The sequence below is a fragment of the Rhodobium gokarnense genome (assembly GCF_025961475.1).
GTDB lineage: Bacteria > Pseudomonadota > Alphaproteobacteria > Rhizobiales > Rhodobiaceae > Rhodobium > Rhodobium gokarnense.
In genome coordinates this window covers 227,525-342,867 of record NZ_JAOQNS010000005.1, presented here as the reverse complement: position 1 = coordinate 342,867, position 115,343 = coordinate 227,525, and the positions used below count along the sequence as shown (strand labels likewise).

Sequence of the window (115,343 nt, the reverse complement as noted above, 5' to 3'; positions counted from 1 at the left end):
CTTCAGGTAGAGGAAGATGATCCCGACGATCGTCGAAACCGCAAGAACGATGGCGATACCTGTGAGTTCGGCGACGTGACCTTCCAATCGGCCCTCCGGGGATGATGCGCTGGCGTCAGAATCAAAAAGCTAGCGCATCTCCCGGAAAGTTACGAGACGAAGGCGAGATGCCGGCCGGTCTGAAGGTCAGCTTGCAGGCTCGCGGGACGGCTGGCAGGCCTTCAGGTCGGCAAGCACCGCCGCCATCATCCGGAAATAAAGGTCCGGACCCGCGACCTCGCCGAACGCTTCGACCTTTGCCGCTGCGGCCGGGCAGTTCGGCGCGGCGAGATTGAACCGCCAGGTGAGGTAAAGGACGTCGGAGGCTGGCATGTGCAGCGGCACGCCGTCCGGCGAGCCCAGCGCCTCGCGCATGGAAGCCTCCAGTTCCTTCAGCCGCTCCTTGAGCAGGATCTCGTTGTCGAGGATGCGGTTCGCGTCGTCCGGATAGACGCGCACCAGATTGGACGCGATGCGGCCGACGGCGGTCCCGGCAAGGCGCGGGTCGAGCCAGAAGCGCATGTCGTGGCGTCCGCTCGGCCGGTCGGCATTGTCCGGCAGCGATATGCTCATCAAGGGCGTCGTCGCTCCGAGCGTCAGGCTCTTGAAGCTGACGGACGGATCGAGGGTCCTGAGGCCGGAAAGCACGGTCTCGTATTCCCTGCCGGCCCAGACGACCATGTCGGCGCCGTCGATGGCGGCCATGGCACCAGCGGACGGAACGGGAGCGGCAATGTCCTCGCCGGACGAAAACAGGAGGCCCGGGCTGTCGACGCCTTCAAGTAGTGTGGCGACGAGGGAGTGGAGCGGCGGGGTGGAGACGACGACCTTTTCGCCGACCGCGGCAATACCGAAACCGGAAAAAAGGGTGAGAAGGGCGATGGCCACGGGACGGCCGGCCGAAAACAGGCGGTGCATGGTGAAAAATCCTCATATGACACGCGTTCCCCTTGGGCGCGTTGGCGCAAGGGCTGTGGGTCTCTGTCGGGAAAAAGCCGTGTCAGGCGAGGGGAGGGCCGCGGGTGGTGCCGACGCGCCGCCAGGGCGTTGCCAGCCGGAAATCGGACACTTCTGGAACGACGGCAGCGACGACGACCGCTGCCGGGGTGCCCAGAACCGGAGCGACGGCCGCGACGGCGCCGCCGACCGCGGCGATGCCGCACAAAAGGCAGGACGTGCCGTCATTGCTGCGTGGTATCGGCTTGCCATCGGCGCCGATGGTGACGATGCCGTCCGCAGTGCAGATCTGCAAAAAGCCGAGGGACGTGCCGTCCGGACCGCCGATTGCGGCGGCAACGGCCATGGCGGAAGCGTGCTCTGCCGCAAACGCCGCCTGAAGCAGCATCGCCCACAGGGCGAGCCACGCCGACATGCGCCTCCGCTTCAGATTGCGGCTGTGTCGCTGAAACAAGAGCCCCGCCCCCCGGTGCCGGCGTTCTTTAGACGCCTTCTCGAGTGGCAGAATAAGCGGTTTTCCGCCGTGGTCAAGCAGGTGCTAATCTACCTTGCCGGTAACTTTCAGCGCGAAAGAATAGTTGAGGGCGACCTCTTCCAGCCGGGCAAAGCGCCCGCTCGCCCCGCCATGTCCGGCCTCCATGTTGGTCTTGAGGAGGAGCAGGTTGTCGTCGGTCTTGGTCGCGCGCAGCCGCGCCACCCATTTCGCCGGCTCCCAATAGGTCACCCGCGGGTCGGTGAGGCCGCCGACGGCAAGGATCGGCGGATAGGCCTTGGCCTCCACATTGTCGTAGGGGCTGTAGGAGCGGATTGTCTCGAACGCCTTGATGTCGCGGATCGGATCGCCCCATTCCGGCCATTCCGGCGGCGTCAGCGGTAGCGTGTCGTCGAGGATGGTGTTGAGGACGTCGACGAAGGGCACCTCGGCGAGGATACCGGCAAAGAGGTCGGGTGCCATGTTGACGACGGCGCCCATCAGGAGCCCGCCGGCCGAGCCGCCATGGCCGACGATCTTGCCCTTGGAGGTGATCTTTTCAGAAACCAGGAACCTTCCGGCCGCGATGTAGTCGGTGAAGGTGTTGGTCTTGTGCTCGCGTCGGCCGAGCTTGTACCAGCGATAGCCCTTGTCCTTGCCGCCGCGGATATGGGCGATGGCATAGACGAAGCCGCGGTCGACCAGCGACAGGGCAGTCGTGCTGAAGGAGGCCGGGATCGAGATGCCGTAGGAGCCGTAGCCGTAGAGCAGGCATGGCGCGGAGCCGTCGAGCGGCGTGTCCTTGCGGTAGAGGAGGGTGACCGGCACGGTCTCGCCGTCGCCCGCCGGCGCCATCAGCCGGCGCGTCACATAGGCGTCCGGGTCGTGGCCGCTCGGCACCTCCTGCTCCTTGCGCAGGACCCGCTCGCGGCTCTCCATGTCGTAGTCGTAGACCCGCGACGGCGTCGTCATCGACGAATAGGAAAATCGCAGACTTGTCGTGTCGAATTCGAAGCTGCCGGCAAGCCCCAGCGAATAGGCCTCCTCGTCGAAGGCGATCTCATGTTCCGTGCCGTCCGACAGTCTGCGGACGACGATCCGCGGCAGTCCGTTGGCGCGTTCCAGGCGGACGAGGTGATCCTTGTAGGGCGTCAGCGACAGGATCAGCCGGCCTTCCTCGTAGGGCACCAGATCCTGCCAGTTTTCCCGGCCCGGAGACGAGACCGGCGCGGTGACGACCTTAAAATCCTCCGCGCCGTCGCAATTGGTGAGGATGAAGAGCGTGTCGCCGCCATGGTCGAGATTGTATTCGTGGTCGACCTCGCGCGCCGCCACCATCACCGGCGCGCTTTCGGGATGATCGGCGTCAATCAGCCGGATCTCCGAGGTCTGGTGGTCGCTGGCATTGATGACGATGAACCTGTCCGACTGGGTCTTTTCCAGACCCATGTAGAACCCGGTGTCCTTCTCCTCGTAGACGAGGACGTCGCCGGCGGGATCGGTGCCGACCACATGCCGGAACACCTTGCTCGGCCGGTGGTTGGCGTCCAGCCGGATATAGAAAAGGGTTTTTCCGTCATTGGCCCAGACGGCCGAGCCGCCGGTATCTTCCATGACGTCGGCAAGGTCCGTTGCCGTTTCCGCGTCGCGGACCTTCAGCGTGTAGTACTCCGAGCCGTTGCCGTCGAAGGCCCAGGCCAGCAGCTTGTGGTCCGGGCTGTGGCTGACGCCGCCGAGGTGGAAATAGGCGATCCCCTCGGCCTCCCTGTTGCCGTCAAGGAGGGTCGTCTCGGCGCCGCCGTCCCGGGGCGTGCGCACATAGATCGGGTGCTCGGCCCCCTCGACATATTTCACCGCATAGGCGAACGGCCCGTCCGGTGCCGGCACGGTGGAATCGTCCTCCTTGATGCGCCCCTTCATCTCGGCGAAGAGGGTCTTCTGCAGCGCCTCCGTGTCGGCCATCATCTCGGCCGTATAGGCGTTCTCCGCCTCCAGATAGGTGCGGATGTCGCCGGCCAGCACCGACGGGTCGCGCATCACCTCCTGCCAATTGTCGGCCCTCAGCCAGCCATAGTCGTCGGTGAGGGCAACGTCGTGGACGGTGGTCGTGACGGGACGCTTTTCGGCAACGGGTGGCTGCATGGGAGGACCTGGATGTGTTGGGAGCGCGGGGAGGGCGGTGTCAGTAGCAAAGGCTTCAGCCGATCTACTCCTCCGCGCCCTCCGTGTCGAGTTTCAGCGCCGTGCCGTTCATGCAGTAGCGCTGGCCGGTCGGCTCGGGTCCGTCCGGAAAGACATGGCCGAGATGGGCGTCGCAACTGGCGCAGCGCACCTCCGTGCGGCGCATAAACAGGGCGCGGTCCTCATGCTCGCTGACGGCGCCATCTTCCACAGGCGCATAAAAGCTCGGCCAGCCGGTGCCGGAATCGTATTTGGTGTCCGAGGAGAACAGCGGCGCGCCACAGCACACGCAGGCATAGACGCCGTCGCGCTTTTCGGCGTGATAGGGGTGGCTGAAGGCGCGTTCCGTGCCGTGCTTGCGGGTGACGCGGTACTCTTCGGGCGTCAGTTCCGTCTTCCAGTCGGCGTCGGATTTCGTGACCTTGGGCGGTGCGGATGCGGTGCTCATGGAGGGAACCTCGTTGTGCTGCTTGGACCGGTTCTGAAATAGGGCCGAACCCGCGTTGCAGCAACCGCGCGCGTATACGTTGAAGAATTGGCTTAACAACCGCCAATCGGCAGATGGTGTGCCTTGCCCTTCACCTAATCGCAAGATATGTCACAGATATTCGCCCCTCGCGAATCGGCAGCGTTTTCGCCGCTATTCGTTCTTCCTCCTTCGGGCCGTTACCGGGATCGCGCATGGGACTGAGTGAACACGACCTGTTTCTTCTGGCAGTCCTATCGCCGTTTGCGGCGGCGGCGGTGGCCCCGTTCTTCACCCGTTTTCTCGGCCACCGGGCCGGCTGGCTGCTGGCGCTCGTCCCCCTCGGCATCTTCGCGCTGATTGCCTCCCATATCGGCGAGGTGGCCCACGGCACCAACCGGGTCATCGCCTATGACTGGGTGCCGAGCTACGGCATCAAGCTGTCCTACTATCTCGACGGCCTGTCGTCGCTGTTCGCCATGCTGGTCTCCGGCATCGGCGTCTTCATCGTCATCTATTCGGGCGGATACCTGAAGGGCCACCGCTATCTCGGGCGGTTCCTGTCCTTCATGCTGCTGTTCATGGGGTCCATGCTCGGCGTCGTCCTCGCCGATAACCTCATCACCCTGTTCATCTATTGGGAACTGACCTCGATCACGTCGTTCCTTCTGATCGGCTTCGACAACAACCGCGAGGCCTCGCGCCGGGCGGCGCTCCAGGCGCTCCTGGTGACCGGCGCCGGCGGCCTGTCGCTGCTGGCCGCGTTCCTGCTGATTTCCTCCTCCACCGGCATCACCGAGATGTCGGTGCTGAACGCCTCCGGAGACATCCTGCGCGACAGCGCGCTCTACCTGCCGATCTTCATCCTGGTGCTCGGCGGCGCCTTTACGAAGTCGGCCCAATTCCCGATGCATTTCTGGTTGCCGAACGCCATGGAGGCCCCGACGCCGGTCTCCGCCTACCTGCATTCGGCCACCATGGTGAAGGCGGGCGTCTATCTCCTGATGCGCATGCACCCGTCCCTCGGCGGCACGGAGCTGTGGACGACGGTGCTGCCGATCTTTGGCGGCATCACGCTGATTTCCGGCACCCTGCTGGCCGTGCGCCAGACCGACCTGAAGCTGATGCTGGCCTATACGACGGTCGCCTCGCTCGGTCTCCTGGTCATGCTGACCGGCACCAGCATCGATGCCGCCATCACCGGCGCGGTGCTCTATCTCTTTGCCCATTCGCTCTTCAAGGGCGGCCTCTTCATGGTCGCCGGCACCATCGACCACGAGGCCGGCACCCGCGACATCACAAGGCTCGGCGGCCTCGGCCGGGCTATGCCGATAACCTTCTTTGCCGCCGCGCTCGCGGGCCTCTCCATGTCCGGCCTGCCGCCCTTCATCGGCTTCATCGCCAAGGAAGTGCTCTATGACGGCACCTTCGGCGCCACCACCTACAACTGGGTCGTGACCGCCACCGCGGTCGCCGGCAACGCATTGATGCTGGTGATCGCCGCCGCCGTCGCCTTGAAACCGTTCACCGGCGAAAAGGTGGAAACGCCCAAACACGCCCATGAGGGCCCGGCCTCGCTCTGGCTCGGACCGGTCACGCTCTCGCTCATCGGCCTTGGCACTGCGCTGTTCGCCCACACCACCGGCGAATACCTCATCGGGCCCATGGCCGCGGCCATTTCCGGCGGCACCGCGGAGGTCAACCTGCACCTGATCCCGGCCCATTTCGGCGCCCCGCTGGTGCTCTCCATCATTACCGTCGCCCTCGGCATCGCCATCTTCCTGGTGCTCGATACCGCCCGCGGCATCGTCGCCGCGACCCTGAAGGCGATCGGCTGGGGCCCGGACCGCGGCTTCGACCAGGTCGTCCGCCTCATCGTGCGCAGCGCCATCGTCATCACACGGGTGATCCAGCCGGGCCGCATGCAGACCTACATGTTCGTGGTCTTCCTGTTCACGGCCCTTGCCCTGTTCGTGCCGCTATTCGCCTATGGCGAGATGCCGGAATGGCCGGAATGGCCGGCCCTTTCCGGCTCCAATTTCTACGAATGGGCGATCATCGCCATTGCCGTCCTCGGCGTCGGCGCGGTGCTGATTGCCCGCACCCGCCTCAACGCCATCGTCTCCCTCGGCATCCAGGGCTTCGCCGTGGCGCTGATCTTCATGCTGTTCGGCGCGCCGGACCTGTCCTTCACCCAGTTCATGGTGGAGACGCTGTCGGTCGTCATCCTCGCCCTCGTCATGACCCGCCTCGACCTAGGCCACCACGGCCACCGGCCGATGCCGGCGATGATCCGCGACGGCACGGTGGCGGTCGCCGTCGGCGTCGGCCTCGGCCTGCTGCTGCTGTCGGTCACCCAATGGCCATTCGATGCGCGCCTGTCGGAATTCTTTACCGCCAACAGCCGGGTCATTGCCCACGGCCGCAACATCGTCAACGTCATCATCGTCGACTTCCGCGGCCTGGATACGCTCGGCGAGATCGCCGTCGTCATGACCACGGGCCTGGCGATCCTGGCGCTGATCCGCATCCGCACCCGCAAGGTCGAGCAATATGACGGCACCAAGCGGGAGGTGCGCATCGCCCGCACCTATAGCGGCGAGAGATGGGGAGGGGACGTGTCGTGAGGACCGTTATTTTCCGCACGATCGCGCCGTTCCTGGCGGCGATCATGGTGTTGTTCTCGATCTTCGTGCTATTGCGCGGCCATAACGAGCCGGGCGGCGGCTTCATCGGCGGCCTGATCGCGGCCTCCGCCTTCGCCATCTACGGCATCGCCTCCGGCGTCGCGCCGGTGCGCCGGGCGATCTATTTCCATCCCATGGGCATTGCTGGCTTCGGCCTCTTCATCGCCGCCATCGCCGGCCTGCCGTCGATGCTGAGCGGCGTGCCGTTCCTCACCGGCCTGTGGACGGCCATCGAGGTGTTCCAGGTCAAGGTCGACCTGTCGACGCCGATGCTGTTCGACATCGGCGTCTATTTCGTCGTCGTCGGCGCCATCACCTCGATCGCGCTGGCGCTCGAAGAACGGGAGTTCGATTGATGGAACCCGTTCTCTGCGTGCTGATCACGGTGCTGTTCTCGGCCAGCTTCTACCTGATGCTGTCGACCCACATCATCCGCGTCCTGCTCGGCGTGGCGCTGCTGTCGAACGGGGTCAACCTCCTGATCTTCACCGCCGGGCGGCTCCTGCGCGAAGTACCGCCGATCATCGCCGAAGGCCAGATGGTGCCGACCATGGCGACCGCCAATCCGCTGCCCCAGGCCCTCATCCTGACGGCGATCGTGATCTCCTTTTCCTTCTTCGCCTTCCTGCTCGTGCTCGGCTTTCGCGCCTACCAGGCGCTCGGCACCGACGACGTGAACGAAATGCGCGTCGCCGAACCGGAGCGGGAACCCGAACCGCCGATGGGATACTGACATGGCCGGAGAAAGCCACGCCGTAGACCTGTCCCATGCCATGTTCACCCAGCCGGTGGCCTTTGCCGACTGGCTGGTGATCGCGCCGGTCGTCACCACCATCATCGGCGGTGCCATCTGCCTGATGACCCGCAAGCAGACGACCCTGCAGCCCTGGATCGGCACCTTCGTGATGGCGCTCCTGGTCGCCATCGACGCCGCCCTGCTGGCGCGCGTCATGACCGACGGCCCGGTCACCATGGTGATGGGCAACTGGCTGCCGCCCTTCGGCATCGCCTTCACGGTCGACGCCTTCGGCGCGCTGATGGCGCTGGTTGGCGCGGTGGTCGCGCTGACGGGCTCGGTCTATGCCCTCGTCGACGTGCGCACCCTGTCCCGGCGCTACGGCTTCTATCCGCTCCTGATGCTGCTGATGACCGGCGTCTCCGGCGCCTTCCTCACCGGCGACATCTTCAACCTCTATGTCTGGTTCGAGGTGACGCTGATCTCGTCCTTCGGCCTTTTGATCCTCGGCTCCTCCAGGCCGCAGCTCGACGGCGCCGTCAAATACGCCTTCCTCAACCTGATCGCGACGACGCTGTTCCTCGTCGCCGTCGGCTATCTCTACGGCGTCCTCGGCACCCTCAACATGGCCGACATCGTGCGCACCGTGCGCGAGCTGCCCGACGCCGCGCCGATCGGCACCATCGCCGCCCTGTTCCTGCTCGCCTTTGCCATGAAGGCGGCCGCCTTCCCGATCAATTTCTGGCTGCCTGCCTCCTACCACACGCCGCGCATCGTCGTCGGCGCGGTCTTTGCCGGGCTCCTGACCAAGGTCGGCGTCTATTCGCTGATCCGCATCCTGGTCATGCTGATGCCGGAGAACCGTGCGGTGATGGCGGACATCATCGTCTGGCTGGCGATCGGCACCATGCTGTCGGGCGTCCTCGGCGCGCTTGCCCAGAACGATATCCGCCGCATGCTCGGCTATCTGGTGGTCTCCGGCATCGGCTCCATGCTGGTCGGCCTTGCGCTCGGTACCGCGGATGCGGTCGGCGGCGCGCTGCTCTATGCCGTCCATTCCATGCTGGTGATGACCGCGCTCTACTATGTCGCCGGCATCATGCGCCGCACCGGCGGCGCCTTCGACCTTGCCGGCCTCGGCGGCCTTTACGGCGCCAATCCGCTGCTCGCAGGGCTCTTCCTGGTGCTCGGCCTTGCCGTTTCCGGCCTGCCGCCGTTCTCCGGCTTCTGGCCCAAGGTCGTGCTGGTCGAGGCCTCGCTGAAGGCGGGCCAGGGCCTGCTCGCCGCCGCCATCCTCCTGACCGGGTTCCTGACCACCCTTGCCGTCGGCCGGGTCTGGCTGTTTGCCTTCTGGCGCGGTGGCCCGCTCGGCACCCCGGACGGCGCGGAGCACCTGCCGACGGCGCGGGTGCCCCATGAGACGCGGCTTGCCGCCTATCTGCCGGTGTTCTTCCTCGTTGCGCTAATCGTCTGGCTCGGCGTCTGGCCGGAACCGGTCTTTGCCGTTGCCAACCAGAGTGCGCTCGGTATGGTCGATCCGGGCGCCTATCTCGACTCCGTCTTCGGAGGCTCCGAATGATCGCGCTCTATCTGATCAACATCCTCCTGGCCATCATGTGGGCCGCCGTCGGCGGCAGCTTCACACTGGTCAACATCCTGTTCGGCTTTGCCCTCGGCTCGCTCGCGCTCCTCATCATCCGCGAGCAGGCCGGCACGGTCGCCTACGTCAAGCGCTCCTACAAGGTCGTCGCCCTGGCGCTGCTGTTCCTCTACGAACTGGTGCTGTCTGCGCTGAAGGTCGCCCGTGTGGTGCTGTCGCCGAAGATGCGGCTGAGCCCCGGCATCTTCGCCTATCCGCTGACCATCGACCGGGATTTCGAGATCACGCTGCTCGCCAACCTGATCACGCTGACGCCCGGCACCCTCAGCGTCGACGTCTCCGACGACCGCAAGGTGCTCTACGTCCACGCCCTCGATATCCCCGACGTCGATGCTGCCATCGCCGACATCCGCAACGGGTTCGAGCGCAAGATCATGGAGGCATTCCGATGATGTCGTCGTCCGCCGCCTTCCTGCAATGGTGCGTATTGCTGTCGCTGGCCGTGCTTGCCGTGTCCTTTGTCCTGATCGTCGTCCGGATCATCATCGGGCCGACCCTGCCGGACCGCATTCTCGCCCTCGATATGCTGGTCGCCGTCGGCATCGGCTTCATCGCCGTCATCGGGGTGAAGACGTCCTACTATCTCTATCTCGACATCGCGATTGCCCTCGGCCTCGTCGGGTTCCTCGCCACCGTCGCATTCGCGCGATTCGTGCTCAATCGCGGCCGCATGGAGCTCGCCCAGGAAGAGTCGGCCCGTTCCGCGGAGGACCCGGCATGAGCGACATCCAGAACATTGCCGTCGGCCTTATTCTTCTCACCGGCTCTTTCTTTGCCTTTGTCGCGTCCATCGGCCTGCTGCGCCTGCGCGACATCTATATGCGCATGCATGCGGCCAGTAAGGCCGGCACCCTCGGCTCCGGCCTGATGATGGTCGGCCTTGCCGTCTATGCCGCCGAGATCGACGTCATCTCGCGCGCCCTTGCCGGCGTCGTCTTCTTTCTGCTGACGACCCCGGTCTCGACACATCTTCTGGCCCGCGCCGCCTATCTGGTCGGCCACAAGCCGGCCGAAGAAACGCGAATCGATGACTATGCCGACGCCGTGAAGTTCGACCGCGACGGCTGAGTCGCTGATTCGCCGTCTTTGAGTCGCTATTTTCCCAGCGATAAACCACTAGTAGTGGTCTTCAGGTTTTTACCTGCCGGCGCAATATGATTAATGGTATCCGAACTCTATCTAAAAAACGCAATAAATCGGCAGGTTGAACGTTAGTCTTTTCCGGCTCTTGTTTTTTGGAGAAAATGATTTATACCTCTCTTTCATCCAATGTCGGATATTTGAAAACTTCACATCAGTGCCGGGCATCAAACGAGAACTTGGCGGTAAGTTTATCCGGCACACCAGCGGGGAATTTCGAGGTAAAGTGGCGCGTTTCTGCGCCTGAATGGGTGAAATGATGAACGAAGAAGCGATGGATTCCAACTTGATCGATCTCACGGCGGATATCGTGTCCGCCTATGTGAGTAATAACGCCGTTGCCTCGGCCGATTTGCCGGGTCTGATCTCCGAGGTGTATTCCGCACTCCAGAAAACCACCGGTGAGGCCGCCGAGCCGGAGCCGGAGCCGTTGAAGCCGGCCGTCCCCTACAAGAAGTCGGTGACGCCCGATTACATCATCTGCCTGGAAGACGGCAAGAAGTTCAAGTCGCTGAAGCGCCATCTGCGGACGCACTACGATATGACGCCGGAAGAATACCGCGAGAAGTGGAATCTGCCGCCGGATTATCCGATGGTGGCCCCGAACTATGCTGCCGCCCGCTCGGCTCTTGCCAAGAAGATGGGTCTCGGCCAGCAGCGTCGGCGTTCCAAGTAAGTCCGACCGGATACCGATCCGGTCTTCGAAATGCCGCGGCCGCGACGGCGGGCCGCGGCATTTTCCGTTGTGCCCGCCCGTCCCGGGCAAAGACTTTTGTGCGCGCGCAGCCTGGTTATCCTCGCCTTGGCGCGGTGCACGATTGAAGAAATACACGTTTTACTTGTAATTCCTGCTGCCTGCCGGTGCGGCCGTTGCGCAAAATACCTTCTTAAAAACAACATATTGCGATAAGCGTAGATTGCCTGCATCAGGTCTTTTCCCGAGCGCTTCCACGAAAGACAACTTGAGATAAACAGATCGGCAGCCGGGAAAGTTATCCCCGAGCGGTCTGTCCGGCCCCATCCTGTCCGAGGCATTTATTCCTAATTGCGTGCCGTAGGAGCGTGTTTTCGGAAGGACGGACCCCAATGATTCATTCCTGCCCACCCGCCGTGGCTTCGTGCCCACCCTTTCCCCTGCGCCGGGATTTCGGCACCGCCGAGGCCTGCCGTTTTCTGGAGCTCACGGTGGCCATGGCCTTTCGCATGCCGGTCGAGGAGCTGCGGGCCCGCACGCGCCGCCGCGCACCCGTCGCCTTCGCCCGCCAGGTCGCCATGTATGTCGCCCATGTCCGCCTCGGCCTGTCGCTGACCGAAGTGGGCCGCCAGTTCGGCCGCGACCGCACCACCGCCGCCCATGCCTGCCGGGTCATCGAGGACCAGCGCGAGGATCCGCGCCTCGACCGGCTCCTCGACGGCATCGAGCAGGCCGTCGGATCGTGGAAGGACATGATCGCCGCCAATTTCTGGGAAGCGGCGTAGGCGCCATGGCGCGAACCCGCCCCGCGCGCGGCAACGGCGCCGAAAGGACACGGCTCCTGAAGCGCATCGCCGGCGGCCGCTGCTGCCTCAGGCAAGAAAACGGGGCCAAGGGCCCGGGACCGAAGGCGCTCGACCCGAACATCTGGCAACCGCTCGTCAGCGACGGCCTTATCGTGCGCGGCGAAGATGGTACGGCTGCGCTGACGGATGCCGGCAGGGCGGCGCTCCGCCGCGCCCTCAGCGGCGGCGAGGGCTTCGGCGACCAGCACCGGGCGCTGCGTGCGACAACGGTCCTGGAGGAGGGCGGCCGCAGGCTCCGCGTCACCGTCAACGATGCCGAGAGCCCGCTCGCCTGGCTCGCCCGCCGGCGCGGCCGCGACGGCAAGCCCTATCTGAGCGAGGCCCAGGTCGCCGCCGGCGAACGGCTGCGCGTCGACTTCGAGCGCGGCCGGATGGCGCCACGTGTGACCGCCAACTGGAGCGCCATGGATCTTCCGGCAGACCGGCGCAGCGGCGAGCGCGGCGGCATCGCGGACCTGACGGAATCGGCCCTTTCCGCCCGCGGTCGTGTCGGGAAAGCCCTTGACGCCGTTGGGCCGGAACTCTCCGGCATCCTCATCGACGTCTGCTGTTTTCTGAAAGGGCTGGAGAAGGTGGAACGGGCGCGCGGCTGGCCGGCCCGCGCCGGCAAGGTCATCCTGGCGATCGCGCTTTCGCGCCTCGACGCCTACTACGCGCACGGCCGGTCTGCCCGGCAAAACCAGGCAAAGCAGCAACAAATCGTGGCGATTGCGGAAGAGTGAGGCTGGCGTTGCCCGTCAGGCGGCGGCCGCTGCCGCGTCCTTGCGGATGCGGGCGATCATGGCGTTGAGGCCATTGGCGCGCTGCGGCGTCAGGTGGTCGCTGAGGCCGATGCGCTGGAAGGTCGCCGCCGGATCGGCATCCAGAATCTCCGGCGCCGTCTGCCCGGAAAGCTGGGCGAACAGGATGGCGATCAGCCCGCGCACGATATGGGCGTCGCTGTCGCCGCGGAAGGTGAGCCGCGCCGTGCCGTCGCCATTCTCAAGATGGGTCGCGAGCCAGACCTGGCTGGTGCAGCCATGCACCTTGTTGGCCTCGGTACGCTCGTCGTCCGGCAGCGGCTCCAACTCCTTGCCGAGTTCGATCACATAGCGATAGCGATCTTCCCAGTCGTCGAGGAGTTCGAAATTTTCGACAATGTCGTCGATCTGCATAGCGCGGCCGCTGGCTGGAGGTGTCCTTTGCGCCCGCAGATATAGGGCATCGTCGCGGCCGTTGGAACCCGCCGGACCAATGCAGCCGGCCCGGAAAAAAGCGCCGCAAGCGCGGACGGCTTGCGGCGCAGGGATGATCGACCGCGGACGGAAAGGCGATCGATGGCAGCTCGTCAGGGAGAAATTTCTCTCGGGGGGCCGGCGCCCTTGCCGCCGCGCGGTCCCGGCGGGTGCCGGGCGACGACGAAGGTGCCGGCTGGTCTTGGGAGCGGTTTGCCCGTTCCTCCCCCTTGAATCCTGTGAGTCTTCGCGCTCAGGCCGAGGGTTCGGCCTTCGCGGTCCGCCAGGCCGGCTGGCGGTCGGAAGCGGTCAGCGTGTCGCCGGCAGCCCCATCGGGCGCGGCGTTCGCGTCGGGCGTCTCATCGAGATTGCCGTCAAGATATTCGTAGACCATGCGCGCGCCGGCCTTCGCCTTCTGACCGACATGCTTGATGGCCGCGCCGCCGGTGGCGCAGGCTGCCTCGTTGCGGTCGCAGAAATGCGAGAAGTCGTTGATCACCGAGGAGGCGGCGCCGATCGCCTCGAAGGTGCTGATCTGGGGCTGCTGCCCGGCGTCGTTGGTCTCCACGTCGATCGGGAGAATCACCAGAAGCAAGGTGAGCCAGAAAGCGGTACGGATCAAAAACATGGGGTCTGCCCTTTCCCTGTTTTGAAAACTCGTTCCGGCTTGTTTTTGTTCTGCCGGATACGCTCACACCCTAGCAATGACGTATAAAACTTGAATTGAATGCGCCGCCTACATTTGATCGAAATACGAGATAAACTTGAGAAATATTTGATTCAAATTTTCGCAAAGGCCTTTACCGGCTATTTACCATAAGCCGAATGGCGGAAATCCGCGGTTTTTGCACATCGGCGCGGTCCCGGACACGCAACGACCATGGTTTGCCGCCCGTAAAGGCGGCGGGGAAACGGCCCCGAAAGCCGGAAAGCATCGATTAACCACGTCGCGCAAAACCCCCTCTCGCGGGTGCGATCCCGGCTTGATTTGGGCGTTTCACCGGGTGTGGCGGGCGTTCATTTCAACGTTCCTTAAGGCCCCGCTGGCAGCATCGGAATCGAATTCAAGAGGAGCGGCGCGCTTTTCGTGCGTTGAGTACCGAGTTGTCGCACACCGACGTTTTTGCCTCTCTGTCCCGGTTTGCCGACGGCCTCGTTCATCCGAGCGTTGCCGAAGACCCGATCCATGCCGCGCGTCACAAGACGTTCATCTCCGCCAACCTGATCGGCGGCGTCGCGGCTTTGGCACTTCTGCCGCTCTATATCGCGCTCTGGGGCAAGACCGACGTCTATGTGGTTGCCGCCTTCGCCTGGATCGCCGCCCAGGCGCCGGTCGCCCTTTACCTGTCGCGCACGGGACGCTTCGAAAGCGCCCACCTGCTCCTTGCCGTCGCCTTCTCGGCGCTCGTCGGCATCGTGTCCGGCGTCACCGGCGGCGTCGGCTCCGTCTTTCTGTTCTGGCTGATTCTGGTGCCGGGCGAGGCCGCACTGTCGGGCTCGCGCCGGGTGGTCGCCGTTGCCGCGGCCATTGCCGGGGCGACCCTTGCCGCCGTCATCGGGCTCGACGCGGCGTCCGCGCTGCCGGCGCCGCACGCCACGGGTATTTCCGACTGGGCCCTCAACGTCGTCGGCCTCGTCGGCGGCATCGGCTACGGCGCCCTCATTGCGCTGCGCGCCCAGTTCTACCAGCGCCACACCGAAAACATGGCGGTGCTGCGCGACAACCGCTATCGGCTGGTCGCAGAGAACATGAGCGACATCGTCAGCCTGCACACCCAGGACGGCGACGTCGTCTTCATTACCCCGGCGGTGCGCCGTGTGCTCGGTGTCGACACCAGGAGCGCACTCGGCCGCGGCTTCTTCGACCATGTCCATGTCGCCGACCGGCCGGCCTTCCTGAAGGCGATCTCCGACGTCATCGCCCATCGCGGCGCCCAGTCGATCGAGTTCCGCGCCTCGCGCAAGGATGTCGACGGCGGCGTGCCCGGCTATGTCTGGATGGAGATGCGCTGCCAGGCTCTGGCCGAGCCCGATCCGATCACCGGCGCGGCGGAGATTCTCGCCGTGACCCGCGACATCAGCCGGCGCAAGCGCCAGGAGGACGAGCTGAAGCAGGCGCGCGAGGCCGCCGAAGCGGCAAGCCACGCCAAGACCCGCTTCCTCGCCAATATCAGCCACGAGTTGCGCACGCCGCTGAACGCGATCATCGGCTTTTCGGAGATCCTCTCGCAGCCGGATGTGCGCGAGAACTTCGATGCCGAGCAGCACGTCCAGTACGCCCAGCTCATCCACGATTCCGGGCATCACCTCTTGCAGGTCGTCAACGACATCCTCGACATGTCGAAGATCGAATCCGGCAATTTCGAAATCGTCGCCGAGCCCTTCGAGGTCGGCTGCCTGATCGAGAACTGCCGTCAGCTCATCGGCCCGGCCGCCAACGAAAAGCAGGTCAGCCTCAGCAGCGAGACGGCGGAAAACCTGCCGGAGCTGGTCGCCGACCGCCGCGCCTGCAAGCAGATCCTGCTGAACCTGTTGTCCAATGCGGTCAAGTTCAGCGATCCGGGCGACGAGGTGCGGATCGGCGCGCGGCGCGAAGGGACACGCATCGTGCTCTTCGTCCATGACGACGGCATCGGCATTGCCGAGGCGGATATCGTCAAGCTGGGCAATCCCTTCTTCCAGGCCGATTCCGGCTACGACCGGCGCCACGAGGGAACGGGCCTCGGCCTGTCGGTGGTCAAGGGCCTGATTTCGCTGCATGGCGGCAGCATCGACATCCGAAGCGTTCTCGGCGAGGGAACCAGGGTCGAGGTCCGCCTGCCGATCAACTGCGAGGCCGCGGCCGAACCGCTGCCGGCCCGCAACGCCCCGGCTCCGCGCGCGGCGATTGCGCCGCAGCCGGTGGAAAAGCTCAGCGCCTGAACGGGGGAGAGACATGGCGCGACGAGAAGACACGATAGATCGACGCTTGCCCGGAAGCTGGCCGCTGAGGATGCTTGCCCGCGCCGCCAACGATCCGTTGACGGCGGGCGGCCTCATCATCATCGCCCTGACGGCCGGGACGATCGTCTCCAATGCCCTGCTCCTGCAGGAGGGCCGCCATCCGGCTCCGTTGTTCTACACCCGCTCCGGCGCCGAGCCGGACGCGGCAGGGACCGGCTCGATCCGGCTGGTGCCGACCGATGCCGCGCGCCCGGCGCCGCGCCCGACGGCTGTCGGAGAGAGTGCTTCCTCCGGCACTGCTGCGCCCGAGCCTTCCGAGCTCGTTGCCGATATCCAGAAGGCGCTCGCCGAGCGCGACCTCTATGATGGTCCGATCGACGGCCTTGCCGGCACCATGACCCATGGCGCGATCCGCGCCTTTGAGGAAAAGCGCGGCCTCAGCCCTACGGGCGAGCCGAGCCCGCGTATCCTCGCCGCCCTGCAGCTTTCCGGCATGACGACGCGGAAGGTGCAGGTCACCACAATCAAGGCGCCGCCCGTGCCCCGCGCCGCGCCGGCGCCGGAGGCCGGACGCACGCCGACGGCGACCCCGACGCCGCCGGCGCCGGTCGGCGATGACCGCATCGCCAAGGCGCAGAAGGCCCTCAACAATCTCGGCTACGGGCCGCTCGACGTCGACGGCCTGATGGGCTCGGCGACGGCCGGCGCGATCCGCCGCTTCGAGCTCGACCGCGGCCTGCCGATCACCGGCACCATCGGCGACAAGCTGTTCCTGGAACTGATCGCCATCGGCGCTATCCCCGCCGGATAGTCGCGGCGTATGCTGCACCCATGAGAGTGACATCGTCCCTGTGGGTCGGCGCCTATGTGCGCCGCTGCTTTGCCGGCGGCGCCATGGCCGCCATCTGCCGTCGCGGCGCCGAGGCGGCCGGCGCCATCTACCTGAAGATCAACCGGCTCGACGGCTCCTTCGACCTTTACGGGCCGGCGCCGCAGGCGATGTTCGACGAGGAGCGTCCGCGCGACCGGCGCTTCGAGGCGCTGAAGACCGGCGTGGCGGAGCCCGAGGTCGACGGCCTGCTCGACCGCGAGCAGGACTTCGATCCGGATATCTGGGTGGTGGAAGTGGAAGACCGCCAGGGTCGGGCATTCCTGGACGACGGGTAGAGCAGGGGGGCTCGCCGGTCCCGGATCCCACGAACTTTTCGAAATTCGCGAGTTGAGAAATCAGTCGTCGCCGTTGCCGGCCTTCCGGGGTGGGGTGCCGGGCTTCGGCATCTTGTCGGCGAGCCTCAGCAGGATGCGCGGCTGGCCGGGCCGGCGCTGTGCGCTCGGCGGCGCCGCGGTCGCGACCCGCTTGGCCGGACCGTCACCGCGCCAGCGCGCGATCAGGAGATTGGCGTTCTCCGGCGTCAGCGAGCGGTGGTAGAGCGTCAGCTCGGTGAACCGCTCGACCGACGTTGCCGCCGCCGCCACGGCGTGGAGATAAATGTTGAAGGCCGGCTTTTCCGGAACGCCGATGGCGACCAGCGCGACGGCGAGCGCCTCGCCGTCGGTATCGTCGAGGATGCGGGCGGCGAGGTCGCCGCGGATCTGCAGCCGCTCGGTGAGTTCGCCGACAAGCTCCCGCCGGTCCTTGGCATAGGCCGCCGCCATCAGCCGTTCGCCGGCCTCCGCCGCCGCCTTGTCGGCGTCGGCCTTGTTGCCGTTCTGGGCCTGTTGGCCGCCGGACTTGCGCTTTACCTGCCGGCCGATGGCGGCATTGGTGGCGGCCGTGATCGCCGCCTTGCGCTCGGCCTGGGTGAGGTCGAAGAAATGGTCCGCGAGATCCTCGAACGAGGTGAAGCGCAGCGGCGGCTGCTCTTCCGCCAGGTCCTCTGCCGTGGCCAAAGGCGTGTCCTCGTCGTCCGATGCCTTGGTCCCGGTATCGACGGTGTCGTCGTTCTTCTCTTCCGGATCTTCCGCCGCCTCCGGCGCAATGTCCGCCGTGTTTTCGCCGGCCGCCGCCTTCGGGGCAATCGGCCCGAGGAGGTCCCGGATCGTCTCCGGCAGGTCTTCGCGACCCGCGAGAGTATCGGCCCAGGCGCCGCCCTTTTCGGCGATTTCGGCAAGCTCTGCCTCGCCGAGCGCATGGGAGCCGAGGATGACCGGCCGGGCGATGTCCGGCTCGTCGAGCGCCAGCGCCCGCATCAGGTCGCGCGGCGCATCCCGGCACGGCGTCAGCCGCTCGGCCACATAGCGCCGCGTCTCGGCCGGGCACTCGGCGATGAGATGGATGCAGAGTTCGCCCAGTTGCCGGACCTCGCCCTCGCTGTGGGTGTCGAGTGCGGCGAACAGGTCGACGGCGATGCGCAGCAGCGCGGCGGCGCGTTCCGAATCCTTCGCGCTGACGAGCAGGTCGAAACCGTCGGGGGGAGGGGTCATGGCACTGGGCTCATTTGGCTTGAAAATGTATCAAATCGCGGTGGCGCCGATGGTCGGTCAAAAGCGTTAGCAACCTGTTAACCTTGCCGGGTGATTAATGCCCCAAGCGCTTCGCGTCCCGTCCGCCGGGCCCCGGAAAAGGCCGGCTCGGGCGAGAAACGCTGCATACGGACCGATCGTGGACATTTCGTTCGGGTCCCCCAACCGGTTCCCGGGCGAAACAACCGCCAAGGAGGTCGGAATGGGCACGATCCTGCAGTTTGTGGCATCGCCGCAGTACCGGCACCGGCCGCCGAGGACGGTTCCGGGCGAGAGCGGGAGCGTCTTGATCTTTCCGGGCGTGCGTATCGAACGCTGGGAGAAGAAAACATCGGCCCCCTGCCGCAAATGCGCGGCAAAGCCGAAGACGGACGCCGATCCCGCGACGTGGCGCTGAGCCGCGGCCGCCAGTTCCGAAAGTACGACAAGGAGTTCCCGGTGCCGCAGGTGTTGGCCCCGCGCGGCAGGACGTGTGCCGTTCTCGCCGCCGCGATCGTAGCGATCGCACTTGCCGGCTGCGCCCGGCCGAAAGGTGATTTCGGCCGTGCCGAACGCACGGTCGTACACGACCAGATGATGCCCGCCGTCGGCAAGGTGATGGCGCGCGGCCGCGAGGAACCGGTCTCCGACTTCAACTACACCGACGACGAGCGCGAATTCCGCGACCGCACCTGGTCCATCGTCCGCCCGATGCACGCCCGCGACTGGCTCGCCGCCAACAAGGCCGAACTGCAGCGCACCCGGATCGTCGGCGAGGTCGACCGCACGCTCGATCCGGAAACCTATTACAAGCTCCTGCGCTCCGACCGCTACCAGTCGAGCGAGGCCCGCTACGAGCGCGTGATCCTCGACATCCGGTCCGACCAGGACCTGCTCGATCCGTTCTACGCACTGTTGCTGAAGGTCCAGGCCGCCGACGCCGAGCGCATCCGCGTCGCCCGCGCCTCAATGTCAGCGACGCCGAAGGAGCGCCACGACGCCCGCGCGCGGGTGGCCGAAAACCGGCAGCTCCAGGAGTGGGCCTGCCGATCCCTGCGCTTCCGGCTGATTGCCTATCGCAACGCCATCGACCGGCTGGAGATCGAGACCCCGTCGAAGCGCCTGTTCGAGGCCAACACCGCCTGGCGCCGCCTTGCCAGCGCCGTCAAGGCCTGCGCCACCGCCGGCACGGCCTCGGCCCAGCGCGTCGCCGCCGAAGAGCGCCCCTCGCGCTTTGCCACCGGCGGCTGGGGCACGATGACAAAGCCGCAGCAGAAATAGGGCGGATCAGAACGGCCGGATCTCGCAGCGCGCGGCATCGAGGCCGGCGCGGATCTCCGGCGTCAGCGTGGTGTCGCCGTTGAAGACGTGCAAGAGCGCGAAGCCCTGCATGTCATCGGTCTCGATGATCAGGATGTCCTGCAGTTCTTCCGGCGGGTTCTCGCGAATGATCGCGAGCTGGTCCGGCGTCAGCACCAGCATGTCGAGATCCTTGGTGGCGACGGACCGGTCGTTGATCGAGAAGATGTTTTCCCCGCGCCTGTTGTAGAGCGCCACCGACCAGTAGGTGTCGGGCAGTGCGGCGCGCATGCGCACGGCGCCCGTTTCCAGCGAATAGCGGCACACCGCGTGCTCCATCATCGGATCGAGCATCGGGATGTGCACCGCGTCGTCCTCGGCGTCGGCCCTGATCCTCAGGAACCGGTCGAGCGGCGCGATGTCGGCGATCCGGCTCCAGGTGTCCTGCGGCGCGAAGGCCGGCACCTGCAGGACGCTGACGATGTGGATGATGCCGGCCAGCATGATGCCGCCGACGGCGAACAGCAGGGTGCGGATCACAGGCAGGCCCCCCGTTCGATCTTCGGCATTTCCAGCTCGATCATCGTCGAGCCGCTGGTCACCGGCGTGTCGTAGAGCCTCATCACCATGCGCAGCCGTTCGGTGTCGCGGATCGGAAACCAGTTGCCGCTCTTGGCCGAGGTCGAGACGGTGATCCGGAACGAGCCGTCGGCCTCGCGCAGGACGTCCTTGCTGTGAAAGCCGATGCGGCCGCGCGGGTTGGCGGCCGAGCGCCAGCCGTCCTCCAGGATGGAGAGCGTCCACAGCCGCGCCGGCGGCGTGTTGCCGGCGATCACATAGTCGCATTTGCCGGTCAGGAGGTTACCGGCGCTGTCCCGGTCGGCGATCAGCGCCAGGCCCTCGCCGCTGCCGAGCGCGACCTCGCCGGTGCGCGCGAATGCGGCGGCGGAGTAGGGGTCGGCCTCAGGCGTTCCGGCATTGGGCGAGGCGATCCAGCCGCCGATGGCAACGGAATCCACCAGATGGCCGTTCTCCACGGCCAGATAGGCCGAGCCGAGGCCGAGGCCGACGCCGAGGACGATCGCGCCGAACAGTTCGAGCACGAACCGCACGGGTCGGATCCTGAAGGAGCGGATCCGGAAGGAGGGCAGGGACGGCATCTTCAGCTTCACGGCTGCGAACGCTCCGCGAAATGGACCGATGAAGAAACGGGTAACGGCATGCCCATCGGCCGGCGTCTCATTGCGTCTGTCTCGTTGCCGCCGAGCCGTCCTCGTGGCCGGCGATCACGGTCATGCCGGGGCCGGTCACCCGCATCGGCTTCAGCACCGCCTGGCGGCTGTCGGCCCGGGTGATGTTTGCCCGCATCAGCCGCTCGATCTCGGCGAGCACGTCGCGCGACTTCTGCGGCAGGCTGAAATTGCGCAGGCCCCCGCCCTCGGCCCCGTCGCCGCCGCTGGCGACCAGAGCCGGTTCCTGGCCCGGCTCGTCGATGTTGTCGCCGAAGCCGGGCATCGACTTCAGCTTCACATTGGCGTGGGCGACCTTCATGAAGGCGTTCCAGGTCATCGCCGGCAGGCTGCCGCCGGTCAGCCGCCGCGTCGAAGTGTAGTCGTCATTGCCGAACCAGACCGAGGCGACGTAGTTGCCGGTGAAGCCGATGAACCAGGCATCGCGATAGGCCTGGGTAGTGCCGGTCTTGCCGCCGGCAAGGATGCCCTCCAGCCGGGCCCGCCGGCCGGTGCCGCGCTCCACCACCTGGGTCAGGATCTCGGCGAGTTCATGCACCTTGTCGGGCGGCATCACCTGTTCGCGCCGCGGCCCGTCGCGCTCGCGTTCCCAGACCACGTCGCCGCTGGAATTGAGGATGGTCTGGATCGCGTAGGGCGTGGCCTTGCGCCCGCCATTGGCGATCACCGCATAGGCCCCGGCCATGTCGAGGGCGGTCACCTCCGAAGTGCCGATCGGCAGCGAGGCGTCGTTGCGCAGTTCGGAGCGGATGCCCATGCGCCTGGCCGTCTCGATGATGTTCTTGCGGCCGATCTTCAGCGACAGGCGCACCGGAATGGTGTTGATCGAGCGCACCAGCGCATTGGTCAGCGTCACCGGTCCGGAATAGGAGCGGCCATAGTTGCGCGGCGACCAGCGGCCGATGGTGATCGGACCGTCGCGGACCACGCTCTTGGGCGAAAAGCCGTGCATGAAGGCGGTCAGATAGACGAACGGCTTGAACGAGGAGCCCGGCTGGCGCAGGGCGTCCGTCGCCCGGTTGAACTGGCTGGAATCGTAGTCGCGGCCGCCGACGATCGCCCTCAGCGCCCCGTCCGGCTCCACCACCACCATCGCCGCCTGCTTGACGCCATAGGGCCGGCCGTACTGGCGCAGCGACGATTCCACCGCCTCGTCCGCCGTCTTCTGCAGGTCGACGTCGAGGGTCGATCTCACCGTCAGGACATGGTCCGGCCCCGGCGCGATGCGCTTGATCTCGTCGAACACGAAATCCAGGAAATAGTCCGGCAGTTCCTGCTTGGAGCGGTCGACGACGCTGGCCGGATTGCGCCGGGCGCCGATCACCTGGCCCTCCGTCATGAAGCCGGCCTCGACCATGTTGGACAGCACCTCGTTGGCGCGGGCCCGCGCCGCCGGCAGGTCGATATGCGGCGCATAGCGCGTCGGCGCCTTGAACAGGCCCGCCAGCATGGCCGCTTCGGGAAGGCTTATGTCCTTAACGGATTTGTTGAAATAGAACTTGGAGGCGGCCCCGACGCCGAACGCGCCGCCGCCCATATAGGCGCGGTCGAGATAGAGCTTCAGGATCTCGCGCTTGGTCAGGTTCGCTTCCAGCCACATGGCAAGGAAGGCTTCCTTGATCTTGCGCTGCAGGGTCCGCTCGTTGGACAGGAACAGGTTCTTGGCGAGCTGCTGGGTGATCGACGAGCCACCCTGGACGACGGTGCGGGCCCTGACGTTTTCCAGAAGCGCGCGGAAGGTGCCGATGACGTCGATGCCGAAATGGTCGAAGAACCGCCGGTCCTCGGTCGCCAGTGCCGCCTTGACCAGATAGTCGGGCAGCTCTTCCAGCGGCACCGAATCGTCGAGCAGCATGCCGCGCTTGCCGACCTCCTTGCCGTAGCGGTCGAGGATGGTGATCGAGTAATCCGCGGTCGCCCGCCAGTCCTCGCGCGTCTCCTCGAAGGCCGGCAGCGCGAAGGCGAGCATGACGACGGAGCCGGCCATGCCGAGCGTGAAGGCTTCAGACAAAAGTTCGTTGGCGCCGCGGGCCGGGCCGCGCAGCCGGAACCGGCGCATGAAGCGCGCGTAGCCGGAAAAGGTGCGCGACAGCCAGTCGCCGATCCGCCACACCGTCGTGTCGATGAAGGCGTCGGCGGCCAAAAGCCGCGCGGAAAAGCGCTTGCGCGGACGTTTCGCGGGGGCGTTGTCTGGTTCGGACACGATGCTGTTCCGTTTTCGTGCGCCAATTCCTGAAGATGGCCGATGGCCGAACAGGGTCGGCTGGACTATGTAACCGTCTTGTCGCCGCGAGCAAAGACCGTGCCGTGACGGTTTCGGAGCCGTGCCTCGGATGAAAGAAAAAGCGATTGGAGCGTTAAGGTCAATGGCCGTATCCGATGTTTCTTATCCCCGCCCTCTTCCATTCTGGGAGGAGAAGGCGCTGGAGGAGATGAGCCGGGCCGAGTGGGAATCGCTCTGCGACGGCTGCGGCCGCTGCTGCCTCAACAAGCTGGAGGACTACGATACCGGCGAGATCGCCTGGACCGACGTCGCCTGCACGCTCTTGGACGACAAGACGTGTCGGTGCCGGGACTACGAGAATCGCACCAGGGTGATCCCCGACTGCGTACCGCTCGATGCCGCGACGGTCCGCACCATCGCCTGGCTACCCCCGACCTGCGCCTACCGCCTCATCGCCGAGGACCGGGACCTCTACTGGTGGCACCCGCTCCTCTCCGGCGACCCGGAAACCGTCAAGCTCGCCGGTATCTCCGTCGAAGGCAAGGTGATCTCGGAGGACGAAATCCCCGTCGAGGAATACGAGGACCGCGTCGTCACCTGGCCGGAGGAGGAGGGGTAGGGGACGCGTAGCGCCCGATCCGTTCGCTGCGGTCGTCCCCCCCTATCGGATGGCGGGAAACGCCAGATATCCCAATTATTTCCCTGCTTCCTCCGCCTTTGCCCCCCGCATCGGCGCCCGGCTGAGGTCGTTGACGGCCTCCACCGCCTTCGCCAGGAGGCGCATGAACTCGGCGGCCTCGTCCTCGCTCAATCCCCGCAGCATGATCTTTTGCGCCGCCTCCACCGCCGGCGCGATTTTCTCCAGCACCGCTTCCCCCTCGGCGGTGACGTGCAGCTCGTGCGCCCGCCGGTCCTTCGCGCTCGCCCGGCGCTCCAAAAACCCCTTATGCACCAGCCGGTCGACGACGCCGGTGATCGTCGTGCGGTCATAGGCAATGAGCCCGGCCAGCGTCTTCTGGTCGATGCCGGGCGCGGATCGGGCGGCCGCCAGCGCGGCGAACTGCACCGGCGTCAGGTCGGAGCCGGCCGCCCCCACCTCGGCCTGGAACACGGCGACGGCCACCTGCTGGAACCGGCGCACCAGATGTCCCGGCATTTCATCGACGTCTCTCACCGCTTTCCTCCGATTTCGCGCATCAGCTTAGAATCGTTTTGACAAGTGTACTGATAATCAGCATACTGAGTAAATATTTCGCCGCCGGAGACGTTTTGCGCCCGGCGGCCCGATCGACAAACCGACCGGGGACATCCCGGCGACAGCAAAAACCATCGGGCGGGGATAACCCCAAGGTTCGGGAAAATTTCGGAGGAGACCACCATGCAATTCCATCTTAACGGGTTCAAAGCCGGCGATCCGACCGTTTCCGCGCCCGCAGAGGGCGCCCTTGAGGGCGATGACGTCGCCGCCGCCGCGACCGCGGCGTCTCCCGCCGTGCCGGAAGAGGTCGACGTCCTCGTCGTCGGCTCCGGGCCCGCGGGCCTGGCGCTCGCCGCCCAGCTCTCCCGCTTCCCCGACATTAGGACCTCGCTCGTCGAACAGAAAGCCGCGCCGATGGAGCTCGGCCAGGCCGACGGCGTCGGCTGCCGCACAGTCGAGATGTTCCAGGCCTTCGGCTTCGCCGAAAAGCTCCTCAAAGAAGCCTACTGGGTCAACGAGACCACCTTCTGGAAGCCGGACGGCGCGAACGGCAACGCCATTTCCCGCAGCGACCGCATCCAGGACGTTGAGGACGGGCTCTCCGAATTCCCCCATGTGGTCCTCAACCAGGCCCGCATCCACGATTTCTATCTGGAGGTCATGAAGAATTCGGCGAACCGCATGGAGCCCTACTATTCGCGCCGCCTCGTCGACCTGACCGTCGACCCGGCCGGCGGCGACTTCCCGGTCACCGTCCAGCTCGAGCGCCTCGACGCCGGCCATGAGGGGCGCGTCGAGACCGTCCGCGCCCGCTACGTCGTCGGCTGCGACGGCGCCCGCTCGGCGGTCCGCAAGTCCCTCGGCCGAGAGCTGAAGGGCGATGCCGCCAACCAGGCCTGGGGCGTCATGGACGTGCTCGCCGTCACCGACTTCCCCGACATCCGCATGAAGTCGCTGGTCCAGTCGGCCGAAGAGGGCAGCATCCTGATCATCCCGCGCGAGGGCGGCTACCTGGTCCGCATCTATGTGGAGCTGGACGAGCTCAACGAAAACGAGCGGGTCGCCAACCGCAACCTCACCGTCGACCACCTGATCGCCGCCGCCAACCGGATCCTCCGCCCCTATACCCTCGACGTGAAGGAGGTTGCGTGGTGGTCCGTCTACGAGATCGGCCACCGCACCACCGACAAGTTCGACGACGTAAAGGACGGCGAGGACCGGCTGCCCCATGTCTTCATTGCGGGCGACGCCTGCCACACCCACAGCCCGAAGGCCGGCCAGGGCATGAACGTCTCCATGCAGGACACCTTCAACCTCGGCTGGAAGCTGGCGGCGGTGCTCCAGGGCCGGATGGCGCCGACAATCCTGCACACCTATTCGGCCGAGAGGAAGGCCATCGCCCAGGACCTCATCGACTTCGACAGCGCCTGGGCCCGCATGCTGAGCGCGCCGGTGAAGTCGCCGGAAAACCCGGACGGCGTCGACCCGGCCGAGATCCAGAAATATTTCCAGAAGGGCGGCCGCTACACCGCCGGCGTCGCGACCCGCTACAAGCCATCCGTGTTGACGGGCGAGGGAACCCACCAGCACCTCGCCGAAGGCTTCCAGATCGGCATGCGCTTCCACTCCGCCCCGGTCATCCGCCTCGCCGACGCCAAGCCGATGCATCTCGGCCACGTCATCGAAGCCGACGGCCGCTGGCGCCTCTTCGCCTTTTCGGACGCCGGCGACCCGGCCGCCGAGACCTCAAAAATCCGCACCCTCTGCGACTTTTTGGAAAACAACCCGGCCTCCCCGGTCGTCAAATACACGCCGAAGGGCGCCGACCTCGACGCCGCCCTCGACGTCCGCGCCATCTTCCAGCAGGGGTTCCGCGACCTCGCCATCGACGCCATGCCGTCCTTCCTGAAGCCGATCAAGGGCCGCTACGGCCTCACCGACTACGAAAAGTGTTTCTCACCGGACCTGAAGTCCGGCGCCGACATCTTCGACATGCGCGGCATCGATCGGGCCGAGGGCGCCCTCGTCATTGTGCGGCCGGACCAGTACGTGGCGCATGTGCTGCCGCTGGATGGGGTCGAGGAACTGGCGGCGTTTTTTGATGGGGTTTTGTTGGCGGAGTGAGGCGCGCGCAATGTTGAACGCGGCAGCGAAACGGGACTACCGCCGAGAACACTGCTTTTGTTGAGTTCTCTCTGGATCCGCCCATCCTCGCGAAGGCAGAAAATTCGATGTAGACTCTTTCAACTCGCGATGAACGCTGAGTATCTTAGATACTCTTTGTGAGGGTGTCAGTTTTGTCGGGCTGCGGAACGCCTCATCTGGTTTTGGAACTGTATTATCCTCAACCAGAAATGTAAGATTGTGCAACTTTCCATTTTCAAGGATTGGAGTTCGTAGACATGCGAAAGCGCATTTTCTTCAATGTTGGCTGGATGGAAAAATACCAAGGATTGAAAAACTGCGATGATGAATTGAAGGGTGGGGGGCGTTATCCAGAGGAATTCGGAGAAGGCGGCGAGGTGAACAATTTTGGTTCTGCCCGCGACAAAAATGTGTATGGGCATGTGGAAACTAGTATTCCCGGTAGAGACCGCAGGATAAACATTGAAGAGCTTCTTGGTGCGGAAAAAGATTCTCAAAAAATAGATGGAGTTGATGTTTTTTGGACGGCGACGCATCCAACGGAGCGACGGCGCCGAGTAGTCGGATGGTATAGAAATGCCACTGTATATCGAGAGCGCCAAATTTTAAAGGAAGTAATCCAATCGAAACAGCATGTATTGGATGGTCGAGATAGCTTTATAACCGTTGCCTCTGCCGAAAATGCATTTGTTTTACCTCCAGCGCTTCGGACGCTTCGCCTCGGAACAAGAAAGGGTTGGATGGGGCACACACCATGGTGGGCGCCGGACCGAAAAAAGAATTTATCTAATAATGTAAAAATATTTTTGTCAAAATTGGATGGGTTGGTGGAGTTTTGGGAAAATACAGGGCTTATTCCCCCGGTTGAATCGCCATCACCGGCCCGCGACCCCGTGTGGAGGTACATTACTGAACAAGAAATTTTGATATCTCCAAAGCATAGCGAATTACAAAAGAAATTTACTAATTGGACTGCAGAGAAGGGAAATTTATCGATAGAAGAAGATGTTGATTTTGTGGACGTTCGTTACATTGACAAAAATAAGAATCTATTTTTATGTGAGATTAAACCTTGTGAAATTGGTCAAGTGCGATTTGCGATCAGGACCGCGATGGGTCAGCTTCTAGATTATTGTCAAAGAGAAATGGCAAAAGTGAAGAGGATAAAAAGTGCTACAAAGCCAAAGTTACTTATCGTATTAGAGCGGAAGCCTAACGAAGAAGACGAAAAGCTAGCGCTTTCGAATGGGTTTGGGCTAGCCTATCCCAAACAGCAGGGGTTCAAGATATCGTTTGCAAAGAATTAGTGCTGCACGGAAGTCAACCAAACGGCAGCTAGGCCATCTGGGAAAAGGAAAAAATTCCTTGACAGCGTGACGCTTCTTCGCTAGGGTTGTGCCATCGTCCGGCAGTTGCGGCTGCGGCGGCCTTTCCTAAGAATCCAGACAGGAACGCGGTGCCGGCCCTTGCCAGCGCAGCGCTCGCTTGCGTCCTCGGCGCCATCGACGGCATACCGCGCGGTGAGGGGCAATAGGCCCCGGCTCGCGGGCCGGGGTGACGACGGAGGGTTTGGCGGGCCGGTGTGTTTCAGTCGCGAGGGCGCTTAGGCTCCCGCGCTCCGCGCGCCGCCCTCTCGGCATCCTCGGTGTTCCACTCGCCAGTTGGTTTGCGATGTCGGCGCTGGAAAGCGCGGCGCCAAGCTTGTGCGTTTGCGCTGGAGCGGGCGAGGGGCTTTTGGGAATAAAGGCGGGTGACCCGCTGCGCATGAGGCACGTATGGCCTGCTGAGCTTTGGGTTCGGGCGCTCCGCGCGCCCTTCGCTCTCCCGTCACCCCGGGCGGAGCGAAGCGCAGACCCGGGGCCTATTGCCCGCCTCGGCACGGTATGCCATCGCGGTCTGGCTTCCGCTTTCGCCAATGCTCTTCTCCGCCACTGACGGCATACCGGATGGTGAGGTGCAATAGGCCCCAGTCCAAGAACCGTCATGTGGCCGGGGTGACGACGGAGGTTTGGGCGAGCCGGAGTGTTTCGGTCGCTAGGCGCCTTGCGGCGCCGGCACCGATTGGTGCGGCGCCATACTTGCGTGGGAGATGGAGCAGGTGAGGGGCTTCTAGGAATAAATGCGGGCGACCCGCTCCGTTGAGGCCTCGATGCCCTGCGACGCTTGCGGCCCATGCGCCCCGTTCGCCCTTCGCTCTCCCGTCACCCCGGGCGGAGCGAAGCGCAGACCCGGGGCCTATTGCCCGCCTCGGCACGGTATGCCGTCTAGGATTGGGCGTGACGGTCGCGAATGCCCTGCGCCGCACCAACGACATACCGCGGGGTGAGGGGCATTAGGCCCCGGATCAAATCCGGGGTGACAACGGAGGTTGGGTTGGCGGGAGAGACCAACCACTAGCAGTCGAGCGCGCTGGGCTCAGCATGGATTGCCGCGTCGGCCTGCCCAGGCTCGCGTCACGCGCCGCTCCCCGTCCTTTGGACCCTCGCAATGACGTTGAAAACATAAGCGAATTCGTCATTGCGAGCGGAGCGAAGCAATCCAGAAGCGGCGCTTCGGCAGATCGCGGCCTCTGCGGCCAGACGACAGACAAAACAACCAAGGGCGGGTCGCGGAAACGCGGCCCTTTTTTGATGACCGACACGCCCGAAAAAGATCCGCCCGACGACGGCGCGCAGGAGCCGCCCGGCGCCGACCCGCCCGACGCCGACGCGCTCCGGCACCAGGCGCGAAAGCTCTATGAGGCCGGGACGCTCTCCATCGCGGAGACGTGCGAGACCTTAAAGATTTCCCGCAGCCGGCTCTACCGCTGGGTCAGGGCCGGCAACTGGAAGCGGCGCTATGACGAGCCGCGCCGGGCGGGAGCCAAGGTGGAGGCGGGCGACCAGGAGCGCCGCATCGCCGCCCTTTACCGCGCCTATGAGCGCGAGGTGGAGGAGATCGAGCGCCGCTTCGCCGAGCCGTCCACGACCCGCACGACCGGCAAGGCCGACGACGCCTCCGCCCGCAAGATCGCCGCCCTGGTCCAGACCCTTGCCAAGCTGAACGAGCTCGATGCCGCCACAAAGAACGCCTCCGGCACCGACGACGCCTCCGGCGACATTGAGGGCCTTCGCAAGGAGCTTGCGCGCCGACTGGCTCGCATGCGCGGCGGCGGGAAAGAGTGACGCCAGCGCTGCCGAGCTGCTGGCCGGGCTCGCGCCCGCCTTCCTGGAGCTGTTCAACCACGACTGGGATTTCTGGGCCCGCGACGACCAACTCGCGCCCGAAGGCGACTGGCTGACCTGGCTGATCCTCGGCGGCCGGGGCTCCGGCAAGACGCGGGCGGGGTCGGAGTGGGTCCGCACGCTGGCGCTCGGCACGCCCGAAAACCCGGGCCCCCGCGCCGGCCGCATCGCGCTCGTCGGCGACACCTTTGCGGACGTGCGCGAGGTGATGATCGAGGGAGATTCCGGGCTGCTGGCGGTGCATGGCAATGCCGAGCGGCCCGAATGGTTCCCCTCCCGGCGCCGGCTGGAATGGCCGAACGGGGTCATCGCCCACGCCTTTTCCTCCGACGATCCGGAGGCGTTGCGCGGGCCGCAATTCGATGCGGCCTGGTCCGACGAACTCGCCAAATGGCGCTATGCCGAAAGGGCCTGGGACATGCTGCAATTCGCGCTGCGGCTCGGCGAGCGGCCGCGCCAGGTCGTGACGACGACGCCAAGGCCGATCCCGCTGGTCAAGCAGTTGCTGGCCTCGCAGGGAACCGTCGTCTCCCGGGCGGCGACGCGCGAGAACCTCGCCAATCTGGCCCCGGGGTTCCTGGAGCGCGTCGTCGGCCGCTACAAGGGCTCGCGCCTCGGCCGTCAGGAGCTCGACGGCGAGATGATCGAGGACCGGCCGGACGCCCTCTGGCGCCGGGAGATGTTCGATGCCTCAAGGGTCGAGCGCCCGCCCGATCTCGGCCGCATCGTCGTCGCCATCGACCCGCCGGCCTCCTCCGGCGCGCGCGCCGACGCCTGCGGCATCGTCGTCGCCGGCCGGGCCGCGGACGGCGCCGCCTATGTGCTGCAGGACGCCAGCGAGCAGGGCCTGAGGCCCGCTCAATGGGCCTCGCGGGCGATCGAGCTCTACCACCGCTTTGCCGCCGACAGCCTCGTTGCCGAGGTCAACCAGGGCGGCGAGATGGTCACCCAGGTGCTGCGCGAGGTCGACGCGACGATCCCGGTCATCGCCGTGCGGGCCACGCGCGGCAAGTGGATCCGCGCCGAGCCCGTCGCCGCCCTCTACGAGCAGGGGAGGGTCCGCCATGTCGGCGCGCTGCCGAAGCTTGAGGACGAGATGTGCGATTTCGGCGTGGAGGGGAGGGCGAAAGGCCGCTCGCCGGACCGGGTCGATGCCCTCGTCTGGGCGCTGACGGCCCTGATGCTCGATACGTCCGGCGCCCCGCGTCTCCGGTCCTTCTGAATTTCGCAAAATCCGATAAAGGGACTCTCCCGATGGCCCTCTTTTCCCGCCTGCGCCCGAAAAACAGGGGCGCGGACGCCGCCGCCATATCCCCTCAGGTGCCCGAGGCGAAGGCGTCCCGCACCGGCCCGCTGATCGCCCTGTCGAGTGCCGGCCGCCCGGTCTGGACGCCCCGCGACTACGCGGCCCTTGCCCGCGAGGGGTTCTCGCGCAACGCCGTCGTCTATCGCTCGGTCCGGATGATCGCCGAGGCCGCCGGCTCGGTCTCCTGGCTGTTGCACGACGGCGCCCGCGAGTTCGACGCCCATCCGCTCCTCGACCTTCTCGCCCGCCCCAATCCGCGCCAGTCCGGCAATGCGTTCCTGGAAGAGGTCATCGGCGCGCTGATGATCGCCGGCAACGCCTATGTGGAGGCCGTCGGCCTCGACGGCGACGTGCGCGAACTCCATGCGCTCCGCCCCGACCGCATGAAGGTGGTGCCGGGAACCGACGGCTGGCCGGCGGCCTATGAATACACCGTTGCGGGCCGCACCGTGCGCTTCGACCAGGTGGGGTCGACGCCGCCGATCCTGCACCTTTCCCTGCACAATCCGACGAACGATCATTACGGCTTTCCGCCCATCGAGGCGGCCCAGGTCGCCATCGACATCCACAACGCGGCCGGAAGCTGGGCCAAGGCGCTCCTCGACAATTCCGCCCGGCCCTCCGGCGCCCTCGTCTACCAGGCTCGCGAGGGCGGCAACCTGACGGAGGAACAGTTCGAGCGCCTGAAGAAAGAGCTGGAGGAGGGCTTCGCCGGGGCCGGCAATGCCGGCCGGCCGCTGCTGCTGGAAGGCGGGCTCGACTGGAAGCAGATGGGCCTGTCTCCCCAGGACATGGATTTCATCGAGGCCAAGAACCTCGCCGCCCGGGAGATTGCGCTCGCCTTCGGCGTGCCGCCGATGCTGCTCGGCATTCCCGGCGACAACACCTACGCCAACTACCGTGAGGCGAGCCGCGCCTTCTGGCGCCAGACCGTGCTGCCGCTCGTCCGCCGCACCGCGTCCTCCCTCAGCGCCTGGCTGGCCCCGACCTTCGGCGAGCGGCTGAGGCTCTCCGCCGACCTCGACGCCATCGAGGCGCTGTCGGGCGAGCGCGAGGCCCTGTGGCGCCGGGTCTCCGCCGCCGACTTCCTCACCGACGACGAAAAGCGCGAGGCCCTCGGCTACGGCGCGCGCAAGGCGGACTGAGCGAAACTCCGATCCTTCGAAAAACGGATAGAAAAATGACGAGCGCGGATCCTTTCGGGCGCGAGGTGAAGTTCGCCCGCGCCGACCTCACCTCGGTTGAGGCCGACGGCAGCTTTTCCGGCTATGCCAGCCTCTTCGGCCTCATCGACCTCAACCGCGACCTCGTCGAGCCCGGCGCCTTCGCCGCCAGCCTTCGCGCCCGCGGGGCCGCCGGCATCAAGATGCTCTACCAGCACGACCCGGCCGAGCCGATCGGGGTGTGGACCGAGGTCGCCGAGGACGGCACCGGCCTGTTCGTGCGCGGCCAGCTCATGACCTCGGTCGCCCGTGGCGCGGAGGTGCTTGAGCTGATGCGCGCCGGCGCGCTCGATGGCCTTTCCATCGGCTTTCGCACGGTCAAGGGCCGCAGCGAGGCCCGCACCGGCATCCGCCGGCTCATCGAAATCGACCTTTGGGAGATCTCCGTCGTCACCTTCCCGATGCTGCCCGGCGCCCGCGTCGCTTCGGTGAAGACGGCGACAGGGACGCTCCCGACGAGACGCGAACTGGAACGCTGGCTCACGCAGGACGCTGGGCTGACGCGAAAGGCCGCCCGCGCGCTCCTCACCGGGGGCTACCGGGCGCTCACCGGCACGCCGGACGCTGCCGACACCGCCGAAGACCGGCTCCGGAGCGCGCTGCTCCGGGCGACCCGACACCTGCAAACCACGAGGTAATCCGAAATGCCGACCCCCACCGTTCCGGCGACGGCGCGCCCGTCCGCCCCCGCAAGTGCCCTCGAAATGGCCGAGGCCTTCGAGGACTTCATGGCCGCCTTCGAGGCCTTCAAGGAGACCAACGACCGGCGCCTTTCCGACCTGGAGCGCCAGCGCGGCAGCGACCCGCTGACGGAAGAAAAGCTCGACCGGCTGAACCGCTCCCTCGACGACCAGAAGCGGCTCATCGACGGCTATCTGATCAAGTCCCAGCGTCCGCGCCTCGGCTTCGAGCGCGGCCGCACCAGCATCGCCGGCCTGGAGCACAAGGCCGCGTTCGACGCCTATGTCCGCTCCGGCCGCGACGACGGCCTGCACCGTCTTGAGGAAAAGGCGCTCTCCGTCGGCTCCGACCCGGATGGCGGCTATCTGGTGCCCGACGAGACGGAAACGGAGATCATGCGGCGCCTTGCCGAGGTCTCGCCGATCCGCGCCATCGCCGATGTGCGCCAGGTCTCGTCCTCCGTCTACAAGAAGCCGTTCTCGATCTCCGGCCCGGCCGTCGGCTGGGTCGGCGAGACGACGGACCGCACGCCGACCGCCGCGCCGACGCTCGACGAGCTGAGCTTCCCGACCATGGAGCTCTACGCCATGCCGGCGGCGACCGCGACGCTCCTCGACGACACCGCCGTCAACATCGACGAGTGGCTGGCGGCCGAGGTCGAGACGGCCTTCGCCGAACAGGAGGGCAGCGCCTTCGTCTCCGGCGACGGCGATGCCAAGCCGCGCGGCTTCCTCGACTACGACACGATTGCCGAGTCCAGTTGGGCCTGGAAGAAGCTCGGCTATGTGGCGACCGGCGTCGACGCCGATTTCCCGGCCGACACCCCGTCCGACATCCTCATCGACCTCGTCTACACGCTGAAGTCCGGCTATCGCCAGAATGCGCGCTGGGTCATGAACCGCAGCACGCAAGGGGAGCTGCGCAAGCTGAAGGACGCCGACGACAACTACATCTGGCAGCCGCCGGCGACGGCCGACGGCATGGCGACGCTGATGAACTTCCCCATCACCGAGGCCGAGGACATGCCGGACATCGCCAGCGACAAGATGGCGATCGCCTTCGGCGACTTCCGCCGCGGCTATCTCATCGTCGACCGCCTGGGCGTGCGCGTCCTGCGCGATCCCTATTCCGCCAAGCCCTACGTGCTCTTCTACACCACCAAGCGCGTCGGCGGCGGGGTGCAGGACTTCGATGCGATCAAGCTGCTGAAGTTCGGAACCAGCTAGGGCTTTGGTTTTTTGCGCTCACGGCTGAGCGCGGGCTTCGCCCGCTAGCCTCCGCGGGGGCGGCGCATCGGCGCCGGCGGCCGTTCGGCCTTGCGAGCCCGTTGGGCTCGACTTCTCGCTCACGCCAGGCTCGCTCCGCTCGCGGCTCCGCGGCGGCGGCCTGACCGGCCGGCGCCCGTTCGGCCTTGCGAGCCCTTTGGGCTCGATTTGTCGCTCACGGCCGAGCGCTCGCTTCGCTCGCTGGCCTCCGCGGGGCGGCGCATCGGCGCCGGCGGCCGTTCGGCCTTGCGACGCCTCGCGGCTTCGATCGGTGCTCCTTCTGCACGACACCCTCTGCCGTCACCCCGGGCGGAGCGAAGCGGAGACCCGGGGCCTAATGCCCACCTCGACACGGTATGCCGTTACGGGTCCGGACAGGGTCGAGAACCGCGCCATGGCTTCGTTCCACCAACCGACGACATACCGCGCGGTGATGGGCAATAGGCCCCGGGTCAAGCCCGGGGTGACGGCAGGGTGTTGGGTTGGTGGGAGAGGCAAATGCGTCAGCGACGGACCATGCCGAAATGCAAAATGGATTGCCGCGTCGGCCTGCCCTGGCTCGCGTCACGCGCCGCTCCCCGTCCTGCGGACCCTCGCAATGACATTGAAACTACTGAGAAAATCGTCATTGCGAGCGCAGCGAAGCAATCCAGGCGGCGGCTCGGCATGCGAATGCCCCAAGGCCATGCCGGAAACTATGCGGCGGGCGCCAACGGACCTCCCACCCACCGATCAGACCAACAACCGAACCAAACATCTCTCCCGTCCGGTCTCCTCCTCCCCGTGACCGCGACCGACTGGCGGCCCCTTTCCGGGGCCGCCGCCTTTTCCGGGAACCCTTTTAAATGCCGCAGACACTGATTTCCCCGCCGGCGGACGAGCCGGTGAGCCTTTCCGAGGTGAAGGACCATCTCCGCCTCGACGAGGATGCCGACGACGCGCTGGTCGAGAGCCTGATCGCGGCGGCACGCGCCCATGTGGAGCGGGTGACGAACCGCCGGCTGATGACCCAGGAATGGCGCCTGCAGTTCGACGCGGTCCGCGACGACGGCCGGCTCGACCTTGCCGTCTCCCCCGTCCTCAGCGTCGATGCGGTCCGCGTCTACGACCGCGACGGCACGCCCTCCGTCATCGACGAAGACGCCTATGAGGCCGACATCGTCTCGGTGCCCGCGCGCATCGCCTTTGCCGAGGGACTGCCGCGCCCCGGCCGCCGCCTCGGCGGCATCGAGGTCGACGTCACCGCCGGCTATGGCGCTGCGGCAACGGAGGTCCCGGCGCCGCTGCGCCATGCGGTCAAAATGCTCGTCGCCCACTGGTACGAACAGCGCCAGGCGGCGACCGACGATGCCGCCATGGTGATGGTGCCGCTCGGCTTTTCCGCGCTCGTCGCGCCCTACCGGGTCCGGCTCCTGTGACCCGGCCCCCGACCATCGGCGAGCTGCGCCACCGCCTGACCCTAGAGCGGCCGGAGCGCACGCCCGACGGCGCCGGCGGGGCGACGGTCTCCTGGGTGACGGTCGCCGACGTCTGGGCGGCGATCGCCCCGGCAAGCGCCAGCGAGACGGAGATCGCCGGCCGCCTCGACGGTGTCGTCACCCACCGCGTGACCCTGCGCCGCCGCGCCGACCTTGCCGGCGGCATGCGGCTCAAAGCCGGCACGCGAGTCCTGAAAATCCTCGTCGCCCACGACCCGGACGAACGCGGCCGCTGGACCGAATGCCTCGCCGAGGAGGAGCACCGATGACCCACGCCGCCTTCGCCCTGCAAAAGGCCGTCTATACGCTGCTTTCCGGCGATGCGGAGCTGACGTCGCTGACCGGCGGGTCCCGCGTCCATGACGGCCCGCCGCGCGACGCGGCCGTGCCGTTCGTGGCGCTCGATCCGGTCGTCACCCGCAACGCCGACGGCGACATCGCCCCGATCGAGGAGCACAGCCTGACGCTCGCCGTCCTCTCGCGCGGCGGCGGCAAGAAGGAGGTGTTCGCGATTGCCGAGCGCGTCGTCGCGCTGCTGCACGATGCGGACCTTTCCCTCGACGACCACCGGCTGGTCTCGCTGCGGTGCGAGCGCCAGGAGGTCCGCCAGCTCGCCGACAAAAAAAGCTTTCGCGGCGACCTGCGCTTTCGCGCCGTCACCGAACCGCTCACCTAATCATTCACGGAGACAATCATGGGCGCTCAAAAGGGCAAGGACCTTCTGTTGAAGGTCGACACCACGGGCGGCGGGTCCTTTGCCACCGTCGCCGGGCTCCGCACCCGGACCATCGCCTTCAACGCGGCAACGGTGGAGATCACCGATTCCGAATCCGCCGGCCGCTGGCGGGAGTTGCTCGCCGGCGCCGGCGTGCGCCGGGCCTCCATCACCGGCACCGGCATCTTCAAGGACGCATCGTCCGACGCGGCCGTCCGGAGCATCTTCTTTGCCGGCGACATCCGCGACTGGCAGGTGATCGTGCCGGACTTCGGCACCATCGAGGCGCCGTTCCAGGTGACGGCCCTGGAATATGCCGGCGAGCATGCCGGCGAGGTGACATACAGCATGGCGCTGGAATCCGCCGGCGCACTTAGCTTCACCGGGGCATAGGGGAAAAAAGATGGTCAACCGCCACCGCGGCGAGATCGAGGCTTTGCTCGACGGCCGCCCGCGCGTCCTGTGCCTGACCCTCGGCGCCCTTGCCGAGCTGGAAGCCGCCTTTGCCGTCGACGATCTCGCCGGCCTCGCCGAGCGCTTTGCGACCGGGCGCCTGTCGGCCATGGACCTCGTCAAGGTCATCGGCGCGGGGCTAAGGGGTGCCGGCGAGACGGTCAGCGATGCCGACGTCGCCAGGATGACCGCCGACGGCAGCGCCACCGGCTTTGCCCGCATCGCCGCCGACTTGTTGAAGGCCACCTTCGGCACCCGCGAGACGCCGGCGGGTGAGGGGGCATCTGATGGGTCGCCGGACGAAAACCCTCCGCCGCCGCGGCCGTAACGCCATCGGTCGCGGCGTTTCCCTGGGAAGCCGCGATGCGCGCCGGCCTCGGCCGCCTGAAGCTTGCCCCCGACGCCTTCTGGCGCCTCACCCTGCCGGAGCTTGCTGCCGCGCTGGAAGGCGCGTTCGGCACGGCGCCCGAGGGCCTTGCGCCGCCCGGCCGCGCCCGGCTGCAACGCCTGATGACGCTCTTTCCCGATACGCCCGCACAAGAACCTGCCCCGAAGGATGACTGACCATGGCCGGCCTCGACGACGACAAGGACCTGGACGACATGCGTGCGACCGCCGACGACCTCGCCCGCACCTTCCGTGAGCTGAAGACCCTTTCCAGTGGCTTTTCCTCGGCCCTGTCATCGGGCCTCAAGGCGGCGGTCGTGGAGGGCAAGAAGCTCGACACGGTGATGCGCGAGGTCGCGGTCGCCATTTCCGGCAAGCTCCTCGATCAGGCGCTGAAGCCGCTGACGGCAACGCTGGCCTCCGGCCTTGCCTCCGGCGTCACCGGCATCCTGTCCCCGACCGCCGGAACGATCACCCCCTTTGCCCGCGGCGGCGTCGTCGCAGCGCCCACATATTTTCCGATGGGGGAGGGCGGCACCGGCCTTGCCGGCGAGGCGGGGGCGGAGGCGATCCTGCCGCTGGCGCGCTCCCCCGACGGGCGCCTCGGCGTGCGCGCCGGGTCCGGCAACGGCGTCAATGTCACCTTCAACGTGACGACGCCGGACGTCGACGGCTTCAGGCGCTCCAAGGGGCAGATGGCGACAATGCTAGCCCGCGCCGTCGGACGGGGACGGCGCGGGCTCTGACACCAGGGCCGACGAGGAGGGGCTCGGGACCTGATGTTTCTGGGCCGCGGCAGCAAGTGCCGCTTTTTTGCCCGGTCGGCACGTCTGCCCATACCGGGTGCATTGCAATGCCAGAATGCGCTCTCCGATGTGCCGTTTCCTTGCGTTACATCAAAATTGACGAGGTTTTTGGATGTCCGTACCGGCCTTCCACGAGGTCCGTTTTCCGACCGATCTCGCCTTCAATTCCACCGGCGGCCCGGAGCGCCAGACCGAAGTCGTGCGCCTCGGTTCCGGCCGCGAGGAGCGCAACACGCGCTGGGCCGAATCGCGCCGCCGCTTCGACGCCGGTTACGGCATCCGCACCCTCAACGACCTGCACGAGGTGATCGTCTTCTTCGAGGAGAGGCGCGGCCGGCTGCATGGGTTCCGGTTCCGCGACCCGCTCGACTGGAAGTCCTGCGCGCCGGGTGGGGCGCCCGCCCCGACCGATTGCTACGTCGCCACCGGCGACGGCGCGACCCGCACCTTCCAGCTCGTCAAGGTCTACGGCGCCTCGTCGACCAGATACACCCGCACCATCGCCAAGCCGGTCGCCGGCACGGTGCGCGTTGCCGTCGACGGCGCGGAAAAGGACGACGGCGCCGATTTCACCCTCGATGCGTCGACCGGCATCGCCACCTTCACCTCCGCGGCAACGCCGGCGAACGGGGCCGTCGTCAGGGCCGGCTTCGAGTTCGACGTGCCGGTGCGCTTCGACACGGATCGGCTGGAAATCAACCTGGCCGCCTTCGAGGCCGGCGAGCTGCCGAGCGTGCCGCTCCTGGAGATCCTGCCGTGAAGACCGTTCCAACAGACCTCATCGACCACCTCGCCGGCGGCGTCACCACGCTCTGCCATTGCTGGAAGGCGGAGCGGCACGACGGCGTCACGGTCGGCTTCACCGACCACGACCGCCCGCTTGCCTTCGGCGGCACGACCTACGACCCGGCGGCGGGCCTTGCCGCCAGCGAGCTCACGGCCGGGCCGGGCCTTGCCGTCGCCGGTGGCGAGGTCGACGGCGCGCTGGCGCTGGACGGTCTCGATGCGGGCGATCTCAGCGCCGGCCTCTGGGACGACGCAAGGGTGGAAATCTGGCTGGTCAATTGGGAGGCCGTCGGCCAGCGGCTTCATGTGGCGACCGGCCATATCGGCGAGGTGGAGACCGCCGACGGCGCGTTCCGGGCCGAGCTGCGCAGCCTTGCCTCCAGGCTCGACCAGCCGCGCGGCCGCATCTTTGCCAGCCATTGCGACGCCGTTCTCGGCGATGAGCGCTGCGGCGTCAATCTCGCCACTGCGACCTACAGGGCCACCGGCACGGTCATCGACACCGACGGCCGCCGCACGCTCACCGCGAGCGGCCTTGCCGGCTTCGACGATGCCTGGTTCAGCCGCGGCACGCTGACCTGGACTTCCGGCGCCAACAAGTCGTTTTCCGTCGAGGTCAAGCGCCACACGGTCGGCGCCGGCCATCTCCTGACCCTGTGGCAGGCGGCGGGGCGCACCATCGAGGAGGGCGATACCTTCACCATCCGGGCCGGCTGCGACAAGCGCTTCGCCACCTGCCGGGAGAAATTCGCCAATGCCGAGGCGTTTCGCGGTTTCCCGCATATGCCCGGCAACGACTTCGCGCTCTCCTATCCCTCGCCGGAGGGCGAGAACGAGGGCAGGAGGCGCGACAAGGCATGACCACGTCGACCGTCACCCGCGCCGCGATCGTCGCCGAGGCCCGTGCCTGGATCGGCACGCCCTATCGCCACCAGGCCTCCAGGAAAGGCGTCGGCTGCGACTGCCTCGGGCTCGTCCGCGGCGTCTGGCGGGCGCTCTATGGCTCCGAGCCGGAAGATGTCCCGGCCTATACCGCCGACTGGGCCGAGGCCGGCGGCACCGACACGCTTCTCGCCGCCGCCGAACGCCACCTTGTCACCATCGACGTCGCGGCAGCCGGTGCCGGCGATGTCGTGCTGTTTCGCTGGCGCCCGCACCTGCCGGCAAAGCACGCCGCGATCCTCGTTGGCCCCGGCCGCATCGTCCATGCCCATGAGGGCCGGTCCGTCGCCGAGGCAGCGCTCGTCCCGTCCTGGGCGCGCCGGCTCGCCCACGCCTTTTCCTTCCCCGATCTGACCGACTGAAAGGGACCGACAGATGTCGACCCTCGTCCTGCAAGTGGCCGGCCAGGCCGTCGGCGGCGCCCTGTTCGGCAGCTTAGGTGCCGTCATCGGCGGTGCCGTCGGCGCGCTCGCCGGCAACGTCATCGACCGCAGCCTCTTTGCGCCGAACACGGAAAGGACCATCGGCGCGCCGCTTTCAGATCTCTCCGTCCAGTCTTCGACCGAGGGCCGGCCGATCCCCAAGGTCTACGGCCGCGCGCGCATCGCCGGCCAGGTGATCTGGGCGACCGACTACGAGGAGGTGGTCGAGGTCGAGGAAAGCGGCGGCGGCAAGGGCGGGGGCGGCACCACGACCACCACCACCTACAGCTACTACGCCAATTTCGCCGTTGCCCTGTGCGAGGGGCCGGTTACCCGCATCGCCCGCATCTGGGCCGACGGCAAGCCGCTCGACCAGTCGCTCTACGACTTCCGCATCCACAAGGGCACGTCGGGCGCCGACCCCGATCCGCTGATCGAGGAGGTCGAGGGGACGGGCGCCGCCCCCGGCTATCGCGGCACCGCCTATGTGGTGTTCGAGCGCATGCCCCTGGAGGCCTTCGGCAACCGCCTGCCGCAGCTCACCTTCGAGGTCGTCCACGTCATCGACCGGCTGGAGAAGATGGTGAAGGCGGTGACCGTCATCCCGTCCTCCACCGAGTTCGGCTATTACGACCGGCTGGTGACGCGCCGCGGCGGCGACGGCGAGACGATCAGCGACAACCGCCACACCGGCGTTGCCGAGACCGACTGGCTGGCCTCGATCGACGAGCTGGAAGAGCTCTGCCCGAACCTTGCGAGCGTCGCCCTCGTCGTCGCCTGGTTCGGCGACGATCTGCGCTGCGGCGTCTGCGATCTGAAGCCGGGCGTGGAAGATCGCAATCGCAAGATGAGGGGCGCCACCTGGGGCGTCGCCACCCTCAGCCGCGCCAACGCCCATCTGGTCTCGCAGATCAACGGCCGCCCGGCCTATGGCGGCACGCCGTCCGACGAGACGGTGGAGGCGGCGATCCGCGACCTGAGGAGCCGCGGGCTCCGCGTCGTCTTCTATCCCTTCATCTTGATGGACGTTGAGGCCTCAAGCGGCCTGCCGGACCCCTATGGCCGCAGCGAGCAGCCGCCCTATCCCTGGCGCGGCCGCATCACCTGCCATCCGGCGCCGGGAGAGGGGAGCTCGCCCGACAAGACCTCTGCCGCCCGCAGCCAGGTGGAGAACTTCGTCGGCACCTGCCACCGCAACGATTTCACCATTGCCGGCGGCGAGGTCGCCTATACAGGGCCGAGCGAGTGGAGCTATCGGCGGATGATCCTCCACTACGCGCATCTTTGCGAAAAGGCCGGCGGCGTCGACGCCTTCCTGATCGGCGCGGAAATGCGCGGCATGACCCAGGTGCGCTCGGGCGCGGCGATCTTTCCCTTCGTCGAGGCGCTCACCGATCTCGCCGGCGATGTCCGCGCGGTGCTGCGGTCGTCGACCAAGATCACCTACGGTGCCGACTGGTCGGAGTATTTCGGCTACCAGCCGACCGACGGCAGCGGCGATGTCTATTTCCACCTCGACCCGCTCTGGGCGAGCAGCGCCGTCGACATGGTCGGCATCGACAATTACATGCCGCTCGCCGACTGGCGCGATGGCGACCACGACGATACGGCAGACGCCTGCTCGGTCTACGACCTTGACTATCTGCGCGCCAACGTCGCGGGCGGCGAGGGCTTCGACTGGTATTACGCCTCGACGAGCGACCGCAACAAGCAGGTCCGCTCGCCGATCACCGACGGCGCCCACGGCAAGCCCTGGGTGTTCCGCTACAAGGACCTGATCGCCTGGTGGTCGCACCGCCATTACGACCGGCCGGGCGGCAGCGAGGCCGCCTCGCACACGGCCTGGGTGCCGGAATCCAAGCCGATCTGGTTCACCGAGCTCGGCTGTCCGGCGATCGACCGCGGCGCCAACCAGCCGAACGTCTTCTACGACCCGAAGTCCTCGGAATCCTTCTTTCCCTATTTCTCCAGCGGTCGCCGCGACGACTTCATGCAGCGCCGCTTCCTGGAAGCGACGATGTCCTACTGGGAGCCGTCCGATCCCGACTATGTGGCGGGCTCCAACCCGATCTCGTCCGTCTATGGCGGGCGCATGCTGAACCCGGACAACATCCATTTCTGGACCTGGGACGCGCGGCCCTATCCGGCCTTTCCCGCGCTCATCGACGTCTGGTCGGACGGAGACAACTGGCATCTCGGCCACTGGCTGACCGGCCGCCTCGGCGGCGTCACGCTCGCCGCCCTCATCGAGGCGGTGCTGGACGAGCACGAGGTCGACGATTTCGAGATCGCCGGTGTGTCCGGCGTCCTTGACGGCTATGTCGTCGACAGTCCGCAGAGCGCCCGTGACATCCTGGAGCCGCTCGCCGCCACCTTCCATTTCTCCGCCGTCGACAGCGGCCGGGCTCTGCGCTTTGCCGACTATCTGTGCCAGAGCCGGATCGAGATCGACGCCGACGATCTGGCTGTCGAGGCTGACGACGATCCGCGCATGACCGTCACCAGGGGCCAGGAGACGGAACTGCCGAACGAGGTGCGGATCGCCTTTTTCGATGGCCTTCGCGACTTTGAAAGCGGCGCGGCCGCCGCACGGCGCACGGCGGGCGGCAGCGCGCGCCTGGAAAGCCGCAGCGTGCCGGCGATCGCGCCGCCCTCCTTCATGCAGGAAACCGCCGAGATGCTGCTGCACGACGCCTGGGCCGGCCGCGAGCGCTTCGAATTCGCGCTGCGGCGCGACCGCGTCGCCATCGAGCCGGGCGACCTCGTCACGCTCGTGGAGGAGGAGGTGACCCGACCGCTGCTGGTCACCGAGGTCGCCGATGCGGGGCTGAGGCGGATCTCCGCCCGCACCATCGACCCGGACGTCTTCCGGCCGGCGCCGGCGCCGGCAGCGATCGGCAAGCAGGCCCGCCCGACCGTCTTCGGCGCGCCCGACGTGGTCATGCTCGACCTGCCGGTGATCGATCCGGACGAGCCCCACCACCGGCCGCGCATTGCTGTCTCCGCAAGGCCCTGGCCGGGAACGGTCGCGGTCTGGCGCTCGGCGACGGGAGCGAGCTACAGCCGCGTCGCGGTGCCCTCCCAGCGCGCGACGATCGGCAGCCTCGCCGCATCGCTGGCGCCGGGTCCGCTGGCGCGCTGGGACAACGCCAACGCCCTGACGGTGAGCCTCATCGGCGGCAGCCTGTCCTCGCGCGACGACAGCGCCGTCCTTGCCGGCGCCAACGCCGTGGCGGTCCTTTGCGCCAATGGCGCATGGGAGGTGCTGCAGTTCGCAGCCGCCGACCTCGTCGCCGAAAGCACCTACGAGCTGACCCGGTTGTTGCGCGGCCAGCTCGGCACCGAGGACGCCATGGCGGTCGGCGCTCCGGCCGGCGCCGATTTCGTCGTTCTCAACGCGGCCGTGGAACAGGTGCCGATCCGCACCGACGAGATCGACCTTGAGCGCATCTACCGCATCGGCCCGTCCCGGCGCACCGTCGCCGATGCTGCCATGGCCGAGGTTAGCTACGCCGCCGGTGGCCGCGGCCTGAAGCCGTTCAGCCCGGCACACCTCAGCGCCCGGCGCATCGCGGAGAGCGGCGACGTCGCCTTTTCCTGGGTCCGCCGCACCCGCATCGACGGCGACGGCTGGAGCGGCCGCGACGTGCCGCTTGGCGAGGAGCGCGAGCGCTATCTGGTCGAGGTTCTGTCGGGCGGCACGCCGGCCCGTTCCTTCGAGGTGACCGGCCCGGCCGTCACTTATGCCGCCGCCGACCAGGCCGCCGATTTCGGCGCGCTGCAAGACAGCTATCACCTGAGGGTCACCCAGCTCGGCGCCCGTGTCGCCGGCATTCAGCGCGAGGCGATCGTCCATGTCTGACACCCCCCACCTGAAGCTCCCGCTCATCGAGGCCTCCCAGGCGCAAAAGCACGTCACCCACAACGAGGCGCTGATGCGCCTCGACGCGGTCTGCCAGCTCGCCGTCAAGGACCGCAATCGAACGGCGCCGCCGGCAAGCCCGCAAGAGGGCGACCGCCACATCGTCGCCGCCGGCGCCACCGGCGCCTGGGCCGGCCGCGACACCCTCATCGCCCACCGGCTCGACGGCATCTGGACGTTCCTCACGCCGGAGCCCGGCTGGTTCTGCTGGGACGCCGATCCGGGCAGCTTCGTCGCCTGGACCGGCAGCGAATGGGTCGACATCGAGACCGGCGCCTCGCTCACCGCCGAATATGAGCGCCTCGGCGTCAACACCGCGCCGGACGCCACCAACAAGCTGGCGGTGAAGTCGAACGCCGTGCTCTTCGCCCCGGTCGCGGTGGCCGACGGCGGCAATGGCGACGTCCGCTTCGTCGTCGACAAGGAGGCGGCCGGCAACACCGCCTCGCTGCTGTTCCAGGACGCCTGGTCGGGCCGAGCCGAGATCGGCCTTGCCGGCGACGATGCGCTGCGCGCCAAGGTCAGTGCCGACGGCAGCACCTGGTCCGACGCCTTTTCCGCCGACCCGGCCACCGGCACCCTGACGCTGCCGAACGGTGCGGCCCTTTCAGCGCTCAACGGCGGCGCGCTCGGCGGCCTGCGCAACCTCCTCATCAACGGCGCGTTCGGGGTTAACCAGCGCGGCTTTGCCGGCGGCGCGCTTGCTGCCGGCACCTACGGCCACGACCGCTGGAAGGCCGGGGCCGGCGGTGCCGACTACAGCGTTGCCGCGGGCGTCGTCACGCTCGCCTCCGGCTCCCTCGTCCAGGTCATCGAGAACCCGGATCTCGCCGGTGAGACGGTCACGGTCTCCGTGGAGGATCCGAGCGCGGACATCATCGTCGACGTGGCGGGGACGGGGGCGACGATCTTTGCCGGCAGCGGCCGGCGCGGCGCCACGGTGACGGTCGATGGCGGTGCCACCGGCGACGCGGCCGTCACCCTTTCCGCGACGTCCGCGTCCTTCCGCCGCGTCCAGCTCGAGGTCGGGCCCCTGGCAACGCCCTTCGAGCGCCGGCCGCCCATGCTCGAATACATGCTGTGCGCGCGCTATTGCATCACCGGCGTGCCGTTTTCGTCGGCCGGCTACGCCGGCTCCGGCGGCCAGGCGTCGCCGTCCTGGGTGTGCGTGCCGGCGCCCGTGCCCCTGCGGACGGCCCCGGCCGTGACGATCCATATCGATATCAGCGGCAACCTTGACGATGGGGCGGCCGACGCCCGGGACATCTATCCGCTGGGGGTGACCATTCAGGCGCCGTCCCTTGACGGCGGCCGCACCTATTGGGCCGGCACGCTCGATTACGATGCCGAATTCTGAGCAGCCCGCCGGCGGACCTGCGGCCGGGCACGGACTTGTGCGGGCGGGAACATTTCGGCATTCATGAACCATTCACCCGCGACCCGATAGGGGTGTGGCAATGAATGAGACGGTATCTGCAAGCGGCATGGCACCCACACCAAACGGAAGCGGAAAAGGTCCAGCCCCGGACCGCGCGGCGCGTCTGGCGATGCCCGTGCTGGCGGGCGTCGGTTCGATGCCGCCGGCAATGCCCCTTGCTCCTGCGTACCGGACCGGGAGGTCGGCCGTCATGACGAACTGGATGCGCCAGGCCCTGCTGTCGGTGCTGCTGGTCCTGATGGTGGCGGGACTTCCGGCTGCCGCGTCGGCCGAGTGCCTGAACCACGAACAGGCCCGCCGGGCCGTCGCCCGCGGCGAGGCCGTCAGCCTGTCGGTGGTGCGCCACAAGGCCCGCGGCGAGATCGTCAAGGCGCGGCTGTGCAAGAGCGGCCGCCGCTATTTCTATCGCGTCACCGTGCTGTCGCGCAAAGGCAAGGTGCGGGTCCAGCGCATCGGCGCGACGCCCTAGCAGCCTGATGTGACGCCCTCAAAAGGAGATCGATTGTGCGTATTCTGGTGGTCGAGGACGACCCCGATCTCAATCGCCAGCTCGTCGAGGCCCTGAAGGACGCCGGCTATGCGGTCGATACCGCCAGCGACGGCGAGGAGGGGCACTTCCTCGGCGACACCGAACCCTACGACGCCGTGGTGCTCGATATCGGCCTGCCGAAGATGGACGGCATTTCGGTGCTGGAGGAGTGGCGCCGCGAGGGCCGGACGATGCCGGTGCTGATCCTGACCGCCCGCGACCGCTGGAGCGACAAGGTGGCCGGCATCGACGCCGGCGCCGACGACTACGTCGCCAAGCCGTTTCACATGGAGGAGGTGCTGGCCCGCCTGCGCGCCCTGGTGCGCCGCGCCGCCGGCCACGCCTCGGCCGAGATCGAATGCGGCACCTTGCGGCTCGACACCCGCGCCGGCCGCGTCACCGTCGACGGCAATCCGGTCAAGCTCACCTCCCACGAATACCGCCTGCTCGCCTACCTGATGCACCATATGGGCCGCGTCGTCTCGCGCACCGAGCTGGTCGAACACCTCTACGACCAGGATTTCGACCGCGATTCCAACACCATCGAGGTGTTCGTCGGGCGCCTCAGGCGCAAGCTCGCGGTCGATGTCATCGAGACGGTGCGCGGGCTCGGTTACCGGATATCGGCGCCGGCGAATGACGCCTAGGTCGCTTTCCTCAAGACTGTTCATTGGCGCGGCCGTGTGGAGCGCGGTGGCGCTGATCTTTGCCGGCTTCATCCTCTCCGCCGTCTACCAGAACTCCGTCGAACGCTCCTTCGACGAGCGGCTGAACGTCTATCTGAAGCTCCTGGTCGGAGCCATGGTCAGCGCCGATGCGCCGGTCTCTGTCGACGCAGAGGCAGGGCCGCCGGGCGAGCCCGAAGCCGGGACACAGGCCGAAGCGCAAGCCGAAGCACAATCCCAAGCACAGGCCGAAACGCGCGCCGCCGCCGCACCGGATGCCGGCCCGCAGCAACCCGACGCCGAGCCGGACGCCGACGACGACACCGCCACCATCGACCTGCCCGATCCCGGCAGCCTCGGCGAGCCGCGCTTCGAGCTGCCCCTGTCGGGCTGGTACTGGCAGGTCGGCTCCGACAACGCCACCGGACTTGCCATGACCTCCGGCTCGCTGCTCGGCGATGCGCTCGCCCTGCCGAGCCGGTTCGGCGCCGAGCCGGATGATACCCGCACCTGGCGCGGCTACGTTCCCGGCCCCAATGACGAGGAACTGCGCGTCATTGAGCGCGAGATCAGCTTCCCCGAACGCGGCACCTTCCGCATCGCCGTTGCCGGCAATGCCGACGAAGTCCGCGCCGACGTCGCCTCCTTCCGCTCCACCGTCGCCCTGACCCTTGCGGTGATGGGCTTCGGCATCATCGTCGCCGTCATCTTCCAGGTCCAGGTCGGCCTCAGGCCCCTGCAGCGCATGAGCAACGCGCTCTATGCCATCCGGACCGGCGCCGCCGACCGCCTGCACGGCGACTTCCCCGCCGAGATCGAGCCGCTGGCCGAAGAGCTCAACGCCCTCATCGATTCCAACCGCGAGGTCGTGGAGCGCGCCCGCACCCATGTCGGCAACCTCGCCCATGCCCTGAAGACGCCGCTCAGCGTCGTCGTCAACGAGGCGCGCAGGGAGGACACGCCCTTTGCCCGCAAGGTCCGCGAACAGGCCGAGCAGATGGGCGTGCAGATCACCCGCCACCTGGAGCGCGCCCGCATCGCCGCCCAGCGCCGGGTCATCGGCGCCGTCACCGATGTCGGCCCGGTCACCGAGCGCCTGGTGCGCGCCATGCGTCGCATCCATGAGGAAAAGACCGTCACGCTGAGGATCGACGCGGGCAAGCCGCCGGCATTCCGCGGCGAGCAGCAGGATTTCGAGGAGATGCTCGGCAACCTCGTCGACAATGCCTGCAAATGGGCGGCGTCGGAGGTGACGGTGACGATCGCGGCGGCCGCGCGCCGGCCGGGGGTCGACCGCGACATGATGCTGATCCATGTCGACGACGACGGGCCGGGGCTGACGCCGTCGGAACGCGAGGAGGCGATCAAGCGCGGCCGCAGGCTCGACGAGACCGTTCCCGGTTCCGGCCTCGGCCTGTCCATCGTCACCGAACTGGCGCGCCTCTACGGCGGCGAGATCCGCCTCGACGCGGCGCCGGCCGGCGGCCTTCGCGCCACACTTTCGCTGCCGGCGCTTTGACATTGGCGTCGGGCGGCCCCATCTAGCCTGTCTAGGCGCAATTCGGCCATCATTTCGTGGCATGCGCTTCACTGTCGGTAACGTGCTACCATTGGTCGTGAAATCGTGCGGCGGCGGGGCCTGCCGACCCGTCTCCGGAAGGGATGTCTCCGGCGACGAGACTGTGGATTGACGACGATGCGGATCGGAGCACTCATTGTGGGCGCCACCCTCGCCGGCCTGGTCGGCGGGTGCGATACGCTCGGCCTGTCGAGCAGCTCCGACGGCGATGTCTCGCTGAAGAGCCGTTACGGCAGCGGCGAGCCGGTTCCCAAAAGTAAGGCCGGGGCCGCCATCGAAGCGCTGATCGGCCAGGAAATCAGTCCCGAGCTCGACGACGAGGACCGCCAGGCGATCTACGAGGCGCAGTTCCGTGCGCTGGAGTACAACCGCTCCGGCTCGCCGGTGGCCTGGAAGAACCCGTCCTCCGGCAACAGGGGCGAGGTCATCCCCGGACCGACCTACACCATCAACAACTCCCGCTGCCGCGACTATACCCACACGATCTTCGTCGACGACGCTCCCAAGGTGTTCCGCGGCACCGCCTGCCGCCAGCCGAACGAGACTTGGCGCTCGGTCTCCTGACCGCTTTCCCATTCGCCATTCGATCCCGCAGCCGGGCCCGACTGCGTCCCGTTTTCGCGCCTGATTTCCTTCGGCGATAAGCAAAATCTTAAGGGGTTTCCCGTCTTTTTAGACAATCGAGCATGTCGGAAGAGACGAAGGGGCCGGGGCGGCACTCCATGGCCAATCAAGCGCTGATCGAAGAAAAGGTGAAGACATACCTGCTGAGCCTGTCGCCGCAGGCGCGCAAGATGTTCCTCGCCAAGCTGGAGACGGCCGGCGGCAACGGCCTTTCCGACGCACAGCGAAAACTGTTCCTTTCCGTCGCCCGGTCCGTGGTGCGCGAACGCGCCACGGAAGCCGAGCGCGCCGACATGATCATGCGCGCCTTCTTCCGCCCGGTGGAGCCGTTCCTCTACGACGGTGAGTTGCAGAAGCGCCAGCGCGGCCGTATCGCTCGCTCCTCCCTGGAGCGCATCTGGGGCTGGATCTCGCGCGACGTCGCCCCCGATCCCCTGGTCGCCGTGCTGAAGGGCGAGGGCACCGGCGACATCGACGACGACCAGATCGAGGAGCAGACCGCCCAGATCCGCGCCGAGACCCTGCGCGTCATGCGCTCCCACCTCAAGGACATCCAGCAGGTGCCGCGCGGCAAGCAGCGGCTGGCGGCCCAACTGGGCGGCGGCGACCAGATGGAGGATCTGGAAGACCTCATCGCCGTGCTCTCCCACGAACGCGAATTCGCCTCCTTCTTCAAGAAGCTGCCGGCCCGTTTCACGACCGCGGACTTCGCCCCGGACGGCTACGCGCTGAAGATCCTGAAGGCCTTCCTCGGCTCGTTTCCCAAGGACCCGGCCTTCGTCGCCGCCGCATTGCTCGATCGGCTGCCGTCCGCGGTCTTCCTGGTCACCGTCACCAAGGGGCTGGCAAAGGCCGATTCGGTGAAAAAGATCGACGTTGCGCCCTACCGCGCCTTCATCGACGTGCTCCTGTCGGAGGTCGGGCGTCTGGTCATGGGCTTCACCGAAGCCCAGCAGGGCGGCAAGGACATCGAGACCCTGACCGGGATGATCGACCGCTACCACGAGGTCGTGCGGGCCCTCGACGTCGACATCCAGATCGAGGAATACGGCGAGTGGAGCGCGACGCTTGCCGCTTCCCGGCGCAAGATGTCGGACCGGGTCGGCATCGAGATCGAGCCGGCGATCGCCCTCGTCCGGCGCATCCTCAGGGTATCCGACGATGCCAGCGGCGTGCTCGACGTCCATATGGTCGCCGACGCCACGCGTGCCCTGCACATCCTCACCGCCGCCCGTCGCGCGGTCGACAGCCTTGCCCTCAACGACCTGCAGTCGCGGACCTGGCGCAACGTTCGCCAGTCGGTGGAGACCCTGTCCTATGGGCTGCTTGAGCGCATCCGCGCCGGCGATGCCGGCACCTGCGACCTGCCGATCAAGAAACTCGACGCGGCCATCGACTTCTCCCGCATCGTCTTCGACGAGGACTATGCCTACGGCCTGCAGCGGACCCGAAACAACGCCGTCGCCAATCTCGACAAGCGCGCAACGGGCACCTGATACCGCTTGCCCGGCAACATTGCGCTGGCGCATTTTCCCCATGACAAAAATCTGATAGAGGCGGCGCTTGCTCATATGCGCCAGCCGGGATAGGCATCGCCTCGCCGGCCGGCTCAAACGGGCGCCTCGCCGTGACACCTTGTCACGACGGCCCTGCGCCGAATGCGCGTTATGTCATAACAGCGCAATGGAATGCGAACAGGTTGCAAGTGATGGTTCTCTGGACACTGATTGCAGTCATGACGGTAGTCGCGGTGGTCGCCGTGATCGTGCCGCTGCTCCTGCAATCGGGCAAAAAGCCGGCGCCCGCCGCCGCCCACGACGTCGCGGTCTACAAGGACCAGCTCGACGAGGTGTCGCGGGACCTCGACAGCGGCCTCATCGATTCCGCCGAAGCCGAGGCGACGCGCGCCGAGATCGCCCGGCGCCTGCTGCGTGCCTCCGAAGCCGAAGCAAAGGCGCAGCCGTCGCAGCGCTCGCGGATGCCCTGGGCGGCCGCGGCCGCGGCCATCGTGCTGGTGCCCATCGTCAGCGTCGCGCTCTATCTCGCCGTCGGCTCGCCGGGCATTCCCGACCAGCCGCTGTCGGCCCGCGCGCCGGCGACCTCTCCCCATGGCGGCGACGTCGCACGCCTGTTGGAAGGGGCTGAGGCCTATCTGAAGGACAATCCGAGCGACGGCACCGCCTGGTCGCTGGTTGCGCCGGTCTATCTGCGCGTCAACCGGCCGAGCGATGCGGCGACCGCCTTCGGCAAGGCGATCGAGCTTCTGGGTTCCAATGCCCAGCTACAGATCGGCCTTGGCGAATCCATCGTCGCCCGCGAGGGCGGCAAGGTCGTGGAGGACGCCAAGGCCGCGTTCCGGCGCGCCCTGGAGCACGAGGCCAATGCCGTCGAGCCGCGGTTCTTCCTCGCCGTCGCGCTCAACCAGGAGGGCAGCTTCAAGGAAGCCGCCGCCGCCTGGGAAGCGTTCCTGAAGACCACGGACCCGCGCGAGCCCTGGGTCCGCTTCGCCCGCTCCGAGCTTGAAAAGGCGCAAAAGGGGGCGGGGCTTCCGGTCAAGATGCCCGACGTCGCCGCCGCACCCGAGGTCACAGCACCGCAGCAGCCGGCGCCCCAGGCGCCCGCCGGCGGCGAGGCGACCGCGCCGGCCGCACCGGGTCCCTCCGCCGAGGACGTCGCCGCGGCGCAACAGATGAACACCGAAGACCGCCAGGCGATGATCAACGACATGGTGTCGCGCCTTGCCGAGCGGCTCGAGACCGACGGCGGGTCGGCCGACGACTGGATCCGCCTCATGCGCGCCTACATGGTGCTCGACAAGAAAGACGAGGCCAGGCAGGCGGCGGCAAAGGCCATCGCCGCCCATGGCGGCGACGCCGCGGCCAGGGCCCGCATCGAACAGGCAGCCGGGGGGCTGGGGATACCGCTTTAGATCCTGACCTGAGCTAAGGGAGACAGGTGTCGCGATGACACGCAAACAGCGTCGCTTGAGTTTGATCGGAATTGCCGGTGTCGTGGTCGCCTGCGCGGTCGGCCTCATCCTTTTCGCCCTGACCGACCAGATCGTGTTCTTCCAGAGCCCGACCGACATCGCCGAGCATCCGGTGCCGCCGCAGCAGCGCATCCGCCTCGGCGGCCTCGTCAAGGAAGGCTCGGTGGTCCGCGGCGAGGGCACCACGGTGACCTTCACCGTCACCGACACCGCCAACGACGTGCCGGTGACCTTCACCGGCATCCTGCCGGACCTCTTCCGCGAGGGGCAGGGCGTCGTCGTGGAGGGCATGCTGGCGGTCGGCGGGACCTTTGACGCCGACACGGTGCTGGCCAAGCACGACGAGAACTACATGCCCAAGGAAGTCGCCGATTCGCTGAAGAAGCAGGGCGTCTGGCAGGGCACCGAAACCAACTGACGGCGCTGGGAAACACCAGCACCGGCGCGCAAGGCAGAACCACCAAGGGGACAACGAGACGATGATCGCAGAACTCGGCCACTACGCCCTGGTACTCGCCTTTGCCCTGTCGCTGATCCAGTCGGTGCTGCCGATCTGGGGATCGCAGCGCGGCGACGCGCGCCTGATGGCGGTGGCATCCCCCGCCGCGGCCGCCCAGTTCCTGTTCGTCGGTCTCGCCTTCGCCGCCCTGACCCAGGCCTTCGTGCAGTCCGATTTCTCGCTGGAACTCGTGTGGGCGAACTCCCATTCGACCCAGCCGCTCATCTACAAGTTCACCAGCGTCTGGGGCAATCACGAAGGCTCCATGCTGCTGTGGGCGCTGATCCTTGCCTTCTTCGGGGCGCTGGTCGCCGCCTTCGGCCACAACATGCCGGCGACGCTGAAGGCCAATGTGCTGGCCGTCCAGGGCTGGGTCGCCGCCGCCTTCCTGCTGTTCATCCTGACGACCTCCAACCCGTTCGCGCGCATCTTTCCGGCGCCCATGGAGGGCCAGGACCTCAACCCGATCCTCCAGGACATCGGCCTCGCCGTGCATCCGCCGCTGCTCTATCTCGGCTATGTCGGCTTTTCGATCGCCTTTGCCTTTGCCGCCGCGGCGCTCATCGAGGGGCGCATCGACGCGGCCTGGGCGCGCTGGGTCCGGCCCTGGGTGCTGATCGCCTGGATCTTCCTCACCCTCGGTATCGCCATGGGCTCCTACTGGGCCTATTACGAGCTCGGCTGGGGCGGATGGTGGTTCTGGGATCCGGTCGAGAACGCCTCCTTCATGCCCTGGCTGACCGGCTCGGCGCTGCTCCATTCGGCCATCGTCATGGAAAAGCGCGACGCCCTGAAGGTGTGGACAATCCTTCTGGCCATCCTCACCTTCTCGCTGTCGCTGCTCGGCACCTTCCTGGTCCGCTCCGGCGTGCTGACCTCGGTGCACTCATTTGCCAGCGACCCGACCCGCGGCGTCTTCATCCTGCTCATTCTCGCGACCTTCATCGGCGGCGCCTTCGCGCTCTTTGCCTGGCGCGCGCCGAGCCTGCGCCGCGGCGGCCTGTTCGCGCCGATCAGCCGCGAGGGCGCGCTGGTCTTCAACAATCTGTTCCTGACGGCCGCCTGCGCCGCTGTCCTCATCGGCACGCTCTATCCGCTGGCCCTTGAGGCGACCACCGGCGAGAAGATCTCCGTCGGCGCGCCGTTCTTCAACATGACCTTCGGGCCGCTGATCCTGCCGGCGCTGATCGTCATGCCGTTCGGCCCGTTCCTGGCCTGGAAGCGCGGCGATATCCTTGCCGTGTCCCAGCGCCTCGCCGTGGTCCTCGGCCTTGTCATCCTCACCGCGCTGATTACCGCCTGGGCCGTCGACGGCGGACCGCTGCTCGCCATTCTCGGCGTCGCGCTCGCCGCCTGGATGATGATCGGCGCCATCGCCGACATCGCCAGCCGCATCAAGCTGTTCCGTGTGCCGGCCGGCAACTCGCTGCGCCGCGCCGTCGGCCTGCCGCGCTCTGCCTGGGGCACCGCCTTTGCGCATTTCGGCGTCGGCGTCACGGTGCTCGGCATCGTCACCACCTCCGCCTGGCAGCTTGAGAACATCCGCGTCATGAAGCAGGGCGAGACGGCGACGATCGGCGGCTACGAGGCGACGTTCCTCGGCTCGCAGGGCCGTGCCGGCCCGAACTACCGCGAGATCGCCGCCCGCTTCCGGATCACCCGCGACGGCAAGGAACTCGGCGTCATGACGCCCTCCAAGCGGGTCTACACCGCGCGCGGCATGCCGACCTCCGAGGCCGCCATCCGTTCCATCGGCTTCTCCCAGCTCTATCTCGCCATTGGCGATGAGATGAATGCCGGCGGCGTTGCCGTACGCCTCTACTGGAAGCCGCTGGTGCTCCTGGTCTGGCTCGGCTGCGTGGTCATGGCCTTTGGCGGGCTCCTCTCCCTCAGCGACCGGCGCCTCAGGGTCGGCGCGCCGACCCGCGCCCGCCGCACTGTTGCGGCCGCGGAATGACCGCGGCCAAGGAGCGAAAGACGATGAAGCGGATCGCCGCCCTTTTCCTCGCGCTGTCGTGGCTTTGCCTGCCGGCCGCCGTCCATGCCGTCGAGCCGGACGAGATGCTGAAGGATCCGAAGCTGGAAGCGCGCGCCCGGGAGATTTCAGAGGGCCTGCGCTGCCTCGTCTGCCAGAACCAGTCGATCGACGATTCCAACGCCGAACTCGCCAAGGATCTGCGCGTGCTGGTCCGTGACCGCCTCACGGCCGGCGACAGCAACGAGGAGGTGATCGACTACCTGGTCAACCGCTATGGCGAGTTCGTGCTCCTGAAGCCGCGCTTCGGCGGCCACACGCTGATCCTCTGGCTGACCGCTCCGGCGGTTCTGGTGCTCGGCATCATCGCCGTGTTCTTTGCCTGGCGCCGCCAGCGGCGCTCCGCCGCCGCCGGGCCGGGCGGTCCGGTCGAGCTGACCGCGGCGGAGCGGGCCGAACTGGAAAAGGTCCTGAAAGACCGCAAGGGCGGTTGATCCGGCCGCGATCCGGCTCGGCAAATCCCCTTCGATCCCCTATTGTTGGCGCCTGTTGCGATGCGGGAATCGCCAAGGGGGAGTTCGATGTCGGCCGAGGTCCAGCGCATTTCGTTCAAGGGCAGTCTCGACAAGCCGCTCTCGGCCCGCCTCGATCTTCCCGCCGGCACGGTCCGGGCCACCGCGCTCCTTGCCCATTGCTTCACCTGCTCCAAGGATCTCGCCGCCGTCAGGCGCATCGCCGGCGAACTGGCGCGCCACGGCTTTGCGGTGCTGCGCTTCGACTTCACCGGCCTCGGCTCCTCCGAGGGGGAATTCGCCAACACCGACTTTTCCTCCAATGTCGGCGACATCCTCGCCGCCGCCGAGTATCTGCGCCGCAATTTCGAGGCGCCGAAGCTGCTTATCGGCCATTCGCTGGGCGGTGCTGCGGTGCTCACCGCCGCGCCGCGCATCCCCGAAGCGGTGGCGGTCGCCACCATTGGCGCTCCGGCCGACGCCGAGCACGTGACCCGCTCCTTCCACGCCCATCTGGACGAGATCGAAAACACCGGCTCTGCGACCGTCACCCTTGCCGGCCGTGAGTTCCGCATCCGCGACGACTTCCTCGCCGACGTCCGCGGCCAGAACGTCCATGACTGCGTCAAGGCGATGAAGAAGGCGCTGCTGATCCTGCACGCGCCGCGCGACGAGGTCGTCGACATCGAGAACGCAACGGCGCTGTTCGTTGCCGCCAAGCACCCCAAGAGCTTCATTTCCCTCGACACCGCCGACCACCTGATCAGCGATCCCTCGGACGCCGCCTATGCCGCCAAGGTCATCGCCGCCTGGGCCGGGCGCTATGTCGGGGCCGAGCCCCCGGCCGGCGATGCCGACGACAAGGCCATCCGCGTCTCCGAGACGGGCGAGGGCACCTTCCAGGCCTATGTCCAGGCCGGCCGCCACCGTCTCCTCGCCGACGAACCTGAGGGCTATGGCGGCAATGACACCGGCCCGTCGCCCTATGACTATCTGTCGGTCGCCCTCGGCGCCTGCACCACGATGACGCTGCGCATGTACGCCGACCACAAGAAGCTGCCGGTCGAGCACGTCTCCGTGGAGGTCTCCCACGGCAAGGTGCACGCCGCCGATTGCCAGGACTGCAGCGAGGAGGTGCGCGGCCGCGGCGGCAAGATCGACCGCTTCGAGCGGATGATCTCCATCGACGGCGACCTCGACGCGGAAACCCGCGAGCGCATGCGCCAGATCGCCGACCGCTGCCCGGTGCACAAGACGCTGCATGCCGGCGCCGCCGTCGTCACCCGGCTGGTGGACTCGGACTAAACCCCGGCGCCCGCACGGCGGCAGGATCGCTGAAGTCCCGGCGTCGGGGCGGGATTCGCGCCGTTCCGCGCCGGTATCCCCTTGGAATCTTACAAAAGTTTAATCCAATCGACAGGGCGCTGTAAGGCGACGCGCCCCATATTGCCTGTCAGTCGTACGGCGATGCCCCGTCGCCGTCCTCCAAAGTTTCGCTTCACGCTTGAACTGAGAATGTTCGACAGGAGAACACCGACCGATGACGAATAATTCCCCCCGACGCGCCGGCTGGACCGCCGCCATCATCCCGTCCTCCAAGCGCGCCCTGATGGCCAGCGTCCTGGCCCTCGGCGTTGCCGGCGGCATGATCGGCCAGTCGGCCCTGGTGCAGTCCACCCCGGCGCTCGCCGAAAGCGCCCAGACGACCATGAAGCCGTTCAGCTTCGCCGACCTCGCCGAGAAGGTGAGCCCGGCCGTCGTCTCCATCAGCGTCAAGACCGAAGCCACCCCGAACGTCTCGTTCTTCCAGGAATTCCCCGACTTCCCGGACGGCCATCCGCTGGAGCGCTTCTTCCGCCGCTTCGGCGAGGAACGCTTCGGTAACCGCGGCGACGACCAGGGCAAGCGCTGGCGCCACCGCCGCGGCCGCCATCCCTATGCCATGGCCCAGGGCTCCGGCTTCCTGATCTCCTCCGACGGCTACATCGTCACCAACAACCACGTCGTCGACAACGCCGAGGAAGTGACCGTCACCGTTCAGGGCGGCAAGACCTACACCGCCAAGGTGATCGGCACCGACAAGAAGACCGACCTCGCCCTCGTCAAGATCGAGGACAATGGCGGCTTCCCGTTCGTCTCCTTCGCCGACAAAGACGTGCGCGTCGGCGACTGGGTGATGGCGGTCGGCAACCCGTTCGGCCTCGGCGGCACTGTCACCTCCGGCATCGTCTCGGCCCGCGGCCGCGACATCGGCGCCGGCCCCTATGACGACTTCCTGCAGATCGACGCCCCGATCAACCGCGGCAACTCCGGCGGCCCGACCTTCGACCTCGACGGCAACGTCGTCGGCGTCAACACCGCCATCTACTCGCCCTCCGGCGGCTCGATCGGCATCGGCTTCGCCATCCCGGCCTCCACCGCCAAGGAGATCGTCGCCGACCTCAAGGACGACGGCAAGGTCGTGCGCGGCTGGCTCGGCGTCCACATCCAGACCGTCACCGACGACATCGCCGAGAGCCTTTCGCTCGACGAGCCGACGGGCGCCCTGGTCGCCGAAGTGCAGCCGAACAGCCCGGCGGAAAAGGCCGGCCTGAAGACCGGTGACGTGGTCACCGCCGTCGACGGCGAGAAGATCGACAACTCCAAGGAACTGGCCCGCGTCGTCGCCGCCTACCAGCCGGACAGCACGGTCAAGGTCGAGGTCCTTCGGGGCGGCAAGGCTCAGACCATCGACGTCAAGCTCGGTCGCCTGAACGACCGCGTCGCCAGCGCCGACCGCGACAGCGGCAACGGGGACGACACGCAGTCCTCGAGCACCTCGCTGGAAGATCTCGGCATCGCCGTCGTCCCGGCCGCCGAGACCGGCGCCGCCGATCAGGGCGTCGTCATCACCGACATCGATCCGGAGAGCGATGCCGCCGCCCGCGGCCTCAGGGTCGGTGACGTGATCCTGGAAGTCGCCGGCACCGCCGTCGAATCCCCGCGCGACGTCGCCCGTGCCATCGACGACGTCAAGGGCTCCGGCCGCAAGGCGGCGCTGCTCCGGGTCCAGAACGGCGACACCGCACGCTTCGTCGCCATCCCGCTCAGCCGCGGCTAGCCCCTCCGGCCGCAGCAAGATGTCCGGTTCCGTGGTGCCTCATCCCCGATCCCCCCACACGGAACCGGCGTCACGGGACGGCAGGCCTCGCCATCCGGCCTGCCGTCCCGGCCTTTTTCCGGGGACGCGTCACGGGCGCGTCCCTTTCCCCTTTTCTGCCCCGTCCGGTTTGTCTGTATAGTGCGCCCCATGCGGATTCTGGTGATCGAAGACGACCGCGAAGCGGCGGTCTATCTCGGCAAGGCCCTCAACGAGGCCGGCCACGTCGCCGACCATGCGCTGGACGGCGACACCGGCTGGCAGATGGCGGCGACTGGCGGCTACGACGTGCTCGTCGTCGACCGCATGCTGCCGAAGCGCGACGGCCTGTCCATCGTCGCGGAGCTGCGCCGCTCCGGCGACCGCACCCCGGTGCTGATCCTCTCCGCCCTCGGCCAGGTCGACGACCGGGTCACGGGCCTGCGCGCCGGCGGCGACGACTATCTCGCCAAGCCCTATGCCTTTTCCGAACTGCTGGCCCGGGTCGAGGCGCTAAACCGGCGCCAGAAGCCGGAACACGCCGAGGTGCTTTACAAGGTCGGCGACCTGGAGCTCGACCGGCTGTCCCACACCGTGCGCCGCGGCGGCCAGGAGATCACCCTGCAGCCGCGCGAGTTCCGGCTCCTGGAATACCTGATGAAGAACGCCGGCCAGGTGGTGACCCGCACGATGCTGCTGGAAAACGTCTGGGAGTACCATTTCGACCCCCAGACCAACGTGATCGATGTGCACATGTCGCGCCTTCGCGGCAAGATCGACAAGGGCTTCGAGACGCCCCTGATCCAGACCGTGCGCGGCGCGGGATATGTGATCCGTGACGGCGCTCGGTAAACTCTTCCGCACCACGGCGTTCAAGCTGTCGGCGATCTATCTGGTGGTGTTCGCGGCGCTCGCCGTGTTCATCATCATCTACATCGCGCACAATACGTCAGAGGTTTTGGGCCGCCAGCTCAACGAGACCATCGACGAGGAGATCGGCGATCTGGTCCGGCAATATGACCGCGGCGGCATCGGCCGCGTCGTGCGCTTCGTCGATCACCTGTCGCGCCGCCCCGGCGCCTCGCTGTTCCTGGTCACCGACTTCAGCGGCAATGCGATCGCCGGCAACGTGGCGAGCGTTCCGGCCGCCGTGCTCGCCGATCCCGACGCAAGGCCCCAGCGGTTGCGCTATGCCCGCTTCGACGGCACCGGAAACGAGGTCGGCGACCAGTTGGCGCTGGTCAAGGTGGTGGAACTGCCGAGCGGCTTCCGGCTCCTCGTCGGCCGCGACATCGGCGAGCGCGAGCAGTTCCGCGACGTCATCCGCCAGGCCTTCCGGATCACCATCGTCGTCATGATCGCGCTCGGCCTCCTGTCCTGGTTCTTCGTCAACCGCCGGGTGCTGAAGCGCATCGATTCGGTGTCGGAGACCAGCAAGCAGATCATGTCCGGCGACCTGTCCGGCCGCCTGCAGATCACCGGCACCGGCGACGAGTTCGACCGGCTGGCGGAAAACCTCAACGCCATGCTCGGCCGCATCGAGCAGTTGATGATCGGCCTCAAGGAAGTCTCCGACAACATCGCCCACGACCTGAAGACGCCCCTGACGCGGCTCCGGAACCGGGTCGAGACGGCGCTGCGCGAACCGATCGACGCGGCCAATACCCGCGATGTGCTGGAACAGGTGATCGAGGATTCCGACCAGCTCATCCGCACCTTCGATGCGCTGCTCGCCATCGCCCGGGTCGAGGCTAGTTCCTCCGGCGTCGTCATGTCCGACATCGACATCGCCGAGATCGCCGCCGAGGTCGCCGAGATGTACGAGCCCGTCGCCGAGGATGCCGGCATGCGCTTTTCGGTCGACATCGCCGGCCCGGCCAAGATCCACGGCAACCGCGAACTGATCGCCCAGGCGCTCGCCAACCTCATCGACAACGCGCTGAAATACGGCAAGCCGGAAGAGGGGGCTGACGAGGGCGCTGCCGAAGGCGAGGACCGCAACCAGATTTCGCTGAAGGTTTCTCGCGACGGCCCGGCGGTGGTCGCGACCGTCGCCGACCGCGGCCCCGGCATTCCGGAGGCCGATCGCGACAAGGTCCGCCAGCGCTTCGTGCGCCTGGAAGCCAGCCGCAACGCGCCGGGCTCCGGCCTCGGCCTCAGCCTTGTGCAGGCCGTCGCGCGGATGCATAACGGCGACCTCGATTTCGCCGACAACGATCCGGGCCTCGTCTCCAAATTGAGGTTTCCGGCAAGATAGGCCGCGGCCGACATGCGTCGCGGCCTCAAAAAAGCCAGGGAGGCGCGGCCATGGCCGAAACGGGCGCAACAGGGACCGAAGGGGCAACGGGCCCCCTTGCCGGGCGCATCACCGCGAGCGTCCCGCCGGCCGAGGCGGAAATCGCGGAAGGCCTCGTTGCCGACCTTCTCGCCCGCGCTGAGGCTGCCGAGGACGGCGAGACCGTCATCCGTCTCGTCAAATCGGATCCGTCGCTGGCCATCTTCCTCGGCGGCGTCTTTTCCAACGCCCCCTATCTCCGCGACATCGCCCTGAAGGATCCCGCGTCCCTCGGTGTCATCCTCGAAGCGGACCCGACCGAATTCATCGCCGGTCTCGTCGACGAGGCGCTTGCGCCCGCCGAGGACGAGGCCTCGCTGATGACGCGGCTCAGAAAAATCAAGGCGAAGGCCGCGCTCGCCATCGCCCTTGCCGATCTCGGCGGCGCCTGGTCGGTCGTCGAGGTCACACGCGCCCTCAGCGACATCGCCGATGCGGCGCTCAAGGCGACCGTCCGCTTCCTGTTTCGCGACTACGCCCGCCAGGGCAAGGTCGAGGGGCTGAACGAGGACGACCCGGAGGCTGGTTGCGGCTATGTGGTGCTGGCCATGGGCAAGCACGGCGCCCGCGAACTCAACTATTCCAGCGACATCGACCTGATCATCCTTTACGCCGCCGACCGCGCGCCCCTGACGGACCGCTCGGACGCCGCCACCTTCTTCGTCCGGCTGACGAAAAGGCTGGTGAAGATCATGCAGGAGAGGACGGCCGACGGCTATGTCTTCCGCGTCGATCTTCGGCTCCGCCCCGATCCCGGCGCCACCCCCGTCGCCATCTCGCTTCCGGCCGCGCTCACCTATTACGAATCCATGGGCCAGAACTGGGAGCGCGCCGCCCTCATCAAGGCCCGCGCCGCGGCCGGCGACAAGGTCGCGGGCGACGGTTTCCTCGCCGAGATCGCCCCGTTCATCTGGCGCAAATATCTCGACTACGCGGCGATCGCCGACATCCAGTCGATCAAGCGCCAGATCCACGCCCATAAAGGCTTCGCCGCCATCGGCGTCGCCGGCCACAACGTCAAGGTCGGCCATGGCGGCATCCGCGAGGTGGAGTTCTTCGTCCAGACCCAGCAGCTCATCGCCGGCGGCCGCAACATGTCGCTGCGCGGCAAGCGCACGCTGGAGATGCTCGACGAGCTGGTCCATCTCGGCTGGGTCGACGGGGCGACCCGCGACGAGCTCGCCGCCGCCTATGCGTTCCTGCGCGGCATCGAGCACCGCATCCAGATGGTCAATGACGAGCAGACCCAGCTCCTGCCGGAGGAGGAGGGGGCCCTGATGCGCGTCGTCCGGCTTGCCGGCTACGACGACCTCGACGCCTTCGCCGCCGACCTGCGCCATCACCTGGAGACCGTGCGCGGTCACTATGCGGAGCTGTTCGAGGCCGAGCAGCAGCTTTCCGGCAGCCTCGGCAATCTCGTCTTCACCGGCGACGACGAGGACCCGAACACGGTGGAGACCCTTGCCGGCATCGGCTTCAAACAGCCGCGCGAGGTGATCCGCGCGATCCGCGCCTGGCACTATGGTCGCTATCCGGCGATGCGCTCCACCCGCGCCCGCGAGGCCCTCACCGAACTGACGCCGGCGCTGCTTGAAGCCCTGGCGGCAACCGAAAACGCCGATGCCGCGTTCCGCGCCTTCGACGAGATGGTCTCGCGCCTGCCGACCGGCGTGCAGCTCTTTTCCATGCTGCATTCCAATCCGAACATGCTCGGGCTCATCGCGGTCATCCTCGGCGCCGCGCCGCGCCTCGGCCAGACCATCGCGCGGCGGCCGCGGGTGCTCGGCGCCGTCCTCGATCCGGCCTTTTTCGGCACCGTGCCGAGCGGCGAGGAGATCGCCGGCCGGGTCACCGACTTCCTCGCCGAGGCCCGCGACTACGAGGAAAAGCTCAACCGTGCCCGCATCATCGGCCAGGAGCAGATGTTCCTGATCGGCGTGCGGGTGCTGACCGGCACCCTCTCCGCCAGCCAGGCCGGCGATGCCTTCGCCACCCTTGCCGGCGTGCTCGTGCGCACGCTCTTGGAGGAAGCGACCGCGGAGATCGAGCGCGCCCACGGCACCTTCCCGGGCGCAAAGGTCGCGCTCTTGGCGCTCGGCAAGCTCGGCGGCGGCGAGATGACCGCGGCCTCCGACCTCGACCTGATGCTGCTCTACGACATTGACGAGGACGCCAAGGAATCCGACGGTCGGCGCGGGCTGGCACCGAGCCAGTACTACGCAAGGCTGACCCAGCGGCTGATCGCGGCGCTCTCCGCGCCGACGCCCGAGGGCACCCTCTACGAGGTCGACATGAGGCTCAGGCCGTCCGGCAATGCCGGGCCGCTCGCCACCCATGTCGCGGCCTTCGAGCGCTACCAGGCCAAGGACGCCTGGACCTGGGAGCACATGGTGCTGACCCGTGCCGCCGTCATCGGCGGCGATGCGGCCTTCGGCGAGCGGGTCCGGGCCTGCATCGACGAGGTCCTGGTGCGCGAGCGCGATCCGGCAGCGCTCGCCTCCGAAGTCGCCGCCATGCGCTATCGCATCGAAAAGGAAAAGGGCACCGACGATCCCTGGGACATCAAGCAGGTCGCGGGCGGCCTCGTCGACATCGAGTTTATCGCCCAGTACCTGCAATTGGCCTTCGGCCGCAAGCACCCGGAGATCCTCGCCCGCAACACGCTGAAAGCCTTGACGAACGCGCTTCGCGCCGGAGTGCTGGGTGGCGGCGATGCGGAAGTGCTGATCCCGGCGATCACCCTCTACCAGGACCTGACCCAGATCCTGCGGCTCGCCATTGCCGGCCCGTTCAAGGCGGAGGACGCGCCGCTCGGGCTGAAGGAGCTACTGGCCAAGGCCGCTTCCCTGCCGGAGTTCGCCCGGCTGGAGGTGCATCTGAGGGAAACCGAGGCGGAGGTCAGGAGCGTCTTCGAACGCCTCGTCGGCCCGGTCGCAAAGCCGGAAGAGGGATAGGCCCTCAGACGTCCAGCGTCGCCTGGACCTCGTCGGGTTCGGCCGGCCCGGGCAAGCGGATGGCAACAATGGTGCCGACGCCGATTTCGGAACGGATGTCCATCTCCCCGCCATGCAGCTCGATCAGCGAGCGCGAGATGGCAAGGCCGAGGCCGGCGCCCTTGTGGCTCTTGGTGAACTGGTTCTCCACCTGCACGAAGGGCTGGCCGAGCCGGTCCACGTCGACGCGCGAGATGCCGATACCGGTGTCCTCGATCTCGATGTTGAGGCCGCCGTCGGCGCGCCGGGCGCGCACCGTCACCTGGCCCCGCTCGCCGGTGAATTTCACGGCGTTGGACAACAGGTTGATGATGATCTGCTTCATCGCCCGCCGGTCGCCGACGGCTTCGGCGTCGTTCGGCAGGTCGGCGTTGATGGTGATGTTCTTCTGCGCCGCTTCCGGCGACATGATCCGGGTCGACTCCCGGACGATCTCGTTGAAGTCCAGCGGCTCCATATTGAGCGACAGCCGCCCGGTCTCGATCTTCGACATGTCAAGGATGTCGTTGATGACGTCGAGGAGGTGGGTGCCGCTTTCGTTGATGTCGGAGCAGTACTCCATGTACTTGTCGCAGCCGAGATCGCCGAACATGCCCTGCTGCATGATGTCGGAAAAGCCGATGATGGCGTTCAGCGGCGTGCGCAGTTCGTGGGACATGTTGGCGAGAAATTCGGACTTGGCTTTGTTGGCGTCTTCCGCGCGGGTCTTCTCGTCGGCGTATTTTTCCGCCAGCTCGACCAGTTGCTGGGCCTGGGTTTCCAGCTTCTTGCGCGACTGGCGCAGGTCCGCGACGGTCGCCATCAGCCGCCGCTCGCTGTCCATCAGCTTTTCCTCGTGGCGCTTCAGGGCCGAGATGTCGGTGCCGACCGACACGAAGCCGCCGTCCTTGGTCCGCCGTTCGCTGATCTGCAGCCAGCGGTCGCCTTCAAGCTGTGCCTCGTAGCTGCGCGCGCCCTGTTCGGCCCGGTCGTCCTCGATGATCTGGGTCATCACGATGGGCTCGCGCGCCTCGCGCATGACGTCTTCATAGTGCGTGCCGGCGACGATCGCACCCGCCGGCAGGTCGAAGAACTGCTGGTACTTGGTGTTGCACATGACGAGGCGGTTTTCGGTGTCCCAGAGGACGAAGGCCTCTGAGATCGTCTCGATGGCGTCGCGCAGCCGCATGTCGGCGGTGGCGGTGCGCTCGGCGAGCTTGCGCTGCTCGGTGATGTCGACGGCGATGCCGATCAGATGGGCCGAGCCGGCCGGCGTTTCCTTGACCACCTCGGCCCGGATCTGCAGCCAGATCCAGGTGCCGTCGGCGCGGCGCATCCGGAACACCCGGTCGACGATGTATTCCTGGTCGCGCAGGAGGTTCTCGGCCAGCTCGTAGAGGCTGCCGTCGTCGGGATGGACGAGGGCGTTGACCTCGCCGAAGCCGATCAGGTCATCCCGCGGCGGCATGTGCAGGATATCGTACATCGATGTCGACCAGAACATCCGCCCGCGCGACAGGTCCCAGTCGATGAGGCCGCAGCGGCCGCGCTGCAGCGCCGTCTCGATCCGCGCCTGGGTGCGCGAATAGATGGTGTCGGCCTCATGGGCCCGGGTCGACTGGGCGAAATAGGCATAGACGAGGATGATCAGGGTGCCGGCGGTGCACACGAACAGCGAGACGTGCGACGACACCCGCATGCGCCAGTCCGACAGGATCGCATCGACCGGCTGGACGACGGCGACCATGCCGACCCGGCCGCTGATGTGGCGCACGGTGGCGATGACGTCCTTGCCGTTCGGCAGCGTGTATTCCAGCACCCCGGCCCGGGCCCCGAAGGTGGTCAGCGGTTGCGAGTAGCCGAGATATTCGGTGAGTGCGTGGCCGTCGAGGTCCAGCCGTGCCGGTGCGGAGGCGGCGACTGCGCCGTTGGCGTCGGCGACGAGGATCATCCGCTCGTCGCTGGTGGCGCCCGGCGGCAGGGAGTCGGCCAGGGCGGCCCTGAGCGCGGTCTGGAAACCGGCTTCGGGCAGCTTCGGCTCGGAAAGATTGAGCTGCGAGGCGAGCGCGGTCGCGATCAGCGACAGCTCGTCCTCGGCTTCGGCCTTGACGTCGGCGCGGTCGTTGATGAGGGATGTCGCCCGCACCAGCGCCAGGGTCACCACGAAGACGATGATGAGAACGGGGATCGACCGGCGGATATAGGGCTCGGCCTTCAGGAGCCGGCTGTAGGCCGGGCGGGCAAGGAGCTTGACGTGGCCGCGCAGGACATCGTCATCGTTCGTCTGACGGACGAAAAAACGGCGAATCCAGTCGCTCGCATGCGCAGCAATAGCCCGCGCCATGCCAGACTCTCCAGTTGTTGAATTGAAACTGCCTCAGATCCGGAAACGCCGCACCGCCGAATCAATTTCATTTGAATCGACGCGACTCGCCTTGTCCAGAGTCGGTTTAAAAAAAAGTGTCGCAGATACTTGGTATGCGCTGGCTATTGTCGCGCGGCTGCAGAAACGGGCTGAAATCAGCCCGGTTTCTGCTTTCGGTCGGAAAGAAAAGTGGATAGATGTTGTGGCTAGTCGAGCGATCGAGACACAATATCTTGGACATCGGCTGACAGCGGCGTCGTTGCAGCGACCTGCCGCAATGCCGCCTCCGCGCGCTCCCGCCGTTCCGGCTCCAGCGCCCGCCAGGACCGGAACGCGGACAGCAGCCGTGCCGCAACCTGCGGGTTCGATCGGTCGAGCCGCAAGACCGCCTCGGCGACGAATTCAAAGCCGGCGCCGTCGGCCCGGTTGAACTGGGTCGGATTGCCGGTGGCAAAGACGCCGATCAGCGAGCGCACCCGGTTCGGATTGGACCAGGAGAACGCCGGATGGCCGGTCAGCTCCTCCACCTTCGACAGCGTCTCGGCGAACGGGGCCGCCGCCTGGACCGCGAACCACTTGTCGATGACGAGGGGATCGCCGGCGAACCGGTCGTGGAAATCGGCAAGCGCCTCCGCGGCGGCCGGCGCCGAGGCGTTGACCAGCGAGGTCATCGCCGCCAGCCTGTCGGTCATGTTGTCGGCGGCAAGGTAGTGGTCGCGGGTGCGCGCCTCGGCTGCCGCGCCGCCGGCGGCAAGCAGGTAGTCGAGGGCGACGTTGCGCAGCGCCCGCCGTCCGGCGGCAGCCGCGTCGGGAGAATAGGGCCCGCTGTCGGCAAGGCCGTCATAGAGCGCACCGAAGGTGTCGCCGAGCGCCGTGCCGATGGCGGCGCGAAGGGCCGTGCGGGCCGTGGCGACGGCGTCCGGATCGACGTCCTCGCCGATGTCGCGGGCAATGTCGGTCTCGCCGGGAAGCTGCAGGGCGAGCGCCCGGAACGCAGGGTCGAGGCCGTCGTCGCCGGCAATCGCGCCCATGGCTTCGAGGAATGCGTCGTCGGTGGGGGTCGGCTTGCCGGCATGGGCGGCGGCCGTTGCCTCGGTCAGCAGCCCCATGGCCAGGTTCTGGATCGCCTGCCATCGGTTGAACGGATCGCCGTCATGGCCGGCAAGGAACGTCAGGTCGGCGGCGGTGAGCCCGCCGACCAGCTTCACCGGCGCGGAAAAGCCGCGCAGCAGCGAGGGCACCGGTAGTGCCTTGACGCCGGAGAATGTGACCTTGTGGCGCTCGTCGACGACGTGGATGGTGTCGCCGCTGACGGTCGCGCCGGAGACCGCAGCGTAGGAGAGGTCCTGGCCGTCCGGGCCGACGAGGCCGAAGCGCACCGGGATGTGCATCGGCTTCTTGACCGGCTGGCCCGGCGTCGGCGGGCAGGACTGCTCGAAGGTGAGGGTGAGCTTTTCGCCGGCCGCATCGAACGCGGAGGTGACGGCGAGCGCGGGCGTTCCCGCCTGCTCGTACCACAGCATGAACTGGGACAGGTCGGTGCCGGTGGCGTCCGCGAACGCGGCGAGGAAATCCTCCACCGTCACCGCCTGGCCGTCATGGCGCTCGAAATAGCGATCCATGCCGGCCCGGAACCCCTCCGGCCCGAGGACGGTCTTCAGCATGCGGATCAGCTCCGCCCCCTTCTCGTAGACGGTGGCCGTGTAGAAGTTGTTGATTTCCTTGTAGGTGTTCGGGCGCACCGGATGGGCGAGGGGGCCCGCATCCTCGGCGAACTGGTGGCTCTTCAGGAGCCGGACGTCGCTGATGCGCTTGACCGCGCGTGAGCGCTGGTCGGAGGAGAATTCCTGGTCGCGGAAGACGGTCAGCCCTTCCTTCAGGCAGAGCTGGAACCAGTCGCGGCAGGTGATCCGGTTGCCGGTCCAGTTGTGGAAATATTCGTGCGCGATCACCGCCTCGATATTGGCGTAGTCCTGGTCGGTGGCGGTCTGCGGATCGGCGAGGATGTAGCGGTCGTTGAAGACGTTGAGGCCCTTGTTCTCCATCGCCCCCATGTTGAAGTCGGAGACGGCGACGATCATGAAGATGTCGAGGTCGTATTCGCGCCCGAACGCCTCCTCGTCCCACGCCATGGAGCGCTTCAGGGCGTCCATCGCATAGGCACAGCGCGGCTCCTTGCCCGGCTCCACATAGATCTTGAGATCCACCTTGCGGCCCGATTGGGTCGTGAACGTATCCTCCACCACGCCGAGGCTGCCGGCGACCATGGCGAAGAGATAGGAGGGCTTGGGGAACGGATCGTTCCAGACCGCATAGTGGCGGCCGTCCGGCAGGTCGCCGGAATCGGTCAGATTGCCATTGGCGAGCAGGATCGGCGCGTCGTCCTTTTTCGCCTCGATGCGGGTCGTGTAGACGGCGAGCACGTCCGGCCGGTCGAGGAAATAGGTGATGCGCCGGAACCCCTCCGCCTCGCACTGGGTGCAGTAGTTGCCGCTGGAGCGATAGAGCCCCATGAGCTGGGTGTTGGCCGTCGGGTCGATGAGGGTCTCAACGGTCAGCGTGAAGGCGCCGTCCGGCGGCGCGGTGATGGTCAAAAGGTCGGGCGTCGCGTGATAGGCGTCCTCGGAAAGCCGCTTGCCGTCGACCTTCACTGACTGCAGGCTCAACTCGTCGCCGTCGAGCCTGAGCGGAGCGTTGCGCGGTGTGCCGCTGTTGCGCCGGATTGCCATTTCCGCGCTCACCCGCGTCTCGGTCGGATCGAGCGCGATGGTGAGGGTGATGGTGTCGATGCGGTATTCCGGCGGGCGGTAGTCGGCGAGGCGCACGGCGCTGGCGGTTTCGTTCTTCACGCTTGTCTTTCCGTTCGATTTTTCGCGTCGGGCGGGCGCCCCGGCGCGGGGATCCAGTGTTTGCCGGTTACGCGACTTTGCCGGCCCGGTAAAGCGGCAAGGCTCCGCCCCGGTCCGGTAGTCCGATCACAACGCGCCGCAAGGACGCTTCGTTCCGCCTTGCTGGCACCGGCATTTGATCCATGATAGGGGTGTTTTCCGCTTCATTTAAGGCCCCCGGCCGGAACCTTTTTCGGCGCCCGGCGAGGCAAGGCCATCGACAGCGTGGGAGTTGAGCAATGTCCGATGCGGCAGCCGCATTGAACGCCAAGGGAACGCCGTCCGGCGGCGGGCGTTTCCAGTGGGACGATCCGTTCCTTATGGAGCAGGATCTGGAAGAGGACGAGCGCCTGGTGATGGAGGCGGCCCGCGCCTATGCCCAGGAAAAGCTCCAGCCCCGCGTCGTCTCCGCCTTCCGCGAGGAACGCTTCGATCCGGAAATCATGACGGAGATGGGCGAACTCGGCTTCCTCGGCTCCACGCTCCCCGAAGAATATGGCTGCGCCGGCGCCAGCTACGCCATCTACGGGCTCGTCGCCCGCGAGATCGAGCGCGTCGATTCCGGCTACCGGTCTGCCATGAGCGTGCAGTCGTCCCTCGTCATGCACCCGATCCACGCCTATGGCTCGGAGGAGCAGCGCCGCAAATATCTGCCGAAGCTCGCCACCGGCGAGTGGATCGGCTGCTTCGGCCTGACCGAGCCCGACCACGGCTCCGACCCCGGCGGCATGCGCACCCGCGCCGAAAAGGTCGCCGATGGCTACCGGCTTACCGGCACCAAGATGTGGATCTCCAACTCGCCCGTCGCCGACGTCTTCGTCGTTTGGGCGAAGTCCGACGCCCATGACGGCGCCATCCGCGGCTTCGTCCTGGAAAAGGGCATGAAGGGGCTTTCCGCACCGAAGATCGAGGGCAAGATCTCGCTGCGCGCTTCTGTGACCGGCGAGATCGTCATGGACGGCGTCGTCGTGTCGGAAGACGCGCTGCTGCCGAACGTTTCCGGCCTCAAGGGTCCCTTCGGCTGCCTCAACCGTGCCCGCTACGGCATCGCCTGGGGCGCCATGGGCGCCGCGGAAGCCTGCTGGCACGCCGCCCGCGACTACACCATGGAGCGCAAGCAGTTCGGCCGGCCGCTCGCCGCCAACCAGCTCGTCCAGAAGAAGCTCGCCGACATGCAGACCGAGATCGCCATCGGTCTGCAATCGTGCCTGCGCGTCGCGCGCCTCTTCGACGAGGGCCGGGCGGCGCCGGAAATGGTGTCGCTGATCAAGCGCAACAATTGCGGCAAGGCCCTCGATATCGCCCGCACTGCCCGCGACATGCATGGCGGCAACGGCATTTCCGAGGAGTACCATGTCATCCGCCACATGGTGAACCTGGAGACGGTCAACACCTATGAGGGTACCCACGACATCCACGCCCTCATCCTCGGCCGCGCCCAGACCGGCATCCAGGCCTTCTGCTGAGCAGGCCGCCGGCGGATCGGAGATGCTCTGATGACCATCGAAATCTGGCTCGCCTTCGTTGCCGCCGCGACCGTGATCCTGATCCTGCCGGGGCCGACGGTACTCCTCGTCGTCGCCTATGCCCTCGGCCAGGGGCGCCGGGTGGCGCTTGCCATGGTCGCCGGCGTCGCCCTCGGCGATTTCGTCGCCATGACCGTGTCGATGGCCGGCCTCGGTGCCGTCATGCTGGCCTCGGCGACGCTGTTCACCGTCATGAAATGGATCGGCGCGGCCTATCTCGTCTATCTCGGCATCAAGCTGTGGCGGGCCGATGCGCGGCTGCCGGCCCTTGGAGCGGAGGACGCACCGCCGGTGCCGCTGACGGGCGCCTTCACCCACGCCTTTGCCGTGACGGCGCTGAACCCCAAGAGCATCGCCTTCTTCATCGCCTTCGTCCCCCAGTTCATCACCCACGATGCGCCGCTGCTGCCGCAGCTCGTCGTGCTTGAGACTACCTTCGTGGGGCTTGCCGCCGTCAATGCCGCCGCCTACGCCGTCCTCGGCGACCAGCTCCGCAAGCGCATGACGAAGCCCTCGGTGCTGCGCTGGCTGAACCGGGCAGGGGCCTCCTGCCTCGTCGGCATGGGTGCGGCGACGGCCGCCATGCGCAACGGCTGACCGCGCGGAGGGATCGATGGCGCAAGAAGTCTTTGCTGAGGGCGGCTGCCATTGCGGCAAGGTGCGCTACCGCATGCTGAAGAAGCCGCTCATCGTCCATGCCTGCCATTGCCACCAGTGCCAGTGCATCACCGGCAGCGCCTTCGTCCTCAACGCCCTCGTCGAAGCCGATGCCGTGGAACTGATCTCCGGCACCGTTTCCAGCTTCCATTTCCCCGGCACCTGCCACACCGCCTTCTTCTGCCCGGACTGCGCCACCCATGTGTGGAGCACCTATACGGGCGGGCGCCTGTCAGCCTGCCGCTTCGTGCGCGTCGGCACCCTCGACGATCCGGATCTTGCGCCGCCGGACGTCCACATCTTCACCTCCTCAAAGCAGGCCTGGGTGCCGATCCCGGAGGGCGTTCCACAGTTCCCGGAGTTCTATCGTCACAAGGACGTCTGGTCGGCGGAGAGCCTTGCCCGTATGGAGCCCTACTGGGAAAAAGCCCGGGCAAGCGGCAAGGCATGACAGTGAATTATCCTATCGACCGCCACGGCCGAAAGGCCCGCCCATGACCGCGCCGCTTTCCGGGGTGAAGGTCGTTGAACTCGCCCGCATCCTCGCCGGTCCCTGGGCCGGTCAGACGCTCGCCGATCTCGGCGCCGACGTCATCAAGGTGGAAAGCCCGGCCGGCGACGACACCCGCACCTGGGGCCCGCCCTTCGTGACGGGGACTGAGGGCGAAAAGCTCGACGCCGCCTATTTTCACGCCTGCAACCGCAACAAGCGCTCCATCGGCATCGACTTCCGCAATGCCGAAGGCCAGGCGATCGTGAAGAAGCTGATCGCCGGCGCCGACGTGGTCATCGAGAATTTCAAGCTCGGCGGCCTCAAGAAATTCGGCCTCGACTACGACAGCCTCAAGGACACCAACCCGCGCCTCGTCTACTGCTCCATCACCGGCTTCGGCCAGACCGGACCCTATGCGGCGCGCGCCGGCTACGACTTCATGATCCAGGGCATGGGCGGCATCATGGACCTGACCGGCAATCCCGACGGCGAGCCGATGAAGACGGGCGTCGCCTTCGCCGACCTCTTCACCGGCCTCTACGCCACCATCGGCATCCAGGCGGCGTTGAGGCAGCGCGAGGCTACCGGCCGCGGCCAGCACATCGATATGAGCCTCCTCGACGTCCAGGTCGGCGTGCTCGCCAACCAGGCGCTCAACTATCTCGTCTCCGGCACGGCGCCGACGCGCATGGGCAACGCCCATCCGAACATCGTGCCCTATCAGGTGTTTCCGGCGAGCGACGGCCACCTCATCATCGCCGTCGGCAATGACGGCCAGTTCGCCCGGCTCTGCGCCGTCCTCGGCGTTGCCGAGCTTGCCGCCGATCCGGCCTATCGCAGCAACGCCGACCGCGTCGCCAATCGCGCGGAGCTGATCGCGCTTCTGACCGAGCGGACCCGCACCTTCGCCCGCGATTCCCTCCTTGCCGAACTGGAAAAGGCGACGGTGCCGGCCGGTCCGATCAACAGCGTCGCCGACGTCTTCGCCGACCCCCAGGTGATCGCGCGCGGCATGCGCTGCGACCTGCCTGCGACGGACGCGGATGGCGGCACGGTGCCGTCCGTGCGCCTTCCGATCGTCTTCGGCGATGCGGAGATGGCCGCCGACCGCGCCGCCCCGCGCCTCGGCGAGGACACCCTCGATATCCTCACCGATGCCGGGTTCGATGCGGAAACCGTCAACCGGCTCCTTGCCAATGGGGTCGTCGTCGGCCGGTAGCGACGACGCGCCCCGAACCTTACGCCGCTTTCACGTGAGCCTGGCCGTGAGGCAAGTTATACTTGCGGCCATGAGACGGGAAAGGAAAGGGAAGGATCGCCGGCCGCGGTCGATCCGCATGGCGGTGCTGCTGTCGGTGGCCTTCGGCGGCCTCGTCGCCGTGACCCTTGCCGCCGGCCTGACGGTCGCCGTCCTTTCCAACTACCGCAATACGGTCTCGCTGCTCGACGACAAGGCGATGCTCCTGATGCACGCCTTCGAGGACGGCCTGCGCCGCCACCTGGAGCCGTCGCGCCAGTCCGTCACCCGGCTTGCCAGGCTCTACCGCGACTCGGACCTGACCATCGGCGGCGCCTCCATGCAGTCGATCCTGATGGGCGCGCTGATCGGCCGGCCGGGCGTCGACGTCATCCTGGTCTACGGCCCGGACCTCAACTGGTCCGGCGTCGTCCGCCACACCGACGGGACGATCCAGCGGATCAACGAACAGGCGCCGCTCAGCGAAAAGGTCATCACCAAGCTGCGGAGCATCAAGGCGGACGACGGGACGCGTTGGACGGAACTGCTCTATATCCCCTCCGCCGAAACGGTCTACACCAGCATTGCAGCGCCGCTGGAACGCGGCGGCAGGATCGACGGCTATCTCGTCGCCGCCATTTCGACCAAGCGTCTGTCGGAACTGACCCGCGAACTGGCCGTCGCCGGCGCCACCGCTTTCATCCTCGACGGCGACGGTCGGCTGATCGCCCATTCCGACGCGGCGACCCTCAAGCTCGGGTCCTTCCGCTCCTACGAACACCCGACCGTCGATCCGGCAAAAGCCGGTGACGGGGTGCTCGCCGCCCGCGGCCGCTGGGAGAAGATCGACGGCTTCCCGAAGACCCAGAAGGCCGGCATCACCATTGCCGAGTTCGACGGGGCGGATGAGAACGGGGAGGCGCGGGACGGTCCGCCGGACATCATCCTGACCTCGCAGCTTGCCGGTTTCGGTCCGCAGGACTGGACCATCGGGATGTATCTTTCCGGCAGCGACATCTCCAGCGAGATCCGGCGCCTGTGGGGCAGCGCGATGATCGGGCTCGCGTCCCTTGTCGCCGCCGTGCTGCTGTCGTTCTGGCTCGCCCGGCGCCTCGCCCGCCCGCTCGCCCGGGTGTCGCTGCAGGCCTCGCGCATCGCCAATCTCGATATCGAGGATGTCGACGACCTGCCGCCGAGCCGCATCCGCGAGATCGATACCACGGCCAGCGCCTTCAACAGGATGCTGGAGGGCCTTCGCGCCTTCACCGTCTACGTGCCGCGCTCGCTGGTCGCCAAGCTGGTGAAGAGCGGCATGGCCGAGACGACCCGCTCGCGCGAGGCGACGCTGACGATCATGTTCTCGGACATCGTCGGCTTCACCACCCTGTCGGAATCGCTAAGCGTCCAGGAGACCGCGGCGCTCCTCAACCGTCACTTCGAAATCCTCGTTGCCTGCGTGGAGGCGGAAGGCGGCACGGTCGACAAGTTCCTCGGCGACGGCATGCTCGCCTTCTGGGGCGCGCCCGACCGGCTCGAAAGCCACGCCGATGCGGCGGTCAGGACAGCGATCGCCATCGGCCGCGCCGTGCGGGCGGAGAATGCGGCCGCAGCGGCCCGCGGCGATCCGGTGCTGAGGCTGAGGATCGGCATCCACACCGGCCCGGTGATCGTCGGCAATATCGGCACCTATGACCGGGTCAACTACACAATCGTCGGCGATAACGTGAATGTCTGCCAGCGCATCGAGGCGGAAGGAAGGGTGCTAGCGCCGGGTGCCGAGGTCGCGATCCTGGCCAGCGCCGACACCCTCGCCGCGCTCTCGATCGCCCCGGGCGCGACGTTCGCCGGAAGCCGCCTGTTGCGTGGCCGCTCGGCGCCGGTGGACCTCCATGCGATCGATCCGGCAACGCCCGATACGCAGCTAAGGCCCGGCGCGGCCGCGGATCATAGCCCCGGGAGCCCTGCGGAAACGAAAAGCGGCGAGGCCATCGACCTCGCCGCGGACCGGTCGTGACGGCGGGCGGCGCCTACGGGCAGACCCAGACGCCGCCGCCGATCGACACGCAGCCGCGCCGCCGCCATCCCGGGGGACGGCGCCGGAACCGTTGGCCGCAGCGCACCGGGCGGCAATAGGGGCCGACATGGCGGTGATAGGTCCGCCGGCCCCAGCGGTTCGACCAGGCATAGCGGCAGCGCCGGTGGCAGCGGTGGACCTTGATGATGTTGTCGCGGAGGAGAGGGGCGATCGCCGCCTCGCCGGCGCCGAGCGCCATCGGGCTGCGCGCCTCGCCTTGCCCGGCCGTGCCGAGCACGCAGAGGCCGGCGAGCAGGAGCGCAAAGCCGGCCTGTCGGAGCAATGTGGTCCAGATCATGGGTGCTTATCCGTCTTGTTGAGTCGCGGAGCGCATCGCCGTCGCGGCCGAGCGCTCCGGAAAGCACCGTCCTCCCTGACGGGCGGATGGCACGATTGCATGACGGGCATATCGTGGCGTGCAACAGCCCCACGGGCAAGCGGGCAAAGCGAACCACCCCCGGCGGCCGGCAAAAAAAGCGCCCTCCCGATAACGGAAAAGCTTTCGCGTTTTCGGTGCTTAATTATAATCGCCGATGCCGGTTCGCACGTCCGAGACGTCTGCGCCGGCCGCAGGGCGTCCGGGAGCGGCGCCGTCAGGAGGGGTAGCGTGAACGTCGTTTCTATCGACGGTCTTTCGGTCGCGTTCGAAGGCGCGGAGGGCCGCAAGACGGTCGTCGACGACGTTTCGCTCAGCGTCCCCCACAAGAAGACGGTGGCGCTGGTCGGCGAGTCCGGCTCCGGCAAGACCGTCATCTCCCAGGCCGTCATGGGCCTGCTTCCGAACAACGCCCGCATCACGGCGGGCTCTATTATCCTGCGCGAACCCGGCGCCGACGATGGCGGCGTCGACATCGCCGCGCTCGATCCGGCCGGCGCGAAGATGCGCGCGATCCGCGGCGATCGCATCGCCATCATCTTCCAGGAGCCGATGACCTCGCTGTCGCCGCTCCACACCATCGGCAACCAGATTTCCGAGGCGGTGCGCCTGCACCGCGGCCATTCCGGCCCGGAGGCCCGCGAGGTCACCCTGGAGATGCTGCGGCTGGTGCGGTTTCCGGATCCCGCCCGCGCCCTCGACACCTTCCCGTTCGAACTCTCCGGCGGTCTGCGCCAGCGGGCGATGATCGCCATGGCGCTGGTCTGCCGGCCGGCGCTGCTGATCGCCGACGAGCCGACGACGGCCCTCGACGTCACCATCCAGGCGGAGATCCTGAAGCTCATCCGCGAGATGCAGTCCGAACTGGACATGTCGGTGCTGATGATCACCCACGATTTCGGCGTCGTCGCCAACATGGCCGACGAGGTGGTGGTGATCTATCACGGCCGGATCATGGAGAGCGGCCCGGCCGAGGCGATGTTCCGCGATCCCCAGCACCCCTATCTGAAGGCGCTGCTCGCCGCCGTGCCCCGTTTCCAGATGGAGGCCGGCGAGCGGCTGGTGCCGATCCGTCCGATCTCCACCGACACCGATGTCAATCCGCCCGCCTGCTCCGACCGCCGCCACGTGGCGACCGGCGCGCCGCTGCTCGTCCTTGATGACGTGGAAAAGACCTTCCACTTGCGCAAGAGCGGCTGGCTGGGCGGCGAGCGCCGCATCATCCGCGCCCTCGACCGGGTCAGCCTCACCGTGCGCCGCGGCGAATGCCTCGGCCTCGTCGGCGAATCCGGCTCCGGCAAGACGACGACGGCCAAGGCCATCCTGCGCGGCATCGACATCGACGGCGGGTCGATCACCTACGACCGCGGCAACGGCATGGAGGACGTAATCGGCCTTGCCGGCGACGATCTGATGGACTACCGGCGCCGGGTCCAGCTCATCTTCCAGGACCCGTTCTCCTCGCTGAACCCGCGCATGACGGTCAACGAGTGCCTGTCGGAGCCGCTGCTGATCCACCGCGTGGGCACGCCGGCCGAGCGCGCCGAGCGGGTCCGCGAGCTGATGCGCATCGTTGGCCTCGACCCGCGCTTCCTGCGCCGCTATCCCCACTCCTTCTCCGGCGGCCAGCGCCAGCGCATCGGCATCGCACGGGCGCTCGCCCTGCAGCCGGAGCTGATCCTCTGCGACGAGCCGGTCTCGGCCCTCGACGTCTCGGTCCAGGCCCAGATCCTCAACCTGCTTGCCGACCTGAAGGCCGATCTCGGGCTCACCTATCTCTTCGTCAGCCACAACCTTGCCGTCGTCGACTACATCGCCGACCGCATCGCGGTCATGTGCAAGGGCCGGCTGGTCGAGGTCGCCGGCTGCCGGGCGGTCATCGACGATCCGATCCACCCCTACACCAAGGCCCTGCTCGCCGCCGTGCCGGAGCCGAGCCTCGACCATCTGCTCGATTTCTCCGAGCTGTCCGCCTCCCGCGCGTCCGATCCCGGCGCCTGGCCGGAGCCGTTCCGCGTCGAAGATGGCACCTATCCGGCGCTGGTGGAGATGCGCCCCGGCCACCTCGTTTGCGCGCCCGGCCTTGCCGGCGAGGGCGCCCTGAAGGAGGCCGTCTGATGGCTTTGGCAATGCGGGTCCGTGCCGCGATCGCCGCGGCGGCGCTTCTCCTCGGAAATGCCGCCGGACCGGCCGCCGCCCTTGACTATGTCGAGACGCCGACCCTTGCGCGCACCCATGGCGACATCGACCTGCCGCCGGTCTCCGAGCGCCTGCCCGACGTGCCCCTCATTGCCGATTTCGCCGCGACGAAAGAGACCCTCGGTCGCCATGGCGGCGACCTCGACACCATCATCGGCCGCGCCAAGGACATCCGCCTCATTAATGTCTGGGGCTATGCCCGCCTCGTCGGCTACGACACCAGCTTCGAGCTGGTACCCGACATCCTTCAGAGCGTCGACGTGGAGGAGGGGCGGATCTTCACCTTCCACCTCAGGCCCGGCCACAAATGGTCCGACGGCGCACCCTTCACGGCCGAGGATTTCCGCTTCTGGTGGGAGGACGTCGCCAACAACAAAAAGCTCAACCCGAACGGTCCGGCGACCTTCATGCGCGTCGACGATGAGTTGCCGACATTCGAGGTCATCGACGAGGTCACCGTCCGCTTCACCTGGAAGGGCGTCAACTCGGTGTTCCTGCCGACCCTTGCCCAGGCGAGGCCGCCCTTCATCTACCGCCCGGCCCATTACCTGAAGCAGTTCCACGTCCGCTATGCCGATCCGGAAGCGCTCGAAGAACTTGTCGAGAAGAACAATTCCCGCAACTGGGCGGCGCTCTTCAACGGCAAGGACGAGATGTACCGGGCCAACAATCCGGACCTGCCGAGCCTGCAGCCCTGGGTGCCGACCAAGGCGCCGTCCGAGCGCCGCTTCGTGATGATCCGCAACCCCTATTACCACCGGGTCGATCCGGCCGGCCGCCAGCTTCCCTATATCGACCGGGTGATTATTTCGGTCGCCAACGGCCGGCTGATCCCGGCCAAGGCCCAGGCCGGCGAATCCATGCTGCAGGCACGCGACCTCGCCTTTTCCGACATCACCGTCCTGAAGAGCGGCGAGAAGACTGCCGGCTACGACACCCGGCTCTGGCAGATCTCCAAGGGCGCCGAACTCGTCCTCTATCCGAACCTGACGGTGAAGGACCCGGTCTGGCGCAAGCTCAACCGCGACGTCCGGTTCCGGCGCGCCCTGTCGCTTGCCATCGACCGGCGGATGATCAACCGCGTGCTCTATTTCGGCTTTGCCACGGAGGGCAACAACACGGTGCTGCCGATGAGCCCGCTCTTCAAGGAGTACTACCAGACGGCCTGGGCCCATTACGATCCGGTGGTCGCCAACCAACTCCTCGACGAGATCGGCCTGACGGAGCGCCGCGGCGACGGCATCCGCCTCCTGCCCGACGGCCGGCCGCTGGAGATCATCGTGGAGACCGCCGGCGAGAGCCAGGCCGAGATCGACGCCCTGGAACTGGTCCGCGAGACCCTTGCCGACATCGGCGTCAAGATCTTCGTCAAGCCGTCCCAGCGCGACGTGGTCCGCAACCGCGCGCTCGCCGGCCAGCTCGTCATGGGCATTTCGTCCGGCTACGACAACGGCGTGCCGACCGCCGAGATGCCGCCCGTCGACTTCGCGCCGACCACGCTGGAATCCTTCAACTGGTCGGCCTGGGGCGCCTATCACGAGAGCCAGGGGAGGGAAGGCGAGGCGGTCGACTATGCGCCGGCCCGCGAGCTCATCGAAGAGTACGTCCTCTGGCGCCACTCGACCTCGCACGAGGAGCGCCGGGCGATCTGGGAGCGGATGCTGAAGATCCACGCCGACCAGGTTTTCAACATCGGCATCGTCACCATGGCGCGCCAGCCCGTCGTCGTCTCCGAGCGGCTCAGAAATGTGCCCGAGGAAGGGATTTACGGCTGGGATCCCGGCGCCCAGTATGGCATCCACCGCATGGACGCCTTCTGGATCGACGATGCCAAAAAGACCGCCGAGAGGGACTAGCCCGGAATGCTGAGTTACATCGTCCGTCGCATTCTGACGATGATCCCGACGCTCGCGGTCATCAGCCTTTTGACCTTCTTCATCATCGAACTGCCGCCCGGCGACTATCTCTCCAACCAGATCGCCCAACTGAAGGCCCTCGGCGAGGAGGCCTCCATCGCCAAGGTCGAATATCTGCGCGCCGAATTCGCCCTCGACCGGCCGTTCTTCGAGCGCTACCTGATCTGGATCGGCGCCTGGCCGGGACCGAACGGCTTCAACGGGCTCCTGGAGGGCAATTGGGGCTGGTCGTTCGAATACGACAAACCGGTCGCCGAGGTGGTCGGGCCGGCCCTGCCGCTGACCGTGGTGCTGAATTTCGCCACCGTCCTCTTCGTCTATATCGTCGCCTTTCCGATCGGCATCTATTCCGCGACGCGGCAATATAGCTGGGGCGACTACGGCTTTACCTTCCTCGGCTATATCGGCCTTGCGACGCCGAACTTCCTGCTCGGCCTGATCCTTCTCTATTTCTCCAACCGCTGGTTCGGGCTCTCCATCGGCGGGCTGATGGACCCGGCCTATATCGGCCAGCCCTGGAGCATGGGGAAAATCGGCTCGGTGCTGAGCCATCTGATCGTGCCGACCATCGTCATCGGCACGGCCGGCACTGCCGGCATGATCCGGAGATTGCGCGCCAACCTCCTCGACGAACTGCACAGGCAGTATGTGACGACGGCACGCGCCAAAGGCCTGTCGGAAAACCGGCTCCTGGTGAAATACCCGCTGCGGATGGCGATCAACCCGTTCATCGCCGACATCGGCAATCTGATCCCGTCGCTGGTCTCCGGCTCGGTCATCGTCTCCGTCGTCCTCAACCTGCCGACGGTCGGCCCGGTCCTACTTGATGCCCTGCGCTCCCAGGACCAGTTCCTCTCCGGCTTCATCCTGCTCTTCGTCGCAGTCCTGACGCTGGTCGGCATGCTGGTCTCCGACATCCTGCTCGGCATCCTCGACCCGCGCATCCGCTTCGGCGCGAAAGGACACTAGATGGGCGCGAAGGAGGGAACCGGAGGCCACTACGTCGACGCGGCGCCGTTCGACCCGCTGGTCGCAGAGGCGCTGACGCCGGAGCAGGAGAGGTTCTACCAGGCCTCCCAGTGGCGGATCATGTGGTGGAAATTCCGCCGCCACCGGGTCGCCGTCGCCTCGGCCTTCCTGCTCATCCTGTTCTATATGTCCGTGCCCTTCGCCGAGGCGATCGCGCCCTATCCGCCCCACCACCGCGACAACGACCACCTCTATGCGCCGCCGCAGATGGTGCATTTCTTTCACGACGGCAGCTTCGTCGGCCCCTTCGTCTACGGCACCAGGGCGCGGGTGAACCTGGAGCTCCTGAAATGGGACTACGACGTCGACCATGACGACGTGCAGCCCCTGCGCTTCTTCTGCTCCGGCGCGCCCTACCGGTTCTGGGACCTCGTCGAGGCACGGTTTCACCTGTTCTGCCCGGCGGAGGGCGGCACGGTCTATCTGCTCGGCACCGACCGGCTCGGCCGCGACATGTTCTCCGGCCTCGTCTACGGCGCCCGGCTGTCGCTCACCGTCGGTCTTATCGGCGTCGCCATCTCCATCGTCCTCGGCCTCATCATCGGCGGCATCGCCGGCTTCTTCGGCGGCCTCATCGATTCCGCCATCCAGCGCGTCATCGAGATCATGAACGCGCTGCCCGAACTGCCGCTCTGGATGGCGCTGTCGGCCGCGCTGCCGGTCACCTGGAGCCCGTTCTGGGTCTATGTCGGGATTACCGTCATCCTCGGCCTCCTCGACTGGCCGGGCCTTGCCCGCGCCGTGCGCTCCAAGCTCCTGGCTCTGCGCGAGGAGGAATACGCCAAGGCCGCGGTCTATATGGGCGCAAAACCCTCGCGCATCATCCGCCGGCACCTGCTGCCGGGCTTTTCCAGCCACATCATCGCCAGCGCGACGCTCTCCATCCCGAGCATGATCCTCGGCGAGACGGCGCTCTCCTATCTCGACCTCGGGCTCCGGCGTCCCGCAGTCTCCTGGGGTGTGCTCCTCAACGAGGCGCAGAACATCTCCGTCGTCACCATCTATCCCTGGCTGATGGCGCCTGTGCTGCCGGTGATCATCGTCGTGCTCGCCTTCAACTTCATGGGCGATGGTCTGCGCGACGCCGCCGATCCCTACAAGTGACGGCCGCAGCGCCCTATATCGCTGCCATCCCCACAGACAACGGACACCCAGAATGACGGCACGCTCCCACGGCCTTTCGCAAGGCATGCAGGACTATCTCCTCGCCAACGGCGTGCGCGAGCCGGAGATCGTCCGGCGCCTGCGCGAAGAAACCCTCAAGCTTGGAGAGGCAAGCTGGGCGAGCGCGCCCGAACAGGGCCAGTTCCTGTCGATGTTGGCGCTGATATCGGGCGCCCGCTCGTTCCTGGAAGTCGGCACCTTCACCGGCTACACGGCGCTGTGGATGGCGCTGACCATGCCCGACGACGCCGAAATCGTCACCCTCGATGTGGTCGATGAGTTCGCAGCCATAGGCCGCCCATACTGGCATGAGGCCGGCGTCGAAGCCCGCATCGACCTGCGCCTCGGCGATGCTTCCGACACTCTCAAGGCGCTGGCGGAGGAGGGGCGGTCGGAGAGTTTCGACATGGCCTATATCGACGCCAACAAGCAGAAATACCCCGCCTATTACGAATTGGTCCTCGGCCTCATCCGGCCCGGCGGCCTCATCGTCGCCGACAACATGTTCTGGGGCGGCTCGGTCGCCGATCCGGACGACCAGAAAAAATCCACCAACGGCATCCGCATGCTCGCAAAAACGGCCCACGACGACCCCCGCGTCGACGTCTCCATGCTGCCGCTGGGCGACGGCATGCTGCTGGTACGCAAGAAGGGGTGATTTCCCGGAGCATTTTTTGCTGGGGGAATAGCCACGAACTCTCCCGTCATCGCGAGGAGGCCGTAGGCCGACGCGGCGATCCAGAGCGACAGACTCCGTGCGTGCAGCTCTGGATTGCCGCGCTCGCTCCGCTCACTCGCAATGACGTTGAAAAATTACGGGAATCTCAACCGTCATTGCGAACGAAGCGAAGCAATCCAGACACTGCGTCGTCTACGGCAAATCCCATCCGCAGCCGTAAAGGTCGCCGGCGCAGGCCGTCTGCTCCGCACAAACGCGATGCCGCTTCCTCTCCCTCACCGTCGAAAACGACACGCTCCCGCTCGCCTAACACTCCGTCGTCACCCCGGCCCCCGAGCCGGGGCCTATTGCCCGTCTCAAGTCGGTATGTCGTCGGTTGACGGAACGGGGATGTGGCCTGGAAGCAGGTCGCGCCAAACCGTCGACGGGCTACCGCGCCGAAACGGGCATTAGGCCCCGGGTCTCCGCTTCGCTTCGCCCGGGGTGACGACGGAGGGTCGATGGGGCGGAGTCCCCCCTAGCGTCAAAGCCCGAAGAGCGTGTCCGTATCCGGCCAAGTCACCGCCGGGTGCCGCGCCGTCACCTCCAGGAAAACCTCCACGAACCGCCACAGCGCCGCGTCGTGGACGAGGTGATGGGTGAGGAGGCCGAAGGGTTCGGCGTCGCCGGCGATGCGTCGGTCGAGTTCGGCCGCGATCGTTGCCGCCGCGTCGTCCCAGCCGGCAAAGCTGCGGGTGGTCTTCCAGGCGACCGGATCGAGGTGGGTGTTGACCCGATGCGGCCGGCCGTCGGCCCTGGCGAAGGTGGACAGCCCGGTGAGCCCGACCTGCGGGATGCGGTCGGCGACATCGGCCGCGATGCGGTTCCAGGGCGGCACCAGCACCGGCCGGAACCGGTCGCCGAAGAGACCCGAGAGCCTCTCCCGTCCCCGCGCCAATTCGGCCAGCACCTTGTCCGCCGGCCGTCCGTTACCGAGTTCGGCGTTTTTCTCGCCCGCCGGCTGATGGTTCGCGTGCGCCCAGCCGTGCTGCAGGACGGCGACGGCCGGCTCCGAAGCGAGACGCTCGGCAAGCGCTTGCGTCGCGCCTTCGGGGATCACGGCGAGTGCCAGCGGAACGTCGAATCGGGCGCGCAAGGCCAGCAGCCGGTCTAGGGCGGGGGAGGGCGCGACGGCATCGTCGTCCCGCCACCAGAAGGACAGGCGCGTGCCGGTCTCCCCGGCCTTGTCGAGCCGGTCGGTCAGGATAGCGGCAAAGCTGGCTTCGTCCGTGCTCATCGCTTCTCCGCTTCGGCAATCAGGATATCCGCACTCCTCGCCGCCCCGCCGAGGTCGACGTCGAGCCGCGACGGCGGGCGGGATAGTGCCACATCGACGGCCGCGGCAAGGTTTTTGGGCGTCAAATCCTCCTCGGCCACCACTTCGGCGAGCCCACGCGCAGCAAGCAGTTCGGCGCGCTGGGTCTGCTCGGTCTCGCCGCCCGCCTTGAACGGCACGAAGACGCTGGGCACCCCGGCGACGAGGATGTCGATGGCCGTGTTGTAACCGGCCTGGCTGACCGACAGCCGCGCACGTTTCAAAAGTTCCGGGAAATCCGGCCGGGCACGTTCCACGACGATGCCATCGGGCGCACCGGCCGCCAGCTTTTCCAGCGTTTCCGCCCCGTGGCTGTGGCCGACGAGGAGCCGCCAGGTGGCGTCCCCCGCCCGTTGCGACAGCGCCCGCGCGCTGAGCGCGGCATCCAGAAGCTCGCCGCCGACGGCGCCGCCGCCGCAGGAGACGATGACCTCGTCGATGCCTTCGCCGGCGGGCGCCACGGCAGACCGTGCCTCGTGCACATAGCCTGTGTAGCGGACGAGAGGCGCGACCTCCCCGGCGAAGGGGAAGGAATCCTCCAGCCGGACGATCTCCCCGTCGGCATGGACGAGGATGAGGTCGTAGCGGTCGCGGGCGATCTCCGCCATGCGCTTTTCCTTCGCCGGGTCGTCCTTCCTGACGAGGATATCGCGGATCGAGGTGGCGATCAGCGGACGTCCTTCCGCGTGGGCGGCGTCGAGGAGCGGATCGAGTTCGAAGGCGAATTTCTTGCGGCCAAAAGGGTAGGTCTCGGTGAGGAGGATGTCCGGTCGGTGGTCGCGAAAGGTTGTCAGCAGCCGGTCGGCGCGCATCGCCTTCCAGGCCGCGTCGATGGGCGCGTCGTCGCCGCCGATTATGGTCTGGAAGCTGGCGTCGGCGGCCCGCGCATGGGGGAGTTCCATGACGGAGACGCCGTCGAGCGAGAGCGTCGGCGGCAGCGCGTTGCCGGTGACGAACAGGGTGTCGACGCCGCGCGCGCCGAGGGCACGGGCGATTGCCGCGGCGCGCACCGCATGGCCGGTGCCGAGAAGATGCTGGACGTAGATGAGGGCTTTCAAGATCGCCTCTTTGACTTCAACTGCGCGCCGCATGGTGGCGCCGGGCATGGGAGAGGAAGGTGTTGAGCGCCGGAACCGCCTGGGAGATGTCGTGGTTTTCGGCCGCATGGCGCGCCGCCGCCCGGCCCATCGCCTGTCGTTTTTCCGCATCGGCAAGCAGATCGTCAAGCGCGGCGGCGAAGGCATCGACGTCGCCGGGCGGCACGAGGAGGCCGGTGGCCCCGTCGGCGACAATGTCCGGAACGCCCCGCGCAGCGCCGGCAACGATCGCGAGCCCCGCCGCCTGGGCCTCCAAAAAAACCATGCCGAAGGGTTCGGTCACCGCCGGCCAGGCGAAGATGTCGCCACGCGCATAGAGCGCCGGCATGTCTTCCGGTTCGAGGCGCCCCGCATAGTCGGTGCGCGCCGGATCGAACAGCGGCAGCAGGGCGCCGCGCTCCGGTCCGTCGCCGGCAATGACATGGCGCCAGGGCCGGTGCGTCAAGCGCGCGAGCGCCTCCGCGAGCAGGCGATAGGAGTCCGCCTTGTTGCCGGGGCGCATCATGGCGGCGGTGACGATCACCGGCGGATCGTTCGGCGCCCGGTTGCCGGCGACGGCGGCAAAGGGCGCGGTGTCGAGGAAAGGCGGGATGATCTCCAGCCGGTCGCCGACGACGGGTCTGAGCCCCTCCGCGTCCGCCTCGTGCAGCGCGGCGACCGCATCGGCACGGGCGAGCGCGGCATCGGCGGCGGCAAAGCCGGAGGCCCAGGGGCCGCGCGCGCGCTTCATCGCTCGGCTCGCCTCGATCACCGCATAGGGGATGAAAAGGGCATCGGCGATGCGCGGTCCAATCCAGTCCGGTGCCTTGTGATAGAGGTGATAGGTGAGGAAGAGGTCGGGTTTTTCAGTGCTCTGGAAATGCGCGATGACCCGCGCCGCTTCCGCCGCGGCCTGTTCGGCAACGGCCTCAAGCTCTGCCGGCTCGCGCACCCAACTCCGGAACCGGCTCGCTAGAACGACCTCGTGCCCGGCCTCCTCGAGCGCGTGTATCAGGAGCCGCGCGATCAGCCGGTCGCCGGAGGGCGTGTCGTGGTCCGGCGGCTTCATCGGCGCATAGAAGGCGATCCGCACCGGACCTCACTCCGCCGCCGGCCGCTGGCGCTCTTGAAGGCCGAAGCGGCGGGCGAGGTGGTCGATGCCGGGCTCGGTGGAAAAGTGCTGCCGCACCCGCTCGCGCCCTGCTGCGGCAAGCGCCGCCCGCCGCGCCGGATCGTGCCCGAGGGCTTCTATCGCTGTGGCGAGCGCAACCGGATCGTGCTCCGGCGTCAACAGGCCCGTCTTGCCGTCGAGGATCAGCTCCGGGATCGCGGAGACGGCGGTGCCGATGGCCGCAACGCCCATGAGCTGCGCCTCCATCAGCACGTTCGGCAGCCCGTCCCGGTCGCCGGATTTGGTGATCCGGCTGGCGAGCACGAAGAGGTCGGCGTTCGCGGCCGCCGCGATCACCTCGGACCGTGGCTGCGCGCCTTTCCAGGTCACCCGGTCTCCAAGCCCGAGCTTCTCGCCGAGCGCCTTCAGCTTTGTCGACAGGGCGCCGCCGCCGATATGGGTGAACGTCCAGTGGAAATCGGCGGGCAGCCTTGAGAGGGCCTTCAGCAGGTCGTCATAGCCCTTCTTCTCTACCGCCCGGCCGACGGAGAGGATGCGCGCGGGTTTTGCCGCGCTGCCGTCACGGTCGGAGGGCGCCGGCGCATTGGCCGGAAAGCGGTCGAGGTCGAGGCCGTGATAGACGAGGTCGACCTTGCCCGGCCGGTCGGCAAGACGGTTCAGGAACTCCGCGTTGAACCGGGTGCAGGTGGCGCCCCAGTCGGCGCTGGCGATCTTTTCCGAAAGCTCCCATTCCTGAAGCGTCCAGATGTCCTTGGCGTGGGCGGAGAACGACCAGGGAAGGCCGCGGATCATCGCCGCATAGCGGGTGACGGAGGCCGGGGTGTGGAGGAAATGGCTGTGCAGGCGTGTGACGTCGACAGGCAGTTCGTGGGCGAGCACCAGCGCCTGGCCCCAGCGCCGGTGCCGGCTGGCGCTGCGGTCGCGCGCGAGGTCGCGCTCGAAAACGGCGCGCGCGGCGGCCGTTGTCGACAGGCCCTCGGCCCAGCGCCGCGCGGCCCGGACCCGCGCCGGATCGTCCTTCAGGTATTCGGGGAGATAGACGACGGGCGCCTCGATTTCCCGGTGGATGTCGTGCAGGTGCGGATCGGTCGGATGGCGCAGCGAGACGATGATCTGGTCGAGCCCGCGCTTTTCCAATTCGCGGATCTCTTGGGCGATGAAGGTCTCCGAAAGGCGCGGATAGCCCTTGAGGACGACGGCGACACGGGACATCGTTTTTCTCGCGAAAAAGGTCTAGCTGCCGGCGGCAACGAGCGGCACGGGCGCTGCGTCCGGTCCGGCCGCCGGGCTGGTTCGGCCCTCGCCAAGGATGTCCGCGACCCGCTGCGTGATCGTCAGATGGCCGTCGAGCAGCCCGGAAAAGCCCGCCGTGGAGGGTGGCGGCTGCTTCGGCAGGGCAACGAGCGCCTCGGTCATTAGCGGCACGTCCGGATAGTCGTCGATCGCCAGCACCTTGACGAGGCCGCACTCCTCGGCCTTGTCGGCGCGGATCGCCTGCTCGCGCCGCGGCACCACGCGCGGCACGATCAGCGTCGGCTTGTCGAAGGACAGGATCTCGCAGAAGGTGTTGTAGCCGCCCATGCCGACGATCGCCATTGCCTGGTCGAGATAGTCCTCGATGTTCGGCGTGAACTTGCGGATATGGACGTCGCGCAGATTGGCCGCGCGCTCCATGAAGGCGGCCTGGTGCTCCGGCGCCATGAACGGGCCGAGGAGGACAAGGGCCGGATAGAGCGGCTCGACCCGCGCCTCGTAGGTCCGCATCACCCAGTCGACAAGTTCCACGCCGTCGCCGCCGCCGCCCGGGGTGACGAGGACGAACGGATCGTCGCCGAACGGCATCGGCTCCGTCGTCGGCCGGTTGGTCGGCAGCGTGCGGCGCAGATAGCCGGTGAAGCAGACCTTGTCGAGGACCGTCGGCGGCAGGTCGAGACCGGCGAGCGGGTCGTGGATCTGCGGCAGGCCGTAGGTCCAGATCTCGTCGTAGAGATTCTCCAGCGCCGGCAGCACGTTCTTGCGCTGCCATTCCTCGCGCATGATGTCGGGGTCGTCGAGCACGTCGCGCAGGCCGAGGATCAGCCGCGTGCCGCGCTCTGCCAGCACCTGCAGCGTCGCCTCCACCTCGCCGTGCAGCCCGAGCGGCTCCTTGTCGACGATGAAGATGTCCGGATCGAACGCCTTGGCCGTCTGCTCGATGATCGAGGCGCGCATCGCCAGCGTCTGCTCGATGTCGATATGAAGGCCCAGCGAGGTGTATTCGCCGCTCCTCAGCTTGATGACGCCCGGAATGCGCACGAAGTCGACCCGGGCCCGGAAGTCGAAGCTGCCGATGATCGGCGAGCCGGACAGGATCAGCACGGAAAGGTCGGAGAACGCACCGACGAGGGCGTGCGCGATCGCCCGGCACCGCCTCAGATGCCCGAGGCCGAAGGTGTCGTGGCTGTAGATGAGAATCTTCTTCTGGTGCCGCGAAGGGGACGATACTTGCCGCATGACGCTCACAACGGTTCGGGTGGTGAGGATCCTTGGAGCGACGACGGTCTGTCGTGTCGCTGGTCAGCGCAGTATCGCGCGGGGATCGCCCAAGGGAGAGTGGGTCCGATCTGCTCCGGTGAATTTATCTGTTGCACCGTGTCGCATTCCTGCAATGTTGTAAAGCATCGACATGAACGTTTTGACGCAGGCATCAAGGCCGACGGGACAGCTTGATGGAGAAGACACTTTACCGGTTCATCTGGCGCCATAGTGCGCGGCGCCAGATGGTCATTCTCCTTTTGACCGTCGTGTCTTTTCCGATCCTCTACCTGTCGTTGGAACTGCCGAAGCGCATCGTCAACGACGCGATCCAGGGCACCGACTTCCCGCGCGAATTCTTCGGCTTCGAATTCGGTCAGATTCCGTACCTGATGCTGCTCTGTCTGGCGTTTCTGAGTCTCGTCGTCCTCAACAACGTCGTCAAGTTCACCCTCAATATCTACAAGGGCCTGACCGGCGAGCGCATGCTGCGGCGCCTGCGCTATACGCTCTACGAGCGGATGATGCGCTTCCGCCTGCCGCATTTCCGCAAAGTCAGCTCCGGCGAGATCATCCCGATGATCACCGCCGAGGTCGAGCCGCTCGGCGGCTTCATCGGCGACGCCATCGCCCAGCCGGCCTTCCAGGGCGGCACGCTGATTGTCTACATCACCTTCATCTTCGCCCAGGATCCGCTGCTCGGCGCCGCCGCGATCTCGCTTTATCCGATCCAGGGCTACATCATCCCGAAGCTGCAGAAGAAGGTGATCCGCCTGCAGCGCGAGCGCGTCAAGAACATCCGCAAGCTCTCCGACGGCATCGGCGAGAGCGTTGCCGGCATCACCGACATCCACGCCAACGCCACCTCCGCCTGGCATCTGTCGCACCTTGCCGGCGCCCTCTACACGAACTTTCAGATCCGCTACGACATCTTCAAGCGGAAATACATGATCAAGTTCGTTAACAACTTCATGAACCAGCTTCCGCCCTTCATGTTCTATTCCATCGGCGGCTATCTGGTTATCAACGGCGACATTACCTTCGGCGCCCTCGTGGCCGTGCTCGCCGCCTACAAGGACCTTGCCGGTCCCTGGAAGGAACTCCTCGACTACTACCAGAACCTTGCCGACATCAGCGTGCGCTACCAGACCGTGGTGGAGAATTTCGATCCGCCCGACCTGATGCCGCGCGAACGGCTCGGCATTGCCGACGAGGCCGTCAGCGGCCTTGAGGGCGACCTGCAGTTCTCGAGCGTCAACCTTTCGACCGGCATCGCCGGCCAGGAACTGCACGACGTCTCGCTCACCGTGGCGCCGGGCGAGGGGCTGGCCATCGTCGGCGGCGAGGGCAGCGGCCGGCCGGAGCTGATCGAGCTTGCCTGCGGGCTGGTCGAGCCCACCACGGGTCGCGTGCGCGTCGGCGAGGCGCGGCTCGACGAGCTGTCGGAAACCGTGCTCGGCCGCGATACCGCCTATATCGGGCCGTCACCGCACATCTTCACCGGCACCGTGCGCGACAACCTCGTCTACGGGCTGCGCCACCGGCCGCGCAACCACATCACCGACGAGGAAGACTTCGACGACGTCGAGCGGACCCGGCGCCAGGAGGCGGAGCGTACCGGCAACATCCATTTCGACATCGACCAGAAGTGGGAGGACCTCTCCGTCCTCAGCATCGACAGCGACCACGAACTCGATGCCATCGTCGTCCGGCTCGCCAACGGCGTCGGGCTCGGCGCCGACATCTACCGCATGGGCCTCCACGCCTTCCTCGATGCGGACGAGAACCCGGAGACCGTCGCAGGCATCCTCCAGATGCGCGCCGCCTTCGCAGAATGCATCGGCACCGACCCGGACCTGCAAGGCCTTGTCGATCTGTGGGACGTCGACCGCTTCAACGCCAACGCGCCGCTGGTGGAGAACATCCTGTTCGGCGCGGCGCGCGACCGCGCCATGGAGATCGACGAGGTCGCGGCCGATCCCGACGTTCTGGAGATCCTCGACGAGGCGGGGCTGCGCGAGACGCTGATCGGCATCGGCATCGACATCGCCGAGGTGATGGTCGAACTCTTTGCCGAGGTCAGCGGCGACAGCGACCTCCTCGGCGCCGACAGCCTGATCCCGGCGGAGGAACTGCCCGCCTACGACACGCTCCTGAAGCGCATCAAGGCGAACGGCCGCGAAAGCCTGAAGGCGGCGGAAAACAGGAAATTCATCGGCCTTGCCTTCCGCCTCGTTCCCGCCCGCCACCGGCTCGGCGTCATCGACGACGACAAGGCCGCAAGCATGGTCGCCGGCCGCAAGGTGTTCCGCGAGAACGCAGAGCGGCTGGCCGGGCGCTACGTCGCCTTTGCGCCGGACGCCTATGCGGAATCCCTGTCGATCGAGGACAACATCATCTTCGGCAAGCCGCGCCTCGACCGCCGCGGCGCCCGCGAGGAGATCGAGCGGCTGATCGGCGACACCGCCGATCGCCTCGGCCTGCGCGACCACATCGCCCATGCCGGTCTCGACTTCGAGGTCGGCGTAGCCGGCTCGCGCCTCTCCAGCGGCCAGCGCCGCCGGCTGAGCCTTGCTCGCGCGCTCCTGAAGCGGCCGAAGATCATCGCCTTTGAGGACGTCGACAACACGCTGGGCGACAATGTGGGCATGCTTCAGACCATACGCGAGCGCCAGAAAGGCGCTATGATCCTGGCCGGCAGTTCCAGACTTGACCGGGTCGCGGGGTTTGAGCGCATTCTGTTGATGCGCAACGGGCGCATCTGCGCCGACGGCGATGTCGAGACCGTCCGCAACGCGATCCGCGACCTCGGCGCGGCGGAGGTCGAGCAATGACCGTTCTGCGGGGGACGGTCGCAATCATCGGGACCGGGCAGGGTGTCGGCCTTACCCCCGGTCAATCAGGCGAGAGCGGAAAAGGGGATATGTTGTGACGCTCAATGCCGAAGTCGAAGCGCTCCGCAAGGTGCCGCTGTTCAGGAAGATCGATACGGCCAAGCTGCGCCTTCTGGCGTTCATCTCCGACCGCGTCACGGTGCGCGCGGGCGAGGACCTCTGCCGCCAGGGCGAAAGCGGCGATTCCGCCTTCATTGTGCTCGATGGCGAGGCCGACGTGCTGGTCGAGACCGATCAGGGCCTCAGGAAAGTTGCCGCAGTTGCCACCAACGACATCGTCGGCGAGATCGCCATCCTGTGCGACGTGCCGCGCACGGCGACCATCCGCGCCACCACCGAGATGGCGATCCTGTCCATCAACAAGGACAATTTCCTGAAGCTGCTGAAGGAGTTCCCCGACATCGCGCTTGAGGTGATGCGCGTCCTCGCCGCCCGGCTGGAGCGCACGACACGGGACCTGGCGGACCTGCGCTCGGCCACGGGTGGCAATTGAGCGATGGCGGGGAGAGCATGACGGGACGCAATGCCAGGACGTTTCTTGTCCGCCTGTGGGGCGTGCGCGGGTCGATCCCGGCGCCCGGCGCCACCACGGTGCGCTATGGCGGCGAGACCACCTGCATGGAGGTGCGCATCGGCGAGCGCGTGCTGATCATCGACTGCGGCACGGGCATCCGCCACCTCGGCGCCGCCCTCGGCCGAGAGGGCGTCACCGACGTCGACCTCCTCCTCACCCACACCCATCTCGACCATGTCTGCGGCCTGCCGTTCTTTGCCCCTGCCTACGACCCGGACGTCCAGGTGCGGTTCTGGGCCGGACATCTCGGCGCGCAGGAGGGGACGCTGGAGGACGTCTTGAAGCGGATGATGTCGCCGCCGATCTTCCCGATGTCGGTATGCGGGCTGACGGGCGTGACCTTCAATGCTTTTGCACCGGGGGACCGGCTGCCGCTCGGCGGATCGTTCGCCGTCGACACCATGCTCCTCAACCATCCGGGCGGGGCGATCGCCTACCGCATCTCCTGCGACGACCGGGTGTTCTGCACGGTCACCGACCACGAGCACGGCAATCCGGAAATCGATGCGCGGCTGGCGGACTTCGTCGCCGGCGCCGATGCCATGATCTACGACACCATGTACACCGAGGAGGAATATGCCAGCCATGTCGGCTGGGGCCATTCCACCTGGGAAAAGTGCCTCGACCTTGCCGAGCGCGCCGATGTGCGCATGCCGATCCTCTTCCACCACGATCCCGACCGCACGGACGAAGAACTCGACCGGCTGGCCGACATCATCAAGAAGCGCCATGGCGGCGCCATGATCGCCCATCAGGGGCTGGAATTGTCGCTCTGAAGGAAGGGCGGATGCGGCATCTGCGGGGCGCTCGACGGCGAGGCGCCGGATGCGTGCTGTGCCCCTGCTGACTGGGCCGGCATCGATTTCGCCGGGGCCGGCCGCGCCGGGAGCTGGCCGGAGGCGCGCAGCACGAAGCCGATGACCTCGGCGACGGCGCGGTAAAGCTCCTCCGGGATCGTATCGTCCAGTTCCACCGTGCTGAGCGCTTCGGCGAGCGGCTCGTTTTCTTCAACGGGAACGTCGTGCTCTTCGGCGGCCGCCAGGATCTTTTCCGCAAGCTCGCCGCGTCCCTTGGCGGTGACCCGCGGGGCGGCGTCGGAGCCCTGCTCATATTCCAGCGCAACGGCGAGGCGGGGTTTTTCGGTCTCGCTCATGTCTCGGTATCCACATGGGTGCCGGCGCCGGGCGCACCTGCCGGAAAGTCCGGCGTGCCGGTATGGACCTGGACTTCCTCCACCCCGAAGGCGCCCTCGGAAAGCGCGCCGCGCAGGTCGCCGAGGGCGCCGCGCAACAACTCGCTGGTCTCCTCGCGCTCGGCAAAGACGGTCACCGAGACGTCGCCGTCGCAGAGCGCCACCTGGCCGTTGATCGCCCCCATCGGCTCGAAATCCATGGAGAACTGGACCCGCCAGACCCGGGCTTTGCCGTTCTTGCCCTTCTTCTCGTCCCGGGCGATGCGGAACTGGGCGATCGGCGTCTGCCGTCCGAGGGCGAGCGGGATCTCGAACGTCCAGTCATGGCCGCGTGCCGCCTGCACGGGTCCCCCGTCATCGTCGGCGCGCGAGGCGAATTGCGACAACCGCACCCGGTCGAGCGCCGCATTGGCCTGGGAGAGCAAGGCGCGCATCGCCTCCGTGCCGGTCGAGGAGGAGGTGAGGGATGCCGCCGCCGCCCGCTGGCCGACGGGCGTGCCGGCCTTCCTCGGGGCGCCGGGACGGGCGCCGGGCTTCGTTGTCGCCGCAACATTTGCCGCCGCGTCGGCGCCGAGCCAGGTGGTGAGCACGTTGCGCAGCACCATCAGCGCCGACTTCATGTCGCCGGAGGCCGCAGCGGCCTGGCCGCTGGCGAGGTGCGCCTCCTGGAAGATGCCGGACGACTGCACGGCAAGCCGCATCTGCTCGCCGGTCACCGGCGCGTTGGCGGGTAGTCTCAGGCCGAGAAGCTGCTGCACGGCCTTCATCACCGGATCGGGCAGCGTATTGCCGCCGTGGGACGCAACGGCCGAAAGGTTGGCAAAAAGCGGCGCCAGGCTGTCCTGGCGTGAGGCGGCGGTGTGGACCATTTCCGAAAGCGCCGCCCGCGCCGCCGCGTCCGCCGAGGGGGGAAGCGGCGTGCTGCCGGCAAGCGTCGCCGAAGCCGCGGGTGTCGCAGCGCCGGCCGGGGCCGCTCCGGCCGCTGCGGTCTGGGGTGCCGTGCCGGTCGATGGAGATTGCCCGGCCCGGGCCGCATAGGCGGCGGCCTGCTGCGCGGCCTGCGTCAGATTGGGCGTCGCGTTTGCCTGCGGCAGAGGCGCCTGGCCCGCGGGCGCCGGCGCCGGTTGCCCCTGGGCCGCTTGCGGGACCGGACCCTGCGGCAGCGGCGGCGCGCTGTTGGCCTGGGGCGCCCCGGTGGGCGCTGCGCCGGACGTTGCGACGTTGGCTGGCGGAACCGCGCCGGCGGTGGTAGGCGTCGCTGGCGTTGCCGCCGTCTGACCTGCCGGGGCTGCAGTCGGTGCGCTCCCCCCCGGCGGCAGCGATGCGCCGGAGCTCACGACCTGCGCGATCGCACCCGGCGGAACCGTGCCTGGCAGGGGCGTCTGAACGGCCGTCGCGGCGCCCGGCAGCGGCGCTCCGGCCGGCAAGGGCGCCGGATAGCCGCCGGGCTGCGGCACCTGCGCGCCCGCTGTCGGGACTGTGGGCGGCGCGGTCGGCGTGCCGGTCGGTGTCCCCGTTCCGCCGCCGGGCAGGCTCGGTGCCGGCTTGGCGTCGGCATGCAGGACCAGCTTGACCTGTGACCCGGCGCCCTCGATCTGCAGCATCAGGCGGGTGCCGACTTCGAGCGGCACGGTCGGTTTGACGGAGAACTGGCCGTCCCGTGTGGCAAGGCGCACGGAGCCGTCCTCCCGCACCTCCACGACGCGGGCGGCGATCAACTGGCCGCCTTGCGCTCCTGCCGCGCCGGCCTGGGCCGAGACGCTGACAACGGGCGCCGAGCGCGGAGCAAAGCTGGTAGCGGGCACGCGCGACATCCCTTCTGAACGGAACGTTTCACAATAGTTAATGAAGAATAACTTAAGAAAAGCTTATCCCCCGCGCGAGAAAAGCGCATTTCCGGGCCGATTTTCACGTCCTATCAAAGCCACGCGATCCGCCGAACCGGCGCTGTTGTCGGCAGCGAAGCTGTACTACCGTGGCCGCTGACATTTTTGGGGACAATGACGGCCGGTGATGGTCAGGTTCAGGAAAGCGTTTCGCGAGCTCGGCGAGGACATCCGCGAGGGAACCGTCTCGGCGGAGGGGATGCCCGAGCGCGTTGCCGAAGACATCCGCCGCCGCGAGGCCCAGGCCGAACGGCTGATCGGTTGGGCGCAGCTTTCCGCCGTCGTCTTCTTCTCCGTCCTCTACGCGATAGCCCCGCGCGCGGAGGGCGCCACCGGCTTCAACTTCGTGCCCTTCGCGCTTTCCGGCTATTTCGTCTTCACCGTGCTCCGGCTCTGGCTCTCCTACCGCTTCATGCTGCCGGCCTGGTTCCTGTTCCTGTCGATCGTCGTAGACGTGGCGCTTCTGATGGGGCTGATCTTTTCCTTCCACATCCAGTACATGCAGCACCCGAGCTTTTACCTGAAGGCGCCGACGATCCTCTACGTCTTCCTGTTCGTCTCGCTGCGCGCCCTGCGCTTCGATCCACGCTTCGTGCTGACGGCGGGAAGCGTCGCCGCGCTCGGCTGGGTCTGCCTCGTCGGCTATGCGGTGTTCAGCGACATGGGCGAGATGAAGATCACCCGAAACTATGTCGAGTACCTCACCAGCAACGCCATCCTGATCGGCGCGGAGATGGACAAGATCATCGCCATTCTCGGCGTCACCGCCATCCTCGGCGTCGCGCTCCTGCGCGCCCGCGGGCTGCTCTTTTCGGCCGTCCGCGGCAGCGCCGCCGCCCGCGACCTCCGCCGCTATTTTGCGCCGGAAGTCGCCCGCTCCATCACCGATGGCGAGCGCGAACTGGCGATCGGGGAGGGGGCCCTGCGCGAGGCCGCGATTCTCGTCGTCGACATCCGCGCCTTCACGCCGACGTCGGCCAGGTTGGCGCCGAACGCTGTCATGCGCGTGCTCGCCCGTTACCAGGCCGCGGTGGTACCGGCGATCGAGGCCCATGGCGGCCGCGTCGACAAGTTCCTGGGCGACGGGGTGCTTTCCACCTTCGGCGCCCTGGAGCCGTCAAAGACCTGCGCCGCCGACGCGCTGACTGCCGCCGTCGCGGTGCTTGCCGCCGTCGATGCCGAGGCCGAGGCGTTCGCCGCCGAGGGCTGGCCCGGCCCGTTCCGCATCGGCTGCGCCGTCACCGCCGGGCCCGTCACCGTCGGCATCGTCGGCGTCGACGATCGCCGCGAGCACACCGTCATCGGCGATCCGGTCAACCTTTGCGCCAAGCTGGAAACCGCCAACAAGATCGAGGGCACGCGCGGACTGACGACGACAGTCGTCCTCGATCGCGCTCGCGCCCAGGGCTTCGACGAGGCAGCATTCGGGGCTCTCGGCGGAGAAGTTCGCGAAGGACGGCAGGTTGCGGGCGTTGCCGACCCGCTCGACCTCGTCGTCATCGCACCGGAGATCATGACGGCGACCGTGACGCCGGCCGCATCCGATCCCGCTCCCCCCGAGCCCTCGCGCCTTTCGACTTGACCGCGGCGGCGGGCGCTGAATACACCAGTCACAGGAACCCGCGACGGGCGGGCAAGAACGGGGGGAGGCCATCATGAAACTCGGATCGGACATCAGCGCGGTCGTCACCGGCGCCGCCGGCGGCCTCGGCGAGGCAACGGCACGGACGCTGGCGGCAAGCGGCGTCAAGGTCGCCGTCTTCGACGTTGCGGAGGAAAAGGGCCGCGAGGTCGCGGACGCCATCGGCGGCATCTTCGTCAAGGTCGACGTCAGCTCCGACGACAGTGTCACGGCCGGCTTCGAAGAGGCCCGCAAGGCACACGGCCAGGAGCGCATCCTCGTCAATTGTGCCGGCATTGCCCCGGTCGCCAAGACCACCTCCAAGGGCAACCCGCACCCGATGGACATGTTCGAGGCCGTGATCCGGGTGAACCTGATCGGCTCGTTCCGCTGCATGGCCCACGCCTCCACCGGCATGGCGACGGCGGACCCAATCACCGCGGACGGCGAGCGCGGCGTCATCGTCTCCACCGCCTCCGTCGCCGCCTTCGACGGCCAGGTCGGCCAGGCCGCCTATGCGGCGTCGAAGGGCGGTATCGCCGCTCTGACGCTGCCTGTCGCCCGCGACCTGATGCAGTCCGGCATCCGCGTCATGACCATTGCGCCCGGCATCTTCCTGACGCCGATGCTGATGGCCCTGCCGGAAAAGGTCCGTGACTCCCTCGGCGACCAGGTGCCGTTCCCCTCGCGGCTCGGCCAGCCTGAGGAATACGCCGCCCTCGTCAGGCACATCTGCGACAACGAGATGCTGAACGGCGAGACCATCCGCCTCGACGGCGCCCTCAGGATGGCGCCGCGGTAAGACACCTCCAACACGTAAAAGACCTGCCAATGACCCCCGAAATCCCCGGCATCCGTCCGATGCGCACCCTTGTGGCCGCCATCCTGCTCCTTGCCGTCTCCGGCCCGGCGATCGCCCAGACCGAGACGACCGAGACCGCCCAGGAGTACCGGATACGGGCCAACCGGGAGATCCAGGCCCTGAACGAGAATGCCAAGCTCGTCTGCCTGAAGGCGAAGGCGTTCCAGACGGCCTTCGACGAGGACAGGCCCGCCCTGGAGGACGAGGCGCTGAAGACGCGCCAGGAGGAGGTCGAGGCCCTCAACGCCGGATGCGATCGCCTGACGGCCGAATATGAGGCGCGGCGCACAGAACTGCAGGCCGACTACGAAAAGCGCTACGGCACGGGACAGTAGCGGGTCCGGGCTTGCGGCGACCCCGCCGTCCGACAAGGCCCGCGCACGGAACAAATCCCCCTCTGGGCTGGTTCCGCCCATATGGAAACCTTCCGCGCAGTCATAACCAACCCGATTTTCGTCAGCGTCTGGGCCGTCCTTGCGGTGGCGAGCGTCATCGTCCTCATTCGCGACCTGCAAAAGAACAATTCCCACCTGATGTCGCTGATGAAGGTGGTCTGGGTGTTCACGGTTGCCTATTCCGGGCCGCTCGGCCTTGCCATCTACTGGTTCACCGGCCGCAAGGAGATCGGCGACGACCATCTCTGGCGCCGCGCGTTCCGCTCCGTCGCCCACTGCTATTCGGGCTGCGGCATGGGCGAGATCATCGGCGTCGTCATCACCGCCGGCATCCTGTCGCTCTCCAACTGGTGGATTGCCGGCACGACCTTCGTGCTCGCCTATGTGATGGGCTATGCGCTGACCGTCGGCCCGCTGGTCCAGGACGGGGTGCCGTTCGGAACGGCCATGCGCGATGCGCTGCTCTCGGAAACGCCGAGCATCGCCGTCATGGAGGTGACCGCCATCGGCACCGACCTCCTGGTCGGCGGCCGGTCGGGCATCACCGAGACGCTGTTCTGGTCGGCGATGATCCTGTCGCTCACCTTCGGCCTCATTGCCGCCTATCCGGTCAACGTCCTTCTCATCCGCTACGGCGTCAAGGAAGGCATGATGGACCCGCGCAACACCCACCACGACCATGGCGGTGGGCACGGCGAGGGCCACGGGCACCACGGATCCGAACACGCCGGTCACGGCGCCCATTGACGGCCGGGCCGCTAAGGCCGCCCGGCGCAGGCACGGGACCTCAGCCGATCAGTAGTGCCACTCGACCCACTGGCCGCGATCGTTGGTGGCGAAATAGAGGCTGTTGCCGACGCAGTCGTTGGCGTTGATGTCGTAGGCGATCCAGGCGTGGCCGACGAAGGTCTGCTGGCTGTACCGCTGGCCCGGGCGCAGGGTCGCATATTCCACCCAGCGGCCGCGGAAATTGATCCAGTAGAGCTCGACCGGGCTGTTCAGGCTGTTGATGAAGCGGATCTGGGTCGATCTGTCGGACGGCCGGGATTGGACCGTGCGCGGCTGCGGGCAATGGCGCCCCCGGAGCGGGCGAATGCCCTTTTGAACCCGGATGATCGGAGAGGCGTCCGGCGCCGGCGCAATCGTCTGCGCGCTCGGGCCGCCGAGGAAGGCCGCAACGATCGTTGCCCCGATGACAGTGAGCATGGTTTCGTCTCCACGAAGGTGTTTTTCTTTGCGAAAGGTAGTCGGTAACCGGTAACCGCACGACCTTCTCTTCCGCCTGGCCGGCACTCCCCAGGTATTGCGGCCGCAAAAGACGGTTCCCGCGACCGCCGCCGGCCGGATTGGCCCAAGCGCCGGCAAGTCGGGCACCCTTGAGAGGAACGCATGACCGGGCGACGGGGTGGCCGATACAGTGTGCGGCCTCAAGAATTACTTTGCGAAAGAGAAGCAGAAATGCGTAACACTGGAAGTGTGCTTGATGGCTCACTCCTTTCTCTAGCACGGAATTTAGCTCCCGAAAATAATTGTATACGTAAGATTTATTTTTCGTCAATAAAGGATTTTTGAGGACTTGGTTGAGGGAGCGGCAAGGCTCGCCGGATAGGTGTTTTAGAAATTTCTACTTTAGGAATGCCCGCCCTAACGGGCTCTGCGCCACGCACCTGCCAGGAACAAGCGGCAACGAAAAACCCGGCCCTTCCATCGGCGGGAAGGACCGGGTTCGGCAATTTTTTGCATCCGGCGGCGAGTGGCGTCGCCGGAAGGCGTTATGCGAGGCTCAACTGCTGTAGGGCCATTTCCAGTCGCGGATCTCCGGCATGTCCTCGCCGTATTTGTGGATGTACTCGGTGTGCTCGATCAGCTTGTCGCGCACGAACTGCTTGAGGTACGCGGCCTTGGAGCCGAGCCCCGGCACCCGGTCGATGACGTCGGCGACGAGGTCGAAGCGGTCGATGTCGTTGAGCACCGCCATATCGAACGGCGTCGTCGTCGTGCCTTCTTCCTTGTAGCCCCGCACATGCAGGTTCTTGTGGTTGGTGCGCCGGTAGGTCAGCCGGTGGATCAGGTACGGATAGCCGTGATAGGCGAAGATGACCGGCTTGTCGGGGGTGAAGAGGATGTCGAACTCGCGGTCGGAAAGGCCGCTCGGATGCTCTTCCTTGGGCTGCAGGGTCATCAGGTCGACGACGTTGATGACGCGGACCTTCAGGTCCGGCAGGTGCTGGCGCAGAAGGTCGACCGCGGCCAGCGTCTCAAGCGTCGGCACGTCGCCGGCGCAGGCCATCACCACGTCCGGCTCGCCGTCCTGGTCGTTGGACGCCCAGTCCCAGATGCCGATGCCGGCGCTGCAGTGCTTGATCGCAGCATCCATCGACAGCCATTGCGGCTGCGGCTGCTTGCCGGCGACGATGACGTTGATGAAGTCGCGGCTGTTCAGGCACTTGTCGGTGATGTGCAGGAGCGTGTTGGCATCGGGCGCCAGGAACACCCGGATGATGTCCGCCTTCTTGTTGACCACGTGGTCGATGAAGCCCGGGTCCTGGTGCGAGAAGCCGTTGTGGTCCTGGCGCCAGACATGGGACGTCAGCAGGTAGTTCAGCGACGCGATCGGCCGCCGCCACGGGATCTCCTTGCTCACCTTCAGCCATTTGGCGTGCTGGTTGAACATGGAGTCGACGATGTGGATGAACGCCTCGTAGCACGAGAAGAAGCCATGCCGGCCCGTGAGGAGATAGCCCTCGAGCCAGCCCTGGCAGGTGTGCTCCGACAGGATCTCCATGACCCGGCCGTCCGGCGCCAGGTGGTCGTCCTCCGGCAGCGTCTCGGCCATCCAGGTCCGCTCGGTGACGTCGAACAGGGCGCCGAGCCGGTTGGAGGCCGTCTCGTCCGGACCCATGACGCGGAAATTGGCGGTATCGAGGTTCTGGCGCATCACCTCGGCGAGGAAGTTGCCCATCACCCGGGTCGATTCCGCCATGGTGTGGCCGGGCCGCTCCACGGCGACCGCGAAGTCCCGGTAGTCCGGCAGGCTGAGGTCGCGCAGGAGCTTGCCGCCATTGGCATGCGGGTTCATGCCCATGCGCCGGGCGCCCTCTGGCGCCAGCGCCTTCAGTTCCGGCTTCAGGTCGCCGCTCTCCTCGAACAGCTCCTCCGGCCTGTAGCTGCGCATCCAGGATTCCAGGAGTTCCAGATGCTGGGTGTTGTTGATGACGTCGGAGAACGGCACCTGGTGCGAACGCCAGTAGTCCTCGGTCTTCTTGCCGTCGACCTCCTTGGGGCCGGTCCAGCCCTTCGGCGAGCGCAGGATGATCATCGGCCACAGCGGCCGGGTCGTGTTGCCGTTGTTGCGGGCGTCGTCCTGGATCGCCTTGATCTCGTCGGCGATGCTGTCCATCGTCGCCGCCATCTTCTGGTGCATCTCTTCCGGGTCCGAGCCCTCGACGAAATAGGGCTTGTAGCCGTAGCCGACGAACAGGCTGTCGAGCTCGTCGTGGCTCATGCGGGCGAGCACCGTCGGATTGGCGATCTTGTAGCCGTTGAGGTGCAGGATCGGCAGAACGGCGCCGTCGGTCGCCGGATTGAGGAACTTGTTGGAGTGCCAGGCGGTGGCCAGCGGGCCGGTCTCGGCCTCGCCGTCGCCGATCACGCAACAGACCATCAGGTCGGGATTGTCGAAGGCCGCGCCATAGGCGTGCGACAGGGCGTAGCCGAGTTCGCCGCCCTCATGGATCGAGCCGGGGGTCTCGGCGGTCACGTGGCTGCCGACGCCGCCGGGGAACGAGAACTGCTTGAACAGCTTCTGCATGCCGACCGCGTTCATCGGCACGTTCGGATAGAGTTCGGTGTAGCTGCCTTCCATCCAGGTGTTCGCGACCAGTGCCGGGCCGCCGTGGCCAGGCCCGGAAATGTAGATCATGTTGAGGTCGCGCTGTTTGATGACCCGGTTGCAGTGCACGTAGATGAAGTTCTGGCCGGGCGTCGTGCCCCAGTGGCCGAGCAGCCGCGGCTTGACGTGCTCCTTGGTCAGCGGCTGTTTCAGGAGCGGGTTGTCGAGCAGGTAGATCTGGCCGACGGAGAGGTAGTTCGCGGCTCTCCAATAGGCATTGATGTTGCGGAGCTCGTCTTGCGCGAGCGGCTCAAGGCTGCGTGTTACGGCATCCATCATGGGGCTCCTTCTCGTCGTCAGGCCGCACGCGCCGGGATGGCGGGCGGTCCTTGGCCGCGGCCCCCTTGGGAAAGGGCCGGGCGATCGTTCTTCAGCGGGCGGGCGCCGGCGATGCATACGCCATCGCTCGGGCGGCCAGCACGGATCCTTGGGCAAATCCACGCTTGTCCGGTTGATCGCACCGCCCTTGGGACGCGACATCGGGCGGGTTTTAAAACAGCCGATTCTTACTTTTACAGGCTCAGCTTTTCTTTTTTGCGACGATCCTGCCGGTGTCGAAGGTCAGTTGGCATCATAGCGAAAATTTGCAACAACGCCAGCGTATGCAACCGTCACAAATGACGCCGTGGCTAACGGAATCCTGCCCTTTTCGGTCGCACGCGACCGGCAGGTTTGACATATCATCTATGCACGAACGGGCCGTCGTGAAGGGGCGGGGCGACAGTTTCGTATTTCAGTATATCGGCATGGTCTTGAGGACAGCGCCGTCGCGTAAAGGCCCTGGCCGGAAACAAAAGCCCCCGGCCGCGACGGGCGCGGCCGGAGGCTTGGATATTCCCTGCAAGGCCTACCGCTTCACCAGCCCGCCGATCGCATTCTCGATGATCCGGTAACCGGTGTCGCCTTCCAGGGTCATGATCGATTCCGGGTGGAACTGGACGGCGGCGATCGGCGCCTCGCGGTGCTCGATGGCCATGACGACGCCGTCGTCGGTGACGGCCGTCACATCGATCTCAGGCGGCAGGGTTTCGCGCACGGCGTGGAGCGAGTGGTAGCGCCCGACGGTCGCCGTCTCGCCGAGCCCGGCAAAGAGCGTGCTTTGCGGTGCGAGCTTGATCACCGACGGCTTGCCGTGCACCGGGATCGCGAGCTGGCCGAGCGTTGCGCCGAAGGCCTCGGCAAGCGCCTGCAGGCCGAGGCAGACGCCGAAGACGGGAAGCTCCCGCTTGCGCGCAAGGCCGATGGTCTCGGCGCAGTTGAAGTCGGTCGGGCTGCCGGGGCCGGGCGAGAGCACGACCAGGTCCGGCTGGATCTCCTCGAACGCCGCGTCGTCGACCGGCGAGCGCAGGGTGACGACCTTTGCGCCGGTCTGGCGGAAATAGTTGGCGAGCGTATGGACGAACGAATCCTCGTGGTCGACGAGGAGGATCGTCACCCCGTCACCGACGGGTTTCCGCGCCTCCGCCGTTGCCGCCGTGCCAGCCTTGGCGGCTTCACGCACGGCCGCGCGCATGGCTTCCGCCTTCAGTTCCGTCTCCCGCTCCTCGTCCTCCGGCACGGAATCGTAGAGCAGGGTCGCGCCGGCGCGGATTTCGGCAATGCCGTTCTTGATGCGGATGGTGCGAAGCGTCAGGCCGGTGTTGAGGTCGCCGTTGAAATGCACCATGCCGATGGCCCCGCCATACCAGGAGCGCGGGCTCTTTTCCTGGTTCTCGATGAACTCCATCGCCCAGCGCTTCGGCGCGCCGGTCACCGTCACGGCCCAGGCATGGGACAGGAACGCATCGAGCGCGTCCATGCCGTCCCTGAGGAGGCCCTCGATATGGTCGACGGTATGGATGAGGCGCGAATACATCTCGATCTGCCGTCGGCCGATGACGCGCACCGAGCCCGGCACGCAGACCCGGCTCTTGTCATTGCGGTCGACGTCGGAGCACATGGTCAACTCCGCCTCGTCCTTGGCCGAGTTAAGGAGCTTTCGGATCTGCGCCTCGTCCTCGATGGCGTTGCGCCCGCGCCGGATCGTGCCGGAGATCGGGCAGGTCTCCACGCGCCGCCCGCCGGTGACCCGCACGAACATCTCCGGCGAGGCGCCGACCAGATATTCCGCCGCGCCGAGATTGATGAAGAAGGCGTAGGGAGCCGGGTTGATCTCCGTCAGCCGCCGGGCGATCGCCGAGGGCGGCGTCGTGCAGCGCTCGTAGAAGGTCTGGCCGGGCACGACCTCGAAGAGATCGCCGCGCTGGAAATAGGGAAGGGCGGTGCGGGCGACATCGGCATATTCGCCCGGCTCATGGTCGCCGCGTCCCGGATCGCTGTCGTCGACTGCAAAGGGCGTCTCGACGCCGTCGCGGGCAAGCCCCGCCGAGGAATTGCCGCCATAGGCGACATCGTATGAGAGGACGGTCGCCCGGCGCCCGTAATGGTCGACCACCAGCACCTCGTCCGGCAGGTAAAGCACCATGTCGCGCTGGTCGTCGGGGCGCTCCAGCTTCATCGGGATCGGCTCGAACTGGAAGGCGAGGTCGTAGCCGAAGGCGCCGTAGAAGCCGAAATTCTCGTCCTCGTCATTGCCGAAAAGGGCAACGAGCCGGCGCACGACGGAAAAGACGGTCGGCTGTCGCGAGCGGTCCTCTTCGGAGAACCGGCCCTCGGGCGCCTTGATGGTGATCCGCACGGAGCGGTCGTCGGCAGCAAAGTCCGCCGCCTCGGGCATGTCCTTCAGCGCCTCGGCGATCGGCGCGATGAGCACCGCACCGCGCGCATTCAGCGCCTCGATGGCGACCTGCCGCCCGCTCGTCGTCAGCACCAGCGGCGGATTGACGAAGCCGACGTCCCAGCGCGTATAGCGACCGGGATATTCGTAGTTCGACGAAAAAACCGCCCCGCGCATGGTGTCGAGACGGTCGATCCACGCCCGGGTAGCCTCCCCATAGGCGATCTCTGCCTGGGTCCGTCGGACGGTGATCCCGCCGGCGGTGGTGAATTCCTTGTCGGATGCGCTCATATCTGGCTCCCATGCGCTTCGTCAGCGGTCGCATCGGCAAATGGCGGGCGACATAACGAAAAGGCCGCCCGGGGGTCCGCGGCGGCCTTTTCGTCAATGCAGAGACAAGACGTGCGTCGGCGCCGCTTTAAAAAGCGGGCCACCACCACATCGCGGTCTGCAGGTTCGTCATCATGATTTTCCCATAGCCGACCGCGGCGGCCTTTGCAATCCGCTATCGCGCCGCAACGGCAGCCACCACCGCTCCGTAGCAAATCTGTCGCAGTTGCGGCTCGACGCAGCATGGCGGGAATCGGTACCTTTCGCGCGGCCTTTGGTTTAGATAGATTTCGCACCTGCGAGATGGCATGCCGAACGACAAGACCGCGAGGGCGACGATGACGGAAGATCGCGAAAAGTGGGACGCCTATATGGAGGCGGCCATGGGGCTCCTCGGCCTTGAGGTCCGGCCGGAATGGCGCGAGGCCGTCATTTCCCATCTCATCGCCAATGCCGGTGCCGCGGGCGCCGTTGCCGCGTTCAAGGCGCCGGAGTCCTGTCTGCCCGCGCCGGAATTCGACCCCCGCAGCACTTCCGCCGATAACAGCCCGAAAAGCTGAACCCGACGAGACCAGCCATGCATATCGATCCGCTCTACGGAACCGTCGAAGAGATCGCCGAGGCCGTGCGCCTCAACGAGGTCAGTGCCGAGGACATGGCGACCCTTGCCCTGCAGGCGGTCGACGCCATCAATCCGCGCCTTGCCGCCTTCACCGACGTCACCACCGACCGGGCGCTCGCCGAGGCGACCGAGGTCGACGCCATGCTCGCCCGCGGCGAGGCGCTGCCGCCGCTGGCCGGCGTGCCGGTCGCGGTCAAGAACCTTTATGACGTCGCCGGGGTGACGACCCGTGCCGGCTCAAAGATCAACCGCGACAACCCGCCGGCCGACGTGGATGCGGCGCTGGTCGCGCGCCTGAAGAAGGCCGGGGCGCTGCTGATCGGCACCCTCAACATGGACGAATACGCCTTCGGCTTCACCGGCGAGAACGCCCATGACGGCGCCTGCCGCAATCCGCACGCGACCGACCACATGACCGGCGGTTCCTCCGCCGGCGCGGGCGCGGCGATCGCCGCGGCGATGGTCGCGGCAACGCTCGGCACCGACACCAACGGCTCGATCCGCGTGCCGGCGTCCTTCTGCGGCGTTTTCGGGCTGAAGCCGACCTACGGGGCGCTGTCGCGCGCCGGCGTCGTGCCGCTGTCCTCAAGCCTCGACCATACCGGCCCGCTCGCCCGCTCCGCCCGCGACCTGGCGCTCCTCTTCGACGTCCTGCGCGATGCGCCGATGACCGCTCCGGGGCCGTCGCCGACCATGCGCGAGCTGGACAAGGGCGCCGACGGCCTCAGGATCGCCGTTGCCGGCGGCTGGTTCCGCGAAAAGGGTTTTCCGGAAGCCCGCGCGGCTGTTGAAACGGTCGCTAAGGCGCTCGATGTGTCCGACGAGGTCGAGCTGCCGGAGGCGGGACGGGCCCGCGCCGCGGCCTATGTGCTGACGGCGGCCGAGGGTGGCGCCTACCATCTGGAGCGGCTGCGCGAACGGGCGGCGGACTTCGACCCCGACACCCGCGACCGCTTCCTTGCCGGCGCGCTCACGCCGAGCGCCTGGGTCACCGAGGCGCAGCGCTTCCGGCGCTGGTTCCGCGACCGGGTTTCGGCGCTGTTCGAGACCCACGACGTCATCCTGGCCCCGGCAACACCCTGCCACGCGCCGAAGATCGGCCAGAAGACCTTCGTGCTCGACGGCGAAGAGGTGCCGACCCGCCCGAATATCGGCCTCTACACCCAGCCGATCTCCTTCATCGGCCTGCCGGTGGTCGCCGTGCCGGTGTGGCTGGACGGCGCGCGCCTGCCGATCGGCGTGCAGGTCATCGCCGCGCCCGGCCGCGAGGACCTGGCGCTGCGCGTCGCCGCGCAGCTTGAGGAGGACGGCATCGCCAGCGCGCCGGTCGCCTCGATCATCTGACGGCTCACGGCGTGATGCCGTGTCCGACCCCTTGGTGGCAGGCGATGCAGGTCATGCCCGAGGCCCGCGCGCCCTCATGGGTGTCGCTGGCGATTTCGGACTGCTTGGCCGCGGCCGCGACCATGGATTCCGGCGTATGGCAGCCCTGGCAGGTCGCGGAGTCGGTTTCCTGCAACCAGTTCCAGACGGTCTCGGCCATCTCCTGTCGACGCGCCTGGTAGTCCTTTTCCTCGCCGATCGTGCCCCACAGATGGTACCAGACGTCGCGCGCGCCGAAGGTCGCCTTCTGCCACACATAGGCCGGCCAGGGATCGCCTTTCAGGTGGCAATCCTTGCACTGGGCCTGGACGCCCGATGCGTTGGTAAAATGGACGCTCTCCCTGTAGGTCTCTTCCGGCCAGGTCATTTCGTGGCACACGGTGCAGAACGCATTGGTACTGGTCTCATGGATCACCGTGGCGCCCACGCCGGCAACGGCAAGGCCGCCAACCCCGCCAACCAGCAGCGCCACAACGGCGATAACGGCTCCGCGCTTCATTAGAACCCCTCCGATGTTTCGATCTTCGTATAATACGGTCGCTCACATCAGAGATGGGGACGGGTCCCAAGGGTTGCACAGGGCCGGTGACATTGCGCCGCAAGGAGGTGGGTGCGTTGGTGCGGGTGGGCACTTCCGCCAGCCCAATACGCAGCCGTCACCCGAGCCAGAGCCGGGGCCGATTGTCCGGCGCGGCACGGTATGTCGGTGCCTAAAGCGCTTTCCCAAAAAGGTGACAGACTTTTTGGATAAGAAATCGCGCCAAAACAAAGACCTAAAGCATGTTGCGTGTTTCAGGAAAAACGCAACATGCTTTAGTCGGAAGGCCGCTCTGGATTGCTTCGCTGCGCTCGCAATGACGGATTCCGTTGAAATTTCAACGTCATTGCGAGGAGGCCGCAAGGCCGACGCGGCAATCCAGCGGGCGCTAGCGGTAATCTCCGCTCGTTTGTCGAATCCGCCGCATCCGCCACAAACTCAGCCGTCACCCCGGCTCTCCGCGTCGCCACGGCCGGGACGACGGGAGGGGAGAACAGCCAACCAACGCGAACACGGCATAGGCCCGAACCATCCCCCCAGCACCGTTCGGCCGCCGTCGAGCGTCCGGCAGCCTCACGACGCCGCGGAGCGGCCGCCGACGCAGGCGTCGCGGACCCTTGCGCCGCCTTCCTCGATGGAATCGAGCACCGCGCAGCGATTGCAGCGGATGGCGGCGATGAGGTCGTTGCGGCTTTCCTCGATCGAGCGCTCGGAGGTGTCGACCGTCATCGGCGCGCGGGCATAGAGCGCCTCGCGGCTGGTGAGGATTTCCTTCAGCTCTTCCATCGCTTCCGGATTGTCGGCCATCGGCCGCTTGTCGCCCTGGGCCATCACCCGGCTCATGTGCTCGTCGGGCGAGGCGCGCAGCCAGATGGCGACGAATTTCGACATCAGGAGGTCGTAGGTCTCCGGCTCGGAGACGACGCCGCCGGCCGCCGCCAGCACCACCTGATTGTAGTTGCAGGCGATCCGATCCAGCGCCGCCTTTTCCAGCTTGCGGTAGCCCTCCTGGCCGTAGAGCGCGAAGATCTCGTCGACGGCCATGCCGCTCTGGCGCTCGATTTCCGCGTTGAGCTCCACGAAGGGGTAGTTGAGTTCCCGCGCGGCCATCCGCCCGAGCGTCGACTTGCCGGCGCCGCGCAGCCCGATCAGCACGTAGCGCTCGGCCTTGTCGTATTCTTCGGAATTGACGCCGAGGATGGTCTGCACCCGCGCGACTTCCAGCGGCGAGGCGGTCTGCAGCTTCTTGACGATCTGGGCGATCTCGCCGGTCATCGGCTCGATGTCGGAAAAAAGCGTTTCCAGCGGTACGCTGATCGCCTGGGAGATCTGGCGCAGCAGCACGACGGAAATATTGCCTTTTCCGTTCTCCAACTGGGCGATGTAGCGCGGCGAGACGCCGGATATTTCCGACACCAGCTTGCGCGACATGCCGCGCCGGGCCCGGGCGAGCTTCACCTTGGCACCCAGTTCGTCCAGAAAACCGTTGGCCTCGTTATCGCGCGTCATCGTATTTCGCTGCCATTCGTGTTGCGTGGAGGGCGCCCGCCGGAACGGGTCCCCTCACCATAAACTCCGTTTCAAACTAGAAATATAATGCAACTGACGCAACTGCCGTCGAGCAATGCGCGCGCAAAAGCCGCATCGCAATCTCAGGTAGCTAGCTGAACGCAGCTACGCGCTTTTCGGTTCCATTGCGCCCCGGGCATCGCCGGCGCCGTTGGCGTCCTGGGCGGCGACGAACCGCTCCACCGCCTCGTGCATCATCGGCGGCAGGGAGATCGCCTTCATCTCCACCGCTGCGACCATGGCGCTGGCGTAGGACCCGGTGAAGCAGAGCGTGCCGCCCTGGCGGCCCTCGATGGTGTGGGCGAGCGAGCGCGAGCCGAGCCGGCTGACCCGGACGATAAGTTCCAGCTCGTGCCGCGGCGTCACCGGGGACTTGAAGTCGTTTTCCAGATGCACGAAGGGCGTGCCGAGCCCGTGGTCGAGGTTGAGCTCGTACCAGTTGGCGCCGAGCACGGCCTTGTACCAGGCCTCAAGGGCTTCCAGGCACCAGCTCGGGATGTTGCCGGTATAGGCGATCTGCGCCGGGTCGCAATCGGCCCAGGCGATGCTGCGCACATAGCGGAACGGCGCCGCGGGCGTTGCCGGGATCGTCTCGATATCCTTGACGGCATCGGGAAACACCCAGCCGCGCTTTGCCGCCGTCTTGCCCGGCACCTCACTAGGTGACGGGGCCTCAATAGGTTTCGACATGGTACCGGCCGCTCTCCCGCATCTCCGACTTGATGGCGTCCCAGGAGAGCCCGGCCTCGCGGCTGATCTCGTCAAGCGCCTCGTCGACGCCGGTCTCCATGCCCTTCAGGCCGCAGACATAGATGTGGGTGGTGGCCTTTTTCAAGAGCTCCGAGAGGGTAGTGCCCTCCACGCGCATGCGGTCCTGGACGTATTCCTTGGGCCGGTCCGGCAGGCGGGAGAAGACGAGGTTCTGCACCAGCAGCTTGGTCGGCACCTTCTTCAGCGGGCCGAAATAGGGCAGTTCCTCCGGCCGCCTTGCGCCGAAGAAGAGGTGCAGCTTGCCGTTGGCGTTCGGCGCTGCGCGGCGCCGCCGCTCGGTGAAGGCGCGGAACGGGGCGGAGCCGGTGCCGGTGCAGATCATGACGATATCGGCGTCGGTGTCGTTCGGCATCAGGAAGGTGGCGCCGAACGGGCCGGTGAGCTCGACCGTGTCGCCCTTCTTCAGGTCGCATAGGTAGTTGGAGCAGACGCCCTCCGGCTCGCGCTTGACCGTGAGCGAGAAGTTGTTGGTGTTCGGCCGCTCGCCGTCGCGCGCGCTGGAGATGGAGTAGAGCCGGGGCGCATGCGGATTGCCGATGCGGTCGGTGCCGGGCGGGATGACGCCGACGCTCTGGCCTTCCAGCACCGGGAAATTGTGGTTGCCGGCCGACAGGATGATGTGGCGGATGTCGCTCTCCGCATCCGGCGCCGTCAGTCGGTAATTGCCCTGGACGACGGCGGTCAGCGGATGCTTGCGATTGTAGAGGTTGATGCTGGGGGCGGACGCCGAGGCGGGCGGATGCACCTTGCCGCCGGCGCCCTCATGGGCCTCATGCAGGAGCCGGGCGACGTCGTCCTCGACCGCGTCGTCGCTCTCGGCCGCCTCCGCCGCGCCGCTGATCTCTTCCTGTTCGGGCAGTTCGAACCACTCGAACTGCTCGTCGATCGGATAGGCCTCCAGCACGACCCGCCAGTTGTCGATGGCGCCGGTCGGGCAGGGGGCGATGCAGCTCATGCAGAAATTGCACTTTTCCGCCAGGACGACGTAGTTGTCGTCGTTATGGGTGACGGCATCGATCGGGCAGGTCTCTTCGCAGGTATTGCAGCGAATGCAGATTTCCGGATCGATGAGATGTTGTTTTACGGGCTTGTTCATGGCGGCACGTGTTTCGGGCTGCGGGTGTCTTGCGGCTGTCGGGTCGGGCACCGCGTTGCCACCGTCATTGCGAGGAGGCCGTTAGGCCGACGCGGCAATCCATGTAGCCTGCGCTGCACTGGATTGCTTCGCTGCGCTCGCAATGACGGCGAGAACGGTGGGAGCCGGCCTTACGCGTCGTAGATCTTCACGTATTCGAAGTCGCCTTCCTTGTGGTCGATGCCGACCTTCGGCGGCGTGATCCAGTTGGCGAACTTGCCGGTCTCGAAGCACGGCTTCATCAGGCTTTCCAGATAATCGCCGTCGTCGGAGTTGGGCAGCCACTCGTCGCGGCGCTTCTCCCACGCGTCCTTGGAGATCAGCGTGCCGTCCGGCGTGGCGTAGGCGCCGGAGAACTCGCCGATATGGCGGTGGAAGGCCATGTGCGGCAGCGACAGCTCGAAGTCGACGCCGTACTTCTTGAAGATGCGGTTCCAGCGGCCGACGCCGCCGCCGGCATCCTTGGAGTAGTCGTCGCGCAGGCGCATGTTGAGGGCGGTCAGCGCCGGCTCCTGGACCGTCACCGCCTTGCCGTCGATCAGCCGGATCACCGGATAGGTGTCGTTGACGAGCTGGTGGTCGTCCTCGATCTTGTGCTCCTGGAAGCGGCCCTTGATGCCGGCATTGAAGGCGTTGGCGGCGTTGGTGGAGACTTCGGAACCGAAGAGGTCGAGCGACAGCGTGTAGTGCAGGTTCAGCTTCTTCTGGATCAGCGGCAGGTCGACGACGCCGAGGGCCCGCACCTTTTCCACGTCGTAGGGGTCGGTGATACCGGCCTCCTTCATCGCCTCGCAGGTGCGCTCGATGGTCCGCCCGACGCCGGTCTCGCCGACGAACATGTGGTGGGCTTCCTCCGTCAGCATGAAGCGGCAGGTGCGCGACAGCGGATCGAAGCCGGACTGGGCGAGCGCTTCGAGCTGCATCTTGCCGTCGCGGTCGGTGAAGTAGGTGAACATGAAGAAGGAGAGCCAGTCGGGCGTCGCCTCGTTGAAGGCGCCGAGCATGCGCGGCGCGTCCTCCGAACCGGAGCGGCGGCGCAGCAGCTCGTTGGATTCCTCGCGCCCGTCGGCGCCGAAATATTTCTGCAGCAGATAGACCATCGCCCACAGGTGCCGGCCTTCCTCCACATTGACCTGGAACAGGTTGCGCATGTCGTAGAGCGAGGGCGCGGTGGCGCCGAGATGGCGCTGCTGTTCGACGGAGGCCGGCTCGGTGTCGCCCTGGATGACGATGAGGCGGCGCATCAGGCCGCGATATTCGCCCGGAACCTCCTGCCAGGCCGGCTCGCCGAAATGCTGGCCGAACGGGATCTTGCGGTCCTCGACCTGCGGGGCAAGCAGGATGCCCCAGCGGTATTCCGGCATCTTCACATAGTCGAACTTGGCCCAGCCCTTGGGATCGACGCTGATGGCGGTGCGGAGATACACGAGCGACTCCTGGAAGCCCTCCGGCCCCATGTCCTGCCACCAGTCGAGATAGCCCGGATGCCAGCGCTCCAACGCCTTGAGGAGGCGCCGGTCGTCGGACAGGCTGACATTGTTCGGGATTTGCGTGTCATAGCTGACGTTCATGGTGTCGAGCATTGCGTGTTCCTCCAGAAATCTTGTTCGTTGGCGCCGTCAGACGCGCGTGGTGTCGTAGTCGCCGCGAATGCCGCTGCCGTAGCGGCGCAGCGCGCCGTTCTCGCCGACGGCGTTGGGGCGCTGGAAAATCCAGTTCTGCCAGGCGGTGAGCCGCCCGAAGATGCGGGTCTCCATGGTCTCCGGCCCGGCAAAGCGCAGGTTCGCCTCCATGCCGGTGAGGGCATCGGGCGAGAAGGAGGCCCGCTCTTCCAGGAAGATGCGGATCTCGTCCTCCCAGTCGATGTCGTCATAGGCGAAGGTGACGAGGCCGAGATCGTCTGCTTCGGTCGCATCGAGCGCCGTGCCGCAGGCCGCCTTGGCCTTGTCGACGCTTTCCGGCTCGCCGAGGAAGCGGGTCTGCAGCCGCGTCAGGTCGTTCGACATCGGATAGCGGCCGAAATTGCCTTCCGTCAGCGTCAGCGTCGCCTCCGGCCGGTTGTCGCCCTCGAACTGGCCGATCAGCATGTAGCTCCGGTCCGCGGCAAAGGCGATTTCGGCAAGCGGGCCGGCAAAGCAGGAGCCGGGCTCGACCAGCGCCACGAGGGTGCGCGAGGTGAGGTCGATGCGCTTGAAGAGGCGCTGCCAGTAAAGAAGGATCTCGCGGGCGAGCCAGTTGCCGTCATTGGCCAGAAGGAAGGCCTCCTGGGCGACGACCTTTTCCGGGTCGCCGACGGTCTTGAAGACGACGGCGGCGGTGTCCGGCTCGTTGAAGCGCAGGTGCAGGATCGCATCGTCCAGCTCGCGGGCAAACCGGAGGCACCAGGCGTCGGCGCCTTGCGCGGCAAGCGCATCGGTGTCGGCCGGCGCATCCGCATCGGGGCCGGTGATGGTGATCGTCGCCACGCGGGTGTCGCGGTCGAGCTCCAGCGACACGGTCGAATAGGTGACCGCGTTGTCGGTAATGGTGCGCTGGAGCGGCGTCAGCGAAACGCCCTTGGCGTCGTCCGGCCGGTCGGAGCGGGACGCGATCTCGTTCGCCCGCTCGGCGACCACTTCGTCGAACTTGGAATTGGTGGCGATCTCGTCGACGAGCCGCCAGTCGACGGCGCGCTTGCCCTTGATGCCTTCCTCGATGGAGCAGAAGACGTCGGCAAGGTCGCGGCGGACCTTGCGTTTGTCGGTGACGCGGGTGAGGCCGCCGGTGCCCGGCAGGACGGCAAGGAGCGGCACCTCGGGAAGGGCGACGGAGGACGAGCCGTCGTCGGTCAGGATGATGTGGTCGGTGGCGAGCGCCAGCTCGTAGCCGCCGCCGGCGCAGGCGCCCTGGACCGCGGCGATGTAGGTCTGGCCCGACAGGGTGCCGGCCGCTTCCATGGCGTTGCGGGTCTCGTTGGTGAACTTGCAGAAATTGACCTTGTGGGCGTGGGTCGCGCCGCCGAGCATGCGGATGTTGGCGCCGGCGCAGAACACCCGGTCCTTGCCGGACTTCAGCACCACGGCCTTGACCTCCGGATGCTCGAAGCGCAGCCGCTGGATGGCGTCGGCAAGCTCGATGTCGACGCCGAGGTCGTAGGAGTTGAGCTTCAGCTGGTAGCCGTCGAAGAGGCCCGCGTTCTCGTCCACGTCCATGGTCAGCGTGGCGATCGGCCCGTCGGTGTCGATCCGCCAGTGCCGGTATTTTGACGGGTCGGTTTGGAAGTCGATGGTCATGGGTCCTCCCTTAGGGGCCGATATTCGTTTCATGGCATATTGCAACATAGTGCATGATTGTCAATCAGCTTGCGCCGAATATATGCATTTTACGCCTATATTTTCGCATTCTCGAAGGTGTCTAACGTGAAATTGAGCATAATAGTGCATAAAATATCATCTAAGATTGCAGAAACGCAAAAATCGCATCAAGAGTCGCATCGGGCCGATCGCGGAACGGCGAATGGCCGCAATCCTCAAGATGGGCGACCGTCACCGGCGCGCTGACGTGCCGGCGCACCGCCTCGATCTGGGCGATGGTGCCGTATTCGTCGTCCCTGCCCTGGACGACGAGGGTCGGGACGGAAACGCCGGCGAGATCTGCCTCGATATTCCACTTGAGGAAATCCGGATGCAGCCAGGAATCGGCCCAGCCCCGGAACGCGCAGTCGACATTGTCGCCGTGGTGGCGCTCCAGCTTGTCCCGCAGGCCGTCCTCAAAAATCCGGTTGATCTCGGCGATGGACGCGACGCAGCAGTCCTCGTTGAAGAAGTGCGGCGCCAGCAGGATCAGCTTTTCGACGCGGGCATCGTCGAAGCGGCCGCAATAGACCGAGGCGATCGAGCCGCCGTCGGAATGGCCAAGGAGCGCGCCGCGCCGGAACCCGATGGCGTCGAGCAGCGGCGGCACCACGTCGACGGCCTCGCGCGTCATATAGTCGAGCGGGCGGGGCAGGGCGCAGGGGGACGACTTGCCGTAGCCCTGGCGCGAATAGACGAAGACGCCGTAGCCGGTCGCCTCTGCCAGCCGGTCCGGGAAGTCGCGCCAGGTGGTGACCGCCCCGAGCCCCTCGTGGAGCATGACGATGGTCGGCGCGTCCTCGGGCCCCGGCCCGATCCAGCGATAGTGCAGCTCGGCCTCGCCGACCCGGATCAGGCCTTCGGCGGCGAGCGCCGGGGCATCCGCTCTCATAGCATTTCGCGCAGCTTGAAGCGCTGGATCTTGCCGGTGGCGGTCTTCGGCAGCTCGTCGACAAACTCGATCCAGCGCGGATACTTCCACTTGCCGATTTCCGACTTCACGTGCTCCTTGAGCATGTCGTAGTCGAGGTCGGCGCCGTTCTTCGGCACCACGAAGGCACAGGGCTTGATGAGGTTCTCCCCGTCCGCCCGCGGCACGACGGCGGCTTCCAGGACGCCCGGATGGGAGATCAGCGCGGACTCCACTTCGAACGGGGAGACCCAGATGCCGCTGACCTTGAACATGTCGTCGGTGCGCCCGCAATAGACGTAGTTGCCGCTGGCATCGCGGGTGTATTTGTCGCCGGTGCGGGTCCATTCGCCCATGAAGGTGCGCCGGCTCTTTTCCCGCTGGTTCCAGTAGCCGACGGCGGCCGTCGTGCCGCGCACCAGAAGTTCGCCGACCTCGCCGTCGGCGACATCGGCGTCGTGCTCGTCGACCAGCCGGACGTCATAGCCCGGCACCGGCTTGCCGGAGGTGCCGTAGACGATGTCGTCCGGCTTGTTGGACAGGAAGATGTGCAGCATTTCCGTGGAGCCGACGCCGTCGACGAT

The 115,343-nt window shown here is 66.9% G+C and carries 98 protein-coding genes and 3 pseudogenes (2 of these 101 running past the window's edge); 68 read left to right on the top strand and 33 right to left on the bottom strand.

Features of this window, described 5'->3' with window-relative positions; all coding sequences use genetic code 11:
• From M2319_RS11280 to msrB, 5 genes are all read right to left on the bottom strand, one after another.
• Positions 1–87: the 5' portion of a cation:proton antiporter gene (locus M2319_RS11280; RefSeq protein ID WP_264601551.1), read on the bottom strand. The gene continues 1,329 nt to the left of window position 1, outside the view; 87 of the gene's 1,416 nt are visible here — the first part of the coding sequence; its start codon is at positions 85–87; the stop codon falls past the left edge of the window.
• 99 nt (positions 88–186) lie between these two features.
• Entirely contained in the window at positions 187–957 is a 771-nt protein-coding gene (locus M2319_RS11275; protein WP_264601550.1) for a metal ABC transporter solute-binding protein, Zn/Mn family, read from the bottom strand.
• Between the two features lie 82 nt (positions 958–1,039).
• The gene (locus M2319_RS11270; protein ID WP_264601549.1) at positions 1,040–1,411 is read right to left on the bottom strand and encodes a DUF2946 family protein; all 372 of its coding nucleotides are present in this window, start codon (positions 1,409–1,411) and stop codon (positions 1,040–1,042) included.
• A 123-nt stretch (positions 1,412–1,534) separates the two neighbouring features.
• Positions 1,535–3,610, bottom strand: coding sequence for a S9 family peptidase (locus M2319_RS11265; RefSeq protein ID WP_264601548.1), 2,076 nt, complete (start codon positions 3,608–3,610; stop codon positions 1,535–1,537).
• A gap of 64 nt (positions 3,611–3,674) precedes the next feature.
• Positions 3,675–4,097 (bottom strand): peptide-methionine (R)-S-oxide reductase MsrB, encoded by a 423-nt coding sequence (gene msrB, locus M2319_RS11260; protein ID WP_264601547.1) that lies wholly within the window; start codon positions 4,095–4,097, stop codon positions 3,675–3,677.
• A gap of 233 nt (positions 4,098–4,330) precedes the next feature.
• On the opposite strand from msrB, the gene M2319_RS11255 reads away from it, so the two are divergent.
• From M2319_RS11255 to M2319_RS11210, 10 genes are all read left to right on the top strand, one after another.
• The gene (locus M2319_RS11255; RefSeq protein WP_264601546.1) at positions 4,331–6,742 is read left to right on the top strand and encodes a putative monovalent cation/H+ antiporter subunit A; all 2,412 of its coding nucleotides are present in this window, start codon (positions 4,331–4,333) and stop codon (positions 6,740–6,742) included.
• Positions 6,739–7,158 (top strand): Na+/H+ antiporter subunit B, encoded by a 420-nt coding sequence (locus M2319_RS11250; RefSeq protein WP_264601545.1) that lies wholly within the window; start codon positions 6,739–6,741, stop codon positions 7,156–7,158. The genes M2319_RS11255 and M2319_RS11250 overlap by 4 nt, the downstream gene beginning before the upstream one ends.
• The gene (locus M2319_RS11245) at positions 7,158–7,535 is read left to right on the top strand and encodes a Na+/H+ antiporter subunit C (RefSeq protein ID WP_111435303.1); all 378 of its coding nucleotides are present in this window, start codon (positions 7,158–7,160) and stop codon (positions 7,533–7,535) included. The genes M2319_RS11250 and M2319_RS11245 overlap by 1 nt, the downstream gene beginning before the upstream one ends.
• A 1-nt stretch (position 7,536) precedes the next feature.
• A complete protein-coding gene (locus tag M2319_RS11240; RefSeq protein WP_264601544.1) occupies positions 7,537–9,117 on the top strand; it encodes a Na+/H+ antiporter subunit D in 1,581 nt (526 codons plus the stop codon).
• Positions 9,114–9,590, top strand: a complete 477-nt coding sequence (locus M2319_RS11235; protein WP_111435301.1) for a Na+/H+ antiporter subunit E — start codon at positions 9,114–9,116, stop codon at positions 9,588–9,590. Before M2319_RS11240 ends, M2319_RS11235 begins: the two co-directional genes overlap by 4 nt.
• Positions 9,590–9,919, top strand: coding sequence for a cation:proton antiporter (locus M2319_RS11230; RefSeq protein WP_111435333.1), 330 nt, complete (start codon positions 9,590–9,592; stop codon positions 9,917–9,919). The genes M2319_RS11235 and M2319_RS11230 overlap by 1 nt, the downstream gene beginning before the upstream one ends.
• Positions 9,916–10,266: a monovalent cation/H(+) antiporter subunit G gene (mnhG, locus tag M2319_RS11225; protein ID WP_264601543.1), complete on the top strand. Its 351-nt coding sequence runs from the start codon at positions 9,916–9,918 to the stop codon at positions 10,264–10,266. The genes M2319_RS11230 and mnhG overlap by 4 nt, the downstream gene beginning before the upstream one ends.
• 331 nt (positions 10,267–10,597) lie before the next feature.
• Complete coding sequence (locus M2319_RS11220) at positions 10,598–11,014, top strand: MucR family transcriptional regulator (RefSeq protein ID WP_111435332.1); 417 nt, start codon at positions 10,598–10,600, stop codon at positions 11,012–11,014.
• Positions 11,015–11,529: 515 nt separating this feature from the next.
• Positions 11,530–11,817, top strand: coding sequence for a helix-turn-helix domain-containing protein (locus tag M2319_RS11215; RefSeq protein WP_111435299.1), 288 nt, complete (start codon positions 11,530–11,532; stop codon positions 11,815–11,817).
• A gap of 5 nt (positions 11,818–11,822) precedes the next feature.
• The gene (locus M2319_RS11210) at positions 11,823–12,620 is read left to right on the top strand and encodes a DUF6456 domain-containing protein (protein ID WP_264601542.1); all 798 of its coding nucleotides are present in this window, start codon (positions 11,823–11,825) and stop codon (positions 12,618–12,620) included.
• Between the two features lie 15 nt (positions 12,621–12,635).
• Here the strand turns inward: M2319_RS11210 and M2319_RS11205 are convergent, their stop codons facing one another.
• Both M2319_RS11205 and M2319_RS11200 read right to left on the bottom strand, forming a co-directional pair.
• Positions 12,636–13,052, bottom strand: coding sequence for a SufE family protein (locus M2319_RS11205; RefSeq protein WP_264601541.1), 417 nt, complete (start codon positions 13,050–13,052; stop codon positions 12,636–12,638).
• 313 nt (positions 13,053–13,365) lie between these two features.
• On the bottom strand, positions 13,366–13,740 hold the full coding sequence (locus tag M2319_RS11200; RefSeq protein ID WP_264601540.1) for a DUF5330 domain-containing protein: 375 nt from the start codon (positions 13,738–13,740) through the stop codon (positions 13,366–13,368).
• 476 nt (positions 13,741–14,216) lie between these two features.
• On the opposite strand from M2319_RS11200, the gene M2319_RS11195 reads away from it, so the two are divergent.
• From M2319_RS11195 to M2319_RS11185, 3 genes are read left to right on the top strand one after another with little or no spacing between them, the layout of a single operon-like run.
• Positions 14,217–16,034, top strand: coding sequence for a sensor histidine kinase (locus tag M2319_RS11195; RefSeq protein WP_264601539.1), 1,818 nt, complete (start codon positions 14,217–14,219; stop codon positions 16,032–16,034).
• A 13-nt stretch (positions 16,035–16,047) separates the two neighbouring features.
• Positions 16,048–16,866: a peptidoglycan-binding domain-containing protein gene (locus M2319_RS11190; RefSeq protein ID WP_264601538.1), complete on the top strand. Its 819-nt coding sequence runs from the start codon at positions 16,048–16,050 to the stop codon at positions 16,864–16,866.
• A gap of 20 nt (positions 16,867–16,886) precedes the next feature.
• Complete coding sequence (locus M2319_RS11185) at positions 16,887–17,222, top strand: DUF1491 family protein (RefSeq protein WP_264601537.1); 336 nt, start codon at positions 16,887–16,889, stop codon at positions 17,220–17,222.
• Between the two features lie 60 nt (positions 17,223–17,282).
• Here the strand turns inward: M2319_RS11185 and M2319_RS11180 are convergent, their stop codons facing one another.
• Positions 17,283–18,479, bottom strand: a complete 1,197-nt coding sequence (locus M2319_RS11180) for a DUF2336 domain-containing protein (protein WP_264601536.1) — start codon at positions 18,477–18,479, stop codon at positions 17,283–17,285.
• A 241-nt stretch (positions 18,480–18,720) separates the two neighbouring features.
• Between M2319_RS11180 and M2319_RS11175 the strand changes: the two genes are divergently transcribed.
• Both M2319_RS11175 and M2319_RS11170 read left to right on the top strand, forming a co-directional pair.
• Positions 18,721–18,915, top strand: a complete 195-nt coding sequence (locus M2319_RS11175) for a hypothetical protein (RefSeq protein WP_146610202.1) — start codon at positions 18,721–18,723, stop codon at positions 18,913–18,915.
• Positions 18,906–19,778 carry a hypothetical protein gene (locus M2319_RS11170; protein ID WP_264601535.1) on the top strand — a complete coding sequence of 291 codons (873 nt, stop codon included), beginning with the start codon at positions 18,906–18,908 and terminating at the stop codon, positions 19,776–19,778. The genes M2319_RS11175 and M2319_RS11170 overlap by 10 nt, the downstream gene beginning before the upstream one ends.
• A 6-nt stretch (positions 19,779–19,784) precedes the next feature.
• Here the strand turns inward: M2319_RS11170 and M2319_RS11165 are convergent, their stop codons facing one another.
• From M2319_RS11165 to M2319_RS11155, 3 genes are all read right to left on the bottom strand, one after another.
• Positions 19,785–20,336, bottom strand: coding sequence for a DUF1254 domain-containing protein (locus tag M2319_RS11165; RefSeq protein ID WP_264601534.1), 552 nt, complete (start codon positions 20,334–20,336; stop codon positions 19,785–19,787).
• A complete protein-coding gene (locus M2319_RS11160; RefSeq protein ID WP_264601533.1) occupies positions 20,333–20,968 on the bottom strand; it encodes a DUF1214 domain-containing protein in 636 nt (211 codons plus the stop codon). Before M2319_RS11160 ends, M2319_RS11165 begins: the two co-directional genes overlap by 4 nt.
• A gap of 67 nt (positions 20,969–21,035) precedes the next feature.
• Positions 21,036–23,249, bottom strand: a complete 2,214-nt coding sequence (locus tag M2319_RS11155) for a transglycosylase domain-containing protein (protein ID WP_406682096.1) — start codon at positions 23,247–23,249, stop codon at positions 21,036–21,038.
• A 163-nt stretch (positions 23,250–23,412) separates the two neighbouring features.
• Here M2319_RS11155 and M2319_RS11150 point away from each other — a divergent pair, with 163 nt between their 5' ends.
• On the top strand, positions 23,413–23,889 hold the full coding sequence (locus tag M2319_RS11150) for a YcgN family cysteine cluster protein (RefSeq protein WP_264601532.1): 477 nt from the start codon (positions 23,413–23,415) through the stop codon (positions 23,887–23,889).
• 75 nt (positions 23,890–23,964) lie between these two features.
• On the opposite strand, the gene M2319_RS11145 is transcribed toward M2319_RS11150, so the two are convergent.
• The gene (locus M2319_RS11145) at positions 23,965–24,426 is read right to left on the bottom strand and encodes a MarR family winged helix-turn-helix transcriptional regulator (protein WP_406682104.1); all 462 of its coding nucleotides are present in this window, start codon (positions 24,424–24,426) and stop codon (positions 23,965–23,967) included.
• A gap of 222 nt (positions 24,427–24,648) precedes the next feature.
• Here M2319_RS11145 and M2319_RS11140 point away from each other — a divergent pair, with 222 nt between their 5' ends.
• From M2319_RS11140 to M2319_RS10980, 33 genes and pseudogenes are all read left to right on the top strand, one after another.
• On the top strand, positions 24,649–26,592 hold the full coding sequence (locus tag M2319_RS11140; protein ID WP_264601530.1) for an FAD-binding monooxygenase: 1,944 nt from the start codon (positions 24,649–24,651) through the stop codon (positions 26,590–26,592).
• Positions 26,593–26,870: 278 nt separating this feature from the next.
• On the top strand, positions 26,871–27,920 hold the full coding sequence (locus M2319_RS11135) for a hypothetical protein (protein WP_264601529.1): 1,050 nt from the start codon (positions 26,871–26,873) through the stop codon (positions 27,918–27,920).
• Between the two features lie 1,323 nt (positions 27,921–29,243).
• Positions 29,244–29,777: a helix-turn-helix domain-containing protein gene (locus tag M2319_RS11130; RefSeq protein ID WP_264601528.1), complete on the top strand. Its 534-nt coding sequence runs from the start codon at positions 29,244–29,246 to the stop codon at positions 29,775–29,777.
• Entirely contained in the window at positions 29,734–31,059 is a 1,326-nt protein-coding gene (locus tag M2319_RS11125) for a DNA-packaging protein (protein WP_264601527.1), read from the top strand. The genes M2319_RS11130 and M2319_RS11125 overlap by 44 nt, the downstream gene beginning before the upstream one ends.
• Before the next feature lie 32 nt (positions 31,060–31,091).
• Positions 31,092–32,288, top strand: a complete 1,197-nt coding sequence (locus M2319_RS11120) for a phage portal protein (protein ID WP_264601526.1) — start codon at positions 31,092–31,094, stop codon at positions 32,286–32,288.
• Between the two features lie 35 nt (positions 32,289–32,323).
• Positions 32,324–33,004 (top strand): HK97 family phage prohead protease, encoded by a 681-nt coding sequence (locus M2319_RS11115; RefSeq protein WP_264601525.1) that lies wholly within the window; start codon positions 32,324–32,326, stop codon positions 33,002–33,004.
• Between the two features lie 6 nt (positions 33,005–33,010).
• A complete protein-coding gene (locus M2319_RS11110; protein WP_406682095.1) occupies positions 33,011–34,273 on the top strand; it encodes a phage major capsid protein in 1,263 nt (420 codons plus the stop codon).
• Between the two features lie 884 nt (positions 34,274–35,157).
• The gene (locus M2319_RS11105; protein WP_264601524.1) at positions 35,158–35,730 is read left to right on the top strand and encodes a head-tail connector protein; all 573 of its coding nucleotides are present in this window, start codon (positions 35,158–35,160) and stop codon (positions 35,728–35,730) included.
• Positions 35,727–36,059: a phage head closure protein gene (locus M2319_RS11100; protein WP_264601523.1), complete on the top strand. Its 333-nt coding sequence runs from the start codon at positions 35,727–35,729 to the stop codon at positions 36,057–36,059. Before M2319_RS11105 ends, M2319_RS11100 begins: the two co-directional genes overlap by 4 nt.
• Entirely contained in the window at positions 36,056–36,466 is a 411-nt protein-coding gene (locus M2319_RS11095; RefSeq protein ID WP_264601522.1) for a DUF3168 domain-containing protein, read from the top strand. The genes M2319_RS11100 and M2319_RS11095 overlap by 4 nt, the downstream gene beginning before the upstream one ends.
• Before the next feature lie 18 nt (positions 36,467–36,484).
• A complete protein-coding gene (locus tag M2319_RS11090; protein WP_264601521.1) occupies positions 36,485–36,898 on the top strand; it encodes a phage major tail protein, TP901-1 family in 414 nt (137 codons plus the stop codon).
• Positions 36,899–36,908: 10 nt separating this feature from the next.
• On the top strand, positions 36,909–37,286 hold the full coding sequence (locus M2319_RS11085; RefSeq protein ID WP_264601520.1) for a gene transfer agent family protein: 378 nt from the start codon (positions 36,909–36,911) through the stop codon (positions 37,284–37,286).
• Positions 37,287–37,315: 29 nt separating this feature from the next.
• Positions 37,316–37,522 (top strand): annotated as a pseudogene (locus M2319_RS11080) (phage tail assembly chaperone); the annotation flags it as partial.
• 2 nt (positions 37,523–37,524) lie between these two features.
• Positions 37,525–38,091, top strand: coding sequence for a phage tail tape measure protein (locus M2319_RS11075; RefSeq protein ID WP_264601519.1), 567 nt, complete (start codon positions 37,525–37,527; stop codon positions 38,089–38,091).
• Positions 38,092–38,263: 172 nt separating this feature from the next.
• Positions 38,264–38,911 carry a DUF2460 domain-containing protein gene (locus tag M2319_RS11070; protein ID WP_264601518.1) on the top strand — a complete coding sequence of 216 codons (648 nt, stop codon included), beginning with the start codon at positions 38,264–38,266 and terminating at the stop codon, positions 38,909–38,911.
• Positions 38,908–39,798 carry a DUF2163 domain-containing protein gene (locus tag M2319_RS11065; protein WP_264601517.1) on the top strand — a complete coding sequence of 297 codons (891 nt, stop codon included), beginning with the start codon at positions 38,908–38,910 and terminating at the stop codon, positions 39,796–39,798. The genes M2319_RS11070 and M2319_RS11065 overlap by 4 nt, the downstream gene beginning before the upstream one ends.
• Positions 39,795–40,241, top strand: a complete 447-nt coding sequence (locus tag M2319_RS11060) for an NlpC/P60 family protein (protein ID WP_264601516.1) — start codon at positions 39,795–39,797, stop codon at positions 40,239–40,241. The genes M2319_RS11065 and M2319_RS11060 overlap by 4 nt, the downstream gene beginning before the upstream one ends.
• A 13-nt stretch (positions 40,242–40,254) precedes the next feature.
• The gene (locus tag M2319_RS11055) at positions 40,255–44,163 is read left to right on the top strand and encodes a baseplate multidomain protein megatron (protein ID WP_264601515.1); all 3,909 of its coding nucleotides are present in this window, start codon (positions 40,255–40,257) and stop codon (positions 44,161–44,163) included.
• Complete coding sequence (locus M2319_RS11050) at positions 44,156–45,580, top strand: DUF2793 domain-containing protein (RefSeq protein ID WP_264601514.1); 1,425 nt, start codon at positions 44,156–44,158, stop codon at positions 45,578–45,580. The genes M2319_RS11055 and M2319_RS11050 overlap by 8 nt, the downstream gene beginning before the upstream one ends.
• A gap of 271 nt (positions 45,581–45,851) precedes the next feature.
• Positions 45,852–46,130: a PepSY domain-containing protein gene (locus M2319_RS11045; protein ID WP_264601513.1), complete on the top strand. Its 279-nt coding sequence runs from the start codon at positions 45,852–45,854 to the stop codon at positions 46,128–46,130.
• Positions 46,131–46,165: 35 nt separating this feature from the next.
• Entirely contained in the window at positions 46,166–46,837 is a 672-nt protein-coding gene (locus M2319_RS11040) for a response regulator transcription factor (protein WP_111436351.1), read from the top strand.
• Entirely contained in the window at positions 46,827–48,374 is a 1,548-nt protein-coding gene (locus M2319_RS11035) for an ATP-binding protein (RefSeq protein ID WP_264601512.1), read from the top strand. Before M2319_RS11040 ends, M2319_RS11035 begins: the two co-directional genes overlap by 11 nt.
• Positions 48,375–48,551: 177 nt before the next feature.
• A complete protein-coding gene (locus M2319_RS11030; protein WP_264601511.1) occupies positions 48,552–48,998 on the top strand; it encodes an RT0821/Lpp0805 family surface protein in 447 nt (148 codons plus the stop codon).
• Between the two features lie 122 nt (positions 48,999–49,120).
• A complete protein-coding gene (locus M2319_RS11025; RefSeq protein WP_264601510.1) occupies positions 49,121–50,554 on the top strand; it encodes a hypothetical protein in 1,434 nt (477 codons plus the stop codon).
• Positions 50,555–50,766: 212 nt separating this feature from the next.
• Positions 50,767–51,987: a c-type cytochrome biogenesis protein CcmI gene (gene ccmI, locus M2319_RS11020; RefSeq protein ID WP_264601509.1), complete on the top strand. Its 1,221-nt coding sequence runs from the start codon at positions 50,767–50,769 to the stop codon at positions 51,985–51,987.
• A gap of 34 nt (positions 51,988–52,021) precedes the next feature.
• A complete protein-coding gene (gene ccmE, locus M2319_RS11015) occupies positions 52,022–52,465 on the top strand; it encodes a cytochrome c maturation protein CcmE (RefSeq protein WP_264601508.1) in 444 nt (147 codons plus the stop codon).
• Between the two features lie 61 nt (positions 52,466–52,526).
• Positions 52,527–54,503, top strand: a complete 1,977-nt coding sequence (locus tag M2319_RS11010) for a heme lyase CcmF/NrfE family subunit (RefSeq protein WP_264601507.1) — start codon at positions 52,527–52,529, stop codon at positions 54,501–54,503.
• A gap of 23 nt (positions 54,504–54,526) precedes the next feature.
• Entirely contained in the window at positions 54,527–55,015 is a 489-nt protein-coding gene (locus tag M2319_RS11005; RefSeq protein ID WP_264601506.1) for a cytochrome c-type biogenesis protein, read from the top strand.
• Between the two features lie 87 nt (positions 55,016–55,102).
• Positions 55,103–56,338 carry a bifunctional alpha/beta hydrolase/OsmC family protein gene (locus M2319_RS11000; protein WP_264601505.1) on the top strand — a complete coding sequence of 412 codons (1,236 nt, stop codon included), beginning with the start codon at positions 55,103–55,105 and terminating at the stop codon, positions 56,336–56,338.
• Between the two features lie 235 nt (positions 56,339–56,573).
• Complete coding sequence (locus M2319_RS10995) at positions 56,574–58,133, top strand: Do family serine endopeptidase (RefSeq protein WP_264601504.1); 1,560 nt, start codon at positions 56,574–56,576, stop codon at positions 58,131–58,133.
• Positions 58,134–58,322: 189 nt separating this feature from the next.
• A complete protein-coding gene (locus tag M2319_RS10990) occupies positions 58,323–59,003 on the top strand; it encodes a response regulator transcription factor (RefSeq protein ID WP_264601503.1) in 681 nt (226 codons plus the stop codon).
• Positions 58,987–60,408 (top strand): sensor histidine kinase, encoded by a 1,422-nt coding sequence (locus M2319_RS10985; protein WP_264601502.1) that lies wholly within the window; start codon positions 58,987–58,989, stop codon positions 60,406–60,408. The genes M2319_RS10990 and M2319_RS10985 overlap by 17 nt, the downstream gene beginning before the upstream one ends.
• Positions 60,409–60,458: 50 nt before the next feature.
• Positions 60,459–63,440 (top strand): bifunctional [glutamine synthetase] adenylyltransferase/[glutamine synthetase]-adenylyl-L-tyrosine phosphorylase, encoded by a 2,982-nt coding sequence (locus M2319_RS10980; RefSeq protein WP_264601501.1) that lies wholly within the window; start codon positions 60,459–60,461, stop codon positions 63,438–63,440.
• A 4-nt stretch (positions 63,441–63,444) separates the two neighbouring features.
• On the opposite strand, the gene M2319_RS10975 is transcribed toward M2319_RS10980, so the two are convergent.
• Positions 63,445–65,802, bottom strand: coding sequence for a PAS domain-containing sensor histidine kinase (locus M2319_RS10975; protein WP_264601500.1), 2,358 nt, complete (start codon positions 65,800–65,802; stop codon positions 63,445–63,447).
• 227 nt (positions 65,803–66,029) lie between these two features.
• Positions 66,030–68,672 carry an aminopeptidase N gene (gene pepN, locus M2319_RS10970; RefSeq protein ID WP_264601499.1) on the bottom strand — a complete coding sequence of 881 codons (2,643 nt, stop codon included), beginning with the start codon at positions 68,670–68,672 and terminating at the stop codon, positions 66,030–66,032.
• A gap of 278 nt (positions 68,673–68,950) precedes the next feature.
• On the opposite strand from pepN, the gene M2319_RS10965 reads away from it, so the two are divergent.
• From M2319_RS10965 to M2319_RS10945, 5 genes are all read left to right on the top strand, one after another.
• Entirely contained in the window at positions 68,951–70,177 is a 1,227-nt protein-coding gene (locus tag M2319_RS10965; RefSeq protein WP_264601498.1) for an acyl-CoA dehydrogenase, read from the top strand.
• Between the two features lie 30 nt (positions 70,178–70,207).
• A complete protein-coding gene (locus M2319_RS10960; protein WP_264601497.1) occupies positions 70,208–70,834 on the top strand; it encodes a LysE family translocator in 627 nt (208 codons plus the stop codon).
• A gap of 16 nt (positions 70,835–70,850) precedes the next feature.
• Complete coding sequence (locus tag M2319_RS10955; RefSeq protein WP_264601496.1) at positions 70,851–71,345, top strand: GFA family protein; 495 nt, start codon at positions 70,851–70,853, stop codon at positions 71,343–71,345.
• A gap of 43 nt (positions 71,346–71,388) precedes the next feature.
• Positions 71,389–72,606 carry a CaiB/BaiF CoA transferase family protein gene (locus M2319_RS10950; protein ID WP_264601495.1) on the top strand — a complete coding sequence of 406 codons (1,218 nt, stop codon included), beginning with the start codon at positions 71,389–71,391 and terminating at the stop codon, positions 72,604–72,606.
• Positions 72,607–72,724: 118 nt separating this feature from the next.
• Positions 72,725–74,638 carry an adenylate/guanylate cyclase domain-containing protein gene (locus M2319_RS10945; protein ID WP_264601494.1) on the top strand — a complete coding sequence of 638 codons (1,914 nt, stop codon included), beginning with the start codon at positions 72,725–72,727 and terminating at the stop codon, positions 74,636–74,638.
• A gap of 13 nt (positions 74,639–74,651) precedes the next feature.
• Here M2319_RS10945 and M2319_RS10940 read toward each other — a convergent pair whose 3' ends face one another.
• The gene (locus M2319_RS10940) at positions 74,652–74,996 is read right to left on the bottom strand and encodes a hypothetical protein (protein ID WP_264601493.1); all 345 of its coding nucleotides are present in this window, start codon (positions 74,994–74,996) and stop codon (positions 74,652–74,654) included.
• A gap of 309 nt (positions 74,997–75,305) precedes the next feature.
• On the opposite strand from M2319_RS10940, the gene M2319_RS10935 reads away from it, so the two are divergent.
• Genes M2319_RS10935 through M2319_RS10915 form a run of 5 tightly spaced genes read left to right on the top strand, consistent with a single transcriptional unit; the run spans position 75,306 to position 82,040 of the window.
• A complete protein-coding gene (locus M2319_RS10935) occupies positions 75,306–77,192 on the top strand; it encodes an ABC transporter ATP-binding protein (RefSeq protein ID WP_264601492.1) in 1,887 nt (628 codons plus the stop codon).
• Positions 77,192–79,129 (top strand): ABC transporter substrate-binding protein, encoded by a 1,938-nt coding sequence (locus M2319_RS10930; RefSeq protein WP_264601491.1) that lies wholly within the window; start codon positions 77,192–77,194, stop codon positions 79,127–79,129. Before M2319_RS10935 ends, M2319_RS10930 begins: the two co-directional genes overlap by 1 nt.
• A 6-nt stretch (positions 79,130–79,135) precedes the next feature.
• Positions 79,136–80,158, top strand: coding sequence for an ABC transporter permease (locus M2319_RS10925; RefSeq protein ID WP_264601490.1), 1,023 nt, complete (start codon positions 79,136–79,138; stop codon positions 80,156–80,158).
• Entirely contained in the window at positions 80,159–81,322 is a 1,164-nt protein-coding gene (locus tag M2319_RS10920; RefSeq protein WP_264601489.1) for an ABC transporter permease, read from the top strand.
• Positions 81,323–81,374: 52 nt separating this feature from the next.
• Positions 81,375–82,040, top strand: a complete 666-nt coding sequence (locus M2319_RS10915; protein WP_264601488.1) for an O-methyltransferase — start codon at positions 81,375–81,377, stop codon at positions 82,038–82,040.
• A 544-nt stretch (positions 82,041–82,584) separates the two neighbouring features.
• Here M2319_RS10915 and M2319_RS10910 read toward each other — a convergent pair.
• Genes M2319_RS10910 through M2319_RS10890 form a run of 5 tightly spaced genes read right to left on the bottom strand, consistent with a single transcriptional unit; the run spans position 82,585 to position 88,116 of the window.
• On the bottom strand, positions 82,585–83,337 hold the full coding sequence (locus tag M2319_RS10910; protein ID WP_264601487.1) for a polysaccharide deacetylase family protein: 753 nt from the start codon (positions 83,335–83,337) through the stop codon (positions 82,585–82,587).
• Entirely contained in the window at positions 83,334–84,473 is a 1,140-nt protein-coding gene (locus M2319_RS10905) for a glycosyltransferase family protein (protein ID WP_264601486.1), read from the bottom strand. The genes M2319_RS10910 and M2319_RS10905 overlap by 4 nt, the downstream gene beginning before the upstream one ends.
• Positions 84,474–84,489: 16 nt before the next feature.
• A complete protein-coding gene (locus M2319_RS10900; RefSeq protein WP_264601485.1) occupies positions 84,490–85,584 on the bottom strand; it encodes a glycosyltransferase family 4 protein in 1,095 nt (364 codons plus the stop codon).
• A 6-nt stretch (positions 85,585–85,590) separates the two neighbouring features.
• The gene (locus M2319_RS10895; protein ID WP_264601484.1) at positions 85,591–86,835 is read right to left on the bottom strand and encodes a glycosyltransferase; all 1,245 of its coding nucleotides are present in this window, start codon (positions 86,833–86,835) and stop codon (positions 85,591–85,593) included.
• Between the two features lie 21 nt (positions 86,836–86,856).
• Positions 86,857–88,116 (bottom strand): glycosyltransferase family protein, encoded by a 1,260-nt coding sequence (locus M2319_RS10890; RefSeq protein ID WP_264601483.1) that lies wholly within the window; start codon positions 88,114–88,116, stop codon positions 86,857–86,859.
• A 215-nt stretch (positions 88,117–88,331) separates the two neighbouring features.
• Here M2319_RS10890 and M2319_RS10885 point away from each other — a divergent pair, with 215 nt between their 5' ends.
• The 3 genes from M2319_RS10885 to M2319_RS10875 all read left to right on the top strand — a co-directional run bounded on the left by M2319_RS10885 (position 88,332) and on the right by M2319_RS10875 (position 92,381).
• Positions 88,332–90,971 carry an ABC transporter transmembrane domain-containing protein gene (locus M2319_RS10885; RefSeq protein ID WP_264601482.1) on the top strand — a complete coding sequence of 880 codons (2,640 nt, stop codon included), beginning with the start codon at positions 88,332–88,334 and terminating at the stop codon, positions 90,969–90,971.
• Positions 90,972–91,065: 94 nt separating this feature from the next.
• Positions 91,066–91,524 (top strand): cyclic nucleotide-binding domain-containing protein, encoded by a 459-nt coding sequence (locus tag M2319_RS10880; RefSeq protein ID WP_264601481.1) that lies wholly within the window; start codon positions 91,066–91,068, stop codon positions 91,522–91,524.
• A gap of 17 nt (positions 91,525–91,541) precedes the next feature.
• Complete coding sequence (locus M2319_RS10875) at positions 91,542–92,381, top strand: MBL fold metallo-hydrolase (RefSeq protein ID WP_264601480.1); 840 nt, start codon at positions 91,542–91,544, stop codon at positions 92,379–92,381.
• A 107-nt stretch (positions 92,382–92,488) separates the two neighbouring features.
• Here M2319_RS10875 and M2319_RS10870 read toward each other — a convergent pair.
• Both M2319_RS10870 and M2319_RS10865 read right to left on the bottom strand, forming a co-directional pair.
• A pseudogene (locus M2319_RS10870) lies at positions 92,489–92,758 on the bottom strand (EscU/YscU/HrcU family type III secretion system export apparatus switch protein); the annotation flags it as partial.
• On the bottom strand, positions 92,755–94,602 hold the full coding sequence (locus tag M2319_RS10865) for a flagellar hook-length control protein FliK (protein WP_264601479.1): 1,848 nt from the start codon (positions 94,600–94,602) through the stop codon (positions 92,755–92,757). The gene M2319_RS10865 and the pseudogene M2319_RS10870, both read right to left, overlap by 4 nt.
• 208 nt (positions 94,603–94,810) lie before the next feature.
• Between M2319_RS10865 and M2319_RS10860 the strand changes: the two genes are divergently transcribed.
• The 4 genes from M2319_RS10860 (at position 94,811) to M2319_RS10845 (ending at position 98,308) form a co-directional block, all read left to right on the top strand.
• On the top strand, positions 94,811–96,265 hold the full coding sequence (locus tag M2319_RS10860; RefSeq protein ID WP_264601478.1) for an adenylate/guanylate cyclase domain-containing protein: 1,455 nt from the start codon (positions 94,811–94,813) through the stop codon (positions 96,263–96,265).
• A 73-nt stretch (positions 96,266–96,338) separates the two neighbouring features.
• Positions 96,339–97,106, top strand: a complete 768-nt coding sequence (locus M2319_RS10855) for an SDR family NAD(P)-dependent oxidoreductase (protein ID WP_264601477.1) — start codon at positions 96,339–96,341, stop codon at positions 97,104–97,106.
• Positions 97,107–97,135: 29 nt separating this feature from the next.
• A complete protein-coding gene (locus M2319_RS10850) occupies positions 97,136–97,501 on the top strand; it encodes a hypothetical protein (protein ID WP_264601476.1) in 366 nt (121 codons plus the stop codon).
• A gap of 81 nt (positions 97,502–97,582) precedes the next feature.
• Complete coding sequence (locus M2319_RS10845) at positions 97,583–98,308, top strand: DUF4396 domain-containing protein (protein WP_264601475.1); 726 nt, start codon at positions 97,583–97,585, stop codon at positions 98,306–98,308.
• A 48-nt stretch (positions 98,309–98,356) separates the two neighbouring features.
• Here M2319_RS10845 and M2319_RS10840 read toward each other — a convergent pair whose 3' ends face one another.
• The 3 genes from M2319_RS10840 to M2319_RS10830 form a co-directional block, all read right to left on the bottom strand.
• Positions 98,357–98,767, bottom strand: coding sequence for a VHL beta domain-containing protein (locus tag M2319_RS10840; RefSeq protein WP_264601474.1), 411 nt, complete (start codon positions 98,765–98,767; stop codon positions 98,357–98,359).
• Positions 98,768–99,344: 577 nt separating this feature from the next.
• Positions 99,345–101,729 carry a phosphoketolase family protein gene (locus M2319_RS10835; protein WP_264601473.1) on the bottom strand — a complete coding sequence of 795 codons (2,385 nt, stop codon included), beginning with the start codon at positions 101,727–101,729 and terminating at the stop codon, positions 99,345–99,347.
• Between the two features lie 571 nt (positions 101,730–102,300).
• Positions 102,301–104,460, bottom strand: a complete 2,160-nt coding sequence (locus tag M2319_RS10830; protein ID WP_264601472.1) for an anthranilate synthase component I — start codon at positions 104,458–104,460, stop codon at positions 102,301–102,303.
• A gap of 347 nt (positions 104,461–104,807) precedes the next feature.
• Between M2319_RS10830 and M2319_RS10825 the strand changes: the two genes are divergently transcribed.
• A complete protein-coding gene (locus tag M2319_RS10825) occupies positions 104,808–105,059 on the top strand; it encodes a DUF4089 domain-containing protein (protein ID WP_264601471.1) in 252 nt (83 codons plus the stop codon).
• Between the two features lie 17 nt (positions 105,060–105,076).
• Positions 105,077–106,465, top strand: coding sequence for an AtzE family amidohydrolase (locus tag M2319_RS10820; RefSeq protein WP_264601470.1), 1,389 nt, complete (start codon positions 105,077–105,079; stop codon positions 106,463–106,465).
• Between the two features lie 4 nt (positions 106,466–106,469).
• Here the strand turns inward: M2319_RS10820 and M2319_RS10815 are convergent, their stop codons facing one another.
• The 8 genes and pseudogenes from M2319_RS10815 to M2319_RS10780 all read right to left on the bottom strand — a co-directional run.
• Positions 106,470–107,003, bottom strand: a complete 534-nt coding sequence (locus M2319_RS10815) for a NapC/NirT family cytochrome c (protein ID WP_264601469.1) — start codon at positions 107,001–107,003, stop codon at positions 106,470–106,472.
• 612 nt (positions 107,004–107,615) lie between these two features.
• Positions 107,616–108,569, bottom strand: a pseudogene (locus M2319_RS10810) (helix-turn-helix transcriptional regulator); the annotation flags it as partial.
• Positions 108,570–108,716: 147 nt separating this feature from the next.
• A complete protein-coding gene (locus tag M2319_RS10805; protein WP_264601468.1) occupies positions 108,717–109,301 on the bottom strand; it encodes an acyl-CoA thioesterase in 585 nt (194 codons plus the stop codon).
• A complete protein-coding gene (boxA, locus tag M2319_RS10800) occupies positions 109,285–110,478 on the bottom strand; it encodes a benzoyl-CoA 2,3-epoxidase subunit BoxA (protein ID WP_264601467.1) in 1,194 nt (397 codons plus the stop codon). Before boxA ends, M2319_RS10805 begins: the two co-directional genes overlap by 17 nt.
• Before the next feature lie 170 nt (positions 110,479–110,648).
• On the bottom strand, positions 110,649–112,088 hold the full coding sequence (boxB, locus tag M2319_RS10795; protein ID WP_264601628.1) for a benzoyl-CoA 2,3-epoxidase subunit BoxB: 1,440 nt from the start codon (positions 112,086–112,088) through the stop codon (positions 110,649–110,651).
• A gap of 48 nt (positions 112,089–112,136) precedes the next feature.
• Complete coding sequence (gene boxC, locus M2319_RS10790; RefSeq protein WP_406682094.1) at positions 112,137–113,822, bottom strand: 2,3-epoxybenzoyl-CoA dihydrolase; 1,686 nt, start codon at positions 113,820–113,822, stop codon at positions 112,137–112,139.
• Between the two features lie 127 nt (positions 113,823–113,949).
• On the bottom strand, positions 113,950–114,741 hold the full coding sequence (locus M2319_RS10785; RefSeq protein ID WP_264601465.1) for an alpha/beta fold hydrolase: 792 nt from the start codon (positions 114,739–114,741) through the stop codon (positions 113,950–113,952).
• Positions 114,738–115,343 carry the end of a benzoate-CoA ligase family protein gene (locus M2319_RS10780; protein ID WP_264601464.1) on the bottom strand. 927 nt of this gene lie beyond the right edge of the window, so 606 of the gene's 1,533 nt are visible here — the last part of the coding sequence; its start codon lies off the right edge, out of view; it ends in the stop codon at positions 114,738–114,740. Before M2319_RS10780 ends, M2319_RS10785 begins: the two co-directional genes overlap by 4 nt.

Excerpts from the sequence above, each read along its gene's own strand:
- M2319_RS11235 (WP_111435301.1), top strand. The coding sequence starts at position 9,114 with ATGATCGCGCTCTATCTGATCAACATCCTCCTGGCCATCATGTGGGCC.
- M2319_RS10920 (WP_264601489.1), top strand. The coding sequence starts at position 80,159 with ATGGGCGCGAAGGAGGGAACCGGAGGCCACTACGTCGACGCGGCGCCG.
- M2319_RS11135 (WP_264601529.1), top strand. The coding sequence starts at position 26,871 with ATGCGAAAGCGCATTTTCTTCAATGTTGGCTGGATGGAAAAATACCAA.
- M2319_RS11210 (WP_264601542.1), top strand. The coding sequence starts at position 11,823 with ATGGCGCGAACCCGCCCCGCGCGCGGCAACGGCGCCGAAAGGACACGG.
- M2319_RS10785 (WP_264601465.1), bottom strand. The coding sequence starts at position 114,741 with ATGAGAGCGGATGCCCCGGCGCTCGCCGCCGAAGGCCTGATCCGGGTC.
- M2319_RS10830 (WP_264601472.1), bottom strand. The coding sequence starts at position 104,460 with ATGAGCGCATCCGACAAGGAATTCACCACCGCCGGCGGGATCACCGTC.
- M2319_RS11130 (WP_264601528.1), top strand. The coding sequence starts at position 29,244 with ATGACCGACACGCCCGAAAAAGATCCGCCCGACGACGGCGCGCAGGAG.
- msrB (WP_264601547.1), bottom strand. The coding sequence starts at position 4,097 with ATGAGCACCGCATCCGCACCGCCCAAGGTCACGAAATCCGACGCCGAC.
- M2319_RS11140 (WP_264601530.1), top strand. The coding sequence starts at position 24,649 with ATGCAATTCCATCTTAACGGGTTCAAAGCCGGCGATCCGACCGTTTCC.
- M2319_RS11105 (WP_264601524.1), top strand. The coding sequence starts at position 35,158 with ATGCCGCAGACACTGATTTCCCCGCCGGCGGACGAGCCGGTGAGCCTT.
- M2319_RS10950 (WP_264601495.1), top strand. The coding sequence starts at position 71,389 with ATGACCGCGCCGCTTTCCGGGGTGAAGGTCGTTGAACTCGCCCGCATC.
- M2319_RS10925 (WP_264601490.1), top strand. The coding sequence starts at position 79,136 with ATGCTGAGTTACATCGTCCGTCGCATTCTGACGATGATCCCGACGCTC.
- M2319_RS10955 (WP_264601496.1), top strand. The coding sequence starts at position 70,851 with ATGGCGCAAGAAGTCTTTGCTGAGGGCGGCTGCCATTGCGGCAAGGTG.
- M2319_RS11095 (WP_264601522.1), top strand. The coding sequence starts at position 36,056 with ATGACCCACGCCGCCTTCGCCCTGCAAAAGGCCGTCTATACGCTGCTT.
- M2319_RS11085 (WP_264601520.1), top strand. The coding sequence starts at position 36,909 with ATGGTCAACCGCCACCGCGGCGAGATCGAGGCTTTGCTCGACGGCCGC.
- M2319_RS11265 (WP_264601548.1), bottom strand. The coding sequence starts at position 3,610 with ATGCAGCCACCCGTTGCCGAAAAGCGTCCCGTCACGACCACCGTCCAC.
- M2319_RS10940 (WP_264601493.1), bottom strand. The coding sequence starts at position 74,996 with ATGATCTGGACCACATTGCTCCGACAGGCCGGCTTTGCGCTCCTGCTC.
- M2319_RS10960 (WP_264601497.1), top strand. The coding sequence starts at position 70,208 with ATGACCATCGAAATCTGGCTCGCCTTCGTTGCCGCCGCGACCGTGATC.
- M2319_RS11070 (WP_264601518.1), top strand. The coding sequence starts at position 38,264 with ATGTCCGTACCGGCCTTCCACGAGGTCCGTTTTCCGACCGATCTCGCC.
- M2319_RS11000 (WP_264601505.1), top strand. The coding sequence starts at position 55,103 with ATGTCGGCCGAGGTCCAGCGCATTTCGTTCAAGGGCAGTCTCGACAAG.
- M2319_RS10855 (WP_264601477.1), top strand. The coding sequence starts at position 96,339 with ATGAAACTCGGATCGGACATCAGCGCGGTCGTCACCGGCGCCGCCGGC.
- M2319_RS11030 (WP_264601511.1), top strand. The coding sequence starts at position 48,552 with ATGCGGATCGGAGCACTCATTGTGGGCGCCACCCTCGCCGGCCTGGTC.
- M2319_RS11145 (WP_406682104.1), bottom strand. The coding sequence starts at position 24,426 with ATGCCGGGACATCTGGTGCGCCGGTTCCAGCAGGTGGCCGTCGCCGTG.
- M2319_RS11115 (WP_264601525.1), top strand. The coding sequence starts at position 32,324 with ATGACGAGCGCGGATCCTTTCGGGCGCGAGGTGAAGTTCGCCCGCGCC.
- M2319_RS11075 (WP_264601519.1), top strand. The coding sequence starts at position 37,525 with ATGGCCGGCCTCGACGACGACAAGGACCTGGACGACATGCGTGCGACC.
- M2319_RS10975 (WP_264601500.1), bottom strand. The coding sequence starts at position 65,802 with ATGGCGCGGGCTATTGCTGCGCATGCGAGCGACTGGATTCGCCGTTTT.
- M2319_RS11110 (WP_406682095.1), top strand. The coding sequence starts at position 33,011 with ATGCCGACCCCCACCGTTCCGGCGACGGCGCGCCCGTCCGCCCCCGCA.
- M2319_RS11060 (WP_264601516.1), top strand. The coding sequence starts at position 39,795 with ATGACCACGTCGACCGTCACCCGCGCCGCGATCGTCGCCGAGGCCCGT.
- M2319_RS10860 (WP_264601478.1), top strand. The coding sequence starts at position 94,811 with ATGGTCAGGTTCAGGAAAGCGTTTCGCGAGCTCGGCGAGGACATCCGC.
- M2319_RS11190 (WP_264601538.1), top strand. The coding sequence starts at position 16,048 with ATGGCGCGACGAGAAGACACGATAGATCGACGCTTGCCCGGAAGCTGG.
- M2319_RS10930 (WP_264601491.1), top strand. The coding sequence starts at position 77,192 with ATGGCTTTGGCAATGCGGGTCCGTGCCGCGATCGCCGCGGCGGCGCTT.
- M2319_RS10915 (WP_264601488.1), top strand. The coding sequence starts at position 81,375 with ATGACGGCACGCTCCCACGGCCTTTCGCAAGGCATGCAGGACTATCTC.
- M2319_RS10980 (WP_264601501.1), top strand. The coding sequence starts at position 60,459 with ATGGCCGAAACGGGCGCAACAGGGACCGAAGGGGCAACGGGCCCCCTT.
- M2319_RS11200 (WP_264601540.1), bottom strand. The coding sequence starts at position 13,740 with ATGTTTTTGATCCGTACCGCTTTCTGGCTCACCTTGCTTCTGGTGATT.
- M2319_RS11175 (WP_146610202.1), top strand. The coding sequence starts at position 18,721 with ATGGGCACGATCCTGCAGTTTGTGGCATCGCCGCAGTACCGGCACCGG.
- M2319_RS11025 (WP_264601510.1), top strand. The coding sequence starts at position 49,121 with ATGTCGGAAGAGACGAAGGGGCCGGGGCGGCACTCCATGGCCAATCAA.
- M2319_RS11035 (WP_264601512.1), top strand. The coding sequence starts at position 46,827 with ATGACGCCTAGGTCGCTTTCCTCAAGACTGTTCATTGGCGCGGCCGTG.
- M2319_RS11185 (WP_264601537.1), top strand. The coding sequence starts at position 16,887 with ATGAGAGTGACATCGTCCCTGTGGGTCGGCGCCTATGTGCGCCGCTGC.
- M2319_RS11050 (WP_264601514.1), top strand. The coding sequence starts at position 44,156 with ATGTCTGACACCCCCCACCTGAAGCTCCCGCTCATCGAGGCCTCCCAG.
- M2319_RS11205 (WP_264601541.1), bottom strand. The coding sequence starts at position 13,052 with ATGCAGATCGACGACATTGTCGAAAATTTCGAACTCCTCGACGACTGG.
- M2319_RS11010 (WP_264601507.1), top strand. The coding sequence starts at position 52,527 with ATGATCGCAGAACTCGGCCACTACGCCCTGGTACTCGCCTTTGCCCTG.
- M2319_RS10965 (WP_264601498.1), top strand. The coding sequence starts at position 68,951 with ATGTCCGATGCGGCAGCCGCATTGAACGCCAAGGGAACGCCGTCCGGC.
- M2319_RS11220 (WP_111435332.1), top strand. The coding sequence starts at position 10,598 with ATGAACGAAGAAGCGATGGATTCCAACTTGATCGATCTCACGGCGGAT.
- M2319_RS10995 (WP_264601504.1), top strand. The coding sequence starts at position 56,574 with ATGACGAATAATTCCCCCCGACGCGCCGGCTGGACCGCCGCCATCATC.
- M2319_RS10820 (WP_264601470.1), top strand. The coding sequence starts at position 105,077 with ATGCATATCGATCCGCTCTACGGAACCGTCGAAGAGATCGCCGAGGCC.
- M2319_RS10805 (WP_264601468.1), bottom strand. The coding sequence starts at position 109,301 with ATGTCGAAACCTATTGAGGCCCCGTCACCTAGTGAGGTGCCGGGCAAG.
- M2319_RS11240 (WP_264601544.1), top strand. The coding sequence starts at position 7,537 with ATGGCCGGAGAAAGCCACGCCGTAGACCTGTCCCATGCCATGTTCACC.
- M2319_RS11055 (WP_264601515.1), top strand. The coding sequence starts at position 40,255 with ATGTCGACCCTCGTCCTGCAAGTGGCCGGCCAGGCCGTCGGCGGCGCC.
- boxA (WP_264601467.1), bottom strand. The coding sequence starts at position 110,478 with ATGAACAAGCCCGTAAAACAACATCTCATCGATCCGGAAATCTGCATT.
- M2319_RS11215 (WP_111435299.1), top strand. The coding sequence starts at position 11,530 with ATGGCCTTTCGCATGCCGGTCGAGGAGCTGCGGGCCCGCACGCGCCGC.
- M2319_RS11245 (WP_111435303.1), top strand. The coding sequence starts at position 7,158 with ATGGAACCCGTTCTCTGCGTGCTGATCACGGTGCTGTTCTCGGCCAGC.
- M2319_RS10875 (WP_264601480.1), top strand. The coding sequence starts at position 91,542 with ATGACGGGACGCAATGCCAGGACGTTTCTTGTCCGCCTGTGGGGCGTG.
- mnhG (WP_264601543.1), top strand. The coding sequence starts at position 9,916 with ATGAGCGACATCCAGAACATTGCCGTCGGCCTTATTCTTCTCACCGGC.
- M2319_RS11180 (WP_264601536.1), bottom strand. The coding sequence starts at position 18,479 with ATGACCCCTCCCCCCGACGGTTTCGACCTGCTCGTCAGCGCGAAGGAT.
- M2319_RS11275 (WP_264601550.1), bottom strand. The coding sequence starts at position 957 with ATGCACCGCCTGTTTTCGGCCGGCCGTCCCGTGGCCATCGCCCTTCTC.
- M2319_RS10850 (WP_264601476.1), top strand. The coding sequence starts at position 97,136 with ATGACCCCCGAAATCCCCGGCATCCGTCCGATGCGCACCCTTGTGGCC.
- M2319_RS11255 (WP_264601546.1), top strand. The coding sequence starts at position 4,331 with ATGGGACTGAGTGAACACGACCTGTTTCTTCTGGCAGTCCTATCGCCG.
- M2319_RS11090 (WP_264601521.1), top strand. The coding sequence starts at position 36,485 with ATGGGCGCTCAAAAGGGCAAGGACCTTCTGTTGAAGGTCGACACCACG.
- M2319_RS11120 (WP_264601526.1), top strand. The coding sequence starts at position 31,092 with ATGGCCCTCTTTTCCCGCCTGCGCCCGAAAAACAGGGGCGCGGACGCC.
- M2319_RS10825 (WP_264601471.1), top strand. The coding sequence starts at position 104,808 with ATGCCGAACGACAAGACCGCGAGGGCGACGATGACGGAAGATCGCGAA.
- M2319_RS11150 (WP_264601532.1), top strand. The coding sequence starts at position 23,413 with ATGGCCGTATCCGATGTTTCTTATCCCCGCCCTCTTCCATTCTGGGAG.
- ccmI (WP_264601509.1), top strand. The coding sequence starts at position 50,767 with ATGGTTCTCTGGACACTGATTGCAGTCATGACGGTAGTCGCGGTGGTC.
- M2319_RS11230 (WP_111435333.1), top strand. The coding sequence starts at position 9,590 with ATGTCGTCGTCCGCCGCCTTCCTGCAATGGTGCGTATTGCTGTCGCTG.
- M2319_RS10845 (WP_264601475.1), top strand. The coding sequence starts at position 97,583 with ATGGAAACCTTCCGCGCAGTCATAACCAACCCGATTTTCGTCAGCGTC.
- M2319_RS10815 (WP_264601469.1), bottom strand. The coding sequence starts at position 107,003 with ATGAAGCGCGGAGCCGTTATCGCCGTTGTGGCGCTGCTGGTTGGCGGG.
- M2319_RS10910 (WP_264601487.1), bottom strand. The coding sequence starts at position 83,337 with ATGAGCACGGACGAAGCCAGCTTTGCCGCTATCCTGACCGACCGGCTC.
- ccmE (WP_264601508.1), top strand. The coding sequence starts at position 52,022 with ATGACACGCAAACAGCGTCGCTTGAGTTTGATCGGAATTGCCGGTGTC.
- boxB (WP_264601628.1), bottom strand. The coding sequence starts at position 112,088 with ATGAACGTCAGCTATGACACGCAAATCCCGAACAATGTCAGCCTGTCC.
- M2319_RS10895 (WP_264601484.1), bottom strand. The coding sequence starts at position 86,835 with ATGTCCCGTGTCGCCGTCGTCCTCAAGGGCTATCCGCGCCTTTCGGAG.
- M2319_RS10885 (WP_264601482.1), top strand. The coding sequence starts at position 88,332 with ATGGAGAAGACACTTTACCGGTTCATCTGGCGCCATAGTGCGCGGCGC.
- M2319_RS10835 (WP_264601473.1), bottom strand. The coding sequence starts at position 101,729 with ATGGATGCCGTAACACGCAGCCTTGAGCCGCTCGCGCAAGACGAGCTC.
- M2319_RS11045 (WP_264601513.1), top strand. The coding sequence starts at position 45,852 with ATGACGAACTGGATGCGCCAGGCCCTGCTGTCGGTGCTGCTGGTCCTG.
- M2319_RS10945 (WP_264601494.1), top strand. The coding sequence starts at position 72,725 with ATGGCGGTGCTGCTGTCGGTGGCCTTCGGCGGCCTCGTCGCCGTGACC.
- M2319_RS10840 (WP_264601474.1), bottom strand. The coding sequence starts at position 98,767 with ATGCTCACTGTCATCGGGGCAACGATCGTTGCGGCCTTCCTCGGCGGC.
- M2319_RS10990 (WP_264601503.1), top strand. The coding sequence starts at position 58,323 with ATGCGGATTCTGGTGATCGAAGACGACCGCGAAGCGGCGGTCTATCTC.
- M2319_RS11270 (WP_264601549.1), bottom strand. The coding sequence starts at position 1,411 with ATGTCGGCGTGGCTCGCCCTGTGGGCGATGCTGCTTCAGGCGGCGTTT.
- boxC (WP_406682094.1), bottom strand. The coding sequence starts at position 113,822 with ATGAAACGAATATCGGCCCCTAAGGGAGGACCCATGACCATCGACTTC.
- M2319_RS10890 (WP_264601483.1), bottom strand. The coding sequence starts at position 88,116 with ATGCGGCAAGTATCGTCCCCTTCGCGGCACCAGAAGAAGATTCTCATC.
- M2319_RS11005 (WP_264601506.1), top strand. The coding sequence starts at position 54,527 with ATGAAGCGGATCGCCGCCCTTTTCCTCGCGCTGTCGTGGCTTTGCCTG.